111 protein-coding genes (1 of these 111 cut by a window edge) are annotated in these 111,952 nt (G+C 76.3%); 42 read left to right on the top strand and 69 right to left on the bottom strand.

Annotation, left to right across the window (positions count from 1 at the left end; translation table 11 throughout):
* The 4 genes from ACI78R_RS15165 to ACI78R_RS15150 all read left to right on the top strand — a co-directional run.
* A protein-coding gene (locus tag ACI78R_RS15165; protein ID WP_457041316.1) for an MBL fold metallo-hydrolase crosses the window boundary here: on the top strand, positions 1-746 show its 3' portion. Its footprint begins 304 nt before the window's first position; 746 of the gene's 1,050 nt are visible here — the last part of the coding sequence; its start codon lies off the left edge, out of view; it ends in the stop codon at positions 744-746.
* 94 nt (positions 747-840) lie between these two features.
* A complete protein-coding gene (locus ACI78R_RS15160; protein WP_457041315.1) occupies positions 841-1,572 on the top strand; it encodes a GAF domain-containing protein in 732 nt (243 codons plus the stop codon).
* Entirely contained in the window at positions 1,572-3,029 is a 1,458-nt protein-coding gene (locus ACI78R_RS15155) for a PP2C family protein-serine/threonine phosphatase (RefSeq protein WP_457041314.1), read from the top strand. Before ACI78R_RS15160 ends, ACI78R_RS15155 begins: the two co-directional genes overlap by 1 nt.
* Positions 3,030-3,077: 48 nt before the next feature.
* Positions 3,078-4,235 (top strand): uroporphyrinogen-III synthase, encoded by a 1,158-nt coding sequence (locus ACI78R_RS15150; protein ID WP_457041313.1) that lies wholly within the window; start codon positions 3,078-3,080, stop codon positions 4,233-4,235.
* 120 nt (positions 4,236-4,355) lie between these two features.
* On the opposite strand, the gene ACI78R_RS15145 is transcribed toward ACI78R_RS15150, so the two are convergent.
* A complete protein-coding gene (locus ACI78R_RS15145; RefSeq protein ID WP_457041312.1) occupies positions 4,356-5,741 on the bottom strand; it encodes a nitrate/nitrite transporter in 1,386 nt (461 codons plus the stop codon).
* Between the two features lie 148 nt (positions 5,742-5,889).
* Between ACI78R_RS15145 and ACI78R_RS15140 the strand changes: the two genes are divergently transcribed.
* The 4 genes from ACI78R_RS15140 (at position 5,890) to ACI78R_RS15125 (ending at position 9,177) form a co-directional block, all read left to right on the top strand.
* On the top strand, positions 5,890-6,681 hold the full coding sequence (locus ACI78R_RS15140) for a hypothetical protein (RefSeq protein WP_336029332.1): 792 nt from the start codon (positions 5,890-5,892) through the stop codon (positions 6,679-6,681).
* 158 nt (positions 6,682-6,839) lie between these two features.
* A complete protein-coding gene (locus ACI78R_RS15135; RefSeq protein ID WP_073422712.1) occupies positions 6,840-7,355 on the top strand; it encodes a SigE family RNA polymerase sigma factor in 516 nt (171 codons plus the stop codon).
* A complete protein-coding gene (locus ACI78R_RS15130; RefSeq protein ID WP_457041311.1) occupies positions 7,343-8,758 on the top strand; it encodes a hypothetical protein in 1,416 nt (471 codons plus the stop codon). The genes ACI78R_RS15135 and ACI78R_RS15130 overlap by 13 nt, the downstream gene beginning before the upstream one ends.
* Positions 8,755-9,177, top strand: a complete 423-nt coding sequence (locus ACI78R_RS15125) for a hypothetical protein (protein WP_457041310.1) — start codon at positions 8,755-8,757, stop codon at positions 9,175-9,177. The genes ACI78R_RS15130 and ACI78R_RS15125 overlap by 4 nt, the downstream gene beginning before the upstream one ends.
* 4 nt (positions 9,178-9,181) lie before the next feature.
* On the opposite strand, the gene ACI78R_RS15120 is transcribed toward ACI78R_RS15125, so the two are convergent.
* Positions 9,182-9,970: an AraC family transcriptional regulator gene (locus tag ACI78R_RS15120; RefSeq protein ID WP_457041309.1), complete on the bottom strand. Its 789-nt coding sequence runs from the start codon at positions 9,968-9,970 to the stop codon at positions 9,182-9,184.
* Positions 9,971-10,020: 50 nt separating this feature from the next.
* On the opposite strand from ACI78R_RS15120, the gene ACI78R_RS15115 reads away from it, so the two are divergent.
* On the top strand, positions 10,021-10,521 hold the full coding sequence (locus tag ACI78R_RS15115; RefSeq protein ID WP_457041308.1) for a DUF2000 family protein: 501 nt from the start codon (positions 10,021-10,023) through the stop codon (positions 10,519-10,521).
* Between the two features lie 74 nt (positions 10,522-10,595).
* Here ACI78R_RS15115 and ACI78R_RS15110 read toward each other — a convergent pair whose 3' ends face one another.
* From ACI78R_RS15110 to ACI78R_RS15100, 3 genes are read right to left on the bottom strand one after another with little or no spacing between them, the layout of a single operon-like run.
* A complete protein-coding gene (locus ACI78R_RS15110; protein WP_336029344.1) occupies positions 10,596-11,003 on the bottom strand; it encodes a Rieske (2Fe-2S) protein in 408 nt (135 codons plus the stop codon).
* On the bottom strand, positions 11,000-13,531 hold the full coding sequence (nirB, locus tag ACI78R_RS15105; protein ID WP_457041307.1) for a nitrite reductase large subunit NirB: 2,532 nt from the start codon (positions 13,529-13,531) through the stop codon (positions 11,000-11,002). The genes ACI78R_RS15110 and nirB overlap by 4 nt, the downstream gene beginning before the upstream one ends.
* Positions 13,531-16,131 (bottom strand): molybdopterin oxidoreductase family protein, encoded by a 2,601-nt coding sequence (locus ACI78R_RS15100; RefSeq protein ID WP_457041306.1) that lies wholly within the window; start codon positions 16,129-16,131, stop codon positions 13,531-13,533. The genes nirB and ACI78R_RS15100 overlap by 1 nt, the downstream gene beginning before the upstream one ends.
* 145 nt (positions 16,132-16,276) lie before the next feature.
* On the opposite strand from ACI78R_RS15100, the gene ACI78R_RS15095 reads away from it, so the two are divergent.
* The 4 genes from ACI78R_RS15095 to ACI78R_RS15080 all read left to right on the top strand — a co-directional run bounded on the left by ACI78R_RS15095 (position 16,277) and on the right by ACI78R_RS15080 (position 19,666).
* The gene (locus ACI78R_RS15095) at positions 16,277-17,083 is read left to right on the top strand and encodes a TetR/AcrR family transcriptional regulator (RefSeq protein WP_457041305.1); all 807 of its coding nucleotides are present in this window, start codon (positions 16,277-16,279) and stop codon (positions 17,081-17,083) included.
* A 95-nt stretch (positions 17,084-17,178) separates the two neighbouring features.
* Positions 17,179-18,135: a PRC and DUF2382 domain-containing protein gene (locus ACI78R_RS15090; protein WP_457041304.1), complete on the top strand. Its 957-nt coding sequence runs from the start codon at positions 17,179-17,181 to the stop codon at positions 18,133-18,135.
* A gap of 139 nt (positions 18,136-18,274) precedes the next feature.
* Positions 18,275-18,910, top strand: a complete 636-nt coding sequence (locus ACI78R_RS15085) for a hypothetical protein (protein ID WP_457041303.1) — start codon at positions 18,275-18,277, stop codon at positions 18,908-18,910.
* A 111-nt stretch (positions 18,911-19,021) separates the two neighbouring features.
* Positions 19,022-19,666 (top strand): N-acetyltransferase, encoded by a 645-nt coding sequence (locus ACI78R_RS15080; protein WP_457041302.1) that lies wholly within the window; start codon positions 19,022-19,024, stop codon positions 19,664-19,666.
* A gap of 4 nt (positions 19,667-19,670) precedes the next feature.
* Here ACI78R_RS15080 and arfB read toward each other — a convergent pair whose 3' ends face one another.
* Together arfB and ACI78R_RS15070 are read right to left on the bottom strand one after the other, a co-directional pair.
* Positions 19,671-20,111 (bottom strand): alternative ribosome rescue aminoacyl-tRNA hydrolase ArfB, encoded by a 441-nt coding sequence (gene arfB, locus ACI78R_RS15075; protein WP_457041301.1) that lies wholly within the window; start codon positions 20,109-20,111, stop codon positions 19,671-19,673.
* Positions 20,112-20,167: 56 nt separating this feature from the next.
* The gene (locus ACI78R_RS15070) at positions 20,168-20,830 is read right to left on the bottom strand and encodes a winged helix-turn-helix transcriptional regulator (RefSeq protein ID WP_457041300.1); all 663 of its coding nucleotides are present in this window, start codon (positions 20,828-20,830) and stop codon (positions 20,168-20,170) included.
* A gap of 78 nt (positions 20,831-20,908) precedes the next feature.
* Here ACI78R_RS15070 and ACI78R_RS15065 point away from each other — a divergent pair, with 78 nt between their 5' ends.
* Positions 20,909-21,490 carry a dihydrofolate reductase family protein gene (locus ACI78R_RS15065; protein WP_073422501.1) on the top strand — a complete coding sequence of 194 codons (582 nt, stop codon included), beginning with the start codon at positions 20,909-20,911 and terminating at the stop codon, positions 21,488-21,490.
* Positions 21,491-21,492: 2 nt separating this feature from the next.
* On the opposite strand, the gene yidD is transcribed toward ACI78R_RS15065, so the two are convergent.
* The gene (yidD, locus tag ACI78R_RS15060; protein WP_245794847.1) at positions 21,493-21,972 is read right to left on the bottom strand and encodes a membrane protein insertion efficiency factor YidD; all 480 of its coding nucleotides are present in this window, start codon (positions 21,970-21,972) and stop codon (positions 21,493-21,495) included.
* 52 nt (positions 21,973-22,024) lie between these two features.
* Here yidD and mmuM point away from each other — a divergent pair, with 52 nt between their 5' ends.
* Complete coding sequence (gene mmuM, locus ACI78R_RS15055; protein WP_457041299.1) at positions 22,025-22,921, top strand: homocysteine S-methyltransferase; 897 nt, start codon at positions 22,025-22,027, stop codon at positions 22,919-22,921.
* 83 nt (positions 22,922-23,004) lie between these two features.
* On the opposite strand, the gene ACI78R_RS15050 is transcribed toward mmuM, so the two are convergent.
* The gene (locus ACI78R_RS15050; RefSeq protein WP_457041298.1) at positions 23,005-23,862 is read right to left on the bottom strand and encodes an SDR family oxidoreductase; all 858 of its coding nucleotides are present in this window, start codon (positions 23,860-23,862) and stop codon (positions 23,005-23,007) included.
* Positions 23,863-24,270: 408 nt separating this feature from the next.
* Here ACI78R_RS15050 and ACI78R_RS15045 point away from each other — a divergent pair, with 408 nt between their 5' ends.
* From ACI78R_RS15045 to ACI78R_RS15025, 5 genes are all read left to right on the top strand, one after another.
* The gene (locus tag ACI78R_RS15045; RefSeq protein WP_457041297.1) at positions 24,271-26,835 is read left to right on the top strand and encodes a DEAD/DEAH box helicase; all 2,565 of its coding nucleotides are present in this window, start codon (positions 24,271-24,273) and stop codon (positions 26,833-26,835) included.
* A 90-nt stretch (positions 26,836-26,925) separates the two neighbouring features.
* The gene (locus tag ACI78R_RS15040; RefSeq protein ID WP_457041296.1) at positions 26,926-28,425 is read left to right on the top strand and encodes a diguanylate cyclase domain-containing protein; all 1,500 of its coding nucleotides are present in this window, start codon (positions 26,926-26,928) and stop codon (positions 28,423-28,425) included.
* Between the two features lie 66 nt (positions 28,426-28,491).
* Positions 28,492-29,250, top strand: a complete 759-nt coding sequence (locus tag ACI78R_RS15035; RefSeq protein WP_457041295.1) for a sulfite exporter TauE/SafE family protein — start codon at positions 28,492-28,494, stop codon at positions 29,248-29,250.
* The gene (locus ACI78R_RS15030) at positions 29,247-30,011 is read left to right on the top strand and encodes a sulfite exporter TauE/SafE family protein (RefSeq protein WP_457041294.1); all 765 of its coding nucleotides are present in this window, start codon (positions 29,247-29,249) and stop codon (positions 30,009-30,011) included. Before ACI78R_RS15035 ends, ACI78R_RS15030 begins: the two co-directional genes overlap by 4 nt.
* A gap of 75 nt (positions 30,012-30,086) precedes the next feature.
* Positions 30,087-30,839, top strand: a complete 753-nt coding sequence (locus tag ACI78R_RS15025; RefSeq protein ID WP_457041293.1) for a hypothetical protein — start codon at positions 30,087-30,089, stop codon at positions 30,837-30,839.
* Between the two features lie 145 nt (positions 30,840-30,984).
* Here ACI78R_RS15025 and ACI78R_RS15020 read toward each other — a convergent pair whose 3' ends face one another.
* From ACI78R_RS15020 to ACI78R_RS15005, 4 genes are all read right to left on the bottom strand, one after another.
* On the bottom strand, positions 30,985-31,608 hold the full coding sequence (locus tag ACI78R_RS15020; protein WP_457041292.1) for a hypothetical protein: 624 nt from the start codon (positions 31,606-31,608) through the stop codon (positions 30,985-30,987).
* A 128-nt stretch (positions 31,609-31,736) separates the two neighbouring features.
* Complete coding sequence (locus ACI78R_RS15015) at positions 31,737-33,410, bottom strand: alpha-amylase family protein (RefSeq protein ID WP_457041291.1); 1,674 nt, start codon at positions 33,408-33,410, stop codon at positions 31,737-31,739.
* Positions 33,411-33,570: 160 nt separating this feature from the next.
* Positions 33,571-34,602, bottom strand: a complete 1,032-nt coding sequence (locus ACI78R_RS15010; protein ID WP_457041290.1) for a TIGR03885 family FMN-dependent LLM class oxidoreductase — start codon at positions 34,600-34,602, stop codon at positions 33,571-33,573.
* 61 nt (positions 34,603-34,663) lie between these two features.
* Positions 34,664-35,323: a hypothetical protein gene (locus ACI78R_RS15005; protein WP_457041289.1), complete on the bottom strand. Its 660-nt coding sequence runs from the start codon at positions 35,321-35,323 to the stop codon at positions 34,664-34,666.
* A gap of 88 nt (positions 35,324-35,411) precedes the next feature.
* Between ACI78R_RS15005 and malQ the strand changes: the two genes are divergently transcribed.
* Positions 35,412-37,301: a 4-alpha-glucanotransferase gene (gene malQ / locus ACI78R_RS15000; protein ID WP_457041288.1), complete on the top strand. Its 1,890-nt coding sequence runs from the start codon at positions 35,412-35,414 to the stop codon at positions 37,299-37,301.
* 69 nt (positions 37,302-37,370) lie between these two features.
* On the opposite strand, the gene ACI78R_RS14995 is transcribed toward malQ, so the two are convergent.
* Positions 37,371-39,986: an ExeM/NucH family extracellular endonuclease gene (locus ACI78R_RS14995; protein WP_457041287.1), complete on the bottom strand. Its 2,616-nt coding sequence runs from the start codon at positions 39,984-39,986 to the stop codon at positions 37,371-37,373.
* A 190-nt stretch (positions 39,987-40,176) separates the two neighbouring features.
* Here ACI78R_RS14995 and ACI78R_RS14990 point away from each other — a divergent pair, with 190 nt between their 5' ends.
* The 3 genes from ACI78R_RS14990 to ACI78R_RS14980 all read left to right on the top strand — a co-directional run bounded on the left by ACI78R_RS14990 (position 40,177) and on the right by ACI78R_RS14980 (position 42,684).
* Entirely contained in the window at positions 40,177-41,982 is a 1,806-nt protein-coding gene (locus ACI78R_RS14990) for a bifunctional metallophosphatase/5'-nucleotidase (RefSeq protein WP_457041286.1), read from the top strand.
* 118 nt (positions 41,983-42,100) lie between these two features.
* Positions 42,101-42,412, top strand: coding sequence for a hypothetical protein (locus tag ACI78R_RS14985; RefSeq protein ID WP_457041285.1), 312 nt, complete (start codon positions 42,101-42,103; stop codon positions 42,410-42,412).
* Positions 42,413-42,483: 71 nt separating this feature from the next.
* Positions 42,484-42,684, top strand: coding sequence for a hypothetical protein (locus ACI78R_RS14980; protein WP_073422512.1), 201 nt, complete (start codon positions 42,484-42,486; stop codon positions 42,682-42,684).
* A 54-nt stretch (positions 42,685-42,738) separates the two neighbouring features.
* On the opposite strand, the gene ACI78R_RS14975 is transcribed toward ACI78R_RS14980, so the two are convergent.
* Positions 42,739-43,944, bottom strand: a complete 1,206-nt coding sequence (locus tag ACI78R_RS14975; RefSeq protein WP_457041284.1) for an MFS transporter — start codon at positions 43,942-43,944, stop codon at positions 42,739-42,741.
* Positions 43,945-43,977: 33 nt separating this feature from the next.
* On the opposite strand from ACI78R_RS14975, the gene ACI78R_RS14970 reads away from it, so the two are divergent.
* Together ACI78R_RS14970 and ACI78R_RS14965 are read left to right on the top strand one after the other, a co-directional pair.
* On the top strand, positions 43,978-44,391 hold the full coding sequence (locus ACI78R_RS14970) for a hypothetical protein (protein ID WP_073422514.1): 414 nt from the start codon (positions 43,978-43,980) through the stop codon (positions 44,389-44,391).
* Between the two features lie 42 nt (positions 44,392-44,433).
* Positions 44,434-45,261, top strand: coding sequence for a DUF998 domain-containing protein (locus ACI78R_RS14965; RefSeq protein ID WP_457041283.1), 828 nt, complete (start codon positions 44,434-44,436; stop codon positions 45,259-45,261).
* Positions 45,262-45,272: 11 nt separating this feature from the next.
* Here the strand turns inward: ACI78R_RS14965 and ACI78R_RS14960 are convergent, their stop codons facing one another.
* Both ACI78R_RS14960 and ACI78R_RS14955 read right to left on the bottom strand, forming a co-directional pair.
* On the bottom strand, positions 45,273-46,187 hold the full coding sequence (locus tag ACI78R_RS14960; protein WP_457041282.1) for a DMT family transporter: 915 nt from the start codon (positions 46,185-46,187) through the stop codon (positions 45,273-45,275).
* Positions 46,188-46,303: 116 nt separating this feature from the next.
* A complete protein-coding gene (locus ACI78R_RS14955) occupies positions 46,304-47,056 on the bottom strand; it encodes an SDR family oxidoreductase (protein ID WP_457041281.1) in 753 nt (250 codons plus the stop codon).
* 89 nt (positions 47,057-47,145) lie between these two features.
* Here ACI78R_RS14955 and ACI78R_RS14950 point away from each other — a divergent pair, with 89 nt between their 5' ends.
* Positions 47,146-48,732, top strand: a complete 1,587-nt coding sequence (locus ACI78R_RS14950; RefSeq protein WP_245794858.1) for a UDP-N-acetylglucosamine 1-carboxyvinyltransferase — start codon at positions 47,146-47,148, stop codon at positions 48,730-48,732.
* Positions 48,733-48,801: 69 nt separating this feature from the next.
* Here ACI78R_RS14950 and ACI78R_RS14945 read toward each other — a convergent pair whose 3' ends face one another.
* From ACI78R_RS14945 to ACI78R_RS14935, 3 genes are all read right to left on the bottom strand, one after another.
* Complete coding sequence (locus ACI78R_RS14945; RefSeq protein ID WP_457041280.1) at positions 48,802-49,560, bottom strand: SDR family NAD(P)-dependent oxidoreductase; 759 nt, start codon at positions 49,558-49,560, stop codon at positions 48,802-48,804.
* A gap of 92 nt (positions 49,561-49,652) precedes the next feature.
* A complete protein-coding gene (locus ACI78R_RS14940) occupies positions 49,653-50,396 on the bottom strand; it encodes a DUF5995 family protein (RefSeq protein ID WP_457041279.1) in 744 nt (247 codons plus the stop codon).
* A gap of 64 nt (positions 50,397-50,460) precedes the next feature.
* Positions 50,461-51,036, bottom strand: coding sequence for a TetR/AcrR family transcriptional regulator (locus ACI78R_RS14935; RefSeq protein WP_457041278.1), 576 nt, complete (start codon positions 51,034-51,036; stop codon positions 50,461-50,463).
* Positions 51,037-51,123: 87 nt separating this feature from the next.
* Between ACI78R_RS14935 and ACI78R_RS14930 the strand changes: the two genes are divergently transcribed.
* Entirely contained in the window at positions 51,124-52,011 is an 888-nt protein-coding gene (locus ACI78R_RS14930; protein WP_457041277.1) for an SDR family NAD(P)-dependent oxidoreductase, read from the top strand.
* Here the strand turns inward: ACI78R_RS14930 and ACI78R_RS14925 are convergent.
* Positions 51,993-53,930: a PucR family transcriptional regulator gene (locus ACI78R_RS14925; RefSeq protein ID WP_457041276.1), complete on the bottom strand. Its 1,938-nt coding sequence runs from the start codon at positions 53,928-53,930 to the stop codon at positions 51,993-51,995. The two genes, ACI78R_RS14930 and ACI78R_RS14925, sit on opposite strands and share 19 nt — an antisense overlap.
* Positions 53,931-54,170: 240 nt before the next feature.
* Here ACI78R_RS14925 and ACI78R_RS14920 point away from each other — a divergent pair, with 240 nt between their 5' ends.
* Positions 54,171-55,175 (top strand): DUF2877 domain-containing protein, encoded by a 1,005-nt coding sequence (locus tag ACI78R_RS14920; RefSeq protein ID WP_457041275.1) that lies wholly within the window; start codon positions 54,171-54,173, stop codon positions 55,173-55,175.
* Between the two features lie 122 nt (positions 55,176-55,297).
* Complete coding sequence (locus ACI78R_RS14915; RefSeq protein WP_073422521.1) at positions 55,298-55,591, top strand: DUF4287 domain-containing protein; 294 nt, start codon at positions 55,298-55,300, stop codon at positions 55,589-55,591.
* A 12-nt stretch (positions 55,592-55,603) separates the two neighbouring features.
* On the opposite strand, the gene hisG is transcribed toward ACI78R_RS14915, so the two are convergent.
* The 7 genes from hisG to rpe form a co-directional block, all read right to left on the bottom strand.
* Complete coding sequence (hisG, locus tag ACI78R_RS14910; RefSeq protein ID WP_073422522.1) at positions 55,604-56,470, bottom strand: ATP phosphoribosyltransferase; 867 nt, start codon at positions 56,468-56,470, stop codon at positions 55,604-55,606.
* A gap of 92 nt (positions 56,471-56,562) precedes the next feature.
* Complete coding sequence (locus tag ACI78R_RS14905) at positions 56,563-56,826, bottom strand: phosphoribosyl-ATP diphosphatase (RefSeq protein ID WP_073422523.1); 264 nt, start codon at positions 56,824-56,826, stop codon at positions 56,563-56,565.
* Positions 56,823-57,347: a 6,7-dimethyl-8-ribityllumazine synthase gene (gene ribH / locus ACI78R_RS14900; protein ID WP_073422524.1), complete on the bottom strand. Its 525-nt coding sequence runs from the start codon at positions 57,345-57,347 to the stop codon at positions 56,823-56,825. The genes ACI78R_RS14905 and ribH overlap by 4 nt, the downstream gene beginning before the upstream one ends.
* Complete coding sequence (locus ACI78R_RS14895; RefSeq protein WP_457041274.1) at positions 57,344-58,672, bottom strand: bifunctional 3,4-dihydroxy-2-butanone-4-phosphate synthase/GTP cyclohydrolase II; 1,329 nt, start codon at positions 58,670-58,672, stop codon at positions 57,344-57,346. The genes ribH and ACI78R_RS14895 overlap by 4 nt, the downstream gene beginning before the upstream one ends.
* The gene (locus tag ACI78R_RS14890) at positions 58,669-59,292 is read right to left on the bottom strand and encodes a riboflavin synthase (protein ID WP_336029431.1); all 624 of its coding nucleotides are present in this window, start codon (positions 59,290-59,292) and stop codon (positions 58,669-58,671) included. The genes ACI78R_RS14895 and ACI78R_RS14890 overlap by 4 nt, the downstream gene beginning before the upstream one ends.
* 1 nt (position 59,293) lies before the next feature.
* On the bottom strand, positions 59,294-60,355 hold the full coding sequence (gene ribD / locus ACI78R_RS14885; protein WP_457041273.1) for a bifunctional diaminohydroxyphosphoribosylaminopyrimidine deaminase/5-amino-6-(5-phosphoribosylamino)uracil reductase RibD: 1,062 nt from the start codon (positions 60,353-60,355) through the stop codon (positions 59,294-59,296).
* Positions 60,352-61,023: a ribulose-phosphate 3-epimerase gene (rpe, locus tag ACI78R_RS14880; RefSeq protein WP_457041272.1), complete on the bottom strand. Its 672-nt coding sequence runs from the start codon at positions 61,021-61,023 to the stop codon at positions 60,352-60,354. Before rpe ends, ribD begins: the two co-directional genes overlap by 4 nt.
* Before the next feature lie 58 nt (positions 61,024-61,081).
* Here rpe and ACI78R_RS14875 point away from each other — a divergent pair, with 58 nt between their 5' ends.
* Positions 61,082-61,573 carry an SRPBCC family protein gene (locus ACI78R_RS14875; protein ID WP_457041271.1) on the top strand — a complete coding sequence of 164 codons (492 nt, stop codon included), beginning with the start codon at positions 61,082-61,084 and terminating at the stop codon, positions 61,571-61,573.
* 44 nt (positions 61,574-61,617) lie between these two features.
* Positions 61,618-63,081, top strand: coding sequence for an aldehyde dehydrogenase family protein (locus tag ACI78R_RS14870; RefSeq protein WP_457041270.1), 1,464 nt, complete (start codon positions 61,618-61,620; stop codon positions 63,079-63,081).
* A gap of 68 nt (positions 63,082-63,149) precedes the next feature.
* Here ACI78R_RS14870 and ACI78R_RS14865 read toward each other — a convergent pair whose 3' ends face one another.
* Positions 63,150-63,647: a GNAT family N-acetyltransferase gene (locus ACI78R_RS14865; protein WP_073422529.1), complete on the bottom strand. Its 498-nt coding sequence runs from the start codon at positions 63,645-63,647 to the stop codon at positions 63,150-63,152.
* 192 nt (positions 63,648-63,839) lie between these two features.
* Between ACI78R_RS14865 and ACI78R_RS14860 the strand changes: the two genes are divergently transcribed.
* Positions 63,840-64,541: a hypothetical protein gene (locus tag ACI78R_RS14860; protein ID WP_457041269.1), complete on the top strand. Its 702-nt coding sequence runs from the start codon at positions 63,840-63,842 to the stop codon at positions 64,539-64,541.
* Positions 64,542-64,580: 39 nt separating this feature from the next.
* Here the strand turns inward: ACI78R_RS14860 and ACI78R_RS14855 are convergent, their stop codons facing one another.
* From ACI78R_RS14855 to pyrR, 17 genes are all read right to left on the bottom strand, one after another.
* Positions 64,581-65,993 carry an RsmB/NOP family class I SAM-dependent RNA methyltransferase gene (locus ACI78R_RS14855; protein WP_457041268.1) on the bottom strand — a complete coding sequence of 471 codons (1,413 nt, stop codon included), beginning with the start codon at positions 65,991-65,993 and terminating at the stop codon, positions 64,581-64,583.
* Complete coding sequence (gene fmt, locus ACI78R_RS14850) at positions 65,990-66,967, bottom strand: methionyl-tRNA formyltransferase (RefSeq protein ID WP_457041267.1); 978 nt, start codon at positions 66,965-66,967, stop codon at positions 65,990-65,992. The genes ACI78R_RS14855 and fmt overlap by 4 nt, the downstream gene beginning before the upstream one ends.
* Positions 66,916-67,449: a peptide deformylase gene (gene def / locus ACI78R_RS14845; protein ID WP_073422532.1), complete on the bottom strand. Its 534-nt coding sequence runs from the start codon at positions 67,447-67,449 to the stop codon at positions 66,916-66,918. The genes fmt and def overlap by 52 nt, the downstream gene beginning before the upstream one ends.
* A 185-nt stretch (positions 67,450-67,634) precedes the next feature.
* The gene (locus tag ACI78R_RS14840; protein WP_457041266.1) at positions 67,635-69,581 is read right to left on the bottom strand and encodes a primosomal protein N'; all 1,947 of its coding nucleotides are present in this window, start codon (positions 69,579-69,581) and stop codon (positions 67,635-67,637) included.
* A 115-nt stretch (positions 69,582-69,696) separates the two neighbouring features.
* Positions 69,697-70,893, bottom strand: a complete 1,197-nt coding sequence (metK, locus tag ACI78R_RS14835) for a methionine adenosyltransferase (RefSeq protein ID WP_073422533.1) — start codon at positions 70,891-70,893, stop codon at positions 69,697-69,699.
* A 94-nt stretch (positions 70,894-70,987) separates the two neighbouring features.
* On the bottom strand, positions 70,988-72,214 hold the full coding sequence (gene coaBC, locus ACI78R_RS14830; protein ID WP_457041265.1) for a bifunctional phosphopantothenoylcysteine decarboxylase/phosphopantothenate--cysteine ligase CoaBC: 1,227 nt from the start codon (positions 72,212-72,214) through the stop codon (positions 70,988-70,990).
* Positions 72,215-72,293: 79 nt separating this feature from the next.
* Complete coding sequence (gene rpoZ, locus ACI78R_RS14825; protein WP_012949163.1) at positions 72,294-72,557, bottom strand: DNA-directed RNA polymerase subunit omega; 264 nt, start codon at positions 72,555-72,557, stop codon at positions 72,294-72,296.
* A gap of 58 nt (positions 72,558-72,615) precedes the next feature.
* On the bottom strand, positions 72,616-73,221 hold the full coding sequence (gene gmk, locus ACI78R_RS14820; protein WP_073422535.1) for a guanylate kinase: 606 nt from the start codon (positions 73,219-73,221) through the stop codon (positions 72,616-72,618).
* A gap of 64 nt (positions 73,222-73,285) precedes the next feature.
* The gene (mihF, locus tag ACI78R_RS14815) at positions 73,286-73,642 is read right to left on the bottom strand and encodes an integration host factor, actinobacterial type (protein ID WP_073422536.1); all 357 of its coding nucleotides are present in this window, start codon (positions 73,640-73,642) and stop codon (positions 73,286-73,288) included.
* Positions 73,643-73,939: 297 nt separating this feature from the next.
* On the bottom strand, positions 73,940-74,239 hold the full coding sequence (locus ACI78R_RS14810; protein ID WP_457041264.1) for a hypothetical protein: 300 nt from the start codon (positions 74,237-74,239) through the stop codon (positions 73,940-73,942).
* Entirely contained in the window at positions 74,236-75,114 is an 879-nt protein-coding gene (pyrF, locus tag ACI78R_RS14805; RefSeq protein WP_457041263.1) for an orotidine-5'-phosphate decarboxylase, read from the bottom strand. The genes ACI78R_RS14810 and pyrF overlap by 4 nt, the downstream gene beginning before the upstream one ends.
* A complete protein-coding gene (locus ACI78R_RS14800) occupies positions 75,111-76,481 on the bottom strand; it encodes a dihydroorotate oxidase (protein WP_457041262.1) in 1,371 nt (456 codons plus the stop codon). The genes pyrF and ACI78R_RS14800 overlap by 4 nt, the downstream gene beginning before the upstream one ends.
* Entirely contained in the window at positions 76,478-79,771 is a 3,294-nt protein-coding gene (gene carB / locus ACI78R_RS14795; protein WP_457041261.1) for a carbamoyl-phosphate synthase large subunit, read from the bottom strand. Before carB ends, ACI78R_RS14800 begins: the two co-directional genes overlap by 4 nt.
* Entirely contained in the window at positions 79,771-80,937 is a 1,167-nt protein-coding gene (gene carA, locus ACI78R_RS14790) for a glutamine-hydrolyzing carbamoyl-phosphate synthase small subunit (protein WP_457041260.1), read from the bottom strand. Before carA ends, carB begins: the two co-directional genes overlap by 1 nt.
* The gene (locus ACI78R_RS14785; protein ID WP_073422541.1) at positions 80,934-82,220 is read right to left on the bottom strand and encodes a dihydroorotase; all 1,287 of its coding nucleotides are present in this window, start codon (positions 82,218-82,220) and stop codon (positions 80,934-80,936) included. Before ACI78R_RS14785 ends, carA begins: the two co-directional genes overlap by 4 nt.
* Entirely contained in the window at positions 82,217-83,134 is a 918-nt protein-coding gene (locus ACI78R_RS14780; protein ID WP_457041259.1) for an aspartate carbamoyltransferase catalytic subunit, read from the bottom strand. The genes ACI78R_RS14785 and ACI78R_RS14780 overlap by 4 nt, the downstream gene beginning before the upstream one ends.
* Entirely contained in the window at positions 83,131-83,703 is a 573-nt protein-coding gene (gene pyrR, locus ACI78R_RS14775) for a bifunctional pyr operon transcriptional regulator/uracil phosphoribosyltransferase PyrR (protein ID WP_457041258.1), read from the bottom strand. Before pyrR ends, ACI78R_RS14780 begins: the two co-directional genes overlap by 4 nt.
* Before the next feature lie 233 nt (positions 83,704-83,936).
* Here pyrR and bldD point away from each other — a divergent pair, with 233 nt between their 5' ends.
* Positions 83,937-84,476, top strand: coding sequence for a transcriptional regulator BldD (gene bldD, locus ACI78R_RS14770; RefSeq protein ID WP_073422544.1), 540 nt, complete (start codon positions 83,937-83,939; stop codon positions 84,474-84,476).
* Between the two features lie 308 nt (positions 84,477-84,784).
* Positions 84,785-84,937, top strand: a complete 153-nt coding sequence (locus ACI78R_RS14765; RefSeq protein WP_175562960.1) for a hypothetical protein — start codon at positions 84,785-84,787, stop codon at positions 84,935-84,937.
* 14 nt (positions 84,938-84,951) lie between these two features.
* On the opposite strand, the gene ACI78R_RS14760 is transcribed toward ACI78R_RS14765, so the two are convergent.
* Entirely contained in the window at positions 84,952-85,401 is a 450-nt protein-coding gene (locus ACI78R_RS14760) for a MarR family winged helix-turn-helix transcriptional regulator (protein ID WP_073422545.1), read from the bottom strand.
* Positions 85,402-85,461: 60 nt separating this feature from the next.
* On the opposite strand from ACI78R_RS14760, the gene ACI78R_RS14755 reads away from it, so the two are divergent.
* Positions 85,462-85,833: a VOC family protein gene (locus tag ACI78R_RS14755; RefSeq protein WP_073422546.1), complete on the top strand. Its 372-nt coding sequence runs from the start codon at positions 85,462-85,464 to the stop codon at positions 85,831-85,833.
* A gap of 16 nt (positions 85,834-85,849) precedes the next feature.
* Here ACI78R_RS14755 and nusB read toward each other — a convergent pair whose 3' ends face one another.
* The 15 genes from nusB to ACI78R_RS14680 form a co-directional block, all read right to left on the bottom strand.
* A complete protein-coding gene (nusB, locus tag ACI78R_RS14750; RefSeq protein WP_454553022.1) occupies positions 85,850-86,260 on the bottom strand; it encodes a transcription antitermination factor NusB in 411 nt (136 codons plus the stop codon).
* Positions 86,261-86,274: 14 nt separating this feature from the next.
* Positions 86,275-86,835 (bottom strand): elongation factor P, encoded by a 561-nt coding sequence (gene efp, locus ACI78R_RS14745; RefSeq protein WP_073422548.1) that lies wholly within the window; start codon positions 86,833-86,835, stop codon positions 86,275-86,277.
* Positions 86,836-87,942: a M24 family metallopeptidase gene (locus tag ACI78R_RS14740; RefSeq protein WP_457041257.1), complete on the bottom strand. Its 1,107-nt coding sequence runs from the start codon at positions 87,940-87,942 to the stop codon at positions 86,836-86,838. It abuts the gene before it with no gap.
* On the bottom strand, positions 87,939-88,373 hold the full coding sequence (gene aroQ / locus ACI78R_RS14735) for a type II 3-dehydroquinate dehydratase (protein WP_073422550.1): 435 nt from the start codon (positions 88,371-88,373) through the stop codon (positions 87,939-87,941). Before aroQ ends, ACI78R_RS14740 begins: the two co-directional genes overlap by 4 nt.
* Positions 88,370-89,425, bottom strand: coding sequence for a 3-dehydroquinate synthase (gene aroB / locus ACI78R_RS14730; protein WP_336029489.1), 1,056 nt, complete (start codon positions 89,423-89,425; stop codon positions 88,370-88,372). The genes aroQ and aroB overlap by 4 nt, the downstream gene beginning before the upstream one ends.
* Positions 89,422-89,955 (bottom strand): shikimate kinase, encoded by a 534-nt coding sequence (locus ACI78R_RS14725; protein ID WP_457041256.1) that lies wholly within the window; start codon positions 89,953-89,955, stop codon positions 89,422-89,424. Before ACI78R_RS14725 ends, aroB begins: the two co-directional genes overlap by 4 nt.
* A complete protein-coding gene (gene aroC, locus ACI78R_RS14720; RefSeq protein WP_457041255.1) occupies positions 89,952-91,130 on the bottom strand; it encodes a chorismate synthase in 1,179 nt (392 codons plus the stop codon). The genes ACI78R_RS14725 and aroC overlap by 4 nt, the downstream gene beginning before the upstream one ends.
* A gap of 60 nt (positions 91,131-91,190) precedes the next feature.
* Positions 91,191-91,814: a prepilin peptidase gene (locus ACI78R_RS14715; protein WP_457041254.1), complete on the bottom strand. Its 624-nt coding sequence runs from the start codon at positions 91,812-91,814 to the stop codon at positions 91,191-91,193.
* A 29-nt stretch (positions 91,815-91,843) separates the two neighbouring features.
* The gene (locus ACI78R_RS14710) at positions 91,844-92,656 is read right to left on the bottom strand and encodes a shikimate dehydrogenase (RefSeq protein ID WP_457041253.1); all 813 of its coding nucleotides are present in this window, start codon (positions 92,654-92,656) and stop codon (positions 91,844-91,846) included.
* A gap of 7 nt (positions 92,657-92,663) precedes the next feature.
* On the bottom strand, positions 92,664-94,433 hold the full coding sequence (mltG, locus tag ACI78R_RS14705) for an endolytic transglycosylase MltG (protein WP_457041252.1): 1,770 nt from the start codon (positions 94,431-94,433) through the stop codon (positions 92,664-92,666).
* On the bottom strand, positions 94,430-95,089 hold the full coding sequence (gene ruvX / locus ACI78R_RS14700) for a Holliday junction resolvase RuvX (protein WP_217651351.1): 660 nt from the start codon (positions 95,087-95,089) through the stop codon (positions 94,430-94,432). The genes mltG and ruvX overlap by 4 nt, the downstream gene beginning before the upstream one ends.
* 5 nt (positions 95,090-95,094) lie before the next feature.
* Positions 95,095-97,782 carry an alanine--tRNA ligase gene (gene alaS / locus ACI78R_RS14695; RefSeq protein WP_457041251.1) on the bottom strand — a complete coding sequence of 896 codons (2,688 nt, stop codon included), beginning with the start codon at positions 97,780-97,782 and terminating at the stop codon, positions 95,095-95,097.
* A 50-nt stretch (positions 97,783-97,832) separates the two neighbouring features.
* Complete coding sequence (locus ACI78R_RS14690) at positions 97,833-98,150, bottom strand: hypothetical protein (RefSeq protein ID WP_457041250.1); 318 nt, start codon at positions 98,148-98,150, stop codon at positions 97,833-97,835.
* Entirely contained in the window at positions 98,150-98,575 is a 426-nt protein-coding gene (locus ACI78R_RS14685; RefSeq protein ID WP_073422557.1) for a DUF948 domain-containing protein, read from the bottom strand. Before ACI78R_RS14685 ends, ACI78R_RS14690 begins: the two co-directional genes overlap by 1 nt.
* A 77-nt stretch (positions 98,576-98,652) precedes the next feature.
* A complete protein-coding gene (locus tag ACI78R_RS14680; RefSeq protein ID WP_073422558.1) occupies positions 98,653-99,987 on the bottom strand; it encodes a replication-associated recombination protein A in 1,335 nt (444 codons plus the stop codon).
* Between the two features lie 35 nt (positions 99,988-100,022).
* On the opposite strand from ACI78R_RS14680, the gene ACI78R_RS14675 reads away from it, so the two are divergent.
* The gene (locus tag ACI78R_RS14675) at positions 100,023-100,880 is read left to right on the top strand and encodes an aldo/keto reductase (RefSeq protein WP_457041249.1); all 858 of its coding nucleotides are present in this window, start codon (positions 100,023-100,025) and stop codon (positions 100,878-100,880) included.
* 177 nt (positions 100,881-101,057) lie between these two features.
* Positions 101,058-101,942 (top strand): type IV toxin-antitoxin system AbiEi family antitoxin, encoded by an 885-nt coding sequence (locus ACI78R_RS14670; RefSeq protein ID WP_457041248.1) that lies wholly within the window; start codon positions 101,058-101,060, stop codon positions 101,940-101,942.
* Between the two features lie 82 nt (positions 101,943-102,024).
* On the opposite strand, the gene ACI78R_RS14665 is transcribed toward ACI78R_RS14670, so the two are convergent.
* The gene (locus tag ACI78R_RS14665; RefSeq protein ID WP_073422637.1) at positions 102,025-103,116 is read right to left on the bottom strand and encodes a pyridoxal-phosphate-dependent aminotransferase family protein; all 1,092 of its coding nucleotides are present in this window, start codon (positions 103,114-103,116) and stop codon (positions 102,025-102,027) included.
* 34 nt (positions 103,117-103,150) lie between these two features.
* On the opposite strand from ACI78R_RS14665, the gene ACI78R_RS14660 reads away from it, so the two are divergent.
* Positions 103,151-103,678 (top strand): ASCH domain-containing protein, encoded by a 528-nt coding sequence (locus ACI78R_RS14660; RefSeq protein WP_457041247.1) that lies wholly within the window; start codon positions 103,151-103,153, stop codon positions 103,676-103,678.
* 21 nt (positions 103,679-103,699) lie between these two features.
* On the opposite strand, the gene aspS is transcribed toward ACI78R_RS14660, so the two are convergent.
* From aspS to ACI78R_RS14640, 4 genes are read right to left on the bottom strand one after another with little or no spacing between them, the layout of a single operon-like run.
* A complete protein-coding gene (gene aspS / locus ACI78R_RS14655; protein ID WP_457041246.1) occupies positions 103,700-105,475 on the bottom strand; it encodes an aspartate--tRNA ligase in 1,776 nt (591 codons plus the stop codon).
* 25 nt (positions 105,476-105,500) lie between these two features.
* The gene (locus ACI78R_RS14650; RefSeq protein WP_457041245.1) at positions 105,501-106,481 is read right to left on the bottom strand and encodes an aldo/keto reductase; all 981 of its coding nucleotides are present in this window, start codon (positions 106,479-106,481) and stop codon (positions 105,501-105,503) included.
* Complete coding sequence (hisS, locus tag ACI78R_RS14645) at positions 106,481-107,758, bottom strand: histidine--tRNA ligase (protein ID WP_457041244.1); 1,278 nt, start codon at positions 107,756-107,758, stop codon at positions 106,481-106,483. Before hisS ends, ACI78R_RS14650 begins: the two co-directional genes overlap by 1 nt.
* Positions 107,755-108,450, bottom strand: a complete 696-nt coding sequence (locus ACI78R_RS14640) for an MBL fold metallo-hydrolase (RefSeq protein ID WP_073422565.1) — start codon at positions 108,448-108,450, stop codon at positions 107,755-107,757. Before ACI78R_RS14640 ends, hisS begins: the two co-directional genes overlap by 4 nt.
* Before the next feature lie 166 nt (positions 108,451-108,616).
* On the opposite strand from ACI78R_RS14640, the gene ACI78R_RS14635 reads away from it, so the two are divergent.
* From ACI78R_RS14635 to ACI78R_RS14625, 3 genes are read left to right on the top strand one after another with little or no spacing between them, the layout of a single operon-like run.
* Positions 108,617-109,468, top strand: a complete 852-nt coding sequence (locus tag ACI78R_RS14635) for a peptidylprolyl isomerase (protein ID WP_457041243.1) — start codon at positions 108,617-108,619, stop codon at positions 109,466-109,468.
* Positions 109,465-110,187 carry a peptidylprolyl isomerase gene (locus ACI78R_RS14630; RefSeq protein WP_457041242.1) on the top strand — a complete coding sequence of 241 codons (723 nt, stop codon included), beginning with the start codon at positions 109,465-109,467 and terminating at the stop codon, positions 110,185-110,187. Before ACI78R_RS14635 ends, ACI78R_RS14630 begins: the two co-directional genes overlap by 4 nt.
* Positions 110,184-110,831: a class I SAM-dependent methyltransferase gene (locus ACI78R_RS14625; protein WP_457041241.1), complete on the top strand. Its 648-nt coding sequence runs from the start codon at positions 110,184-110,186 to the stop codon at positions 110,829-110,831. Before ACI78R_RS14630 ends, ACI78R_RS14625 begins: the two co-directional genes overlap by 4 nt.
* 6 nt (positions 110,832-110,837) lie before the next feature.
* Here ACI78R_RS14625 and ACI78R_RS14620 read toward each other — a convergent pair whose 3' ends face one another.
* Both ACI78R_RS14620 and ACI78R_RS14615 read right to left on the bottom strand, forming a co-directional pair.
* Positions 110,838-111,281, bottom strand: coding sequence for a hypothetical protein (locus tag ACI78R_RS14620; protein WP_457041240.1), 444 nt, complete (start codon positions 111,279-111,281; stop codon positions 110,838-110,840).
* A complete protein-coding gene (locus ACI78R_RS14615; RefSeq protein WP_457041239.1) occupies positions 111,272-111,832 on the bottom strand; it encodes an RNA polymerase sigma factor in 561 nt (186 codons plus the stop codon). Before ACI78R_RS14615 ends, ACI78R_RS14620 begins: the two co-directional genes overlap by 10 nt.
* Positions 111,833-111,952: the final 120 nt, after the last annotated feature.

The raw sequence follows: 111,952 nt of genomic DNA, 5'->3' as shown, positions 1-111,952 counted from the left end.
TGCGGGAGGCCTCCGGGGCGTGGATCGCGATGCACCCGGCCGACGCCCGCGGCCTGGCCTCGCTCACCGGGCGGGCGCCGGAGCTGTCCACCGAGACCGAGGTGGCCTTCCTGGTGGGCCTGGGCGCGCCGGAGGCGGACGCCCGCGCCGACGCCGGCACCCCGGAGCAGCGCGCGCAGTGGCACCGGCTGGCCCGGCCCGACCGGCTGCTGGAGGACGGCGACCGCGCCGACCTGCCCGGCTGGTCGCTGCGCGCGGTGCACACGCCCGGGCACACCGCCGGGCACCTGTGCTTCGCCGACGAGGACACCGGTCTGTTCTTCGCCGGCGACCACGTCCTCCCCCGCATCAGCCCCAACATCTCCACCCACGCCGGGGGCCTCGCCGACCCGCTGCGCGAGTACCTCGTCTCGCTGGAGGCGGTCGGCGCGCGGGAGCCCGCCGAGGTGCTGCCCGGCCACGAGTGGCGGTTCCGCGGCCTCGGCGCCCGCACCCGCGAGCTGCGCGCCCACCACGAGCGGCGGCTGGCCGAGCTGCTGGCCGCCGTCCGCGAGCACCCCGGCAGCACGCCGTGGGACCTCGCCGCGCACCTCACCTGGTCGCGCCCGTGGTCGGAGTACGCGCGGCGGATGCGGATCTTCGCCGTCACCGAGACCGACGCGCACCTGCGGCTGCTGGCCAGCCGCGGGCTGGTGACCGGCGACGGCGGCGCGGTGCCCACCTGGACGGCGGCGGCCCTGCGCTGAGCCGCGGCCCCGCCGCGGCACTAGCCTCCGGGGGGCGGACCACGTCCACCCAGAGCCGGTGCCGAGGTGGCCGCACTCCTGACGAGGTGCACCCATGCGCCCTGACGCGTCCCCGCACCTCCCGCTGGCCGACGAGCTGTCGGTGGTCTTCGCCCGCATGGCGGGCCTGCTGCTGTCCGAGGAGACGGTCGCCACCTCGCTGGGGCTGCTCAGCGCGCTCGTCCTCGAGACCGTGCCGGGGGCGGCCGGCGCCGGGGTGTCGATCGTCGACGAGCAGGGCCGCCGGTCCGCGGGCGCCACCGACCGCCGGGTCGAGCAGGCCGACGCCCTCCAGTACGAGCTGGACGAGGGGCCGTGCCTGGCCGCGGTCGCCGGCCGGCAGCTCGTGCGGGTCCCCGACCTGGCCACGGAGACCCGCTGGCCCCGCTGGGCGGCGGGGGCGGCGCGGCTCGGCCTGACCGCCTCGCTCAGCGCCCCGCTCGTCGCCGGGGAGCGGACGCTGGGGGCGCTCAAGGTCTACGCCGACACCCCCGGCGTCCTCGACGCGCACACCGAGCGCCTGGTGACCATGGCCGCCGCGCAGGCGGCGATCCCGGTGGCCAACGTGCAGCACCGCGAGCGGGCCCGCCGGGCGAGCGACGAGCTCCGCCAGGCGCTCGCCGCCCGCGACCTCGTCAGCACGGCCAAGGGCGTGCTGATGGCCCGGCACGGGATCAGCGAGGAGGCCGCCCTGGGGATGCTGGTCGCCCGCTCCGGCGGCGAGGCCGGGACCCTCCGGCAGGCCGCGCGCACCGTGGTCGACTCCGCCGTCCGCCGGCGCCGCTGATGGAGCGGTCCGGCCCCGTCCCGCCGTCCGAGCAGCTGGCCGCGCTGCGGGCGGCCAAGGCGGTGGCGGGTCTCGACGACGAGCAGCTGTGGGTGCGGTACTTCGCGCTCGGCGGGAACGCCGACCTCATGGCCGTCGAGGCCCACCTCGGCGGCGTCCTCCCGCTGCCGCCCGTCGACGGCGACCTCCTCGCGCTCGCGGTCAACGAGCGGCTCGACGAGCTCGTCACCGCCCGGCGGGTCCCCTACGCCCGCCCGCAGTACCGCCACCGGCCCACGACAGGCCCGCTCGCCGCCCTGCTGCAGCTGCTGGACACCGCGAGCACCGCCTCCCCCGACCGGCTGCCCGCCCTCACCGCCGACGCCGGCCGGATGCTGGGCGTGGACGTCGTCGTGCACGTCGTCGACCACCAGCAGCGCCGGCTGTGGCGGCTGCCGTGCGACGACGAGCCCGCCGGGGAGCCGATCGCCGTCGAGGGGACGCTGCCCGGCCGCGTCTTCCAGACGGGCACCCCGCTGCCGTCGGAGGGGCACGGCGCCCCGCGGCTGTGGATCCCGCTGGTCGACGGCGCGGACCGGCTCGGCGTCCTGGAGGTGCAGGTCGGCAGCGCGGCCGAGCTCGAGGACCCCGGCCTGCGCGCCCAGTGCCGCTGGCTGTCCTCCCTGGTCGGCCACCTGGTCACCTCGATGGGCCCCTACGGCGACGCGCTGGAACGCGCCCGGCGCACGGTGCGGCGGTCGGTGTCGGCCGAGCTGATCTGGCAGCAGCTGCCGCCGCTGACCGCGGCCTCCGAGCAGTTCGTGCTCGCCGGGCTGCTGGAGCCGGCCGAGGACGTCGGCGGGGACGCCTTCGACTACTCCCTGTCCCGCGAGACCGTCTCGATGGCGGTGTTCGACGCGATGGGCCACGGCCTGCCGGCGGGGCTCATCGCCGCCGGCGCACTGGCGGCCTACCGCAGCGTGCGCCGCGACGGCCGCAGCGTCTTCGAGCAGGCCCTCGCCGTCGACGAGGTGGTCACCGCGACGTTCCCCGGCAGCTCCTTCGTCACCGGCGTCCTGGCCGAGCTGGACACCGGCTCCGGGCGGCTGCGCTACGTCAACGCCGGCCACCCCCCGCCCCTGCTGCTGCGCGGCGGCCGGGTGGTCAAGGAGCTCGGCGGCGGGCGGCGGGTGCCCTTCGGGATCGAGGCCGGCGGGGTCACCGTCGGCGAGGAGGTGCTCGAACCCGGGGACTGGCTGGCCGTCCACACCGACGGGGTCACCGAGGCCCGGGACGCCTCGGGGGCCTGGTTCGGCGAGGAGCGGCTCGTCGAGTTCCTGACCCGGGCGTCCGCCGCGGGACACCCGCCGCCGGAGACGGCCCGCCGGCTGATGCGGGCCGTGCTCGACCACCAGGGCGGCGTGCTGCAGGACGACGCCACCGTGCTGCTCGCCTGCTGGGACGCCGGCCGTCCCTGACCCCGGGGCCGACACATGCCCGCAACGCCGACCCGCCACCATGGTGCGGTGACCGCTCCCCAGCCCGACCCGGCTCCCGCGGCCGCCCCACCGGCCGACGCCCCGCCGGCCGGTGCACCGGCCCCGCTGGCCGGGTACACCGTGGCCGTCACCGCCGCCCGCCGGCGCGAGGAGCTCGGCGCGCTGCTCGACCGCCGCGGCGCCCGGGTGGTCTACGCGCCGGCGATCCGGATCGTGCCGCTGGCCGACGACGCCGAGCTGGTCGCGGCCACCGAGGCGGTGCTGGCCGCGCCGGTCGACCTGGTGGTGGCGACCACCGGCGTCGGCTTCCGCGGCTGGCTGGAGGCCGCCGAGGCGTGGGACCTGCCGCTGGTGGAGCACCTGCGCACCGCCCGCGTGCTCGCCCGCGGCCCCAAGGCGCGCGGCGCGATCCGCGGCGGCGGGCTGGTCGACGCGTGGTCGCCGGCGTCGGAGTCCTCGGCCGAGGTGCTCGAGCACCTGCTCTCCGGCGCGGAGGGCCCGCTGGAGGGCCGCCGCGTCGCCGTCCAGCTGCACGGCGACCCGCTGCCGGACTTCGTCGAGGCGCTGCGCGCCACGGGCGCCGAGGTGCTCACCGTGCCGGTCTACCGGTGGGTGCTGCCCGAGGACGTCGCGCCGCTGCGCCGGCTGGTGACGACCGTGGTCGCCCGCGGGGTCGACGCCGTCACCTTCACCAGCGCCCCGGCCGCGGCCAGCCTGCTGTCGGTGGCCGCGGAGATGGGGCAGCACGACGCCGTGGTGGCCGCGCTGACCGGCGGTGTCCTGCCGGTCGCCGTCGGCCCGGTGACCGCGGGCCCGCTCGAGGCGGCGGGCGTGGCCACCGTGCAGCCCGAGCGCTCGCGGCTGGGCGCGCTGGCCCGCGAGGTGGTGGCCCGGCTGCCCGAGCGCGACCCGGTGCTCGACGTGGGCGGCGCCCGCCTGCAGGTGCGCGGGTACGCCGCGGTGCTCGACGACCGGCTGGTGGAGCTGCCGCCCGGCTCGATGGCGGTGCTGCGGGCGCTGGCGGTGCGGCCGGGCGCCGTCGTCGCCAAGGCCGACCTGGTGCGCGGGCTGCCCGGCGGCGGGGACGGGCACGCGGTGGAGATGGCGGTGACCCGGCTGCGCGCGGCGCTCGGGCCGGGCCTGGTCGAGACCGTCGTCAAGCGCGGCTACCGCCTCGCTCCGTGATCTGTCGCCCCACCGGGCTCCACCCGCGGCCAGGTGCCGTCCCCCGCGCCGCTGAGCCCGCCCGCGGCTCCCCCTCGGGGACCCTGCGGGCCCCCGCCCGGGGGCCCGCAGGGAGGCGGCCTACACCCCCGCCATGCGCGACGTCGGGCGCAGGTACACCGCCCAGGTGACCAGCACGCAGACGGCGTAGAAGCCGATGAACACCAGGTAGGCGGCGTCGCCGCTGCCGGTGGTGAGGAACGACTGGCGGAACGCGAGGTTCACCAGCACCCCGCCGAACGCGCCCACGGCGCCGGCGATGCCGATGAGCGCCCCGGACATGCGCAGCGCGTGCCGGTCGGCGGCGGCCGGGTCGCCGCCGGCGGCCACCGCCTGCTGCGCCTGGGTGCGGAACACCGCCGGGATCATCTTGTAGGTCGACCCGTTGCCCACGCCGCTGAGCACGAACAGCAGCACGAACCCGACGACGAACAGCGGCAGCGACCCCACCCGGCTGGCGGTGAACACGACGGCGGCGCCGGCCGCCATCGCGATGAACGTCCAGAAGGTGATCCGGGCGCCGCCGAAGCGGTCGGCCAGCGAGCCGCCGAGCGGGCGCACGAGGCTGCCGAGCAGCGGGCCCAGCCAGGTCAGCGACGCCGCGGCCAGCGGGGTGGCGAAGTCGGCGGCGAACTGGTTCTGCAGCACCTGGCCGAAGGCGAACCCGAAGCCGATGAACGAGCCGAACGTGCCGATGTAGAGGAACGCCATCACGTAGGTGTGCGGCTCGCGGGTGGCCTCGCGCATGGCCCGCGGCTGGTTGCGCGCCGTCGTCAGGTTGTCCATGAGCAGGGCCGCGCCGACGGCGGCGACCACGATCAGCGGGACGTAGACGAGCAGCACGACCCGTGGGTGCTCCGCCCCGGCGGTGGCCAGCACGAGCAGGCCGACGAGCTGCACCACCGGGACGCCGAGGTTGCCGCCGCCGGCGTTGAGGCCGAGCGCCCAGCCCTTGAGCCGGTCGGGGTAGAAGGCGTTGATGTTGGCCATCGAGCTGGCGAAGTTGCCGCCGCCGACGCCGGCGAGGCACGAGACGACCAGCAGGGTGGAGTAGGAGACGCCGGGCTCCAGGACGACGGCGGTGGCGACGGTGGGCACCAGCAGCAGCGCGGCGCTGACGATCGTCCAGTTGCGCCCGCCGAAGGTCGCGACGGCGAAGGTGTAGGGCAGCCGCACGAAGGCGCCCAGCGCGGTGGGCAACGTGGTGAGCATGAACTTGCCGGCCGGGTCGATGCCGAACACCGGCTCGGGCAGGAACAGCACGAGCACCGACCACAGGCTCCAGACCGAGAAGCCGACGTGCTCGGAGAACACCGAGAAGAACAGGTTGCGGCGGGCGACCCGCTTGCCGGTGCTCTCCCAGAACTGCGGGTCCTCGGGGCGCCAGTCGTCGATCCAGCGCCCGCCGCGCGGCGGGCTCGGCGGCGCGGGGGCGGTCGGGGGCGCGGTGCGGGTGGGGGCGGCCATGGGGCGGAAGCGTCGCGGGCCGCGGTTTCCCCGCCGTCGCCGTCACGGGGAACTCCTGTTCCGATCTGCTCACCGCCCCTGCCCCGCTGTGGTGAGGCGGCCGCCGCCGGGCCGACACGCGGCGCCCGGCTCGGCCATGATCGACGGCGTGGAGCAGCGGGAACGGGCGCCGGGTCGCGCGCTGGTGGAGGCCGGCGAGCTGGTGGCCGGGTCGATGGCGCGAGGCGCGGCCGGGCTGCTGTTCGACCCGGCGCCGGCGCGGGTGCGCCTGGACGCGGGGCTGGCCGCCTGGCTGCGGCGCACCGCGGACGCGGCCGACACCGAGCCGCCGTCCCCGGCGTCGACCCGCGGCCGCTGCCGCGCCGGGGCCGCCCTCGCCTTCGCCACCGAGCTGTCGGTGACCCGCGCCGCCCAGGGCCGCACCGTGCGCACCGACGCCTTCCTGCTGCCGGGCCCGGGCGAGCGCGCGCCGGCCGACGAGGTGGGCGAGGCGGTCCTGCTGGCCGCCCGCGCCACCGCCGAGGAGTGGCGGGTGCGCCACCTCGGCTACCTGCTCGCCGAGGCCGCCGTCTCCCCCGACCTCGACCCCGCCGTCGTGCACCGCGGGCTGCGGCTGGCCACCGGGCTCACCGGGCGGCAGTGGGTGCTGCTGGCCGCCGTCGGCCGGCGCGAGCGCGTCCCGCTGCCCATGACGCCGGTGCCGCAGGACCCGCGCGGCTGGACGGCGTGGGGCGCCCTGGAGGACCTGGCCGAGCTGCAGCGCGACGGCCTGCTCGACCCGCCGCCGGCCACCCCGCGCCCGGGCGGCGCGGCGCTCCCCCGGCTGCGCCCGGCCGACCTGCGGCTGACCCGCCGCGGCGTGCTGGTGCACCGGCTGCTGGCGCTGGACTTCGTGCGGGACCGGGCGGTCGCCGACGCGCTCGCCGACCTGGCCGGCTGACCCGCCGCGCTCCTACGCTCGCGCCGCGACCGCCGTCCCCGCCGTGCCCGGCGGCGCGGACAGCGACGGTGATCGTGACCGTCCCGTGACCTGCCGCTGTGGGTCCGCCGGGGGCCCCGCCGCGTGTAGAGGGTGACGGCGACCGGCGGGAGGCACGGGTGGGCAGCGAGGACACCTGCTTCGAGTCGTTCGTGTCCCGCGAGCAGGCGGGGCTGCTGCGCCTCGCCGTCCTGCTGGCCGGCGACCGCGGGCACGCGGAGGACCTCGTGCAGACCGCCCTGCTGCGCACCTACCGGCACTGGGACCGCGTGGCCGGCCGCGGCGACCCGACGGCGTACGTCCGCCGGGCCGTGGTCACCGCGCACACCAGCTGGCGGCGCCGGCTGTCGACCGGCGAGCAGGTGGTCGAGTCCGTGCCCGACCGGGCCGGACCGGCCGACGAGCGCGACGGCGACGAGGAGCTGCGCGCAGCACTGCGGACGCTGCCGCCGCGGATGCGCGCCGCCGTCGTCCTCCGCTACTACGCCGACCTCTCCGAGCAGCAGGCCGCGCAGGCCATGGGCTGCTCCGCGAGCGCCGTCAACACCCAGACGACCCGAGGGCTCGCCCGGCTGCGCGCGCTGCTGACCGCGCCCGTGCCCGTGCCCGGGGAGGGCTCCCGATGGACGACCTGACCGACCGGCTGACCCGGCTCGCCGAGCGCACCGCTCCCCCGCCGCGGGAGGACCTCGCCGCCGCGGTGGTGGCGCGGCACCGGCGCGACCGGCGGCGGCGCACCGGCACCGCCGCGGTCGCCGTCGCGGTGGCGGCCGTGGTGGTCGCGGTGCCGGTGGTCGTGCGCGGCGGGGACGACCCCGCCCCGGCGACCGGCGTGGCCGCGCCCGGGTCCGTCCCGGACGGCGTGCTGGACGGGCCTCCCCGCGGCTCGCTGGCCGGCGACGCCGCCTTCGTCGAGGGGGTGCGGCGGCTGCCGTGGTCGGGCGACGCCGCCGGCGTGCCCGAGCCCGCCCTGGACGGCCGGCGCGTCGTGTTCGCCGGGGAGGTCGCCGGGCAGCGGTGGGCGCTGGTCGCGGCCCCGAACGGCGACCAGCCGGCCCCGCTCGTGCCCGACCCGGAGCTGGAGACCGACCTCGGCGCGCGCGGCGGAACCGTCGCCGCGTGGTTCACCGGCCCGGCCGGAGCGGCCCCGGAGCAGATGGCGGTGCACGGCCTGCCGCGCGTCGTCGACCCCACCCAGCCGCTGGCCTCGGCCGATCCGGTCACCGGCGCGGTGGTGGTCGTCACCGAGCCGGGCGACGTGGTCAGCGTCTCGGAGCGGCCCGAGGTCGCCGCCGACGGCACCGCCTCCCGCACCTGGGCCCGCGTCGACGCCCCTGACGGCGTCGCGCTGGTCGACCGCGGGCCCTCGCCGCTGCCCTCCGACGCCGCCTATCGCTACCGCGTCGAGCGCGACGGCACCGAGGTGATCACGACCATGCCGGACACGCCCTGGAGCCAGTTCACGCAACCGGAGCTGGACGTCGCCTGGGCCCGTCCGCAGCCGGCGGCGGCGCCGGGCGACCAGGTCCTGCGGGCCGAGATGGACGCCCTGCTCGCGCGCACCGGGCTGGGCCCGGACGACGTCGCCTTCTCCGTGCTGTGGGCCGGTGACGTGCCCGCGCCGACCGTCGGCCCCGCCCGGCTGGCCGTCTTCACCGCCACCCTGCCGTCGGGCGCGGTGTACGTGGGGACGACGGCCGGGGTGGCCGTCGACCGCACCGGCAGCGCCGGCTGGACCTGCGGCTCGGAGCTGCGGGCCGCCGGCGACGGCGACCGGGTGGTGGCCGCGGTGTGCGACGTGACCGACGCGAGCGCCGACTCGCCGGTGCTGCCGACCCTGGTCGTCGTGGCCCCGGCCGGGACGGCGTCGGCGCGGCTGCTCGACACGGCCGGCGGCGTGCTCGGCGAGGTGCCGCTGGTCGACGGCGTCGCGGCGGTGGGGCCTCCGCCGGACGGGCTGGCCTCGGTCGAGACCCTCGACGCGGCGGGCGCGGTGCTCGAGCGCGCCGAGCCGCTCGGGGAGGCGTTGCTCGAGTGAGGACGCCGCTGCTGCTCACCGCCCTCCTGCTGGCCGGGTGCGCGGGGGCGCCCGGCGGCCCGGACGGCGCGGTCTGCCCCGCGATCGGGTGGACCAACGGGCTGCGCGTGGAGCTCGCCGGCGACTGGGGCGAGCCCGCGCCGGCGTCGGTCCGGGTGGCCTGCGCGGGCGGGTGCGGGCAGGTCGTCCGCGAGGACGCCGACCCGGTGCCGCGCGCCGAGGTGGTCGCGGAGGTGACCGGCTCGACCGCCGGCGTCCCGGTCGACATGACGACGCCGGACTCGGCCGTCGTCACCGTGCTCGCCGCCGACGGCACCGTGCTGGCCGAGGAGGAGCGCGACCTCGACTGGGTGCGGGTCGGCGGCAGCGCGGCGTGCGGCGGGCCGATGGAGGCCGCGGTCGAGGTCGCCGCGCCCTGAGCGCTCAGGCCGAGCGGGCGTAGGCGGCGGGCGTCGTCGCCAGCATCCGGCGGAAGTGCCGGGTCAGGTGCGCCTGGTCGTGGAAGCCGACCGCCTGGGCGACGTCGGCCGGCGGCATCCCGGCCAGGAGCAGCCGCCGGGCGCGGTCGACCCGCCGCCCGGTCAGGTAGCGGTGCGGCGGGAGGCCGTGCCGGCGGGTGAAGGCCCGCACCAGGTGGGTGGCCGAGACGCCGAGGTCGGCGGCGGCCGCCTCCAGCGGCAGGCCCTCGACCAGCCGGGCGTCGAGCAGGTCGCGCAGCCGGTCGGCGACGCGGTCGTCGCGGACCGGGTCCGGCGGGGTCACGGCGCGGTCGAGGTGCCTGCCCAGCCGCTCGACGACGAACGCCAGCCGGCTGGCCGCCTCGAGGTCCTCGGTCGCCGGCGTGAGGGCGGCGTGCAGCCGGGACACCCGGTCGCGCAGCACGGGGTCGGCGAACGCCGGCCGGTCGACGGCGCGGCCGACGCGCTCCTCGCCGAGCGTCGCCGGCTCCAGGTACAGCACCCGCTTGCGGAAGCCGCCGGGGAACTGCGAGCGGCCGTCGTGCGGGACGCCGGGCGGCAGCAGCGTGACGGCGGCCGCCGAGGCGCCGTGCGGGTGGCGGTCGAGGTCGTAGCGGACGGCGCCGTCGTCGACGAGCAGCAGCGTCCAGGCGTCGTGGGTGTGCGCCGGGTAGACGTGGTCGGTGAACCGGGCGTGGAACACCTCGCTGAGCCCGGGGACCGCCGGCCGCCAGGCGACGACGTCGGCTGCCACGTCAGGAACGTACAAGAACCGGGCCACCCGCCGGCCCGACGCTGGGGGGCATGGAGACCAGCACCGTCGAGGACACCGCCGTCGAGGAGAGCGCCGCCGTCGAGGAGAGCGCCGCCGTCGAGGACACCGTGGACGTCGGCCCGCCGTGGCCGACCAAGATCGCCGTGGTGCTGCGGGAGGGCCTGCTGCCGTGGCAGGAGCTCAACGTGACCGCGTTCCTGTCCAGCGCGGTGGCCGCCGCGGTGCCCGAGCTCATCGGCCGCCCGTACGAAGACGCCGACGGCACCGCCTACCTGGCCATGTTCCGCCAGCCGGTGCTGGTGCTCACCGCGTCGGGCGAGGTGCTGGCGCGCGTGCGCACCCGGGCGCTGGAGCGCGGGCTGCCGACGTCGCTGTTCACCGCCGACCTGTTCGCCACCGGCGGCGACGCGGAGAACCGGGCCGCGGTGCGCGCCGTCGCCGGCGCCGAGCTCGACCTGGTCGGCCTGGCGCTGCACGGGCCGAGGAACGCCGTCGACAAGGTCACGAAGGGCGCGCGCATGCACGGCTGAGGGTGGTTCCCCGTCGTCCTGTGCACGCAGCGCGGTCCCGGGCTCCCCCGGACCGCGCTGCGTGCACACGTCGCTCAGACCTCCACGACGAGCAGGCCGTCGGTCTCGCGCACCGGGTACAGCGTCAGCGGGCCGACGCCGCCGGTCGAGGTGCCGTCGGTCCAGCGGAACCCGTAGAGGTGCAGCGGGCAGACGAGCACGTCGGGGTCGGTCTGCCCGTCGGCCAGGGGCCCGCCGGCGTGCGGGCAGGCGGCCTGGGTGGCGTGCAGCGAGCCGTCGCGCAGCCGGAAGACGGCGACCTGCACGCCGCCGGCGACGAACGCGCGCCCCTCCCCCGCCGGCACGTCCTCCGCCCGGCCGACGACGTGCGCCCGGGCGGCCGGCGCCGGCGCGGTCCCGGGGACGGCGACGTCGGTGGCCGGCGACCCGAGCGCGGTGCCGGGCGTGGTGGGCGCGGCGGCCTCCAGGTGCGGCGCGCTCACCGGACCGGCACCTGCGGCAGCGGGACCAGCGGCAGCGACGTCGCGAACTGCCCCGGCGTCGCCGGCGTGCGGCCGTCCTGGCCCCACGGGTCGGTGTAGGCGTCGACCGAGCGCTGCATCGCCGCGTCGAGGTCGGCGCAGATGCCCTCGGCGTCCTCCAGCAGCACGCGCTGCAGGTGCTCCAGGCCCACGCGCGGCACGAAGTCGTAGGTGCGCTCGAGCCAGTGGGCGTTCTCCCGGTAGTACTGCAGGAACCGGCCGGTCAGCTCGATCACCGCCTCCGGGGAGCCGACGGTGGCGAGCAGGTCGCCCTTGCGCACCGTCGCCCCGGCCGCGCCGCCGACGTACACCTCCCACTTCCCGTTGCCCACCGCCACGACGCCGACGTCCTTCACGTACGCCTCGGCGCAGTTGCGCGGGCACCCCACGACGGCGAGCTTCATCTTCGCCGGGCTCTCGATGCCCTGGAACCGCGTCTCCAGGTCGATGCCGAGCTGCGTGGAGTCGCCGAGGCCGAAGCGGCAGAAGTCGCTGCCCACGCAGGTCTTCACCGTCCGCATGCTCTTGCCGTAGGCGTACCCCGACGGCATGCCGAGGTCGTCCCAGACCGCCGGCAGGTCCTCCTTGCGCACGCCGAGCAGGTCGATCCGCTGGCCGCCGGTGACCTTGACCATCGGCACCTCGTACTTCTCCGCCACCTCGGCGATCCGCTTGAGCTGCGCGGGCGTCGTCACCCCGCCCTTCATCTGCGGGACGACGGAGAAGGTGCCGTCGCGCTGGATGTTGGCGTGCACGCGGTCGTTGACGAACTCGGCGTCCTTCTCCCGCACGAAGTCCCTGCCCCAGACCGTCTTGAGCAGCGAGGTGAGGGCCATCTTCGAGCGGGCGTCCTCCTTGCCGCCCGGCGCGAGCGCGGCGAAGACGGCCGACACGCTGCGCAGGTCCTGCTCCCGGACGGCGGCCACGAGCGCGGGCTTGGCCAGCGGGATGCCGGGGACGTACCAGGAGGCGGCCGGGTCCTCGGTCACCTCGCCGTCGGCGGCCCACTCCACGACCTGCTTGACGAGCGCCTTGCACGACCCGCAGCCCTTGCCGGCGCGGGTGCGGTCCATGACCGCGCCGACGCTGCCGCAGCCGTCGGCGACCGCCCCGCAGATGGCGCCCTTGGTCACGCCGTTGCAGTTGCAGACCTGGGAGTCGGCCGGCATCTCGGCGACGCCGACCTCCTCCTTCCCGTCGGAGAGGTCGACCAGCAGCCGGATGCGCTCCTCGGGGAGCGCGGTGCCGCGGTCGAACACCTGGGTCAGGTGGGCGACCTTGCGGGTGTCGCCGAGCAGGGTCGCGCCGACCAGCCGGTCGTCGCGGATGACCACCGACAGGTGCACACCGCGGCGGGGCTCGGAGATGACGAGGAACTCGTCGGAGTCCCGCTCGGGGGCGCTCACGCCCATGGTGGCGACGTCGACGCCGGCCACCTTGAGCTTCGTCGCCGTCCGGCTGCCGTGGTACTCCGCCGTCGGGTCGGTGCCGGTGAGCACGTCGGCGAGCACCCGCGCGTGCTCCCAGGCGGGCGCGACCAGGCCGTAGACCGAGCCGCGGTGCTGCGCGCACTCGCCGATGGCGTAGACGTCGGGGTCGTCGGTGCGCAGCTGGTCGTCGACGACGACGCCGCGCTCCACCTCCAGCCCCGACAGCAGCGCGACGTCGGTGTGCGGGCGGACGCCGGCGGCGACGACGAGCAGGTCGCAGTCCAGCCGCCGCCCGTCCCGCAGCAGCACCCCCTCGACGGCGTCGGTGCCGAGCACCTCGGTGGCCAGCACGTCGAGGTGCACGGTGATCCCGAGCGCCTCGACGCTCCGCTTGAGGATGGCGCCGGCCTCCGCGTCGAGCTGGGCGTTCATCAGGTGCGGCATCGCGTGCACCAGCTCGACGGCCAGCCCGTGGCCCTGCAGCGCGCGGGCGGCCTCCAGGCCGAGCAGCCCGCCGCCCAGGACGACGGCGCGCCGGCAGCGGCGGGTGGCGGCGAGCATGTCGCGGGTCTCGTCGAGGGTGCGGAAGCCGTACACGCCGGGCAGCAGGCCGCCGTCCTCCCGCCGGGCGCCGGCCATGGGCGGGATGAAGCTGGAGCTGCCGGTGGCCAGCACGAGGTGGTCGTAGGCGGTGGCCGTGCCGTCGGCGGCGTAGACGAGCTTCGCGGCGGTGTCGATCCGCTCGACCCGGACGCCGGCGCGCAGGGTGACGCCGTTGTCGGCGTACCAGTCGTGGCTGTTGAGGACGATGTCGTCCTCGTGCGTCTCCCCGGCCAGGACCGGGCTGAGCATGATCCGGTTGTAGTTGCCGTGCGGCTCGTCGCCGAACACGGTGACGCGGAACTGCTCGCCGCCGCCGCGCTCGAGCACCTCCTCGACGAACCGGGCGCCGGCCATCCCGTTGCCGACGACGACGAGCCGCGCCCGGGCGTCGTCGAGCTCGTCGTCGACCGCGATCGTGGTCAGCCCCGCGGGGCGGCCACCGAGGACCGTCCCCATCAGACCTCCACCAGGCCCAGGTCGACGACGAGCTCGCCGGTGACGCCCTCGGGGGCGGCGGCGTGCAGCTCGACGACGGTGCCGCCGGGCAGGTCCTCGACCACCCGCAGCGGCACGTGCACGTCGCCCTTGGCGCCGATCGGGAACCAGCGCACCGGCTCGCCGTCGCGCACGAGCAGCACGTAGACCAGCTCGGGCGTGGAGTTGCCGCCGCGGAAGTACAGCGCCTGGGCGGTGGCGCCGGCGGGCACCTGGTAGCGCAGCGCGGGGTCGACCGGGCCCGGCTTGGCCAGGCCCTCCCCGGTCAGCGGGAACACGCCCTGCAGGAATCGGGGGCTGCTTCTCACGGGTTGGCTCCTCCTCGGGCTGCGGGACGGGGACCGCGGGGCGGGCGGGGTGGGTCGGGCGTGCGGGCGGGGCGCGGGCTGGCCGGCCGCGTCGGGTGCCGGGAGGCGCTCGGCGGGGCCGCCGACCCGGGTGACGGCGACCGCGCAGACCTTGAACGCGGGCATCCGGCTGACGGGGTCGAGCGCGGGGTCGGTGAGCGCGTTGGCGCTGGACCCGCCGCCCCAGTGGAAGGGCGCGAACACCGTGTCGGGCCGGATGGCGTCGGTGACGGCGGCGGCGAAGCGGGCCCGGCCGCGGCGGGTGGCCAGCTCCACGACGTCGTCGTGCGCGATGCCGAGGCGGCGGGCGAGGTCGGGGTGCAGCTCCGCGCGCGGCATCGGCGCCACCAGCTGCAGGCTGCGGGTGCGGCGGGTCTGGGTGCCCGACTGGTAGTGGGCGAGCACCCGGCCGGTGGTGAGCACGTACGGGTACTCGTCGTCGGGCCGCTCGTGCGCCTCGACGTGGTGCACCGGCACGAACCGCGCGCGGCCGTCGGGGGTGGCGAAGCGCTCGGTGAACAGCCGCGGGGTGCCGGGGTGCGCCGGCCCGCCGTCCGGGGTGGCGGGACACGGCCAGAACACGCCCTGCCCGGCGTCGATGCGGTCGTAGGTGATGCCGGAGTAGTCGGCCGCTCCCCCGGCGCTGGCCCGGCCGAGCTCGGCGAAGACGGTCTCCGGGTCGGCGGAGAAGCCGCGGGCGCCGAGCCGGCGCGCCAGCTCCGCGAGCAGGGCCAGGTCGTCGCGGACGCCGTCGGGCGGGTCGAGCGCCCGCCGCCGGCGGATGACCCGGCCCTCGAGGTTGGTCATCGTCCCCGACTCCTCCGCCCACATGGCGCTGGGCAGGACGACGTCGGCGAGCTCCGCGGTCTCGGACAGGAAGAAGTCGCTGACGGCGAGGAAGTCGAGGTCGCCGAGGCGGCTCAGCACACGGCGGGCGTCGGGTGCGGAGACGGCCACGTTGGAGGCGAGCACCAGCAGCGTGCGGACGCCGCCGTCGGTGCCGAGCGCGTCGAGCAGCTCGAAGGCGCTGCGGCCCGGCAGCGGCAGGTCGGCGGGGTCGACGCCCCAGACGGCGGCGACGTGGGCGCGGTCGGCCGGGTCGGCGAGCCTGCGGTAGCCGGGCAGCTGGTCGGCCTTCTGCCCGTGCTCGCGGCCGCCCTGCCCGTTGCCCTGGCCGGTCAGGGTGCCCCAGCCGCTGCCGGGCCGGCCGGGCAGGCCGAGGGCCAGCGCCAGGTCCAGCCACGCCGTCGCGGTGTCGGTGCCCGAGCGGTGCTGCTCGGCGCCGCGGGCGGTGAGCACGACGGCGTTCCCCGCGCGGGCGAGGGCGGTGACGGTGCGGCGCAGCTGCGCGACGGGCACGCCGGTGATCCGCTCGACCCGGTCGGGCCAGTAGGACGCCACCGCGTCGCGCACGGCCTCGAAGCCGGTGGTGCGCGCCGCCACGTACGCCTCGTCGACCAGCCCCTCGGCGACCGCCAGGTGCAGCAGCCCGTTGGCCAGCGCGAGGTCGGTGCCCGGCAGCGGCTGCAGGTGCAGGCCGGCGGCGCGCGCGGTCGCCGTCCGGCGGGGGTCGACGACGACGTGCAGCGCGCCCCGCGCCCGGCCGGCGTCGAGGTGCTGCATCGCCGGCGGCATGGTGTCGGCCGGGTTGCTGCCCACCAGCACGACCACGTCGGCCCCGGCGAGGTCGGACAGCGGGAACGGCAGCCCGCGGTCGAGGCCGAGGCCGCGCACGGCCGCGCCCGCGGCCGAGGACATGCAGAAGCGGCCGTTGTAGTCGATGGCGCTGCTGCGCAGGGCGACCCGGGCGAACTTGCCGAACTGGTAGGCCTGCTCGTTGGTCAGCGACCCGCCACCGAAGCAGCCGACGGCGTCGCGGCCGTGCTCGGCCTGGGTGCGCCGGACCGCGGCGACCACCCGGTCCAGCGCCTCGTCCCAGGTCGACTCGACCAGCGGGCTGGTGCGGTCGCCGGGCACCGCACGGACCAGCGGGCGGGTGAGCCGCTCCGGGTGGTCGAGCAGCTCCGGCGCCGACCAGCCCTTGGCGCACAGCCCGCCGCGGTTGGTCGGGAAGTCCAGGGGCACGAGGGTCGCGGGCCGGTCCCCGGCGGTCACCGCCATCCCGCACTGCAGTGAGCAGTACGGGCAGTGCGTCTCGGTCGTCCGCGTGCGCGGGCCGGCCGGGACGGCGCTCGGGACGGGGGCTGCGGACACGCCCAGGAGCGTCGCGGGCGGCGGTTTCCCCACGGCGGCAGCGACGTCAACCGTTCGTTCCGGAGACCTCACCGGTGGTGCCCGGTCGCCGTGCGGCCCGGGACGGAGGGGAGGATCGGGGTGCCGGCGACGCGAGGAGGTGTCCGTGGACGGCACCGACGACACGATCCCGATGCGTCGTCCCGACCCCGACTCCCCCGAGGGGCGGGCGGGCGCGGCGGCGGTGGTCCCCGCCGGACCCCCCACCGGCGTGCGGGCGCCGCTGGACCGGCGGCGCATCCTCGGCGCGGCGATCGCCTTCATCGACCGGCACGGGCTGGCCGCCCTGACCATGCGCCGGCTGGGCGCCGAGCTCGGCGTCGAGGCGATGGCGCTCTACCGCTACGTGCCCGGCCGCGAGCAGCTGCTCGACGGCGTCGTGGAGACCGTCATCGACGAGCTCTACGGCGACCCCGACGTGCACATGGAGGCCGCCGGCGGCTGGCAGGACTACCTGCAGCGGCTGGCGCACGGGGTGCGGCGCATCGCGCTGGCCCACCCGGAGGTCTTCCCGCTGGTGGCCACCCGCCCGCCGGCCGCGCCCTGGGTGCGCCCGCCGCTGCGCAGCCTGCGCTGGGTGGAGTCCTTCCTGACCGCCATGACGGCCAGCGGTTTCTCCGCCGAGGCCGCCGTCGCCGCCTACCGCGCGTACTCCAGCTTCCTGCTCGGGCACCTGTTGTTGGAGGTGTCGCAGAAGGGGGTACCGATCAACGCGGAGGACGAGCCGGAGGGCGTGCCCGGCACCGGCACCGACCTCTCGCAGTACCCGCTGGTGGTGGAGCTCGAGGACCTGCTGTCGCGCGACGAGTCGGCGGCGGAGTTCGAGGAGGCGCTGGAGAACCTCCTGGAACGGCTGGAGGGCGTGCGGCGGCTGGGCCGGGTCCCCGGCGAGGACAACGGGTTTACGTCGTAAAGCGGCGGGGCATCCCCAGATCGGCCCGCTGACCCCCGGCGCACCGCCGAGAGCGGGAGCGGGCCGTCCCCGAACCCCTTCCGCGAGGAGCACACGTGATCTCCGACCAGCAGATCAGCGACGTCATCGGCAGCACCGCCATGGGCCCCGACGGCAAGCACGGCACCGTCGGCGAGGTCTACCTCGACGACGAGACCGGCCGCCCCGAGTGGGCGACCATCCGCACCGGCCTGTTCGGCACCAAGGAGGCCTTCGTGCCCCTGGCCGACGCCTCCGTCTCCGGCGGCGAGCTGCGCCTGCCCTACGACAAGAGCCGCGTCAAGAACGCGCCGCACGTCGACGTCTCCGGCGGGCACCTGTCGCCGCAGGAGGAGCAGGAGCTCTACCGCTACTACGGCCTGGGCACCTCCGGCACCACGACCGGACAGGGCATGACGACCGGTACCACCGGCCAGGCGATGGCGACCGGCACGACCACGCAGACCACCGGGACCACCGGTCGGGACCGCGACGGCGACGGCGTCTACGACGACGTCCGCGGCGCGGTCGGCCACGACACCTCCGGCCCGACCACCGACAGCGCGATGACCCGCTCCGAGGAGCACCTCAACGTGGGCACCCAGCGGGTCGAGGCCGGCCGGGCGCGGCTGCGCAAGTACGTCGTGACCGAGAACGTGACGCAGACCGTGCCGGTCTCCCACGAGGAGGTCCGGGTCGAGCGCGAGCCGATCACCGACGCCAACTACGGCGACGCCATGGACGGCCCGGCCATCTCCGAGGAGGAGCACGAGGTCGTCCTGCACGCCGAGCGCCCCGTGGTGCAGAAGGAGGCCGTGCCGGTCGAGCGCGTCCGCCTGGACACCCAGACGGTGACCGAGCAGCAGCAGGTCAGCGAGCAGGTGCGCAAGGAGGAGATCGAGGTCGACGGCGGCACCACCGGCGTCGCCGGCACCGGCACCACGACCGGCACCACCGGCCGGGACGACCGCGGCTTCGTGCAGAAGGCCAAGGACGCCCTCGACCGCGACAACGACGGCAAGATCGGCCGCTGAGCCGAGACCCCGTCCCCGCCCCGAGCCCGGGGCCGGGACGGGGCCGCCGGGCCGCCACGCGGCACCGGACCCCCTCCCCCGCGACCGGCCGTCCCGCACGCCCCGGACGGCCGGTCGCGCCTGTTCCCAGGAAGGCACCATGAGCTCCTCGTACGGAAGTGACGCCACCTCGGCGTCGGCCGGCGCGTCGTCCACCCGCGGCAGGGCCCGGGACGCCGTCGACGCCCAGCACGCCCGCTTCGGCGGCATCAAGTGGGGAGCGGCCTTCTTCGGCTGGCTGTCCGCCAACGGCTTGTCCGTGATCCTGCTGGCCCTGCTGTCCGCGGCCGGCGTCGCCTTCGGCCTGACGCAGGTCTCGAGCGTCGACCAGGCCGTCGACCAGGCCGCGGACCAGGCCACCGCGCAGGCCGACACCATCGGCATCGTCGGCGGCATCGCGCTGCTGGTGGTGCTCTTCCTCGCCTACCTCGCCGGTGGCTACGTCGCCGGGCGCATGGCCCGCTTCGACGGCGTCCGGCAGGGCGTCGCGGTGTGGGTGATCGGCCTGCTCGTCATCGCCGTCCTCGCGATCCTCGGCGCCGTGCTCGGCTCGGAGTACAACGTGCTCTCGCAGCTCAACCTGCCGAGCATCCCGATCAGCGGGGACACCCTCACCACGGCCGGGATCGTCGCCGGCGTCGCCGCGCTGCTGGTGACGCTGCTCGGCGCGGTCCTGGGCGGCAAGCTCGGCACGCGGTACCACCGCAAGGTCGACCGCGCCGGCTTCGACGTCTGAGCGACGTCTGAGCCACGTCCCGCACGACCTCCGACGGGGGCCGGTCCGCTGTGGACCGGCCCCCGTCGCCGTGTCCGGGCCCGTGCGCGCGGGCCGTGGTGTCATGGCGGCATGAGCGAGCCCGGGCCGACGGTCCACGTCGGCGTCCCCGTCATCCGGCCCGCCGAGCCGCGCGACGTCCCCCGGATCGCCGCCACGGTGACGGTGTCGCTGGCCGAGTCGCGGTGGGTGCGCTGGGCGCTGCCCCTCGACGGGCGCACCCAGCGGCTGACCCGGCTGGCCGAGCTCGACGCGCACCGCGGCGTCACCACCGGCACCACCTGGGTGAGCGAGGACGTCGACGCCGTCGCCTCCTGGCAGGCGCCCGACGGCGCGGCCGACCCGCTGCCGGCCGACGTCGCCGCGGCGCTGGGCCGCGAGGTCCCGCGGCTGCACGCCGACCGGGCCGACGCCGTCGCCCGCACCGACGAGGTGCTCGCCGCGGCCCTCCCCCGCGAGCCGCACTGGCGGCTGCGGGTGCTCGTCACCCGGCCGCGCGCGCGGCGCCGCGGCCTCGGCGGCGCGGTGCTCGCGCCGGTGCTCGACCGCTGCGACCGCGACGGGGTCCCCGCCGCGCTGGTCGCCCCCGCCTGGGCGGTGGTGCGGTTCGCCCGCGGGCTGGGCTTCGAGGTCGTCGAGGCGACCCGCTCGGCCGACGGCCAGCTGCCGCTGTGGGTGGCGGTGCGCCCGCCCGGCGTGCCGATGCCGGAGCTGTAGCCGGTCAGTCCCACCCGCCGCGGCGGCGCTTGAGCTCGCCGCGGCGCTTCTTCTCGGCGATCCGCCGCTCCTGCGAGCCGCGGGTCGGCTTCGTGCGCCGGCGCGGCGGCGGAGGCGGGGCCAGTGCGGCGCGCAGGACCGCGGCCAGCCGCTCGCGGGCGGCCTGCCGGTTGCGCAGCTGCTGGCGGTGCTCGCTGGCGGCGATGGTGAGCACGCCGTCGGCGAGCCGGCCGGCCAGCCGCTGCCCGAGCCGGTCGCGCTGGGCGCCGGTCAGGCCGGGCAGCTCCAGCGGGGCGACCGACAGCTCGACCCGCGAGTCGGCGGTGTTGACGCCCTGCCCACCCGGGCCCGAGGAGCGGGAGAACCGCCACGACAGGGCCGACGCCGGCACGACGAGGGACCCGGTGACCGGGAGGTCGCCGGAGATCTCGTCGCTGGCGGGCACCCGGACAGTCTCCCCGACGCCCCCGCTCCGGTGACCGCAGCAGCGGGGGTGGGTTCTCAGGCGGGGAGCGGCGGGACGACGGCGCCCAGCAGCCGGCGCACCGCCGCCGCGTCGCCCTCGAGCCGCAGGTCACCGGCCGTAAGCGCGTCGTCGAGGGACCGCCGGCCGAACGCCACCGGCCGCAGCACCGCGCCGGGCCCGGCGAGGACGGCGTCGGGCTCCCCGGCGGGACCGCGCGCGGCCGCGAGCCGGCCGCCGTCGACGGTGAGCGTGACCCGGTCGGGCGCGGCGTCGTCCTCGATCCGCAGCTCCACGCGCGCCGACCACCCGGCCAGCCGCGCGGGGTCGGCCGTGGTGCGCAGCGCGAGCACGAACGCGTCGGGCGACAGCGCGCCGGCCGACGTCTGCTCCGTGCGCGAGCCCCAGCGGCCCAGCGCCAGCAGGACGTCGTCGAGCTCCCGGCCGCGGGGCGTCAGCGCGTAGACCCGCCCGCCGCCCGGGGGGCCCGCCGTCGTGCGGGTGACGATCCCCGACGCCTCCAGGTCGCGCAGCCGCTGGCTGAGCACCGTGGGGCTGCTGCCGGGGAGGCCGCGGGCGAGCTCGCTGTAGCGCTTGGGGCCGAGCAGCAGCTCGCGGACGACGAGCAGCGCCCAGCGCTCCCCCACCGCGTCGAGGGCACGGGCGATGCCGCACGGGTCGTCGTAGCTGCGCTCGGGCACGGGCCGAGGCTACCCCTTGCGCTACGTATTGCGTAGCGGCTACTACTGCTTCTGTAGCAGTCGGAGCGGAGGAGTGACATGGGCACCATCTCGATCGTCGAGAACGTCAGCCTGGACGGCGTCGCCCAGGCCCCCGGGTCGCCGGACGAGGACACCCGGGGCGGCTTCGCCCACGGCGGCTGGTTCGGCCCCTATCCCGACGCGGTGATGGGCGAGGTGATGGGCCGCGGGATGGCCGGCGAGGGCGCGATGCTCTTCGGCCGGCGCACCTTCGAGTCGATGCAGGCCGCGTGGGCCGGCACGACCGACAACCCGTTCGGCCCCGTGCTCGACGCGAAGCGGAAGTACGTCGTCACCCGGGACGCCGGCTACGCGCCCACCTGGGCGAACACGACCGTGCTCGCCGGCGACGCGGCGCGGACGGTGGCCGAGCTCAAGGCCGGCACCGACCTCGACCTCACCGTGCTCGGCAGCCCCGACCTGCTGGCCACGCTGCTGCCGGCGGGCCTGGTCGACGACGCGTGGCTCGCCGTCGCCCCGGTCGTGCTCGGCAGCGGCCGCACGCTCTTCCCCGCCGGCGCGCACCTGCGTTGGGAGCTGGTCGAGTCGGTGCCCACGACCACCGGGGTCGTCCTGAGCCACTACCGCCTCGCCCGCTGACCTCAGGCGGCCGCGGGCACCGGGTCCGCACCGCCGGCCGCGCCGGGGCGGCAGCGCACCAGCCGGCGCACGGTCAGCCAGGCACCGCGGCGGGCACCGTGGCGCTCCAGCGCCTCGACGGCGTAGGCCGAGCACGTGGGGCTGAACGAGCAGCACGGCGGGCGCCGGGGGCTGATCTCGCGCTGGTAGACGCGCACAGCGGCCACCAGTCGCTCGGCGACGCGCGAGCCCCGCGGGCCGGTGCCGGCGGCGGAGACGTGGCGGACCGTCGTCGGCACGAGGAACAGCCCGTCGACGCCGCAGCCGATCGCGTTGGCCAGGCAGCAGCCGGTGTTGAGGAACAGCAGGTCGCGCAGGCACGAGTCGTCCCGGCGGCGGCGGCCGTAGCCCGGCGGCGGGTAGCCGTACCCGTAGCCGGGCGGCGGGCCGTACCCGCGGCGGCGGCGCCGGGGGCGCCAGTTGCTGCTCCAGATGAAGACCATCCCCCGATCCTGCGGGCGCCCCCGTCCGGCCGCAGGGCGGGACGATGGGCCGGTGACCTCCCTCGCCGACGCGCTCGCCACCGGCCCCGTCGTCCTCGACGGCGGGCTGTCCACCGAGCTCGAGGCGCGCGGGCACGACGTGTCCTCGGCGCTGTGGTCGGCGCGGCTGCTGCGCGACGACCCGGGCGCGGTGGTCGCCGCGCACGCCGCCTTCGCCGCCGCCGGCGCGCAGGTGGCGACGACGGCGAGCTACCAGGCGACCGTCGAGGGGTTCGCCGCCGCGGGCCTGGACCGGGAGGAGGCGCTGGCGCTGGTCGCCCGCTCGGTCGCGCTGGCCCGCGAGGGCGCGCCGGGCTCCTGGGTGGCCGGTTCGGTGGGGCCGTACGGCGCGGCGCTGGCCGACGGCTCGGAGTACACCGGCGCCTACGTCGGCGAGGTCGGCGTCGACCGGCTGCGGGCCTTCCACCGCCCGCGGATGGCGGCGCTCGCCGAGGCCGGCGCCGACGTGCTGGCCTGCGAGACGCTGCCCGCAGCTGCCGAGGTCGAGGCGGTGCTCGCCGAGGCGACCGCGCTGCGCGTGCCCGTGTGGCTGTCGCTGACCACCGTCGTCGGCGCCGACGGCGTGGCCCGCACCCGCCGCGGGGAGCCGGCCGCGGACGTGTTCGCGCTGGCGCGCGGCGTGCCGGAGGTGGTCGCCGTCGGCGTCAACTGCACCGACCCGGCGGGCGTGGGCCCGGCACTGGCGGCCGCGGCGTCGGCCGGGGTGCCGCTGGTGGCCTACCCGAACTCCGGGGAGGGCTGGGACGCGGCGCAGCGGCGGTGGACCGGCGCCGGCGGGATCGACCCGGACGACGCCGCGTCGTGGGTCGGCGCGGGTGCCCGGCTGGTCGGCGGCTGCTGCCGCGTCCGCCCGGCCGACGTCGCGGCGCTCGCCCGCACGATCAGGTGAGCTGATCGTGCGGCGTCCTGGCTCACCGCCGACGGTGAGCCAGGACGCGCGGACGTGAGCTCAGCTGATCGTCGCGCGACCCGTCAGAGGATCGGCTTGCCGCCGGTGACGGCGACGCGGGCGCCGGACACGTAGGACGCCTCGTCGCTGGCCAGCAGCACGTACACCGGCGCGAGCTCGGCCGGCTGCGCGGCGCGGCCCAGGGGCACCTGCTGGCCGAAGCTCTCCACCTTCTCCGGCGGCATGGTCGCGGGGATCAGCGGCGTCCAGACCGGCCCCGGCGCCACGCTGTTGGCCCGGATGCCCTTCTCCGCCAGCAGCTGGGCGAGGCTCGCGGTGAAGTTGGCGATGCCGGCCTTGGTCATGGCGTAGGGCGCGAGGGTCGGGCTCGGCATGTCGGAGTTCACCGACGACGAGTTGATGATCGACGCGCCCGCCTGCATGTGCGGGATCGCGTCGCGGCAGAGCACGAACATCGCCGTCAGGTTGGTGGCGAGGGTGTGGTCCCACTCGTCGTCGGAGACCTCGTCCAGCGACTCGTGGTTCATCTGGAACGCCGCGTTGTTCACCAGGACGTCGATCCGGCCGAACGCCTCGACGGCCTTCGGCACGATCGTCTTGACGTGCGCCTTGTCGGAGATGTCCCCGGGGACCAGGACGCACGTCCGGCCCGCCTCGCGCACGTACCGCGCGGTGTCCTCGGCGTCCTCGTGCTCGTCGAGGTAGCTGATGAGGACGTCGGCACCCTCGCGGGCGAAGGCGATGGCCACGGCGCGGCCGATGCCGCTGTCGCCGCCGGTGATGACGGCGGCCTTGCCGGCGAGCCGGCCCGACCCGCGGTAGCTCTCCTCGCCGTGGTCGGGCTTCGGGTCCATCTCGCCCAGCGTGCCGGGCGGGGTCTGCTGCTGCTCGGACTGGGACTCGGGACGGGGTGACGACACGGGGGCTCCTCGGTGCACGGGTGGACGGCGCGCGGTCGCGGGGGTCGTCTCCCCCCGCACCGCGCCGCCGTCCGCCTACCCGGGCACCCGCCGGCGGAACCCGGTGGGACCGCTCAGGCGGTCTTGCGCAGGTCGTGCGCGGGCGCGGGCACGCCCAGCGCGGCGGCGTCCCACCGCATCTCCATGTGGCGACGGCCGTCCCGGCCGGTCACGGGCACCCAGTGGATCAGGGGTCGTTCCTCGACGCGCATCTCTACCTCACTTCGCGTTCACCTGTTGTTCACCTTGTCACCATACGTCGGCCACCCCACACCTCACCGAGAGGGGTCGTGGCCGTTTCGTTACCTGCGGGCGCTCGCGGGAGCCCCGCCGGGAAGTCCCGGGCCGTCCGGCACGCTGTCCCCCACGATGACCACCAGCACGACGGGGCCGGCGCCCCTCCCCCTGCTCGACGACCCCCGCGACCTCGGCGCGCTGCGGGCCCGCGGCGACGACCCCGACGAGTTGTTCACCTCGTTCGCCGCCTGGGCGGAGGACGGCGGCACGCCGCTGTACCCGCACCAGGAGGAGGCGCTGATCGAGCTGGTCAGCGGCGCGAACGTCGTCCTGGCGACGCCGACCGGCTCCGGCAAGTCCCTGGTCGCCACCGGTGCGCAGTACGCGGCTCTGGCCGCGGGGCGGCGCAGCTTCTACACGGCGCCCATCAAGGCCCTGGTCAGCGAGAAGTTCTTCGCGCTGTGCGGGGTGTTCGGCGCCGCCAACGTCGGGATGCTCACCGGCGACGCCGCGGTGAACCGGGACGCCCCGGTCATCGCCTGCACCGCCGAGGTGCTGGCCAACGTCGCGCTGCGCGAGGGTGCCGACGCCGACATCGGCCTCGTCGTCATGGACGAGTTCCACTTCTACGGCGACCCCGACCGCGGCTGGGCCTGGCAGGTGCCGCTGCTGGAGCTGCCGCGCGCCCAGTTCCTCCTGATGAGCGCCACGCTCGGCGACACCACCCGGCTGCGCGAGGACCTGGGCCGGCGCACCGGCCGGCCCACCGCGCTGGTGGCCACCGCCGAGCGGCCGGTCCCGCTGCACCACTGGTACGCGACGACGCCGGCGCACGAGACGATCCAGGAGCTCCTGGACACCCGGCAGGCGCCGGTCTACGTCGTCCACTTCACCCAGGCGCAGGCCCTGGAGCGGGCGCAGGCGCTGATGAGCGTCAACGTCTCCTCCAAGGAGGAGAAGGCCGCGATCGCCGACGCGATCGGCGGGTTCCGGTTCACCTCCGCGTTCGGGCAGACGCTGTCGCGGCTGGTGCGCCACGGCATCGGCGTCCACCACGCCGGGATGCTGCCGAAGTACCGCCGGCTGGTGGAGACCCTCGCCCAGGCCGGGCTGCTCAAGGTCATCTGCGGCACCGACACCCTCGGCGTCGGCATCAACGTGCCCATCCGCACCGTGCTGTTCTCCGCGCTCAGCAAGTACGACGGCACCCGCACCCGCCTGCTCAACGCCCGCGAGTTCCACCAGATCGCCGGCCGCGCCGGGCGGGCCGGCTACGACACGGCGGGCACCGTCGTCGTGCAGGCGCCCGAGCACGAGGTGGAGAACCTGCGGCAGTTCGCCAAGGTCGCCGACGACCCGAAGAGGCGCCGCAAGCTCGTGCGGAAGAAGGCGCCCGAGGGCATGGTGCCGTGGTCGCAGGCGACGATGGACCGCCTCGTCGCCGCCGAGCCCGAGCCGCTGCAGAGCTCCTTCCGCGTCTCGACGTCGATGCTGCTCGACGTCGTCGACCGGCCCGGCGACCCGTTCGCCGCGATGCGCCGGCTGCTCACCGACAACCACGAGCCGCGCAAGCGGCAGCTGCGGCACATCCGGGAGGCCGTCGGCATCGCCCGCTCGCTGCTGCAGGCCGGCGTCCTGGAGCGGCTGCCCGAGCCGGAGGCCGACGGCCGCCGGTACCGGCTGACGGTCGACCTGCCGCCGGACTTCGCGCTCAACACCCCGCTGTCGACGTTCGCGCTCGCCGCCGTCGAGCTGCTCGACCCCGACGGCGACACCTTCGCCCTCGACGTCGTCAGCGTCCTGGAGGCCACCCTCGACGACCCACGGCAGGTGCTCGCGGCGCAGGCCAACAAGGCCCGCGGCGAGGCGGTCGCGCAGATGAAGGCCGAGGGCATCGAGTACGAGGAGCGCATCGAGCTGCTCGAGGACGTCACCTACCCGAAGCCGCTCGAGGAGCTGCTCGAGCACGCCTTCGACGTCTACGTCCGCAGCAACCCGTGGGCCCGCGATGCGCACCCCTCGCCGAAGGCCGTCGTCCGCGAGATGTGGGAGCGGGCGCTCACCTTCAAGGAGTTCGTCTCCCTCTACGGGCTCACCCGCTCCGAGGGCGCGGTGCTGCGGTACCTGTCCGACGCGGTGAAGGCGCTGCGCTCGGGCGTCCCGGCGGCGGCGCGCACCGAGGAGGTGATCGACCTCGTCGAGTGGCTCGGCGAGCTGGTGCGGCAGGTGGACTCCTCGCTGCTGGACGAGTGGGAGCAGCTCACCAGCCCCGACCAGCCGCTGGACGAGCCGGTCGCCGTGCCGGCCCGCGCCCGGCCGCTCACCGGCAACGAGCGCGCGTTCACCGCGATGGTGCGCAACGCGCTGTTCGCCCGCGTGCAGCTGTGGGCGCGGCGCCGCTGGTACGACCTCGGCGAGCTCGACGCCGGCTCCGGCTGGGACGCCGAGCGGTGGGGCGAGGTGGTCCGCGGCTACTTCACCGAACACGGCGAGCTGGGCACCGGCGCGGACGCCCGCGGGCCCGCGCTGCTCGTGTGGGACCGGGCGACGCCCGGGATCTGGCGGGTCCGGCAGGTCCTCGACGACCCGGCCGGCGACCACGACTGGGGCATCGACGCCGAGGTGGACCTGGCGGCCTCCGACGAGGCGGGCGAGCTGGTGCTGCGGGTGGTCGACGCCGGCCGCAAGGACGACTGACCCGTCCGGAGGAGATCCACGCGGCACGGGTCGAGCCGGAACCCGAACGGACCGATCTCCTGGGCAGCACCCCGTCCCCAGGAGACCGCCATGACCGCTGCGGAGCCGCCGCGCACCACCTCCGGTGCCCCCTGGTCCCGCCCCGACGCCCTCGTCGAACGCACCCGCTGGCTGTTCGGCCTGTGCGTCCTGGCGTCGCTGCTGCTGACGATCGGGGCGGCCGCACCGGCGCTCGCGCGGGGCGGCGCCCTCCCCCTGGCGGTCGCCTCGGCCGCCATCGCCGCCTCGGCCGTCGTGCGCTACCGGCTCGGCCGGGCGGTGGGGGCCTGCGACGTGGTGGACGTCGTCGCGCTCGCGGCGTTCACCGCCCCGTTGGGCGTCCCGGCCGCCGCCTTCGGCCTGGCCTTCCCCATGCTGTGGTCCCGCTCGGTCTACGGCGGCGGCCGCGGGGTGGCCCTGCACGCCACGGGCGTGGGCGCCGCGCTGCTCGCCGCCACCCTCGCCGGGCCGCACCTGTTCGGGACCGCCCCGGTGCACGCCGCCGCCGTCGCCGGCACCCTGCCGGTGATGGCGGTGACCGTCGCCGTCGCCCGCCACCTGGCGAGCCAGCTCTTCGGCCGCGAGCAGTCCCGGCGTCGGGACGGCGCGCTCGCCACGCTGGGCACGCAGCTGCTGGGGCTCACCGACCGGGACGCCGTCCTGCGCCGCGCGGGTGAGGCCTGGGCTGCCGTCTGCGCCGCCACCCCGGGCCTGCGCGTGGTCGTCCTCGCGGAGGCCGGCGAGCTGCTCGTCCCGCTCGGGCACGCCGGACCGTTCCGGTCGGACCCGCCGCCGCTGCCCCGCTCGTCCTTCCCCGGCGACCTCGCCGTGTCCCCGGAGTACCCGGTGTCCCCCACGGCGGAGCTGACGGGGGCGGCCGGCGTGCGGGCCGCCTGGTCCTGCCTGCCGATGCCCGGAGTGCCGGGCACCGTGGTGCTGATGGGCGCGGCGCCGGCCGTGCCCTCCGAGGGCGTGGTCGCCGCCCGGTCGCTGCTCAACCAGGTGAGCCTGGCGCTGCGCGGGGCGGAGGCCCACGAGGAGGTCCGCACCCGCGCCCTCACCGACGCGCTCACCGGACTCGCCAACCGGGCGGCCTTCACCTCCGCGCTCGACGCGCAGCGGCCGTCCGGGGGCTGGGCCCTGTTCGTCGACCTCGACGACTTCAAGCGGGTCAACGACCGGCTGGGGCACGCGGCCGGCGACGAGCTGCTCACGGAGGTGGCCGCGCGCCTGTCGGCGGCCGTCCGCGAGGGTGACCTGTGCGCCCGCCTCGGCGGGGACGAGTTCGCGGTCCTCATGCCCGACGGGGACGAGGCCGACGCCCGGGCCCTGGGCCAGCGGCTGGTCGAGGCGGTGTCCAGCCCGGTCCTGCTCGGCGAGGACACCGCGTGGGTCGGAGCCAGCGTCGGCGCCGCCCGCCTCGAGCCCGGGGGCTCACCCTCGGCCACCCTGCGCCGGGCGGACGCCGCGATGTACGCGGCCAAGGCGGCCGGCAAGAACCGGGTCGACGTCTCCTCCCCCGCGCACGACAAGATGACCGTCCCCGCCTGACGGGGGTCCGCCCGGCCCCGGCGGCTGTGTCAGGCTTCCGCTGATGCGGTCGTGACGGGGTGGGAGATGGCAGCGGTCGCCGTCGCCGGGCTCGCCGCGGGAGCGATCAACGCCGTCGTCGGCTCCGGGACGCTGGTCACCTTCCCGGTGCTGCTCGCCACCGGCCTGCCGCCGGTCACCGCCAGCGTGACCAACAGCCTGGGCCTGGTGCCCGGCAACGTCGGCGGCGCGGTCGGCTACCGGCGGGAGCTGTCCGGCCAGCGCGGGCTGCTGCTGCGGCTGCTGCCCGCGTCCGTGCTGGGCGCGCTCACCGGCGCCTTCCTGCTGCTGCACCTGCCGGCCGCGGCGTTCGAGGCGGTCGTGCCGGCGCTGGTCGGGCTCGCGGTGGTGCTGGTGGCCGTGCAGCCGCTGCTCACCCGGCGGCTGGCCGCCCGCCGCGCCGGCGCCCCCGGGCCGCCGCGCGGGTGGCGCCTGGCCGGGCTCGTGGGCGCCGCCTACGCCACCGGCAGCTACGGCGGGTACTTCGCGGCCAGCCAGGGCGTGCTGCAGGTCGGGCTGTTCGGGCTGCTGCTCGCCGAGCCCCTGCAGCGGCTCAACGCGCTCAAGAACGTGCTCACCTCCGCGGTCAACGGGGTGGCGGCGCTGGCCTACGTGCTCGTCGCCGCCGACCGGGTGGACTGGCCCGCGGCCGGCCTGGTCGCGGCCGGCTCGCTGGCCGGCGGCCTGCTCGGCGCCCGCTACGGACGACGGCTGCCGTCGGCGGTGCTGCGGACGGCGATCGTCGTGCTCGGCGTCGTCGCGGTCGTGGTGCTGGTGACCCGGTGAGCGTCCTCGAGTGGCTGCTGCTCGTGGCTGCCGGCGTCGGCGCCGGCCTCACCGGCAGCATCGCCGGGCTCGCCTCGCTGGTCAGCTACCCCGCGCTGCTGGCCACCGGCCTGCCGCCGGTCACCGCCAACGTCACCAACACCGTGGCCCTGGTGCTCACCAGCGTCGGCTCGGTGAGCGCCTCGCGGCCCGAGCTCGCCGGGCAGGGCCGGCGGCTGGTGCCGCTGGTCGTCGCCGGCGTCCTCGGCGGCACCGCGGGCGCGCTGCTCCTGCTCGTCACCCCGGCCGAGGCGTTCGAGCGGCTGGTGCCCGTGCTCATCGGCGCGGCGGCGCTGGCCATCCTGCTGCAGCGGCCGCCGGCCGAGCTGGCCGCCGAGGGGCGCCGGGCGCACGGGGCGCGGGACCCCTGGTGGCTGGTCGCGCTCACCGGGCTGATCGCCGTGTACGGCGGCTACTTCGGCGCGGCCGCGGGCGTGCTGCTGCTGGCCACCGTGCTGCTCGGCACCGGCGAGGCGCTGCCGCGCAGCAACGCGCTCAAGAACGTCGTCCTCGGGTCGGCCAACGCGGTGGCCGCCGTCGGCTTCATCGTGCTGGCCGACGTGGCCTGGAGCGCGGCCCTGCCCCTCGCGCTGGGCTGCCTGGTGGGCGGGCGACTCGGCCCGCGGGTGGTGCGCCGGGCCCCGCAGGCGCTGCTGCGGCGGCTCATCGCGGTCGCCGGGCTGGCGCTGGCCGTGGTGCTCGCCGTCGACGCGTACCGCTGAGCGACCCCGGTGTGGTGCCGCCCGCGGCCGTGCACGAAGGTGGTCGCGCGATCGGAACGTGAGGAGACCGGATCGGTGACGTCGGACGACGCGGCGGGGCGCTTCCTCGAGGCACTGCAGGACCCCCCGGGGGACGGCGAGGACGGCCCCGAGATGGCCCCCTCCCGGCTGGCCCGGGCCTTCGCGCAGGCGGTCGGCGTCGACGGCGCCGCGCTGAGCATCCACGAGGGCGCGGGCCTGCGGACGCCGATCGGCGCCAGCGACCGCACCACCTCGCGGGCCGAGCAGCTGCAGTTCACCACCGGCGACGGGCCGTGCCTGCGGGCGCACGACACCGGGCGGGCGATCGTGTTCGACATCGAGGACATCAACCGCAACTGGCCCGAACTGCACGACGCGCTGCTCGGCGAGACGCCCTTCCGGGCGGTGTTCTCGCTGCCGCTGGCGCCGCCGCTGGGCCCGACGATCGTGGTCGACCTCTACGCCCGCGAGCTGGACACGCTGACCGGCGTGCCGCGCGAGGAGGTGGAGGCCGCGGTGCTGGTGCTCACGGAGGAGATGGTGCGCTCCTCGGGCGGGGCGCGGGCCGACGAGGGCGCCCGCTGGTGGGACTCCCCCGACGCCCGCCGCCGCAACCGGGTCTGGCAGGCGACCGGCGTCGCCTCGGTGGCCCTCGACCTCGACGTCGTCGACACCCTGACCGTGCTGCGGGCGCACGCGTTCGCCACCGGCCGCGTCGTCGACGACCTCGCCGGGGACATCGTCGACGGGCGGATGGACCCGGGCGAGCTGCGCGACCCCGACCACCACCAGGACTCCGGGGCCTGAGCCGGCGCGACCGCGCGCCGGCTCAGCCAGCGGTCAGGTCGCGGCGGTCAGGTCGCGGCGGTCAGGTCGCGGCGGTCAGGTCGCGGCGGTCAGGTCGCGGCGGTCAGGTCGCGGCGGTCAGGTCGCGGCGGTCAGGTCGCGGCGGTCAGGTCGCGGCGTAGGCCGAGAGGAACAGCACGAAGGCCGACGTGCCCAGCAGCAGCCGGGCGGGCGTGAGCCCGTTGACCAGGCCCGCGGTGGCCTCCACCCACTGCGGGCGGACGCCGGCGTCGCTGGTGCCGCGGCGCACCACCCGCACCTCGTCGGCCAGCAGCACACCGGCGGCGCCGAGCAGGGTGAGCCCGACGACCAGCAGGGTGAGCGAGAGGCCCTCCGCGTAGCCGTCGGCCCGCCCGGCGAGCAGCAGGACGGCGACCACCCCGGCCACGAGGCCGAGCGCCCCGCCCGCCACCGGCGCCCACGGGCCCATGCGCACGCGCGGGACCGTGCGCCGGCGCGGGGTCACGGACGGGTCGGCCGGCGGCGCGGGCGGGCGCCCCGGCAGCGGCCCGGTGGCCTGGTGCCCGGGCGGCAGCTGCTCGGGCACGACCGCCGGGGCGGCGGACGCGGCGGATGCGCCGGGCGCCGGGCCCGCACCGGCGGCGGTGGCGCCGGGCGCGGTCAGCGGGGCGGTGACCGGCGCGCCGCCACCCGGCGGGGTGGCGGACGGGAGGGCCGGCTGCTGGCCGGGGGCCTGCGGGACGGGCTGCGGAGCGGCGGGATCGGTCATCGTCCGAGCACGCTAGGCGGGCCGTCCGACAGCACCGGGCAGGCTCCCGGGCGCGCCGGGACCGCCGCCGGGCGCCGGACCAGCGCCCGGCGCGCGGGCACCGCCCGTCGAGCGCCGGTGACCGGCGGTCACAGCAGCCGGCGGCTGCCCTCGGCGACCACCCGCAGCCAGCGGTACCCGTAGCCGTCGAGCGTCAGCTCCACCGCGCCGTCGGCCCCGATCGGCGTGGACTGGGTGACCAGCAGGTCCTCCAGCCGGTGCGAGGCATCGCAGCCGTCGAGGGTGAGCGGCACGGTGCGCGGCTCGGGACCGAGGTTGTGCACGGCCAGCAGCGTCCCGTCGTCCCACTCGCACACGTGCGCCAGCACCGACGCGTGCGGCTGCTCGAGCACCCGGAAGCTGCCCCAGCCGAGCTCCGGCGACTCCCGGTAGCGGCGGATGAGCAGCTTCATGAACGACAGCAGCGAGTCCTCGTCGCGGCGCTGGTCGCCGACGTTGACGAACTCCGGCGCGAAGCCGCCCTCGACCACCGGCCCGGGCAGCCGGTCGGCGTCGGCGGTGGAGAAGCCCCCGTTCGTGCCCGCCGTCCACTGCATCGGCGTGCGCACGGCGAGGCGACCCTCGGCGGAGAGGTCCTCCCCCATGCCGATCTCCTCGCCGTAGAAGAGCACCGGCGTGCCGGGCAGCGAGAACAGCAGGCTGTAGACCATGCGGACCCGCCGCGGGTCGCCGTCGAGCATCGGCGGGAGGCGGCGGCGCAGGCCGCGGCCGTAGACCTGCATCCGCTCCTCGGGCCCGAAGGCGGCGAAGACCTCCTTGCGCTCGTCCTCGGAGAGCTTGTCGAGGGTGAGCTCGTCGTGGTTGCGCACGAACGTGGCCCACTGGCTGTCGGGGTCGACGAACGGGCGCTCCACCAGCGCCTTCACGAGCGGGCCGGCGTCGGCCCGGGCCAGCGACAGGTACATCGCCTGCATGCCGACGAAGTCGAAGAGCATCGTCAGCTCGTCGCCGTCGTCACCGCCGAAGAAGTCCCGCTGCTGCTCGTGCGGCAGGTTCACCTCGCCGAGCAGCACGCCGCTGCCGGTGCGCCGGCCGAGGAAGGAGCGCAGCGACCGCAGGTACTCGTGCGGGTCGGGGAACCGGTCGGCGTCGGTGCCGCCCTCGGTCTCCAGGAAGAAGGGGACGGCGTCGACGCGGAAGCCCGACAGGCCCAGCTGCAGCCAGAAGCCCATGATCTTGGCGACCTCGTCGCGGACCCGCGGGTTGGTGACGTCGAGGTCGGGCTGCTCCTTATAGAAGCGGTGCAGGTACCACTCCCCCGTCGGCTCGTTGAACGTCCAGACGGAGTCCTCCTGGTCGGGGAAGACGACCTGGTCGGAGGTGTCCGGCGGCTCGTCGTCGCGCCAGACGTAGAAGTCGTGGAACGGGTCGTCCTTGCTGCGCCGGCCCTGCTGGAACCACGGGTGCTCGATCGAGGTGTGGTTGACGACGAGGTCGGCGATCACCCGGATGCCGCGGTCGTTGGCGGTGCGGATGACCTCGACCAGGTCGCCGTGGCTGCCCAGCCGGGGGTCGACGCCGTAGAAGTCGGTGATGTCGTAGCCGTCGTCGCGCTCGGCCGTCGGGTAGAAGGGCATGAGCCACAGGCAGGTGACGCCGAGGTCGGCGAGGTGGTCGATGCGCTGGGCGAGGCCCGCGAAGTCGCCGATGCCGTCGTCGTTCCAGTCCAGGTAGGTCTCGACGTCGAGGCAGTAGACGACGGCCGTCTTCCACCAGAGATCCGCGGTGTCGGTGATCTTCACGCGGCCGAGCCTGTCGACCCCGGGCGCGCGGGGCAACCGGACGACGCCGGTCCGCTCGGCCGGCGCCGATCCGCGTCGATCATCGGATGCGTGCACGCGACACGGGCGGACACGCCGGCGGACCGTGCACGCATCCGATGATCAACGGACAGCCGGGCGGCTACTTCAGGACGGCGGGCTGCGGCTCCTGCTGCGGCCGCAGCGGGCGCACCGACACCGCGGGCGCCGGGCGGGTGACGTCGAGCTGCGGCAGCACCTTCTCCCCGAACGCGTCGAGGAACGCCGTCTGCTCCTTGCCGACGTGGTGGATGTAGACCTGGTCGAAGCCGAGGTCGACGTACTCGTTGAGCCACGCGGCGTGCTGGCCGAGGTCGGAGGACACCCGGACCGCCGACGTCACGTCCTCCGGGCGGACGTACTCGCTGGCCTGGTCGAACGCCGTCGTCGTGTCGAGGTCCCAGCACAGCGGCGGCGGGAACACGTTGCTGCGCCACTGGTCGTGGGCGATCTCCAGCGCGCGGTCCTCGTCGGGGTCCCAGGAGACGTGCACCTGGATGGTCAGCGACCCCTGCCCGCCGGCGTCGCGGTAGGAGGCGATGACGTCGCGCAGGACGTCGTGCGGCTGGTTGATGGTGACCAGGCCGTCGGCCCAGTCGGCGTGCCGGCCGGCGGTGCGGGCGGTGACGGCGGGGGCGATGAGCGCCGGCTGCTGCTCGGGCAGCGTCCAGATCCGGGCGCGGTCGACGACGACGAGCCCGTCGTGGCTGACCTCCTCGCCGGCCAGCAGCGCGCGGATGACGTCGATGCACTCGCGCAGCCGGGCGTCGCGGAGCGACTTGTCCGGCCAGACGTGCCCGGTGACGTGCTCGTTCATGGCCTCGCCGGAGCCCAGTGCCACCCAGAACCGGCCGGGGAACATGGCGCCGAGGGTGGCGATCGCCTGGGCGACGATCACCGGGTGGTAGCGCTGGCCGGGCGCGTTCACCGCGCCGAAGGGCAGCCCGGTGGTGGCCAGGGCCGCGCCCAGCCACGACCACGCGAACCCCGACTCCCCCTGACGCGGGTTCCACGGGGTCAGGTGGTCGGAGCACATGGCGGCGGTGAAGCCGACCTGCTCGGCGTGCTGCGAGGCGGCGAGCAGGTCCGCGGGGTGGACCTGCTCGTGGGAGTTGTGGAAGCCGATCACGGTCACCGCTCGTGCCTACCGGAGTCGGCGGCCCCCGGCCACGGGACCGGTCCGTGCCGCAACCCGGTCAGCCGAGCAGGTCCGCGACGCGCGCCGGGGCGGTGGCGACGTCGAGGTGGGCGCCGCGGCCGTCGCCGGCGACCGGCCAGCCGCGGTCCCGGGCCGCCGTCGCGTCGCCGTCGTAGGACGCCGACAGGTGCACGTACCGGGCCGCGGCGGTCACCGGCGGGACCTCGACCGGCGTCGACCACAGGTCGGCCGGCAGCCGGTGTCCCTCGGCGAGGACGGCGGCCCGCACGCCGGCGTCGGGCAGCAGCTCGCCCATCGCATCGGGCCCCCACCAGGTCGTCCAGTCGGCCACCCGGCCGTCGTCGCCGGTGAGCGGGCCGACCAGCGCGCGGACGTCGGCCGGCCACCCCGCCGTCCCGGACGCGGGCGGGAGGACGGCGTCCAGCCACACCGCGCGGCCCGCCCCGGCCGCGGCGGCCACCGCGGGCAGCACGATGCCCGCCCCGGAGAAGGCGACGGCGACGTCGGCGCGCGGGACGGCGGCGGCCCAGCGCCGGTCCCAGCCCGCGGCCGAAGGCGCGGACGACGCCGGGTCCTGCACCAGCCCCCACAGGTCGGGCACGGCGACGGCCGCCCCGCGGGCGCGCAGCTCGTCGGCCAGCGGGCCGAGGACGGCGGGCCCGAGCAGGGGCGGGTGCACCAGCAGCCAGGTCGGCACGGCGCGAGTCTGCCCCCGCTCAGGGGAGAGAGCGGCACCACGCCGCGTCTGCGCTGCGATCAGCCGCGCGCGCCGTGAGGATCGGGGGGTGACACGCACCCCCAGCACCGACCGGTGGGGCATCGACGCCACCTGGCTCGACGCCCTCGACGAGGAACACGAGGTCGCCCAGGCCACCATCGACCGCCTGCGGGAGGTGATCGGCGAGCCGCCGGAGGACCTCGAGGAGCGCGCGCCCATCGTGGCCCGGCCCGGGGACGTCCTGGAGGTCGACGAGGCCGAGGTGACCCTGGAGGACGGCTCCTCCCGGCACGTGGACGGCGAACTGCCCGCCGACTTCCCGCTCGGCTACCACTGGCTGCAGGCGCCCGGCGGGCCGCGGCGGCGGCTGATCGTCTCCCCGGGCCGCTGCTGGCTGCCCGAGGACCGCGCCTGGGGGTGGGCGGTGCAGCTCTACGCCACCCGCAGCCGCGCGAGCTGGGGCATCGGCGACCTCGCCGACCTCCGCGCGGTCCGCGAGATGGCCGCGGACCAGGGCGCGGGCTTCGTGCTCATCAACCCGCTGCACGCCGTCGCCCCCACCCCGGAGCAGGAGGCCAGCCCCTACCTGCCGGCCACCCGCCGCTTCCGCAACCCGCTGTACCTGCGGGTCGCCGAGGTGCCCGGCGCCGACCGGGTCGACCTCGACGACGACGCCGGCCGCGCGCTCAACGACGGCGAGCTCGTCGACCGCGACGCGATCTGGGCACGCAAGCGCGAGGTGCTGCGCCGGGTGTTCGACGCCACCGGCCGCGACGAGCCCGCCTTCCCCGACTGGTGGTGGCACCAGGGCCAGAAGCTGCAGGACTGGGCCACCTGGTGCGCCCTCGCCGACGCCCACGGCCCCGACTGGCACGACTGGCCCGAGGAGTTGCAGGACCCGCGCAGCGACGCCGTCGGCCGGTTCGTCGCCGACCACGAGCGCGACGTCGCCTTCCACGCCTGGCTCCAGTGGTGCCTGTCGCGCCAGCTCGAGCAGGCCACCGAGGGCATGACCGTCATCCAGGACCTGCCGATCGGCGTGGCCGGCGGCGGCGCGGACGCGTGGACCTGGCAGGGCGTGCTCGCGCAGGGCGCCACGGTCGGCGCGCCCCCGGACGAGTTCAACTCGCAGGGCCAGGACTGGGGCTCCCCGCCGCTGGTGCCGTGGCGGCTGCGGGCGTGGGACTACGAGCCGTTCGTCGAGTCGATCCGCGCCACGATGGCCGGCGCCGGCGGCCTGCGCATCGACCACGTCATGGGCCTGTTCCGGCTCTGGTGGGTGCCCACCGGCGGCTCCGCGGCCGACGGTGCCTACGTCCGCTACCCCGCCGAGGACCTGCTCGACATCGTCGCGCTGGAGAGCCACCGGGCGCAGGCGGTCGTCGTCGGCGAGGACCTCGGCACGGTCGAGGACGGCGTCCGGGAGGCCCTGGCCGAGCACGGGATCCTCAGCTACCGGCTGCTGTGGTTCGAGGACGACGACCCGGCCGAGTGGCCCGAGGAGGCCATGGCCGCCATCTCCACGCACGACCTCCCGACGGTCGCCGGGCTGTGGAGCGGGGCCGACGTCGAGGAGCAGCGCCGGTACGGCACGGGCACCGACGAGGAGCTCGAGCGCGGCCGGGCGTCGCTGCTCGAGCGCCTGCCCGGGCTGCGGAGGAACGCGAGGCCGGAGACGGCGGTCAAGCGGGCGCACGAGCTGCTCGGCCGGGCGCCGTCGCTGCTGCTGTCGGCCACGCTCGACGACGCCCTCGCCGAGCGCCGCCGCCCGAACATGCCCGGCACCACCGACCGGCCCAACTGGTCGCTGCCGCTGCCGGTGACCGTGGAGGACCTCCCGGGGCACGCGCTGCTCAAGGAGGTGGCGCGCACCCTGGCCGACGGCGTCCGCGCGACCACCGACCCGGAGGAGGACGCCATCGGCGAGCAGCCCGGTGGGGAGGCCTCCCGGGACTGAGCGGCCCCGCAGACGCCTCCGGCGCGGCACCCGCTCGGGTGCCGCGCCGGACGCGTTCTCAGGTGCGGACTACGACTCGCGGCCGTCCTGCTCGCCGCTGCCGGCGCCGCGGCCCTGGGTCAGGACGTCGCTCGCGCCGGGGCCGCCGACGAGCGTGTCGTCGCCGTTCCCGCCCTCGAGGGTGTCGACGCCGAACCCGCCGAGCAGCACGTCGTTGCCGTTCTCCCCGGCCAGCCGGTCGGTGCCGGCGCCGCCGCAGATGACGTCGTCGCCGTTGCCGCCGGTGATCACGTCGTCGCCGCCGAGGCCCATGATCACGTCGACGCCGTTGGTGCCGCGCAGCGTGTCGTTCCCGGCCGTGCCGCGGATCGTCGGGACGAGTCCGTTGCAGCGCTCGGCCAGGTCGATGCCGAACACGATCGGGTCGTGGTCGCTGGAGCGGTAGGGGTCAGCCGCGTACAGGGCCCGGTCGCCCGTGTACTGGTAGGCGAACGACTCGACCGAGTTGATGTTCCAGTGCGCCAGGTCGGTGACCTTCGCGGTGAGCTCCGCCGTCGCCATCGCGTGGTCCAGCGAGCCGGACATGTCGTCGAAGACGTAGCTGTAGCGGCCCTCGTCGAAGCGCTCGCCGAGGTCGGTGAAGCCCGCCTGGCGCAGCCGCTCGATCGGGTCCTCCTGGGTGTAGGCGTTGAGGTCACCCATGAGGACGACGTCGCGGTCGCCCGTGCGGTCGGCGATGGCCTGCGCGAACGCCGCCACGGACGCCGCCTGGCGGACGCGGTCGCCGTTCCACTGGCCCTGGCCGTCACCGGCGTCCACGTTGTCGCCGGTCGCGTCGCCGGCGCTCTTGGACTTGAAGTGGTTGGCGATGACGGTGAACGCGTCGCCGTCCTTGACGAAGGTCTGCGCCTGCGGCTCGCGGGCGTTGGACCAGACCGACTCGTCGACGAGCCCGGCGGGGGCGCCGACCGGCTGGACGACGTCGTTGCGGTAGATGATCCCGTTGCGGATCACGTCCCGGTCGACGCCGTAGAGCTCCCGCGGCATCGGCACGTAGCTCCAGACCTCGGCGCCCGCGGCCGTGTTCAGCCGGCGCACCAGGTCGGCGAGCGCGGTGTCGGCGTTGCCGGGGGTCAGGCCGGTGGAGTCGGTGTCCTCGATCTCCAGCAGGCTGACGACGTCGGCGTCGAGCGCCGCGATGGCCGGGACGATCTTGCCGGCCTGCCGCTCGAACTCCTCGGCGTTGCGAGCGCCGCGGCCGACGCTCTGGTCGAAGGTCAGGAAGTAGTTCAGCACGTTGAACGCGCCGATCTGCACGTCGCCGCCGACCGCGTCGGGCGCCGCCGGGCGGGTGTTCTGCGGGGCGAAGACGCCGTCCGCGGTGCCGTCGGCCGGCTGCAGCCGCCACTGGTTGAAGCCGTAGCCGAGGACCACCGGCTCGGTGAAGGTGAGCTCGTCGCCCACCCGGACCGGGGTGGACGGCGACAGGTACGGCCGTGTCGTGGTGGTGACCCGGGCGCTGAGCCCGTCGTCGAGGACGATGCGCCGCAGGGTGTTGGCGGTCATGACCGCCGCGGCCTCCTGGGTGCCCGGGCGGGCGACCTCGGTGGGCTGCACGAGGACGCCGCCCTCGGAGAGGGTGAGCTCGCCGAAGCTGGTGAGGTCGAAGACCTCGCTCACGGTGAGCGTGTCCACGGGCGCGACGAGCATGCCCTCGAGGCGCTCGCGGGCGGCGTGGTCGGCCGGCAGGTCGAGCGGGGCCGCGTCGGGGAGGTCCTCGGCGGAGCCCTCGGCGCAGACCGCCACGTCCTGGCGGCTGGTGAGCTGCGTCTGGCCGCCGAACTCGGTCACCTCGCCGGTGACGGCGACCGTGTCGCCCAGGTCCACCGCGACGGGGCTGAACACGAAGACGCCGTCGGAGGTGGCCGCGTCGCCGTCGCCGTCGACGTCCTGCAGGTAGAAGCCGCTGAAGCCCGCGACGTCGCCGACGACGGTGCCCCGGACGGTGACCTGCCGCCCGACGAGCGGGCTGGTGGCGCCGGTGCCCTGGACGGCGCCGATCTCGTGCGTCGGTGCCACGTCGCAGACGGGCGTGGCCGGCTGCGGCGGCGTGGTGGTGCCCCCGGCGTTCAACGCCCCGGGGGTCGCCGTGGCGGGACCGGCCCAGACGAGCTTGTCGGTCGCCGCGTCGTAGGTGCGCGAGAGCGACTGCCCGACCGGCTCCGTGCCGGCCTCGCTCACGCCGATGTCGGTGCTCGTCCTGCCCGAGGCGGTGGAGCTGGTCGCGGCGAACACGCCCTCGTACGACAGGAACTCGACGACCTGACCGTCCCGGACGAGCGCCACGCCGTCCGGGGATCCGTTCTGCAGCGTGCCCGTGTAGTTCACGACCCCGACACCGACGCCGTTCGGGGCGACGGGGTCGCTGTCGTAGCGCTGCCCGTTCGAGCCGTTGTACAGCTCGACGGTCCAGCCCGTCGTGGGCGATCCGGCGGGGAAGGTGACCTCCACGAACTCGCCGGCGTCGGCGCCGTCGTTGTCGTAGTGGATCTCGGAGATGAACGGCTGGGACGGCGGGGCGGCCGAGGCGACCGTGGGGAGACCCACGACGGCGATGGACGCGGCGGCGGTGCCGAGTGCCATCCGGCGCGCGAGCACGCGCCGGTCGGGCGGGAGGAGGTGCACGGAGGTCCTCTCGGATGGTGACGGAACGGTCCCACCGTAGACACCCATCGTGACGGCTACGCTGACGGCCGGTGACACCCCGGCGACGATGAGCGAGCGGTTCGTCGGCGCCCGCTCACCTGCCGGTCACGGTCCCGTCACCTCCGTGAGGGACCGTTCCCCAGCCCGCACCCCCGACCTCCGGAGCGTCATGTCCCACCGCACCATCCGCCGCGGCGTCGTCCTGACCGCCGCTGCGGCGACCCTGGCGAGCGGCGTCCTCACCGGCACGGCCGCAGCCGCTCCCGGCGGGGGCCAGTCCACCCCCCGGCCGGACTTCACCCTGACGATCCTGCACGCGAACGACCTCGAGTCCGCGCTGCTGCCGACCACCACGAGCACCGGCTACACCTACGGCGGCGTCGACCGGTTCGTCGAGCTCGTGCAGCGAGAGCAGCACGCCGCCACCACCGGCCGCCCCGGTGCCGGCCAGGCCGGCAAGCGCGGCGTGCTGACCATCTCGGCGGGCGACAACTTCCTGCCCGGCCCGAACCTCGCGGCCAGCCAGCAGGAGGGCGCGCCGAACTACGACGCCCTCGCGTTCGACGAGGCCGGGTTCGACGTCTCGATCCTCGGCAACCACGACTTCGACCTCGGCCCCGAGTTCCTCGCCGACTGGCTCGGCGACGTCGACGACACGACGTTCGTGTCCAACAACCTCGGCTTCGGCGCGGAGCCCACGCTGGCCGCCCGCGTCGCCGACGGCACGATCGTCACGAGCTCCGTGCAGGACGTACGGGGTGAGCGGATCGGCATCATCGGCCTGACCACGCCCGACCTGCCCCAGCTGACCAGCTCGCGCGGCGTGACCGTCGACCCGGCGCTCGCCTCGATCGCCAACGCCCAGGCCGCCGCCTACACCCGGGCCGGCGTGGACAAGGTCGTGCTGGTCTCGCACCTGCAGGACATCGACAACGAGGTCGCGCTCGCCGGCCAGCTGCGCGGGGTCGACGTGATCGTCGGCGGCGGCGGCCACGAGCTGCTCGCCAGCCCCGGCGACCCACTGGTCGCCAACGGGGTCACCCCCGCCGGCGCCTACCCGCTGACGCCGACCGACGCCGACGGCCGGGTCGTCCCGGTCGTGACCACGAACGCGCTGTACACCTACGTCGGCCGCCTCGTCGTGAACTTCGACGCGGCCGGCCGGGTACTGAACGTGGACGACGCCGCCTCGCGCCCCCTGCCCGTCGTGGCCGCCGGGCCCGACGCCGTGCAGCCGGACGCGGTCGTCGCGCGTGACGTCGTCGCGCCGGTGCAGCGCTACGTCACGGGCCTGGCCCAGCAGGTCGTCGCCACCTCGGAGGTGCCGCTCAACGGCCTCCGCAACGACGTGCGGAGCCGGGAGACCAACCTGGGCGACCTGGTCGCCGACGCCCTCCTCACCGCCGGCCAGGACGAGGCGGCCGCAGCGGGCATCGCCCCGCCGGTCGTGGCCCTGCAGAACGGCGGCGGCATCCGCAACGCCTCGACGATCCCGGCCGGGCCGATCACCGAGCTCGACACCTACACGGTGCTGCCGTTCAGCAACTTCGTCGCCGTGGCCCCGGCCATGCCGGTCGACACGTTCATCGCCGGCGTGGAGCACGGCCTGTCGGGTGCGGTGACCGGCGGTGTGCTGCAGCCGGACGGGCGCTTCGCCCAGGCGGCGGGCTACCGGGTCAGCTACGACCCGACGCGGGCCGTCGGTGACCGCGTCGTCGACCTCGTCCTCGACGACGGCACCGTGCTGGTCCAGGGCGGCACCCCGACCGGCGCGCTCAGCACCATCTCGGTCGCCACGAACGACTTCACGCTCCGCGGTGGTGACGGTTACCCCTTCGCGGGTGTCGCCTTCACCGTCCTGCCGGTCACCTACCAGCAGGCCTTCCTGCAGCACCTGCGGGTCGAGCTCGGCGGCCGCGTCACCGCTGACGACTACCCGGTGGGTGGCGAGGGGCGGATCACCGCGATCCGCTGACCACTCGGCGCCCGACCGCACGGCACACCCGGACGCCCCCCGCGAGCACCGCTCGCGGGGGGCGTCCGTCGTCTCCGCCGGTCGAACGCGTGTTCGACGGGCGTGCCAGACTGCGCGGGTGGCAGGCGGGATGAACCGGGGGTCCTCACGTCCGTCGCTCGGCGAGCGGGCCGCCGACTCCGGCGTCTCCGCCGCACCCACCGCTCCCCCAGCCCGGGCGGTCCCGCCGCGCGCCCGCGAGGACGGCACGGGCCGGCACTGCTGGGTGCACACGCCGCCCGGCACGTCGGGCACGGTGCCCGGGCTGCTCGTGGAGTGGCGGCAGCAGCCGGAGGGCTGGCAGGGGCGGGTGGCCTACGCCGTCCCCGGCCCGCACGGGCCGGTGCTCGTCGAGGCCTGGTTGCCGGCCGCGTCACTCGAACAGCGCTGAGCGGTTACCGGGGCGGCGTCACGGCTATGGCCGTCGGGACCGATCGACGACGACGCAGCGGAGGTACCGCGATGACCGAGCCCGACCGCCCCACCCTCGACGACGTGATGGACACCGAGGAGTCGGCGCCGCGCGACCGCCAGGAGCACGCCGGGGCCGACCCGCGCCCCAACGACGACGCGCTGCAGCACCGCACCGAGCAGGAGCGGCAGGCCGTCGGCTCCGACGACGCCGACCCCGCCGGCGCGGAGTTCCACTCCGCGACCGACTGAGGCGACCGACCGGGGTCCCGCGGGTGGGCGCCGCACCGGCGCCCACCCGGCTCCTCAGCGGCCCTGCAGGCTGCGGCTGCGGCCGAGCAGCAGGGCCAGCAGCAGCGCCCCGCCGAAGCCGGTGCCGGCGACGGCGGCCGCGGCGGGCCACCCGCCGTCGGCCCAGGCCCGCCCGGCCAGCGTGCCGCCCACGGACGAGCCGACGTAGTACCAGAACGAGTACAGCGAGGCCGCCTGCCCGACGGGGCGCCCGCCCAGCGCGGCCCGCGCCGCCACCCAGCCGCTGGCCACCCCGTGCGCGGCGAAGAAGCCCACGTTGAGCACCGCGAGCCCGGCGACGACGAGCGCCAGCGGCCGCGCCAGCGTCAGCGCGAGGCCCGCCCCGGCGACCAGCAGCGCCACGGGCACGACCAGGCGCCGCCCGGCCCGCTCGGCCAGTCCCCCGGCCAGCGGCGAGCTCACCGAGCCCAGCAGGTACGTGAGGAAGACCAGCCCGGCCAGCGCCGGGGACAGCGCGTACGGCTCGCTCTCCAGCCGGAACGTCACGGCGTTGTACACGGCGACGTTCCCGCCCATCAGCAGCGCCGCCAGCGCGTACAGGCCGAGGAGCACCGGGTCGCCGAAGCCGCGGGCGAGCTGGCGGAGCACCGGCGTCTCCCGCAGCACCCGCGTGAACCGGCGCTGCGCCGGCAGCAGCACCCGGACGGCGACGGTGCAGCCCACCGCCAGCGCGGCGATCCCGCCGAGCGCGGTCCGCCAGCCGCCGAGGTCGGCCAGCGCACCGGACAGCACCCGGCCGCTCAGGCCCCCGATCGCCGTCCCGCCGACGAACAGCCCGATCGCCCGCGAGCTCACCGAGGGGTGCAGCTCCTCGCGCAGGTAGGCCACGCCCACGGCGGGCAGCCCGGCGAGGGCGAACCCCTGCAGGCCCCGCAGGACGAGCAGCACCGGCCAGGTGGGGGCCAGCGCGGCGAGGACGGCGAGGACGGTGGCCGCGGCGAGCGAGGCGTGCAGCACCGGCGTGCGCCCGACGCGGTCGGACAGCGGCCCGAGCACCAGCAGGCCCAGCGCCAGCCCGACGGTGGCCGCCGAGACCGTCAGCGTGGCCGCCGTCGGGGACACCCCGAACGCCCGGGTGAGCTCCGGCAGCAGGGCCTGGGGGGCGTAGAGGACGGCGAACACGGCGAGCCCGGCGAGGAACACCGCCGCCGAGGTGCGCCGCGGTGCCGGGTCCCCGGGGCGGGGACCCGGCGGCGGCACGCGCCCATCGTGCCCTCCTGCTGGGATGACCCCGTGACCCGCCTCGGCCCCGACGACGTCGGCTGCTGGCTGGTGAAGACCGCCCGGCCGCCGGAGGTGCTCGTCCCCGGCTGGCACCCCGGCGAGGAGCGCGAGTTCACCCGGTGCCTGCGCGCCTCGTACCGCGTCGCGCTCATGCGCCCGGGCGCGCCCGTGCTGCTCTGGCTCAGCGGCCGCGACCGCCCCGGGGTGCACGCCGTGGGATCACTGGCCGGCGACGTCGGCGCGGACGAGCGCGGGCCGGTCGCCGTCGTCCGGGTGACCCTGCTGCCCGCCCCGCTGCCGCGCGCCGACCTGCTCGCCGACCCCGTCGCGCGCGACGCGGAGGTGCTGCGCATGCCCGCCGGCAGCAACCCCTCGTACCTGACGCCCGCCCAGCACGCCGCCGTCCGGGCCCTCCTCCCCTGACGACCGCCCTGACGGCCCGGTCCCCGGGTGGGGGCTGGGACGATGGGTCGTGTGCCACGGAAACGGATCGCCGGGGGCGCCCTCGCCTGGGTGCTGACCCTGCAGTTCTTCGTCGTCGAGACGATCGTCCAGCTGCGCTCCCCCCTGCCCTACTCGCGCTCGGCCGACGTCATCAGCGCGCTCGGCGACGCCACCCGGCCCGGCGCGGCGCTGATGAACACCTCGTTCGTGGTGCAGGCCGCGCTCATCGGTGCGGGCGCCGTGGCGCTGCTGCCCGCGCTGCGCGGGCGGGCCGCCCGGCCCGCGGTCGGCCTGCTCGGCGCCGCGGCGCTCGGCGTCCTGCTCGTCGGCGTCTTCCCCCGGCTGACCAGCCCGGCCCTGCACACCACCGGCGCCGTCCTCTACCTCGTGGCCGGCGGCCTGGGGGTCATCGCGCTGGCCTACGCCGTGCGGCCGTGGTCGGAGGCGCTGGGCACCACGCTGGCCCTCGGCGGCCTGTTCGCCACCGCGATGACGGTCTTCTACGGCGCCGGGGTGGTCGAGCTGCTCGGCGAGGGCGGCACCGAGCGCGCCGCGGCCTACGTGCTGCCCCTCGCGCTGGCGCTGACCGGCCCGTCGCTGTGGTGGCTGACCCGGACCCGCAGCGAGCCGGTCACCGGCCCCACCCGCCGCCAGCGGCGGGCCGCCGAGCGCGAGGAGGAGCGCCTCGCCCGCGCCCGGCGCAGCGCCGAGCGCGACGACGCCCTCGAGGCCGCCGCCCGCCGCCGGGAGTCCCCCCGCACGGCCGCCGACGGGGACGACGACGCGCACGACGACGCCCACGACGACCTCGACCCCGACGACCCCTGGGCCGGCCCGCGCCGCCGCTGACCCCCGTCCGCCTACCGCTGCACGGGCACGGGCACCGGCGCCGCCGCGCGCACCGGGCCCCGCCGCCGCGACACCGCCACCCCGGCCAGGCAGACCACGCCGCCGACGACGGCCAGCGCCGCCGGCACCTCGTCGAGCAGCAGCCAGGACAGGAGCACCACCAGCGGCGGCACCAGGTAGGTGGTCACGCCCAGCCGGCCCGCGGGCATGCGGGCGAGCGCGTAGGCCCAGGTGCTGAACGCCAGCGCCGTCGGGACCACGCCGAGGTAGACCGTGCCGAGCACCGACGACGCCGGCGCCGCGGCCACCTCCGCAGCCAGCACGCCGGCCCACGGCAGGCAGCACGCCGCGCCGATCGCGCACGCCGTCGCCGTCACCTGCAGGCCCGGCAGCCGGCGCAGCAGCGGCTTCTGCGCCACCACGCCGGCGGCGTAGGTCACCGCCGCGACCAGGCACAGCAGCACGCCGAGCAGGTCGCCGCCGGACCCGCGCCCGGCGATGCCGATCAGCAGCACCCCGGCGAAGGCGACGGCGAGCCCGGCCACCAGCCAGCGCGGGAAGCCCTCGCCCAGCCAGACCCCGGCCAGCACGGCGATGAGGATCGGCCCGATGTTGACCAGCATCGCCGTCGTCCCGGCGTCGAGGTGCCGCTCGGCGGCGTTGAGCGCGACGTTGTAGACGCCGAACCAGCCCACCCCGCAGACGGCGAGCAGGCCCCACTCCCGCCGCGTCGGCGCCACCCAGCCGCGGCCGAGGGACAGCAGTCCGAGCACCGCCGTCCCGACCAGCAGCCGGCCCAGCGCCAGCGCCCCGGGCGAGAGGTCCTCACCGACCGCCCGGATGCCGATGAACGCCGACGCCCAGGCCAGGACGGTGACGGCGACGGCGGACAGGACGGGCAGCGAGGCGGCGCGGGCGGGGTGCACGGGCGGACCCTAGGCGGGCCCGGGGACGCCCCGCTGGCGGTTTCCCGACGCGGCACCGGGCCTGGCAGCCGCGCTGCGGAGAACGGCAGCGGAGGTGCGCCGCTCGGGCGCCGGGTTCAGACCCCGCGCAGGTGTTCGCCGTACGTCCGCCGCCCGCGCGCGGCCCGGGCGCCGGGCAGCACGCCGCCTTCCCGGAACGCCGCCGACAGCTTCCCCGGCAGCGGCGTCGACACCACCCGCACGTTGGGTTCGCGCGCCGCCGCCCAGGCCCGGGCGAGGTCGCCGGCCGAGAGGTCCTCGGGCCCGCCGAACTCGACGACGTCGCCGGTCGGCTGCCCGCCCGCGAGCTCGGTGAGGAACCCGGCCGCCTCGCCGACGTCGACCGGAGCGGCGGTCCAGCCCATCGGCACGATGAGCACCGGCCCGCGCCGGGCGGTGGTGAGCATCTCGTCGACGAACGGGTGGAACTGGGTGACGCGGGCGAGCGTCACCGGCAGCCCGGAGGCGAGCAGCACCTGCTCGGCGGCGTACTTGGCGCGGTAGTAGCCGAAGGGCACCCGGTCGACGCCGACGATCGACACGTACACGAGGTGCCGCAGCCGGCCGCGGTCGAGCGCCTGCACGAGGCGCCGGGTGCCCGCGACGTCCACCTCCCAGGGGTTGCCCCGCGGGTCGCTGGCGGCGTGCACGACCACCTCGGCGCCGCGGACCGCCTGCGCGAGGTCGCGGCCGGTGGCGAGGTCGCCGCGCACCCCGCCGGGGCCCGCCCCGCGCCGCGACATCTGCCGCACGTCGTGGCCCGCAGCCTGCAGTGCGGGCACCAGTGTCCGGCCGAGCTGGCCGCTGCCTCCCGTGACGAGGACCTCCATGGCGACAGTCTGCCGAACGGGACGGGCGGACCGGTCCCTCTCGGCGTGGCGCGCGGCCCCATCTCATGTACGAGATAGCGTGGCCCCCCGTGACCGCGACCGAGATCCCGGCCGAGACGACGGCCCCCTCGCCCGCCCCCTCCCCCCTCGGCACGGCCGCCAGCGCCGCCCGGATCGGCGCGCTGGTGCGCGACGCCCGCCGCCACCGGGGCCTCACCCAGCAGCAGCTGGCCGAGCGCCTGGCCACCAGCCAGAGCGCCGTCGCCCGCATCGAGCAGGGCGGCCAGAACCTGACACTGGAGCTGCTCGGGCGCCTGTCGGAGGCACTGGACAGCGAGCTCATCAGCGTCGGCCCGGCCGGCCCCACCCACCTGCGCGTCACCGGCGGCACGCCGCTGCGCGGCAGCGTCACGGTGAAGTCGTCGAAGAACGCCGCCGTCGCCCTGCTGTGCGCGGCGCTGCTCAACCGCGGCCGCACGACGCTGCGCAACGTCGCCCGCATCGTCGAGGTCGACCGGATCCTCGACGTGCTGCGTTCCATCGGCGTCTCCGCCACCTGGGACGGGGCCGGCCGCGACCTGACCCTCGTCGTCCCCGACGAGCTCGACCTCGCGGGCATCGACGCCGACGCCGCCCGCCGCACCCGCAGCATCATCATGTTCCTCGGCCCGCTGCTGCACCGGGCCCGCACGTTCCGGCTCCCCTACGCCGGCGGCTGCGACCTCGGCACCCGCACGGTCGAGCCGCACATGATCGCGCTGCGGCCGTTCGGCCTCGACGTCGAGGCGCACGCCGGCGAGTACCACGCCACCGTCGACCCGCGGGCCACCGAGCGGCGCACCATCGTGCTGACCGAGCGCGGGGACACCGTCACCGAGAACGCGCTGCTGGCCGCCGCCCGCACCGAGGGCACCACGGTCATCCGCAACGCCAGCTCCAACTACATGGTCCAGGACCTGTGCCTGTACCTGCAGCTGCTCGGCGTGGGCGTCGAGGGCCTCGGGACGACGACGCTCACCGTGACCGGCCGCGCCGTCCTCGACGCCGACGTCGACTACACGATCAGCGAGGACCCGGTCGAGGCGATGAGCCTGCTGACGGCGGGCATCGTGACCAACTCGGAGCTCACCGTGCGCCGCGCGCCGGTGGAGTTCCTGGAGATCGAGCTCGCGGTGCTGGCCGAGATGGGGCTGCGGTTCGAGCGCTCGCCGGAGTACCTGGCCGACAACGGGCACACCCGGCTGGCCGACGTCACCATCCACCCGTCGCAGCTCAAGGCCCCGATCGACAAGATCCACCCGATGCCGTTCCCGGGCCTCAACATCGACAACCTGCCGTTCTTCGCCGTCATCGCGGCGTCGGCGACCGGGTCGACGCTGATCCACGACTGGGTCTACGACAACCGGGCGATCCACCTGTCGGACCTGACCCGCCTGGGCGCCGACGTCCGGCTCATGGACCCGCACCGGGTGCTGGTGACCGGCCCGACCCGCTGGCGCAGCGCGGAGGTCGTGTGCCCGCCGGCGCTGCGCCCCGCGGTGTGCATCCTGCTGGCGATGCTGGCCTCGCGCGGCACGTCGGTGCTGCGCAACGTCGACATCATCGCCCGCGGCTACGAGCACCTCTACGAGCGCCTGGTCGAGATGGGCGCGTCGATCGAGGTCTTCTCCGACTGACGCGGCATAGGAAGCCATCCGCACGTCCTGGCGCCCCGGACGTGCGGACAGCTTCCCATGCCCGTCGCGTCACCTCTCCTGGGCGGTGGGACGGACCAGCACCTCGTTGACCGCCACGTGCGGCGGCTGGCTCACCACGTAGGCGATCGCGCGGGCGACGTCCTCGGCCTGCAGCGGCGTCATCTCCGCGGCCATCCGCTGGGACGCCGCCTTCGCCTCGGGCTGGGTGATGTGGTCGGTGAGCTCGGTGGCCACCGCGCCGGGCTCCACCAGCGAGATCCGCACGCCGCGGGTCGTCACCTCCTGGCGCAGCGACTCGCTGAACGCGTTCACCGCCCACTTGCTGGCGTTGTAGACGCCCGCACCCTTGCGGGCGGTGCGCCCGGCGACGCTCGAGATGTTCACGACGTCGCCCGAGCCCTGGTCGACCATGCCGTCGATCGCCGCGTGGGTCATGTACATGAGGCCGAGGACGTTGGTGGACAGCATCCGCCGCCAGTCCTCGACGTCGGCGCCGACGATCGTGCCGAGCAGCATGACGCCGGCGTTGTTGACCAGGACGTCGAGCCCGCCGAGCTCCTCGCGGGTCCGGGCGACGGCCGCCCGGCAGGACGCCTCGTCGGTGACGTCGAGGTCGAGGGTCAGCACGCGGGCGCCGCCGTCGCGCAGCCGGCCCGCCAGCGCCTCGAGCCGGTCGGCGCGGCGGGCGCCGACCGCCACGGCCGCGCCCGCACCGGCCAGCGCGACGGCGGTGGCCTCCCCGATCCCCGACGACGCCCCGGTCACCAGGGCCACCTTCCCGGTCAGCGGCCGGCCGGTCTCGCTCATGCGGTGCTCCTCCCGCGCCGCCCGGTGCGGCACCCCGGACAGCCTGCGCCCGGAGCGCCGATCCGGCAGCGCGGGCGGGACTTCAGGGGCGGTCAGGCCGGGGGCAGGACGACGCCGAAGCCGCGCACGGCCAGCCGCAGTAGCACCGGCCCGCCGCGCCGCAGGTCGGCCACGCGCGCCGCGGCCGCGGACTCCAGTTGCGCCACCCGCCGGGCGTAGGCGTCCGGGCCCGCCGTCCGCGCGGCGTGCAGCGCCGCGGTGTTGGCCCACACCTTCCGCCGCGACTCGCGCAGCAGCACCCGCGCGGCCCGCCGGTTGGCCCCGGCCATCACCCGGTCGACGAGGGTCCGCCGCGACCCCGCCGCCTGCAGCGCCCGGTCCTCGCTGGCCACGCGGGCGGCGAGCACCTCGTCGATCCGCTCGTGGTCGCGGGCGCGGGCGGCCAGCACGGCGGGGTCGGCGAAGTCGGCCGGGCCGATGACCCGCACCAGGGACTGCGGCAGGTCGAAGTTGATGTGCGCGTTCATCCCGAGCAGCACGTGCCCCTCGGGCCGAGTGGCCGGGTCGGCGCCGAACGCCTCCCGCCAGGGCGCGGGCGGCGACGCCGGGTCGCGACGGTGCGCCTCGAGGGCGTCGAGGTAGCACCCGGCGAAGTCGACGTCCCAGTCGGTCACCCAGCCGGCGTCCTCGAACAGCCCGTCGTCGATCGCGGCGCCCACCGCCTGCGTGGTGCGCAGGTAGGTGCCGAGGAAGAAGCGCGCCGGGTCGCCGGCCGCCTCAAGCCCGTCGAGCAGGCGCTGCATGCGGGCGACGAGCTCGTCCACCGGCGCGGTCACCCCCGCGATGCTGCCGGGCGGGCGCCGCCGGCGCAGCCCGGTCGCGGCGGCACGCCGGCGCGGCTCAGCTCTCCAGCGCCGCCGGAAGCCGGTCGAGCGCGGCGGTCACCAGGGCGGGCAGGTCCCCGGCGTCGCCGCCCAGCCAGCCGGCCTGGGCCACCTCGAAGCAGGCGACGACGAGCTTGGCGAGCAGCAGCGCGTCCTCGCCGGGCACGCCGCGGTCGCGCAGCCCCTCGGCCAGCGACGCCTCCCAGCGGCGCAGCTTCCCCGCGGCGCGCAGGTGCAGCGCCGGGACGGCGGCCACGACCTCCTCGCGCTGCACCATGAGGTCGCGCAGCGGCGCGAGCTCCCCGGCCATCCGGACGGCGGCCCAGCTCACCGCCGGCCACGGCCGGAGGTCCGCGGGGGCCTCCGCGACGGCCGCCCGGGCGGTGGCCAGCAGCTCGTCCTCCAGGGCGAACAGCAGGTCCTCCTTGTCGGAGAACAGCCGGAACAGCGTGCTGCGCGAGACGTCGGCGGCCGCGGCGACCTCCTCGGTGCTCGTGGCGGCGTACCCCCGCGCGGCGAACAGCTCGACGGCGCGGCGGGTCACCTCGACGCGGGTCCTCCGGCGGCGGCGCTGCGCGGCGGTCTCGGTCACGGGGACATCTTGACACGACGTCGCCGTCTGACACACAGTCTCACTCCGGGACGACGTCCCAGCCACTCGACCGAGGGAGCTCCCCCCATGGGCACGACCCGCACCGCACTCGTCACCGGCGCCACCTCCGGCCTGGGCCTGGCCACCGTCCGGCGCCTGGCCGCCACCCCCGGCTGGCGGGTCGTCCTCGCCGTCCGTGACCTGCGGCGCGGCCGGGCGCTCGCCGGCGAGCTCGGCCCGGACACCGGCCTGGTCGCCCTCGACCTCGCCTCGCTGACGTCGGTCCGGGAGGCCGCGGCCACGGTCGCCGGGCAGGAGCCGCCGGTCGACGTCCTGGTGCTCAACGCCGGCCTGCAGGTCACCCGCTCCGACGTCGCCTCCGCCGACGGCCACGAGCTCACCTTCGCCGTCAACCACCTCGGCAGCTACCTGCTGACCCGGCTGCTGCTGCCGCACCTGGCGCCCGGCGGCCGCGTCGTCACGGTGGGCAGCGGCACGCACTTCGGCACGCTGCGCAAGTCCGGCCCGTACCCGCGCCCGCGCTGGGAGGACCCGCGGGTGCTCGCCACACCCCGCGAGGGATCGGGCCAGCGGGCCTACGCGACGTCGAAGCTCGCCACCGTCTACTTCTCCCGCGAGCTGGCCCGGCGCACCCCGGGGACCGACGTCGTCACGTTCGACCCGGGCCTGCTGCCGGCCACCGGCCTGGCCCGCGACTACTCCCCCCGCGCGCAGGCCCTCTACCGCCGGCTCACCCCGCTGCTCGAGCGGCTGCCGGGCGCGCAGACCGTCGCCCGGGCCGCGGGCCAGCTCGCCGACGTGGTGACCGGCCCCGACGGCACCCCCGGCCGCTACGTCGAGCGCGGCGTGGAGGCGCCGTCGTCGCCGGAGAGCCTCGACCCGCGGCGGGCGCGGGAGCTGTGGGACGTCAGCGCCGACCTCGTGGGCCTGCAGGCTCAGATCAGCGCGTCGTAGCCGTCGTCGGGCGGGAGCAGCCCGGAGTCGACCGGCGGCCGGTGCGGCTGGTCCAGGCCCCGCATCCGCGCGGCGTGCAGCGCGAGCAGCAGGTTCAGCCGCAGCGTCGGGTCGGTCGTGAAGGGCCCGAGCAGCCGCTCCAGCTTGCCGATCCGGTAGCGCATCGTGTTGTAGTGGAAGTGCAGGCGGCGGGCGGACTCGGCGACGTTGAGGTTGGTCTCCAGCAGCACCCGCAGCGTCTCGCGCAGGTCGGCGGAGTCGGGGTCGGAGGCGTCGGCCAGGGTGCCGAGCACCTCGTCGACGTAGGACCGCAGCTCGGTCGAGTCGGGGATCAGCGACAGCAGCCGGAAGACGCCGAGCTGGTCGAAGTGGGTGACCGTCGCCGGGCCGTGGATCTCCTGCCCGACGCCGAGCGCCCGCTGCGCCTGCTGGTGCGCCTCGCCGAGCGCCGAGATCGACTCCGCGGGCCGGCCGATGCCGGTGGCCAGCACCCGCCCGACCCGGCGCACGCGGGCGTTCACCCTGCTGGTGACGGCGGTGACCAGCGCGGTGATCTCCTCCGGCGTCCGCCCGTCCAGGGGCAGCACGGTGACGATCTCCGACGACAGGCCGGCGACCGCGGCGCCGGTCACCTCGGTCTCCAGCGCGGCGCGCCAGCCGTCGGCGAGCCGGTCGAGGACGTCGAGGGCGCGGGTGGGGTCGGCCTGCGGGTCGGCGGCGGTCTCGGTGGCCGTCACCAGGACGACGACCGGCCCGTCGAGCCGCCAGCCGAACGAGCGGGTCTGCGCCAGCGCCCGCTCCGTGTGCCGCAGGGACCCGGCGACCAGCCGGCGCACCAGGTCGCCCTGGAAGCGCAGCTCCACCGAGTGCACGGCCTGCTGCCGGATGACCGACAGCGCCGAGACGACGGCGGCCCGCTCCAGCACACCGCCGGCGCCGACCACCATCTGCCCGCTGCGGTGCACGGCGACCAGCCAGCCGTGGCGCTGCTCGCCGGCCATGATCGGCGCGACGGCGTACTCCCCCACCCCGCCGGGCAGCTCGTGGTGGCCCGGGACGAGCAGGATGCCGTCGGCCGGCGACAGGTCGGCGTCGGCCAGCACGTCGGCCGGGGTGACGACGGTCTGGTCGGCCCGGACGTTCGAGAGGCGGTTGGCCGGCGCCATCATGGCCAGCTCGTCCTCGGCCTCGGCGTCGAGCAGCCACAGCCAGTCGCTGATCTCGGCGACGTCCTCCGGCGGGCCGGCGGAGGTGACGATCTCGCGGTCGGGCCCCAGCCCGAGCACCGCGGCGCCCTCGAGGTAGGTGGCCAGCCGGTCGGTGACCTCGGCGAGGCCGCCGCCGCTCAGGGCGACGTCGATGAACTGGTCGTGCATGCGCGCCGAGAGGGTGAGCGCCTCCCCCTGCTTGCGGACGACGGCGCCGAGCACCTCCGACACCGCCTCGTCCATGCGCACGGTGGGCGGCAGCGCGAGCACGGGCAGGCCGCGCCGCTCGGCCTCGGTGAGCACCTCGGCGGGCACGGCGGCCGCCCCCTCGGTGCGGCGGTAGGCGAGCGCGGCCGTGCCGAGCTGGTCGAGCCTGTCCACCAGGACCCGGGCGTCCGCGGCGTCGGCCGGGGGCAGCCGGGCACCCAGGACGACGACGACGTCGGGGCCGGCGGCGGCCAGCGGCCGGGCGGGGTCGTCGACGACCATGTGCCGGACGACGCGGTCCAGGCCGGAGCGCCCGGCCACCACCTCGACGCCGGACAGCCGCGGCAGCCGCAGCGCCTCGTCCACGCGCAGGCCGACCCGGTCCCGCCACTCGTCGCGCGCCGGGGCGCCCCGCCCGGCACCCGCCGACTGCCACCCGCGGTGGAACGGCAGGGGTGCCGTGGGATACGACCCCGAGGTCATCGAGACCTCACTGTGCGTCACGACTCGCCCTCCTCGTGGGCCTATCCCGATCTCGAGTTGCAGGAACCTGGCAGGTGTGCCTGGACGGCCACCCCCATTCTTGGCCACATTCGCCATACGAGGACGTGCGACGCGCCGCTTAGCTTCGAGACGCGGTCGGTTCCCGTCCGCTGGATGGTAGGCGGTCACCGCACCCGGTGCCCTCCTCCCCTCCCAGCGGGAGGGCCGGCCGGACGGGGGCTCGAGCGGAGGGTCACCCGGATGTCCCGATGGGGAGAGGGCCAGCAGATGCGCACCATCGACCACACGACCACCACCGAGCGGGGGCGTGCGGCCCGCGCCGGCGTCCCCACCATCCCCCTGCCGCGCAGCTCGGCGCAGGAGACCGTACGCACCGCCGCGCCCGCCCGGACGTCGGGTGCCGTCCCGTCGTCGGCGAGCACCGGCATCGCCGACCTGCTCCGCGGCCCGGTGCGCCCGGCGCGGGTCCTCATGAGCGCCCCGGCGGCGGTGTACCTGCAGGTGCCCACCGACCGCGGCACCGACGTCGTCGGCGTGCTCACCAGCGACGCCGCCCGGCTCCCCCTGGGCTGCATCCTCTTCCGGCCGAGCAACGGCCGCCCGCTGGTCGCGCTGCCGAGCGGCGCTCCGGCCGAGGTCGGGGGCGGCCGGATCGTGGTCGGGGACCTCGTCGTGCGCGCCGCGGCCTGGTGGGACCCGCGGCCGCGGCTGCCCAGCCCGCGCCCGGCGCTGCTGCCCGAGGGCGTGCGCCAGCTGCGCACCACGCTCTACGGCGAGGGCGTGCCGCACAGCGCGTTCACGCTCCCCGGCCTGCCGGCCGGCCCGGGCGGGCCGCTCGCGGCGCTGCGCGGCGCGGTGCGCCGGGCCGACCTCGACGCGGCGCTGCGCACCGCCGTCCGGCTGATCGGCCTGGGCCCCGGCCTCACCCCGGCCGGCGACGACGTCATGGCCGGCACGATGGCCGGGCTGGTCCTGCTCGGGCACCCGGCTGCCGAGCGGTTCGCCGCGGGCGTCTACTCGCTGGCCGCCGGCCGCACCACCGAGCTGTCGCGGGCGCTGCTGCGGCACGCCGCAGCCGGCCACGTCAGCGGCGAGTACGCCGCGGTGCTGCAGGGCCTGGTCGGCGAGCGCCCGCTGGGCCCGGCGGTCGAGGGCCTGCTGGCCACCGGCTCCACCAGCGGCCGCGCGATGGCGCTCGGGCTGTGCACCGCGATCGACCTGGTCGACCGCACCACCCGGCGCTGACCGCACCACCACCGCACGGCAGCGGCCCCCTCCCCACCCGGGGAGGGGGCCGCTGCCGTGTACCGATGAGTCCGCCCGCCGCGGCCGGTCCATCCCCCGACCCCCAGCAGAGGAGCACCGCGATGTCCTTCCAGGCCTACCTCGACGCGATCGAGGACAGGACCGGGCTCACCCCGCGCCAGCTGATCGCGCAGGCGCACGAGCGCGGCCTCGACGCCCCCGGCACGAAGGCCGGCGACGTCCTCTCCTGGCTCGCCCAGGAGCACGGCCTGGGCCGCGGGCACGGGATGGCGCTCGTCCACGTGCTCAAGAACGGGCCGGTGATCGACTCCAAGCACGTCGGCGGCACCGGCACGCACCGGGACGAGTCCGACACCCTCTGGCTGGACGGGAAGGCGACCCGGCCGACGGGGTGAGCGGCCCCGCCGTCAGATGCGGCTGGCGTGGATGCTCGTGACGATGATCGCCCGGGCGCCGAGCTCCCACAGCTCGTCCATGACCCGGTTGGTCTCGTGCTGTCGCACCATCGCGCGCACCGCGGACCAGCCCTCGGTCTGCAGCGGGCTCACCGTCGGGCCCTCCAGGCCGGGGGTGAGGGCGGTGGCCTTCGCCAGCAGCTCGTTCGGGCAGTCGTAGTCGAGCATCACGTACTGCCGGGCGACGAGGACACCGCGCAGCCGGCGGCGCAGCTGGGCGACCGCCGGGATCTCCTCGGCGCCCTCCCGACGGACGAGCACGGCCTCGCTGGTGAGCACCGGCTCGCCGATGATCCGCAGCCCCGCCGCGCGCAGCGTCGTCCCGGTCTCGACGACGTCGCACACCGCGTCGGCCACGCCGAGCCGGCAGGCGGTCTCCACCGCGCCGTCGAGCTTGACCACGCTGGCCTTGACGCCGGACTCGGCGAGGAAGCGCTGCAGCAGCGTCGGGTAGGCGGTGGCGATCCGCTTGCCGCCGAGCTGCTCGACGGTGTCGATGCCGGACTCCACGGGGCTCGCGAACCGGAACGAGGACCGGCCGAAGCCCAGCGGCATGAGCTCGACGGCGGTCGGGCCCTCCCCCTCGGCGGGCGCGGTCTCCAGCAGCATGTCGCGGCCGGTGATGCCGACGTCGAGGGTGCCGGCGGCGACGTAGACGGCGATGTCGCGCGGGCGCAGGTAGAAGAACTCGGTGTCGCTGTCGGGGTCGTAGACCGCGAGGTCCTTCGTGCTGCGCCGCTGCCGGTAGCCGCTCTCGGCGAGCATCGCGGCCGCGGGCTCGCTGAGGACGCCCTTGTTGGGCACGGCGATGCGCAGCACTTCTGTGTCTCCTTCGGGAGCGGATGGAACGGCCCCCGCGCAGGGTCCCGCGGCGTGCGGAGCGCGTCGTGGGGGGCGCGAGGGTCCTTCGTCTAGAGGTGGGTGTAGACGTCGTCGAGGCTGAGCCCGCGGGCCAGCATGAGCACCTGCACGCGGTAGAGGAGCTGGCTGATCTCCTCCGCGGTCCGCTCCGGCCCCTCGTGCTCGGCGGCCATCCAGGACTCCGCCGCCTCCTCGACCACCTTCTTGCCGGCGGCGTGCACGCCGTCGCGGACGGCGGTCACGGTGCCCGAGGCGGGGTCCCCGGCGGCCACCTTCGCCGACAGCTCGGCGAACAGCGCGTCGAAGGTCTTCACGCGAGGCCCTGCCCGACCGGGGTGGCCTGGAAGCCGGTGGACCGCGGCGGGGTGCGCAGCTCGCGCAGGGTGAGCGCGGTCGCCAGCGCGGCGACGCAGGCCTCCCAGCCCTTGTCCTCGGCGGAGCCGGGCAGGCCCGAGCGGTCGCGCGCCTGCTCCTCGGTGTCGCAGGTGAGCACGCCGTTGCCGACCGGGCGGCCGGCGTCGAGCGCCACCCGGGTCAGGCCCGCGGTGACGGCGTCGCAGACGTACTCGAAGTGCGGGGTGCCGCCACGGATGACCACGCCGAGCGCGACGACGGCGTCGTGCCGCTCGGCCAGCGCCTGGGCGACGACGGGCAGCTCGACGGCGCCCGGCGCGCGGACGACGGTCGGCTCGCCGATGCCGCTGGCGCGGGCCGCGGCGAGCGCGCGGTCGAGCAGCGCGTCGGTGATCTCGGCGTGCCAGGTGGTGGCGACGATGCCGAGCGTGAGCCCGGCGGCGTCGACCGCGCCCGCCTCGGGGCGACCCTGTCCGCTCACAGTCGCTGCTCCTGCTGGTGGAGGGGCACGTCGGTGCCGGGCACGGTGGCCGGCTCGCCGCCCACGGGGAGGGGCACGTCGGCGGGGCCGGACTCGGTCTCGGGCTCGATGATGTCGAGCAGGTGGCCCATCCGGTCGCGCTTGGTGCGCAGGTAGGCCAGGTTCTCCGCGGTGACGTGGCTGGGCAGCGGGACGCGGCCGGTCACCTTGAGGCCGTAGCCCTCGAGCCCGGCGCGCTTGGCCGGGTTGTTGGTGAGCAGCCGCATGGTGTGCACGCCGAGGTCGACGAGGATCTGCGCGCCGGTGCCGTAGTCGCGGGCGTCGGCGGGCAGGCCGAGGTCGAGGTTGGCGTCGACGGTGTCCACGCCGGAGTCCTGCAGCTGGTAGGCCTGCAGCTTGTGCAGCAGGCCGATGCCCCGGCCCTCGTGCCCGCGGATGTAGAGCACGATGCCGCGGCCCTCCTGGGCGACGGCGGCCAGCGCCGCCTGCAGCTGCGGGCCGCAGTCGCAGCGCAGGGAGCCGAAGACGTCGCCGGTGAGGCACTCGGAGTGCACGCGGACCAGCACGTCCTCGCCGTCGGCGATGTCGCCGTAGACGAAGGCGACGTGCTCGCGCTCGTCGTAGGAGCTGCGGTAGCCGACGGCGGTGAAGGTGCCCGGCGCCAGCGGCACGGTGGCCTCCGCGACCCGCTCGACCAGCTTGTCGAAGCGCTTGCGGTAGGCGATGAGGTCGGCGATCGAGATGAGGCACAGGTCGTGCTCGTCGGCGAAGACGCGCAGCTCCTCGGCCCGGGCCATGCCGGTCGGGTCCTTCTCGCTGACCAGCTCGCACAGCGTGCCCGAGGGGCGCAGCCCGGCGAGGACGGCGAGGTCGACGGCGGCCTCGGTGTGGCCCGGCCGGCGCAGCACGCCGCCGTCCTTGGCGCGCAGCGGCACGATGTGGCCGGGGCGGGCGAGGTCGGCCGAGGAGGTCGCGGCGTCGGCGAGCAGCCGGATGGTGTGCGCGCGGTCGGCGGCGGAGATGCCGGTGCTCACGCCCTCGCGGGCGTCGACGGTGACGGTGTACGCGGTGCCGCGGCGGTCCTGGTTGACCCGGAACATCGGCGGCAGGTCGAGCCGGTCGGCGTCGGCCTCGGTGACCGACACGCAGATGTAGCCGGACGTGTAGCGGACCATGAAGGCCACGAGCTCGGGCGTCGCGAGCTCGGAGGCGAAGATCAGGTCGCCCTCGTTCTCGCGGTCCTCGTCGTCGACGACGACGACGGCCCGGCCGTCCTTGACCGCCGCGATGGCGTCCTCGACGGAGTCCAGCCGGACGGCGCTCATCGGCGTGCTCCCAGCAGTCGTTCCACGTACTTGGCGATCACGTCGACCTCCAGGTTGACCGGGTCCCCCGGGGCGCGGCCGCCCAGCGTGGTCTCGCGGAGGGTGGCGGGGATGAGGCTGACCTCGAACCAGGGCTCGGGGTCGTCGGCGGCGCTGAGCGCGCTGACGGTGAGCGAGACGCCGTCGACGGTGATCGAGCCCTTCTCGACGACGTAGCGCGCCAGCTGCGGGGGCAGGGCGACGCGGACGACGTCCCAGTGCTCGCTCGGCGTGCGGGACACGACCGTGCCGACGCCGTCGACGTGGCCCTGCACGATGTGCCCGCCGAGGCGGGTGTGCGGGGCGACGGCGCGCTCGAGGTTGACCGGGTCGCCGTCGGTCAGGCGCCCGAGGCTGCTGCGGCGCAGCGTCTCGGCCATGACGTCGGTGGACCACACGGAGCTGCCGTCGGCGTCGGGCTCGACGCCGGTGACGGTGAGGCACACGCCGTTGACGGAGATCGAGTCGCCGAGGTGCACGTCCTCGAGCACGCGCCGGGCGCGGATGCGCAGCACGGCGGCGTCGGCGGACTCCTCGCGGGCGGCGAGCGAGCCGACCTCCTCGACGATGCCTGTGAACACCTCAGTCCCTCCCGTCGGCGCGCGGTCCGACCCCAGTGTGACCTGTGGGCCGGAGGCGGATCTGCACGTCCCCGCCCAGCGGGGTGACCTCCCGCAGCTCCAGGCTCAGCGCGGCGCCGATCGTGCTGATTCCCAGGTCCCCCACCAGGGAGGGACCCGCGCCGAGCAGCTTCGGCGCGAGGTGCACCAGCACCTCGTCGACCAGCCCCTCCCGCAGGAACGCGGCGGCGAGCGTCGGGCCGCCCTCGAGCAGCACCCGGCGGACGTCGCGGTCGAAGAGCTCGGCGAGCAGCCCGGCCGGCCCGTCGGCCCGGCTGACGAGCGTCGGGGCGGCGTCGTCGAGGACGCGGGCGCCCGCCGGGACCCGGCCGCGGCGGTCGTGCACGACGCGCAGCGGCTGGCGGGGCGCGTCGCGGCCGTCGGCGTCGCGGACGGTGAGCTGCGGGTCGTCGGCGAGGACGGTGCCCGACCCGACGAGGACGGCGTCGCACCCGGCCCGTAGCCGGTGGACGGCGGCGCGCGCGACCGGGCCGGTGATCCAGCGGCTGGTGCCGTCGGAAGCGGCGACCCTCCCGTCGAGGGTGGCGCCGGCCTTCCAGACGACGAACGGCCGGCCCGCGCGGGCGCCGGTCAGCCAGGCGGCGAGCGCGCCCTCCTCGGCGGCCTCCCGCTCCACACCGACCTCGACGTCGACCCCGGCGGCGCGCAGGCGGTCGGCGCCGCCGCCGGCCAGGCCGGTGGGCTCGGGGACGGCGACGAGGACGCGGGCGACGCCGGCGGCGAGCAGCGCGTCGGCGCAGGGGCCGGTGCGGCCGGTGTGCGCGCACGGCTCGAGGGTGACGACGGCGGTGCCGCCGCGGGCGCGCTCGCCGGCCCGGGCCAGCGCGTGCACCTCGGCGTGCGGGCCGCCGGGCGGGGAGGTGGCGCCCTCCCCCACGACTATGCCGTCGGCGTCGAGGACGACCGCGCCGACGGGCGGGTTCGGGCTGGTGGTGCCGAGGACGCTCGCGCCGAGCTCGCGCGCCCGGGCCATCGCGGCCGACTCGGCCGGGCCGGCCGTCACCCGGCGGCCGGGGTGGCCAGCTCGCGCAGGGCGGCGATGGCGCGCGACGGGTCGTCGGCGCCGTAGACGGCCGAGCCCGCGACGAAGACGTCGGCGCCGGCCTCCGCGGCCTGCGCGATCGTGTCGGCGTTGATGCCGCCGTCGACCTCGACGAGCACCTGCAGGTGGCCGGTGTCGACGAGCTCGCGGGCGCGGCGCACCTTCGGCAGCACCTCGGCCATGAACGCCTGGCCGCCGAAGCCGGGCTCGACGGTCATGACCAGCAGGGTGTCGAAGTCGCGCAGCACCTCCTCGTAGCGCTCGAGCGGGGTGCCGGGCTTGATCGCGAGGCCCGCCAGGGCACCGGCGGCGCGGATGTCGCGGGCGACGTCGCGGGGGTCGCCGGTGCAGGCCTCGGCGTGCACGGTGACGTTGCGGGAGCCGAGCTCGGCGTAGCCCGGCGCCCAGCGCTCGGGGGCCTCGATCATCAGGTGGCAGTCCAGCGGCACGGGACTGACGGCGTGGATCGCCTCGACCACCGGCCGGCCCAGCGTCAGGTTGGGCACGAAGTGGGCGTCCATGACGTCGACGTGCAGCCAGTCGGCGTCGGCCACGCGGGCCACCTCGTCGGCCAGCCGGGCGAAGTCCGCCGAGAGCAGGCTGGGGGCGATCATCGGGGTGCGGGCCACGTCGTCCGAGTCTAGGTGCGCCGTGATCACCGCCGGTCCGGCCGGGTAGGGGGCGGGCATGGCACAGGTCGAGGCGAGCGCCGACGTCCCCGTGGAGCCGGCGCTGGCGTTCGCCGTCTCGCAGACCACCGGGGCCACCCGCTACCGGTGGGACCGCTTCGTCCGCGAGCAGCACCTGCTGGGCGCGGACCGGCCCGGGAAGGGCGTGCGGACGGCGACCCGGTCGCGGCACGGGCTCGCGATGGTCAGCGAGTACGTCTCCTACGTGCCGCCGTCGCACGTGGGCATGCGGATGGTGCGCGGGCCGTGGTTCTTCGCGGTGTTCGCCGGCAGCTGGCGGTTCACGCCACTGCCCGGCGGCGGCACCCGGGCGGCGTGGCGCTACGTGTTCCGCTGCCGGCCGTCGTGGCTCGCGCCGGTGGCCGAGCGGATCGGCACCGCGCTGCTCGGCCGCGACATCCGGCGGCGCATCGCCGGGTTCGCCCGGGGCTGCGCCGACCCGGAGGTGCTCGCGGTGGCCCGGCGGGAGCTGGAGAGCGACGCCCGCTGACGGGGGCGCGTGTCCGGAGGACCCCACCGGGTAGCCCACGACCCATGGCTCTCCCCCGCTACGACGGCTTCGACCGCATGCCCATCGCCGGTACCTGGCGTGAGGGGCGCAGCGAGAAGACGGCGGCCGACACCGACCCCTACACCGGCGAGACGCTCACCGAGATCCGCCTGGCCACCTCCGACGACCTCGACGAGGCCTACGCCGCCGCCCGCGAGGCGCAGCGCGAGTGGGCCGCGCGGCTGCCCAGCGACCGGGCCGACGTGCTGCGCCGGGCCGCCCGGATCATGGAGGACCGCGAGGACGAGATCGTCGACTGGCACGTCCGCGAGAGCGGTGCCGCCGCCCCGGCCGCGCAGTTCGAGTACGCGATCACGCTGCGGGACTTCCACGAGGCGTCGTCCTACCCGTACCGCGTCGAGGGCCGGATCCTGCCGGCCGACGTCGAGGGCAAGGAGAGCCGCGTCTACCGGCGGCCGGTGGGCGTGGTCGCCGTCATCAGCCCGTGGAACGTGCCGATGCACCTGTCCAACCGGTCGGTGGCCCCGGCGCTGGCGCTGGGCAACGCCGTCGTCCTCAAGCCCGCCGGCGACACCCCGGTGACCGGCGGCCTGCTGCTGGCGAAGGTGTACGAGGAGGCCGGGCTGCCGCCGGGCCTGCTGTCGGTGGTCATCGGCTCGGGCTCGGAGATCGGCGACGCGATCGTGTCCCACCCGACGCCGCGGGTGGTGTCGTTCACCGGGTCGACGCCGGTGGGCAAGGGCATCGCCGAGAAGGCGGGCCTCAAGAAGCTGTCGCTCGAGCTGGGCGGCAACGGCCCGCTGGTGGTGCTCGACGACGCCGACCTCGACCTCGCCGTCGACGCCGCCGTGTTCGGGAAGTTCTTCCACCAGGGCCAGGTCTGCATGATCACCAACCGGATCGTCGTGGACGACTCGGTGCACGACGCGTTCGTCGAGCGCTACGTGGAGCGGGTGCGCGGGCTCAAGGTGGGCGACCCGCGGGAGCCCGACACGGTCATCGGCCCGATCATCAACGGCAAGCAGCTCGAGGGGATCCAGGAGAAGGTCGCGCAGGCCCGCGAGGACGGCGCCGAGCAGGTCCTCGGCGGCGACCCGACCGGCCCGATCGGGTCGGTGCTCCCGCCGCACGTGCTGCTGGGCACCAACGACGTCGCCACCGCGCGGCAGGAGGTCTTCGGGCCGGTCGCGACGGTCATCCGGGCCTCCGGCGAGGACGAGGCGCTGGCCATCGCCAACGACACCGAGTACGGCCTGTCCAGCGCGGTGTTCACCCGCGACACCGAGCGCGGCGTCCGGTTCGCGCTGCGGGTCGAGGCGGGGATGACCCACGTCAACGACTCGCCGCTCAACGACGAGAACAACACCGCGTTCGGCGGGGAGAAGGAGTCCGGCCTCGGCCGGTTCGGCGGCGAGTGGGCGATCGACGAGTTCACCACCGACCACTGGGTCAGCGTCCAGCACACCCGGCGGCAGTACCCGTTCTGACCGTCGAGGCCCGAGCGGCGCGCGGCCGGCTCCCCCGGGGGCCGGCCGCGCGCCGGGGTCGGGCCCGGTCAGTCGCGGTCGGGCAGGGCGGTCCACTCGGCCCACGACAGGTCGCGGCCGACGTAGCGCGGCGCCCGGAGCGGCCACTCCGCCGCCAGCCAGCGCGGCACGAACGCGTCGAGGGCCGCCTCGACGTCGGTGCCGACCAGCCGGTCGACCACCCACCAGGACACCTCGGCGTCGGCGTCGCCGGCCTTCTCCGGCGGGTCGACGTAGACGCAGCCGAGCAGCTCGGTCTCGTCCTCGTCGAGCAGCGCGTAGTTGAAGCTCTCGTGCGCCTCGATCTCCCGCTCGTGGCGGGCGAGGTCCTCGCGGTCCTGGTCCTCGGTCATGGTCGCGGGCGGCCAGCCCCAGGCGGCGCCGTAGATGTCCCACAACCGCTCGCGGGAGCCCATGACGGCGGGGTGGTCGATGGCGGTGTCGGCCGCGCGGATCGGCCGCAGGTGCTGACCGGTGGGCAGGTCGGCGCGGACCGGGTGGACGAAGTCGTCGGGGAGCCAGGGCACGGCGGGGCAGGGTAGGCGCGCGGCGGCGGATCCGGAACGGATGTGCACGCGGCGCGACCGGGTGGGTAGGGGCGCCGCGATGCGTGCACACGGTGAGCTGTCCCCGGTCCGGGTGGACCTGCCCTGGGCGGGGGTCGCCGGGCCGGGTGACCGGGAGGCGGACCGGCCCGCCGGCGGCTACGGTCCGTGATCGTGCGCACCGCCCCGTCCCCCGTCCTCCGCCGGCCGATCTGGCCGTCGGGCGATCCGGTGACGGTGCGTCACGGGTCGGTGACGGTCCGGCCGGCGGCCTCCCGGGCCCCGGCCACCTGGACGGCGGGCCTGCTGCTGCCCGCCGTCGTCCTCGGGCTCGGCGTGCCGCGGATGCTGCTCACCGGCGACTACGCGGGCCTGCACGGTTCCGCCGCCTGGGCGCTGCTCGCCGCGGTGGCCGGCGTGGGGGCCGCCCTGGCGCTGCTGACGCCGGTCGTGCCGGCGCTGTCGCGCCGGGCCGCCGAGGTCGCGCGGATGCGGCACGCGCTGCGCACCCACACCGACCCGGGCCCCGACCTGCGCGCCCGCCTGGACCTCTCCGCCCGCCGCGTGCTGCGGCTGCACTGGATGGGCCGGGCGATGCCCGTGCTGCCCGCGGTGCTGCTCCTGCAGGCCGAGTGGGACTCCCCGGCGACGTCGCTGCCGGCCGCCGTCGTGCTCGTCGCGGGCTACACGGCGCTGGCGCTGTGGCACCGGCGCCAGACGCTCGCCGCGGCCTGGTGGGTGGCCGACCGCCCGGGGCCCGCGCGCCCGGCGCCCCCGGTGCCGTGGTGGGAGCCGTGGCTGGGCGGCCGGCGCCTGCTCGCCCTCTCCGGCGGCTACGTGCTGCTCGTCGTCCTGGTCACGCTGCTCGCCCGCTGACGGACCGCTGAGGAGCCGCCGACTCCTGCCGCGCCGCGGTCAGCGGGTGCGGCGCAGCAGGGCCAGGAACATCGCGTCGGTGCCGTGCCGGTGCGGCCACAGCTGCCCGTAGGGCCCGCGCTCGACCCCGGGCACCTCCCCGAACAGCGGCGCCACCGGCAACACCTCGACGTCGTCCCGGGCGGCCGCCGCGTCGGCCACCGCGACCGTCTCCGCCGCGTGCGGCGAGCAGGTCACGTAGGCGACCACCCCGCCGGGGCGCACGGAGGCCAGCGCGCGGTCGAGCAGCGCCGTCTGCAGCTCCACCAGCGGCGCGACGTCGTCGGCCGTGCGCCGCCAGCGCACCTCCGGCCGCCGGCGCAGCGCGCCCAGGCCGGTGCACGGCGCGTCGAGCAGCACCCGGTCGAAGGAGCCCGCGGCCCACGGCGGCTCCCGCCCGTCGGCCACCAGCACCTCGACGTCGTCCTCGCCGGTCAGCGCCCCGCGCACCAGCTCGGCGCGGTGCGGCGCGCGGTCGGCGGCGGTCAGGTGCACCCCGGCCGGGCGGACGGCGGCCAGCAGCCCGGCCTTGCCGCCGGGGCCGGCGCACACGTCGAGCCAGCGGGCGTCGGGCCCCTCCAGCGGCGCGCGGGTGAGCAGCAGCGCGGCGAGCTGGCTGCCCTCGTCCTGCACCGCGGCCCGGCCGGCGCGCACCGACGGCAGCCGGCCCGGGTCCCCCCCGCCCAGGCGCACCGCGTACGGCGACCACGGCCCCGGCGTCCCGCCGGACTCCTCGGCGAGCGCGGCGCGGTCGACGTGCCGGGCGACCAGGTGCACCTCGGGGGCGGCGTCGTCGGCGAGCAGCGCCTCCTCGAGTTCCGCCTCCCCGGCCGCGTCTCCCCCGAGCGCCTCGCGCCAGGCCGCCACGATCCACTCGGGGTGGTCGGTGGCCAGCGCCAGGCGCCGGTCGCCGTCGGCCCCGAGCTGCGCCAGCCAGGCGGCGCGGTCCCCGCCGGCGGCGACCTTGCGCAGCACCGCGTTGGCCAGGCCGGAGGCACCGGGCCCGACGATCGCGCGGACCAGGTCGACGGTGGTGGCCACGGCGGCGTGCGCGGGGACGCGCAGGTCGACCAGCTGGTAGGCGCCGAGGCGCAGCAGGTCGAGCAGCCGGCGGTCGAGGTCGGCGAGCGGGCGGTCGACCAGCCGGGCGAGGACCGCGTCGAGGGTGCCCTGCGCGCGCAGCGCCCCGTAGGCGAGCTGGGTGGCGAAGGCGGCGTCGCGCGGCTCGAGCTGCCGCTCCCGCAGCAGCTGGGGCAACAGCAGGTTGGCGTAGGCCTCGCGCGCGGAGACGCCGTCGAGGACGTCGTAGGCGGTCAGGCGGGCGCCGTCGAGCGGGGCGCGGCGGGGCGGGCGGCGGGGCCCGCCGCGCTGCCCGCCGCGCGCGCCGGCCGGACGCCGGGGCGGGCCGCTCACGAGCCGAACCGCTCGCCGGGCGCCGGGCGGGCGCCGCGGGCCCAGTCGGCGGCCGGGTGCATCCGCTTGCCGGCCGGCTGGACGTCGCCGAGGCGCACCGCGCCGCGGCCGGTGCCGACGACGACACCGGTCGGGCCGGGCGACACCTCCCCGGCCTCCAGCGCGAGCGACGTCGGGAGCGGCTCGACCGGGCCCAGGCGGAACCGCTCGCCGCGCCAGGTGGTCCAGGCCCCCGGCGCCGGGGTCACGCCCCGGACGCGGCGGTCGACGACGTGCGCGGGCAGCTCCCAGTCGACGCGGGCGTCGGCGGTCTCGATGCGCGGCGCGAGGCTCACCCCGTCGGCCGGCTGCGGCTGCGGCTCGAGCTCCCCGGAGGCGATGCCGTCGAGGGTGGCGACGAGCAGCCGGGCGCCGCTGACGGCGAGCCGGCCGAGCAGGTCGCCCGCGGTGTCGCGGGGGCCGATCGGCTCGGTGACCAGGCCGAACACCGGCCCGGTGTCCAGGCCCTGCTCCAGCCGGAAGGTGCACGCGCCGGTGACCTCGTCGCCGGCCATGACCGCGTGCTGCACCGGCGCGGCGCCGCGCCAGGCGGGCAGCAGCGAGAAGTGCAGGTTGACCCAGCCGTGGGCGGGCAGGTCGAGCGCCGCGGGCGGCACGAGCGCGCCGTAGGCCACCACCGGCGCGCAGTCGACGGCGAGGTCGGCGAGCTGCGCGAGGAACTCGGGCTCCCGCGGCGAGCGGGGCTGCAGCACGGGCAGGCCGGCGGCGTCGGCGCGCTCGGCCACCGGCGAGCGGCTGACCTTGCGGCCGCGGCCGGAGCGGGCGTCGGGGCGGGTGAGGACGGCGGCCACCTCGTGGCCGGAGGCCAGCAGCGCCTCCAGCGAGGGGACGGCGGCCTCGGGGGTCCCCGCGAACAGGAGCCTCAGTGGGGGCTCACCTCCACGCGCGGGACCCAGGCCTGCATGCCCTGCCACTCGGCCTCGGCGAGCGCGGCGAGGGCGGCGGTGCGCGCCTCGGGGTCGAGCCGGTCGACGAACACGACGCCGTCGAGGTGGTCGACCTCGTGCTGCACCGCGCGGGCCAGCAGGTGCGAGCCCTCCACCCGGACCGGGTCGCCGTGCTGGTTCCAGCCGGTGGCCACCACGTGCAGGTGGCGGCGGCAGTCGAAGCGGTAGCCGGGGATGGACAGGCAGCCCTCGGGCGCCTCCTCGGTCTCGTCGCCGACCAGGTCGACCGAGGGGTTGACCAGGTGACCGACCTCGCCGTCGACGTACCAGGTGAACACCCGCAGGCCGACGCCGATCTGCGGCGCGGCGAGGCCCGCTCCCCCGGCGGCGTGCATGGTCTCGGTCAGGTCGGCGACCAGCCCGCGCAGTTCGGCGTCGAAGTCGACGACCGGTGCCGCGGGCCGGTGCAGGACGGGGTCGCCCAGCAGCCGGATGGGGGTGACGCTCACCGGTCGATCGTAGGTGGCGCCCTCCCGCGCACTCGCCGGCCCGGACCAGGGCCGCCCCCGCACGATCAGGCGGGCTCACCGTGGCGCGTCCTGGCTCACCGCCGGAGGTGAGCCAGGACGCAGCACGACCAGGCCGCCTGATCGTGCGGGGACCTCCGACGGGGCCGGGATCGTGCCCGGGGGGCTCAGACCAGCTCGAGGGGGTCGAGCTGCACGCGCACGTGCTCGCTCGCCTTCCGCGCGCTGCGGACGCCCTGCACCTCGGCGAGCGCGGTGGCCAGCGCCGTCCCCTCACCGCGCGGTACCCGCACCAGGTAGCGCTCCCGCTCGCCCTCCTGGCCCGGCCGCGGGGGCTCGGGCACCGGCCCGAGCAGGTCGGCGTCGCCGGGCAGCCGGGCGGCGCCGAGGAACTCCGCGAGCGCCGCCGGCGACCCCGACAGCGCGGCCATCCGGGTGGCCGGCGGGAAGCCCAGCGCCCGCCGGTCGGCGAGCTCCCGCTCGGCCAGCCAGCCCGGGTCCCAGCGCACCAGGGCCTGGACGACGGGGTGCGCGGCGTCGGCCGCCACGACGACGGTGCCCCGCGGCCGCACGAGCGTGGCCGCGTTCATCCAGCGGCGCAGCGTCTCCTCGCCCGCCCGCAGGTCGGCGCGGCCGAGCAGCGCCCACGAGTCGAGCAGCAGCGCCGCGCCGTACCCGCCCTCGGCCACCGGCTCCGCGCCGGGCGTCGCGACCACCAGCGCCGGGCCGCCGGACACCGTCGGCAGCACCCCCGAGGACCGCCCGGACACCCGCACCGGGGCGCCGGGGAACGCCCGCCCGAGCTCCTCGGCGGTGCGCGCGGCCCCCACGACGGAGGCGCGCAGCTTGGTGCCGTGGCAGTGCGGGCAGTCGAAGACCGTGGCCGGGCGGGCGCACCACCGGCACGCGGGGATGCGCGAGCCGCCGGGCCCGGGGGTGGGAGAGATGCCGAGGGGGCCGGAGCACACCGCGCAGCGGGCCGGCGCCCGGCAGCGGTCGCAGGACAGGCCCGGCGCGTAGCCGGAGCGCGGCACCTGCACCAGCACGGGTGTGCCCTCGGCGAGCGCGGCGCGGGCCACCCGGTGGGCGAGGCTGGGCAGCCGCGCGGTGCGGGCGGCCGGGTCGCGGGCGAGCTCGGAGTCCTCTCCCAGCGCCTGCACCCGCGGCATGGCGGCGCGCAGGATGGCCCGCTCGGCGGCGAGCTCGTGCGCCCAGCCGCTCTCCACCAGCAGCGCGGCCTCGGCGGTGCGCGCGGTGGCCGCGACGACGGCCGCGCACCCGGTCAGGTGGGCGCGGTGCACCAGCACGTCGCGGGCGTGCGCGTAGGGCGCCCGTGGCTCGGCGTGCAGGTCGTCGCCGTCGTCCCAGACGGCCACCAGGCCGAGGTCGGCGACGGGCGCGAACGCCGCGCCCCGCGTGCCGAGGACGACCTTCGCGCTGCCGCGGGCGGCGTCGAGGAAGCGCCGGTAGCGGGCGTCGGGGGCGGCGTCGGCGCGCAGCACGACGAACGAGCCCGTCGGCAGGACGGCGCCGGCGGCGGCCTCCAGCCGGTCGAGGTCGCGCCCGTCGGGGACGACGACGAGCGCGCCGCGCCCGCCCGACAGCGCCGCCCGGCACAGCTCGGCGAGCCGCGCCGGCCAGTCCTCGCCGGGCAGCGCCGTCCACACCGCGCGCGCCGGGCGGCCCTCCGCGACGGCGGCCAGCAGCGCGGGCCCCGTCGGGTAGCGGGCGAACCCGGCCGGGTCGGGCGGCTCCGGTGGCGGCGGGGGCTCGGCGGGCGGGCGCTTCTCCGCGGCGGCGCGGCGCGGCGGGATGGCCAGCCGCAGCACGTCGACGAGCGTGCCGCCCCAGCGCTGCGCCACCGAGCGGGCGAGCGCCGCGACCTCCGGGGTGAGCACCGGTTCGGAGGACACCAGCTTGGCCAGCGGCGCGAGCTTGCGGCCGGTCTCGCTGGAGGTGGCGAGCTCCAGCACGAACCCGTCGACCAGTTGCCCGGCGAAGCGCACCCGCACCCGGCAGCCGGCGCGGACCTCCCCGGCCATGTCGTCGGGGATCGCGTAGTCGAAGGCGCGGTCCAGGTGCGCCAGCGGCACGTCGACGACGACCCGGGCCACCGTGGGGCGGCCCGGGTCGCCGGGAGGTGGTGCGGCCGTGCTCAGGGCGCTCTCCGTCCGGTCGTCGTCCCCGCGAGTCTCCCCGCGGGGTACGACGCGTCCTGCTCCGGGGAGGTCAGGCCCCGACGGCCGACCGGAGCGCGTCGGCCCGGTCGGTGCGCTCCCACGGCAGCTCGACGTCGGTGCGGCCGAAGTGGCCGTAGGCGGCGGTCGGGCCGTAGATGGGCCGCAGCAGGTCCAGGTCGCGCACGATGGCGCCCGGGCGCAGGTCGAACACCGTGGTGACGGCCTTCTCCAGGACGTCGTCGGCCACCGTGCCGGTGCCGTGCGTGTCGACGAACAGGCCGACGGGGTGCGCGGCGCCGATGGCGTAGGCGACCTGCACCTCGCAGCGGCGGGCCAGGCCCGCGGCGACGACGTTCTTGGCCACCCAGCGCATCGCGTAGGCGCCGGAGCGGTCGACCTTCGACGGGTCCTTGCCGGAGAACGCGCCGCCGCCGTGACGGGCCATGCCGCCGTAGGTGTCGACGATGATCTTGCGGCCGGTCAGGCCGGCGTCGCCCATGGGGCCGCCGATGACGAACTTGCCCGTGGGGTTGACCAGCAGCCGGTAGCCGTCGGTGGGCAGCCCGAGCGCCTGGAGCTCCGGCTCCACGACGAGCTCCTGCACGTCGGGGGTGAGCAGCTGCTCGATGGAGATGTCCTCGGCGTGCTGCGAGGAGACGACGACGGTGTCGACGCCGACCGGCCGGTCGTCCTCGTAGACGACGGTGACCTGGGTCTTGCCGTCGGGGCGCAGGTAGGGCACCGAGCCGTCCTTGCGGACCGCCGACAGCCGGCGGGAGAGCCGGTGCGCCAGCGCGATCGGCAGCGGCATGAGCTCGGGGGTCTCGTCGGTGGCGTAGCCGAACATGAGCCCCTGGTCGCCGGCGCCCTGGCGCTCGATCTCGTCGTCGGTCGCGCCCGACGTGCGCGCCTCGTAGGCGGTGTCCACGCCCTGGGCGATGTCGGGCGACTGCGCGCCGATGGACACGCTCACGCCGCAGGAGGCGCCGTCGAAGCCCTTGCGCGAGGAGTCGTAGCCGATCCGCAGGACCGTCCTGCGGACGATGTCGGCGATGTCGACGTAGCCGGCGGTGGTGACCTCGCCGGCGATGTGCACCTGGCCGGTGGTGATCAGGGTCTCGACGGCGACGCGGCTGCGCGGGTCCTGCGCGAGCATCTCGTCGAGGATCGCGTCGGAGATCTGGTCGGCGATCTTGTCGGGGTGGCCCTCGGTCACCGACTCGGACGTGAAGAGGCGGCGTGGCACTCGGTTCTCCCTGCTGCAGTGACGAGGTACGGCCACGGTCTGCCCGCGCCGCGTGAGCACGTTACCGGCGCGATCCCGGGGCGGCAGCCGACGGTCAGCCCAGCCGGGGCGTGATCGCCCGCCAGACGGCCGCGGCGACGGCGTCCTTGCTGCCGTGCGGCACGTCGGTGGCGGTGCCGTCGGCGGCCAGCACGACGGCGGCGTTGTCGGGCCGGCCGAACACCCCGCCGCCGGACACGTCGTTGACCACCAGCAGGTCACAGCCCTTGCGGGCGAGCTTGGCGCGGGCGTGGGCGAGCACGTCGGCGTCGGCGTCGCCGGTCTCGGCGGCGAAGCCGACGACGAGCTGGCCGGCCGTGCGCTTGGTGACCAGCTCGGCCAGCACGTCGGGGTTGCGCACCAGCGGGACGGCGTCGGGCTCGCTGGCGCTGTCCTTCTTCAGCTTGGTGGCCGCGACCGTCGCCGGCCGGAAGTCGGCGACGGCGGCGGCCATGACGACGACGTCGGCTGCCGCTCCCCCACCCGACCCGGCCTCCTCGAGCATCGCGGCGCGCAGCTCCTCCGCCGTCCCCACCGGGACGACGCGGACGCCGAACGGCGCGGGCAGGTCGACGTTGGCCGCCACCAGGGTGACGTCGGCGCCGCGGGCGGCGGCGACGCGGGCCAGGGCCCAGCCCTGCTTGCCCGACGACCGGTTGCCCAGGTAGCGGACGGGGTCCAGCGGCTCGCGGGTGCCGCCGGCGCTGATCACCACGCGGCGGCCGGCGAGGTCGGCGCGGAGCGCGTCGGCGCCCGCGGCGAGCACGACCTGGGCGAGCGCGGCGACGTCGGCGGGCTCGGGCAGCCGGCCGGGCCCGGAGTCCGGCCCGGTGAGCCGGCCGACGGCGGGCGGCAGCACGATCGACCCGCGCCGGCGCAGCGTGGCCACGTTGTCCTGGGTGGCCGGGTGCAGCCACATCTCGGTGTGCATCGCCGGCACGAACACGACCGGGCAGTGCGCGGTGAGCAGGGTGGCGGTGAGCAGGTCGTCGGCGCGGCCGGCGGCGGCGCGGGCGAGCAGGTCGGCGGTGGCTGGGTTGACGACCACCAGCTCGGCGGTCTGCCCGATCCGGACGTGCGCGACCTCGGGCACGTCGTGCCAGACGTCGGTGGTGACGGGGTTGCCCGACAGCGCCTCGAAGGTCGCGGCGCCCACGAACCTCAGCGCCGACTCGGTGGGGACGACGCGCACGTCGTGGCCCGCCTCGGTCAGCGCCCGCAGCAGCAGGGCCGACTTGTACGCGGCCACGCCGCCGCCCACGCCCAGCACGATCCGGCTCATGCCGCCCATCCTCCCCCGGACACGGCGACGCCCCCGGTACCGCGTACCGGGGGCGTCACTCGTCAGGGCTGGTGCCGGCCTAGTTCTCGCCGGCGGTGTGGGTCAGCAGACCCTCGTTGATCTCGCGCAGCGCGATGGAGAGGGGCTTCTCCTGCGGGGCGGTGTCCACCAGCGGACCGACGTACTCCAGCAGGCCCTCGGAGAGCTGGCTGTAGTAGGCGTTGATCTGCCGCGCGCGCTTGGCGGCGAAGATCACCAGGCCGTACTTGCTGCTGGTGCGCTCGAGCAGCTCGTCGATCGGCGGGTTGGTGATGCCCTCGGGGGCGGGTGCGACTCCGGACACGGGCGGGCGTGCTCCTCGTTCGATCGGCGGGAGTGCGGGGCCTCGGGTGCGGGCCCGGTCACTCGGAGGCGCCGACCGTCCTCTCGGACGACGGCGCAGCTAGCAAGGATACCAACTCGTCCGCGGCCCGTGCGACGTCGTCGTTGACGACCACGACGTCGAACTCCCCGGCGGCGTCGAGCTCGGCCTGCGCGATCGCCAGCCGGCGCTCCTGCACGTCGCGCGTCTCCGAGCCGCGGCCGGCCAGCCGGCGCTCCAGCTCGCCCCACGACGGCGGGGCGAGGAACACCAGCTGCGCCTCGGGCGCGCGGGCGCGGACCTGGCGGGCGCCCTGCAGCTCGATCTCGAGCAGCGCCGGCGCCCCGGTCGCGAGACGCTCGCGGACCGGGGCGGCCGGTGTGCCGTAGCGGTTGCCGGCGTACTCGGCCCACTCGAGCAGGCCGTCCTCGGCGATGAGCCGGTCGAACTCGGCGCCGTCGACGAAGTGGTAGTGCACCCCGTCGACCTCACCGGGACGGCGTGCCCGGGTGGTGACCGAGACCGAGAGCCACACCTCGGGGTAGCGCCGGCGGACCTCCGCGACCACGGTGCCCTTGCCGACCCCCGAGGGGCCGGAGAGCACCGTCAGGCGCGCCGGGACCGGGGACCGGTGGTCTGTGGGCAAGGCGTCCTCGTCCTGGTGCGGTGGTCCTGTGCGGTGGTGCCGTGTGGTGCGGCGGTGCGGCCGGTCAGCTCGCCGAGTCGGCCGGGACCTGCTCGGCGACGACCTGCTCGCCGCCGAACTCCGCCTCCAGGGCCCGGCGCTGGTTGGCGCCCAGGCCGCGGACGCGGCGGGTCGGCGAGATCTCGAGCCGCTCCATGATCTTCGCAGCACGGGCCTTGCCGACGCCGGGCAGGGACTCCAGCACCGCGGAGACGCGCATCTTGCCGATCACCTCGTCGGACTCGCCCTGCTTGAGGACGTCGCCGACCGTGGCGCCCTTGCTCTTGAGCCGCTCACGCAGCTCGGCGCGCGCCTTGCGGGCGGCCGCGGCCTTCTCCAGGGCGGCGGCGCGCTGTTCGGGTGACAGGTCAGGAAGGGGCATGGTGCGTGTCCGATCGTGTCGTCGCCGGGGCCTGTTCGCCCCGGCGTCTCTGTGCTGTCTCTCGTGCCGCGTCTGCGGGTCCGGCCCCGGCTCCTCAGGCCCGGCGGTCAACCTAGTAACCGGGAATCCGCAGGTCACGCGCCGTACGCCCGACGTTCTCGATCTCCGAACGTCCGCCGGTGACGCTGTGTGTGCCGTGTGTGTGACCGACCGTGAGACGCGCAGTTCACACCGTATACGGAACGGAACAGGTCCGCCGGACGGGGGATCCGACACGTCCGTCGCGACACGCCGGGGTCAGCGCCCGGCGCGCCGCCCCGACCTGCGGCCGAGCGCCCAGCCGCCGACTCCCGCCAGCACCAGCGCGCCCGCCACCGCCAGCCCCGCACCCAGCAGGGAGCCGTACGTCCAGAGGACGTCGACGCGGTCGAAGGAGAGCTCCAGCGAGCTCTCGTACGCCCGGGTCGGCGTCAGCGGCGCGTAGCTCCCGCCGTACACGACGGCGCTCGGCCGGCTCTCCCGCCGGAACACGACGACACCAGCGACGAGGAGCACCAGCCCCAGCGCCGCGACCGCGCACGGCAGGCCCCGCCTCACCGCGCGAGCTCCTCCGCCCACCGGGCCGCGGCCGCCCGCAGCGCCGCCGCGTCGGGGCCGGCGGCGAGGACGTCGCGGGAGACGGTCGGGACGACGGCGCGTCCGGCGCCGAACAGCCGCCGCAGGTCGGCCGGGGTGCCGCCCTGGGCGCCGAGGCCCGGGGCCAGCACCGGCCCGCCGAGGCCGTCGAGGTCGACGTCGAGCGTGCGCAGCGTGGCCCCGACGACGACGCCGAAGGACCCCGTGGTGGCGCCCCAGCGCGACGCCTGGTCCTGCGCCGCGCCGAGGTCGGGCAGCGGGTCACCCACCACCCAGCCGGGGGTGTTCCAGCCGCGGACGGTGTCGACGACGACCTGCGCGGCGCTCCGCTCCCCCACCGCCGCGGACTGCAGCGTCCCGGCGTCGGGGTTGGACGTGCGGGCCAGCACGAACAGCCCGCCGCCGGTGAGCCGGGCGGTGTCGACGGCCGGCTGCAGCGAGCCGGGGCCGAGGTAGGGGCTGACGGTCAGGGCGTCGACCGCGCACGGGTGCTCCGGCCGCAGCACGTCGGCGTAGGCGTCCATGGTGGAGCCGATGTCGCCGCGCTTGGCGTCGAGCAGCACCAGCGCCCCGGCGGCGCGGGCCCGGGCGACGCCCTCCTCCAGCACGGCCAGGCCGCGCGAGCCGTGCCGCTCGTAGAAGGCGGACTGCGGCTTGAGCACCGCCACCTGCCCGGCGAGCGCGTCGACGACGGCGTCGGTGAAGCGGGCCAGGCCGTCCGGGGAGTCGGGCAGGCCCCACCGCTCGAGCAGCGGCGCGTGCGGGTCGATGCCCACGCACAGCGGTCCCCGGGCGGCGACGGCGTCGGCGAGGCGCTGCCCGAACGGTGCCGTCACCGGGGCACCGACCGGGAGAGCGTCTGCCCGTGCGCGGCGATGCAGTCGCGGGCGAGGAACGGGTCGGCGAAGGCGCCGGCGGCCGACTGGACGGCGTCGGCCCCGGCCTCCCACAGCGCGGCGAAGGAGGCCGGGTCGGTGACCCCGCCCATCGCCAGGACGTCGAAGCGGTGCCCGCCGGCGTCGCGCAGCGCGACCAGCCGGCGGGTGGCGTCCAGCGCCCGCCCGCGGACGGCCGCGCCCGAGAGCCCGGCCACCGCGCGGCCGGGGAACGTCGGCTCGCCGTCGCCGCGCACCACCCGGGTCGCCACGGTGTTGATGCCGGCGACGCCGTCGACCAGCGGGCCGATCCGCGGCACCAGGGCGGCCAGCCGCGGCTCGTCGAGCCAGGAGATCTTGGCGACCAGGCCGGTGCGGTCGTCGAGGCCGCGGCGCACGGCCTCGACCACCGCCACGGTGGCGTCGGCGTCGAGGCACAGCGGCGGCTTCACGCCGTCCGGGGAGGCCGACAGGGTGTTGGGGCAGGACAGGTTCAGCTCCACCACCCCGGCGCCGGCCTCCTGCGCGAGCCGCGCCACGGCGACGAAGTCGTCGACCAGGCCGGTCCCGCTGCCCGCGCCCATGACGCTGACCAGCAGCAGCTGGTCGTCGTCGACGGCGGCCAGCGACCGCTCCAGGTCGGCCATCCACTCCGCCGGCGCCGGGGAGGGGACGCCGAAGGAGTTCACGGTGCTGACGCAGGGGTCGCCGGGCGCCGTCCAGTCCCACGGGTCGGAGACGACCTCGTCGAGAGGCCCGTCGCCGGGCGGGCGCGGCGCGAACGTCCAGTTCGGCTGCTCGTTCGGGTCGTGGGCGCGGCTGCGCACGGTCTTGTACGTGAGCACGCTGAACCCGTTGCGGGCGTGGAAGCGCACCCACTCCTCGCCGCCGTTGAGGACGCACGCGGGCACCCCGACCGGGAAGGCGACGTCGCGGCCGAGCACCCGCCAGCGCCGGTCGCCGGCCCGCGGGCGCTCCGGCAGCCGCGGGCCCACCGGCGTCGCCAGGTTCTCCCGGTAGGAGCCGAGCACGTCGTAGGACGGCGTCCGCACCCCGTGCGCGGCGAGCACCCCGCCGAGCCGGGCGGTGAACAGCACCCGGGTGAGCAGCGGCAGGTCGCCGGCACCGGCCTCCCCCGCCGCCAGCCGCGCGGCCAGCGCCCCGGCATCGTCGCGCAGGGCGGCGAGCTCGGGCGCCGGCGGCGTCGCGAACCGGGTGACCCCGGCGAGGAACGCCGCCGGCAGCCCGTCGAGCAGCCCGCGGGCGACCAGCTCGTCCCGCACGGCGCCGACGACGTCCCCGCCCTCCGCGCGCGAGGGGCGGCTCACGGTGCCGCGGTGAGCGCCGCGTGGACCTCCTGCAGGCTGCGCACCCCGAGGTCGCCGCGGCGCAGCGCCTCGACGCCCTGCACGGCCGCGGCCATCCCCTGCACCGTCGTGATGCACGGGATGCCGGCGGCCACCGCCGCGGTGCGGATCTCGTAGCCGTCCAGCCGCGGCCCGCTGTTGCCGGGCGACCCGAACGGCGTGTTGACGACGATGTCGACGTCGCCGGCCAGGATCCGCTCGACGCAGTTGCCCGGGCCCTCGCTGTACTTGCCGACCACCTCGCAGTCGACGCCGTTGCGCCGCAGCACCCGCGCGGTGCCGGCGGTGGCGAGCACGCGGAAGCCGAGGTCGGCGAGCCGCTTGATCGGGAAGACGGCGGCGCGCTTGTCGCGGTTGGCCAGGGACACGAACACCGTGCCCTCGGTGGGCAGCGGCCCGTAGGCGGCGGCCTGCGACTTGGCGAACGCGGTGCCGAAGCCGTCGTCGAGGCCCATGACCTCGCCGGTGGACTTCATCTCCGGCGACAGCACGGTGTCCACGCCGTGGCCCTCGACGGTGCGGAACCGGTGGAAGGGCAGCACCGCCTCCTTGACCGCGATCGGCGCCCGCTCGGAGAGGTCGACGCCGTCGCCGGCGGCCGGCAGCACGCCCGCGGCGCGCAGGTCGGCGATCGTCTCGCCCACCGCGATCCGCGCGGCGGCCTTGGCCAGCTGCACCGCCGTCGCCTTGGACACGAACGGCACCGTGCGCGAGGCGCGCGGGTTGGCCTCCAGCACGTAGAGGACGTCGTCCTTGAGCGCGTACTGCACGTTCATCAGGCCGCGGACGCCGATCCGGGCGGCCAGCGCCTCGGTGGCGGCGCGGATCTGCTCGAGGTCGCCGGAGCCCAGGGTGATCGGCGGCAGCGCGCACGCGGAGTCGCCGGAGTGGATCCCGGCCTCCTCGATGTGCTCCATGACGCCGCCGAGGTAGAGCTCGGAGCCGTCGTAGAGCGCGTCGACGTCGATCTCGACGGCGTCCTCGAGGAACCGGTCGACCAGCACCGGGTGCTCGGGGCTGACGTCGGTGGCCTTGGCGATGTAGGCCTCGAGCGTGGCGTCGTCGTAGACGATCTCCATGCCGCGCCCGCCCAGCACGTAGGAGGGCCGCACGAGCACCGGGTAGCCGATGCCGGCCGCGATCTCCCGCGCCTCGGCGAACGTCGTCGCGGTCCCGTGCAGGGGGGCGAGCAGGCCGGCGTCGGCGAGCACCCGGGAGAACGCGCCGCGGTCCTCGGCGTCGTCGATGGCCTCCGGCGAGGTGCCGAGCACCGGCACGCCGGCGTCCTTGAGCCGCTGCGCGAGGCCCAGCGGCGTCTGCCCGCCGAGGGTGCAGACGACCCCGGCGACGGGACCGGCGGCGCGCTCGGCCTCGACCACCTCGAGGACGTCCTCGAAGGTGAGCGGCTCGAAGTACAGCCGGTCGGCGGTGTCGTAGTCGGTGGAGACGGTCTCGGGGTTGCAGTTGACCATCACGGCCTCGTAGCCGGCGTCCTGCAACGCCATGACCGCGTGCACGCACGAGTAGTCGAACTCGATGCCCTGCCCGATCCGGTTGGGGCCGGAGCCGAGGATGAGCACCGCCGGCTTCTCCCGCGGCTCGACCTCGGTCTCCTCGTCGTAGGACGAGTAGTGGTAGGGCGTGCGGGCGGCGAACTCGGCCGCGCAGGTGTCGACGGTCTTGTAGACCGGCCGGATGCCCAGGCGCCAGCGCAGCACCCGGACGCCGTCCTCGCCGGCGAGCTCCGGCCGCAGCGCGGCCACCTGCCGGTCGGACAGACCGTGCCGCTTGGCGCGGCGCAGCAGCGCCGGGGTGAGCGCGGGGGCGTCGCGGACCTCGGCGGCGACCTCCTGCACCAGCGCGACCTGGTCGACGAACCACGGGTCGAAGCCGCTGGCCTCGGCCACCTGCTCGACGGTCGCGCCGGCCGCCAGGGCCGCCTCGGCGGTGTAGAGCCGCCCGTCGACCGGGGTGCGCAGCGCCTCGAGCAGCTCGGCGGCCGAGCGCGGGTCGGGCGCGCCGGTCCAGAAGCCCGCCACCTTCGTCTCCGTCGAGCGCATGGCCTTGCCCAGCGCCTCGGGGAAGTTGCGGCCCATGGCCATGACCTCGCCGACGCTCTTCATCGTCGTGGTCAGCCGCGGGTCGGCGCCGGGGAACTTCTCGAACGCGAAGCGCGGGATCTTCACGACGACGTAGTCCAGCGTCGGCTCGAACGCCGCCGGGGTGACGCCGGTGATGTCGTTGGTGATCTCGTCGAGGGTGTAGCCGATGGCGAGCTTCGCGGCGATCTTCGCGATCGGGAAGCCGGTGGCCTTCGACGCCAGCGCCGACGACCGGGACACCCGCGGGTTCATCTCGATGACGACCAGGCGCCCGTCGGCGGGGTTGACCGCGAACTGGATGTTGCAGCCGCCGGTGTCGACGCCGACCTCGCGCAGCACCGCGATGCCGACGTCGCGCATCCGCTGGTACTCGACGTCGGTGAGCGTCATCGCCGGGGCGACGGTGACCGAGTCGCCGGTGTGCACGCCCATCGCGTCGACGTTCTCGATCGAGCAGATGACGACCACGTTGTCGCTGCGGTCGCGCATCAGCTCGAGCTCGTACTCCTTCCACCCGAGCACCGACTCCTCGATGAGCACGGTGTGCACGGGCGAGTCCGCGAGGCCGTGGGAGGCCATGCGGCGCAGCATCGCCTCGTCGGTGGCGAAGCCGGAGCCGAGGCCGCCCATGGTGAAGCTCGGCCGGATGACGACGGGGTAGCCGACCTCCTCCGCCGTCTCCAGCGCCTCCTCGACGGTGCCGCACACCCGCGAGCGCGGGGCGTCGGCGCCGATGGACCGGACGATGTCCTTGAACTTCTGCCGGTCCTCGCCGCGGTTGATCGCGTCGACGTCGGCGCCGATGAGCCGCACGCCGTAGCGCTCCAGCGTGCCGTTCTCGTACAGGCCGATGGCGATGTTGAGCGCGGTCTGCCCGCCGAGGGTGGCCAACAGCGCGTCGGGGCGCTCCTTGGCGATGACCCGCTCGACGAACTCCGGCGTCAGCGGCTCGACGTAGGTGGCGTCGGCGACGTCGGGGTCGGTCATGATCGTCGCCGGGTTGCTGTTGACCAGGCTGACCCGCAGGCCCTCGCTGCGCAGCACGCGGCAGGCCTGGGTGCCGGAGTAGTCGAACTCCGCGGCCTGGCCGATGAGGATCGGCCCGGAGCCGATGACCAGGACGTGCTCGATGTCGGTCCGCTTGGGCATCAGGCGTTCTCCCCCGTGCTGTGCTGGACGACCGGCGCAGGGCTGACGGCCGTGCCGCCGTCGCGCGCGGCCTCCATGAGGTCGACGAAGCGCTGGAACAGCGGCGCGGCGTCGTGCGGGCCGGCCGCCGACTCCGGGTGGAACTGGACGCTGAACGCCGGCGCGTCGAGCAGCCGCAGCCCCTCGACGACGTCGTCGTTGAGGCCCACGTGGCTGACCTCGGCCCGCCCGTACGGGGTGTCGGTGGGCCGGTCGAGCGGGGCGTCGACGGCGAACCCGTGGTTGTGGCTGGTCACCCGGACCGTGCCGCTGACCCGGTCGAGCACCGGCTGGTTCAGGCCGCGGTGGCCGAAGCGCAGCTTGTAGGTGCCCAGGCCCAGCGCGCGGCCGAGGATCTGGTTGCCGAAGCAGATGCCGAACAGCGGCCGGCCGGCGTCGAGGACACCCCGCACCGCGGCCACCGCGTAGTCGGCCGCGGCCGGGTCGCCGGGGCCGTTGGAGAGGAAGACGCCGTCGGGGCCGTGCGCCAGCAGGTCCGCGGCGGTCGCCGTCGAGGGCAGCACGTGCGTCTCGACGCCGAGGGCGGCCAGGTGCCGCGGGGTCGCCGTCTTGATGCCGAGGTCGAGCGCGGCGATGGTGAACCGCCTCTCCCCCTCCGCCGGGACGACGTAGGGCTCGCGGGTGCTCACCTGCGGCGCGAGGTCGGCGCCGGTCATGCCCTCGGCGGCGCGGACCCGGGCGAGCAGGGCGTCGGCGTCGCCGGACTCGCTGCTGATCCCCGCGCGCATGGCGCCGCGCTCCCGCAGGTGGCGCGTGAGCGCGCGGGTGTCGATGCCGCTGATGCCGACGACGCCCTGCGCGGCGAGCTCGTCGTCGAGGCTGCCGGTGGCCCGCCAGTTGGCCGGGCGGCGGGCCGGGTCGCGCACGACGAACCCGGCCACCCACATGCGGCGGCTCTCGTCGTCCTCGCCGTTCACGCCGGTGTTGCCGATGTGCGGCGCGGTCATGGTGACGATCTGGCCGGCGTAGCTGGGGTCGGTCAGCGTCTCCTGGTAGCCGGTCATCCCGGTGGCGAACACCGCCTCGCCGACCGTCGTGCCGACCTTGCCGTAGGCCTCGCCGCGGAACGTCCGCCCGTCCTCGAGCACGAGGATCGCCTCGGTCACTTCACTGCCTTCCCGTCCAGAACGGTCGCCTCGCCCCGCAGGAACGTGGCGACCACGCGGCCGGGGAGCTCCCGGCCGGCGTAGGGGCTGTTGCGGCTGCGGCTGGCCAGCGCGGCCGGGTCGACGGTGGCCCGGGCGGCGGGGTCCAGCAGCAGGAGGTTGGCCGGCTCGCCGGGGGCGAGCGGGCGGCCGTGGCCGTCGAGGCGGCCGATCGCGGCGGGCCGCACCGACATGCGGTCGGCGACGCCGGCCCAGTCGAGCAGGCCCGGCTCCACCAGCGCCTCGAGGACCACCGAGAGCGCCTGCTCCAGCCCGAGCATCCCGGGCCGGGCCTGCGCCCACTCGCTCTCCTTGTCCTCCACCGCGTGCGGCGCGTGGTCGGTGGCGACGGCGTCGATCGTGCCGTCGGCCAGGCCCGCGCGGAGGGCGTGCACGTCCTCGTCGGTGCGCAGCGGCGGGTTGACCTTGAACACCGGGTCGTAGGACTCGGCGCAGGCCTCGGTGAGCAGCAGGTGGTGCGGGGTGACCTCGGCGGTCACCTGGACGCCGCGCGACTTCGCCCAGCGCAGGAGCTCCACCGACCCGGCGGTCGAGACGTGGCAGACGTGCAGCCGCGCGCCCACGTGCTGGGCGAGCAGCACGTCGCGGGCGATGACCGCCTCCTCGGCGGCGGCCGGCCAGCCGGTGAGCCCCAGCCGCGCGGAGCGGTCGCCCTCGTTCATCTGCGCGCCGACGGTGAGCCGCGGCTCCTCGGCGTGCTGGGCGACGACGCCGTCGAAGGCCTTCACGTACTCCAGCGCCCGGCGCATGAGCGCGGGGTCGGCGACGCAGTGCCCGTCGTCGGAGAAGACCCGCACCCGGGCGGCCGAGTCGGCCATCGCGCCGAGCTCGGCCAGCCGCTCGCCCCGGAGGCCCACCGTCACCGCGCCGACCGGGACGACGTCGACCAGCCCGGCCTCCTGGCCCAGGCGCCACACCTGCTCGACGACGCCGGCGGTGTCGGCGACCGGGTCGGTGTTGGCCATGGCGTGCACCGCGGTGAACCCGCCGAGCGCCGCGGCCCGGCTGCCGGTCTCCACCGTCTCGGCGTCCTCGCGGCCGGGCTCGCGCAGGTGGGTGTGCAGGTCGACCAGGCCGGGCAGCGCCACGAGCCCGTCGGCGTCGACGACGGTCGCGCCGGGGACGGACAGCCGGCCACCGACCGCCGCGACCCGGCCGTCCTTCAGCAGCAGGTCGGCGGGCTCGCCGCCGAGCACGCGCGCCCCCTTGATCAGCGTGGTCACGAGGCGCCTCCGAGCAGCAGGTACAGCACGGCCATGCGGACGCTGACGCCGTTGCCGACCTGTTCGACGATCGTCGAGCGGACCGAGTCGGCGACGTCGGCGGCGATCTCCATGCCGCGGTTCATCGGGCCGGGGTGCATGACGATCGCGTCGTCGGACAGCGCGGCCATCCGGACGGCGTCCAGGCCGTAGCGGCGGCTGTACTCCCGCGCGCTGGGGAAGAACGAGGCGTTCATCCGCTCGGCCTGGACCCGCAGCATCATCACCGCGTCGGCCTTGGGCAGGACGGCGTCGAGGTCGTAGGAGACCTCCACCGGCCACGAGCCCACGCCCACCGGCAGCAGCGTCGGCGGCGCGACGAGGGTGACCTGCGCGCCGAGGGTCGTCAGCAGCCACACGTTGGACCGCGCCACCCGGCTGTGCAGGACGTCGCCGACGACGACCACCCGGACGCCGTCGAGGCGGCCCAGCCGGCGGCGGATCGTGTAGGCGTCGAGCAGCGCCTGGGTGGGGTGCTCGTGAGTGCCGTCGCCGGCGTTCACCACGCTGCCCTGCACCCAGTTCGCCAGCCGGTGCGGGGCGCCGGAGGCGGAGTGGCGGACGACGATCGCGTCGCTGCCCATCGCCTCCAGGGTCAGCGCGGTGTCCTTGAGGCTCTCGCCCTTGGAGACGCTGCTGCCCTTGGCCGAGAAGTTGATGACGTCGGCCGACAGCCGCTTGGCCGCCAGCTCGAAGGAGATCCGGGTGCGGGTGGAGTCCTCGTAGAACAGGTTGACCACCGTGCGCCCGCGCAGCGTGGGCAGCTTCTTGACCTCGCGGCCGGCCAGCGCGGCGTCGATCTGCGCGGCCGTGTCGAGGACGAGCGTGGCGTCGTCGCGGTCGAGGTCGGCCGCCTCCAGCAGGTGCCGCTTCACTGCTCCACCACCACGACCTCGTCGGTGCCGTCGGTCTCGGCCAGGTGCACGCGCACCTTCTGCGCGCGCGAGGTGGGCACGTTCTTGCCCACGTAGTCGGCGCGGATCGGCAGCTCGCGGTGGCCGCGGTCGACGAGCACCGCCAGCTGCACCGCGCGCGGGCGGCCGAGGTCGCGCAGCGCGTCGAGCGCCGCCCGGACCGAGCGGCCGGAGAACAGCACGTCGTCGACGAGGACGACGAGCCGGCCGTCGATGCCCGCGTCGGGCAGGACGGTGTCCTCCAGCGCCCGGACGCCGCGCAGCCGCAGGTCGTCGCGGTAGAGGGTGATGTCGACGGTGCCGGTGTCGACCGCCGTGCCGCTGAAGGCGGCCACCCGGGCGGCGAGCCGGCGGGCGAGCGGGGCGCCGCGGGTGGGGATGCCGACCAGCACCAGGTCGGCGAGGGAGTCCCCCGCCTTCTCGATGAGCTGGTGGGCCATCCGGTCGACCACGCGGGCGACGTCGGCGGGGGCGAGCAGGACGCCGGGCGTGGACGCGCGACCGGCAGGGGGCTCCGGGGAGCCGGCCATCAGGCCTCCTTCCCCGCCTCACGGGACGGGTCGTTAAAGGAGTGGGGTGGACCGGCGACGACCGTACTGCACCCTCCCGTGTGACCGTCGTCGCGCGTCGCGCCACCGCAGGTGGGCACGGGGGGGACGAGGATTCCCCAGGAGGAGGGAGCCGCTGTCGCACCTCCCGACGACCCAGTACGCTCAGTCACCAACGAGCCTCCTCCACGACGACGGACAGTGAGCAGACACGCATGAGCACGGACTACTCGCGGGCCCTGGGCGCCCGGCTGCGGGCCATCCGCAACCAGCAGGGCCTGTCCCTGCAGGGCGTGGAGGACAAGTCGCACGGCCGCTGGAAGGCCGTCGTCGTGGGCTCCTACGAGCGCGGCGACCGCGCGGTGACCGTGCAGCGCCTCTCGGAGCTGGCCGTCTTCTACGGCGTGCCGGTCTCCGAGCTGCTGCCCGACCCGCGCCCGAGCTCGGCGGTCACCTCGACCACGAAGATCGTGCTCAACCTCGAGTCCCTGGGTTCGCTGCCCGCCGACGAGGCCGGCCCGCTGGCCCGCTACGCGTCGACCATCCAGGCGCAGCGGCACGACTACAACGGCAAGGTCCTCTCCATCCGCGCGGAGGACCTCAAGTCGCTGGCGATCATCTACGACATGAGCCCCGACGAGCTCACCACCCGGCTGATCGAGTGGGGCGTGCTCAACCCGGGCGGCATGGACGGCATGGGTGCCGGCGCCGATGACGACGACGAGACCTGGGACCGCCGCCGCGCCCCGCGCTGACCCCCGACACACCTCACGAGGCCCGCTCCGGCACCCGCCGGGGCGGGCCTCGTCGCGTCCGGACTCCGCTCCTCCGCCCCGCGCGCGCTGTGTGCACGCAGCGCGCTCCCGGGCCTCCCCCGGCCGCGCCGTGTGCACACAGCGCGGTCTCCCGACGTCCGGCTCCGAGGGAGGCGCGCCCCCGCTCCAGCCGCACCTGCCGTCACGGTGCGCGAGGGGGTGACCGCGCTCGGTCCCGGAACTGTCGGTGGGTGCTCCTAGCGTCCGTCCCGTCGCCGAGAACCCGGCGCACGACGCGAGGAGTCCCCGTGCACACCAGCCCACCGGTCGCCCTGCCCGACCCCGAGCTGCTGCTCGCCGCCCGCCGCCGCGAGGCGCTGCGCCGGGCGCACCGGCGTCAGTCGAGCGTGCGGATGGCCGCGATGCTCACCGCCGCCGCGGGCACCGGCCGCCGTCCCTGACGCCGGCCCGGCCCTCAGGCGCCCGGCTCGAGCGCGGCCACGCACTCCTGCAGGTCGGCCAGCAGGCGCTCGCGCCGGTCGGGCGTCAGCCCGGCGAGCATCCGCTCCTGCACCCCGGCGACGGCGACGCTGGCCTCGCGCAGCCGCCGTCGCCCCTCGTCGGTGACCGTCGCCGGCAGCGCCCGGCCCTGCGGCGCCACGGCCGGCCGCGACACCCAGCCGGCGTCCTGCAGGCCGGCCAGGACGCCGGTCATGGCCTGCCGCGTCACGAACGCCGCGCGGGCGAGCTCGGCCACCGAGGAGCCGGGCCGCTGGTCGAGCAGCTCCAGCGTCGCGTACTGGGACACCGTCAGGCCCAGCGGCCGCAGCGCGGTGTCCATGGCGCCGCGCAGCACGGTCGCGGCCTGCTTGAGCACGTAGCCCACCGCCCGGTCGACGTCGCCGACCCCGCCCTCTTGACTCATGTCAGGATCCTGACACACTCGACCATGTCAACATCCTGACATCACTCCCGAGGAGCAGCCATGACCGTCACCGGACCCGACTTCGTCGCCCTGCAGGTCACCGATCTCGAGCGCTCGGCGGCCTTCTACGCCGGCACCCTCGGGCTGCGCCGCGCACCGGCCGGCCCGCCCGGCGCGGTCGTGTTCGCCACCACGCCGGTGGCCTTCGCCGTCCGCGAGCCGCTGCCGGGCGTCGACCCGGCCGCGGCGCGGCCCCGCCCGGGCCTGGGAGTGGCGCTGTGGCTGGCCGCCGACGACAGCCAGGCGCTGCACGACCGGATGGCCGCCGACGGCGTGACCATCCTGGCGCCGCCGGCCGACACGCCCTTCGGGCGGGCGTTCACCTTCGCCGACCCCGACGGCTACGCCGTCACCGTGCACGACGCCCGCTGAGCGGGCGCCGGCCGGCTCAGGAGGAGGTGGGGACCTCGGCGTCGAGGATGGCGCCGAGGACGCCGTTGACGTACGCCGGCGACTCGTCCGTGGACAGCGCCCGGGCGAGCTCGACGGCCTCGTCGATGACGACGGCGTCGGGCACGTCGTCGGCCCACAGCAGCTCGAAGACCGCCATGCGCAGGATCGCGCGGTCGACGTCGGGCAGCCGCTCCAGCGACCAGCCGCGGGCGTGCTGCTCGATCAGCTCGTCGATGCGGCCGGCGTGGGCGGCGACGCCCTCCACCAGCCGGACGGCGTGCTCGGGCACCGGCGGGTTGGCGTGCGCGACGCGCTCGCGCAGCATCTCCACCGGGTCCGCGCTGCGCAGGTCGGCCGCGTAGAGGACGTCGACGGCGCGCTTGCGCGCCTTGGTGCGTGCGGCCATGTGCAGGGGCGCGATCAGTTCGCGCGGCCGAGGTACCGGCCGTCGCGGGTGTCGACCTTGAGCTTGTCGCCGGTGTTGACGAACAGCGGCACCTGGATCTGCGCGCCGGTCTCCAGGGTGGCGGGCTTGGTGCCACCCGTGGAGCGGTCGCCCTGCAGGCCCGGGTCGGTGTGCTCGACGACGAGCTCCAGCGTCACGGGCAGCTCGACGTACAGCGGCACGCCCTCGTGCACGGCGACGACGGCCTCGGTGTTCTCCAGCAGGTAGTCGGCGCCGCCGCCCACGGTCTCGGCCGGGACCGGGATCTGGTCGAACGTGTCGCCGTCCATGAAGACGAAGTCGGTGCCGTCCTTGTACAGGTACGTCATGTTCCGCTTGTCGACCGTGGCGGTCTCGACCTTGGTGCCGGCGTTGAAGGTCTTGTCGACGACCTTGCCCGAGAGCACGTTCTTGAGCGTCGTCCGGACGAACGCGCCGCCCTTGCCGGGCTTGACGTGCTGGAACTCGGTGACGGACCACAGCTGGCCGTCGAGGTTGAGGACCATGCCGTTCTTGAGGTCGTTGGTGGTAGCCATCTAGAGGACCAGCAGTTCCTTGCTCGTGAGGGTCAACAACTCGGGCGCGTCCGCCGTGACGACCAGCGTGTCCTCGATCCGGACACCGCCGTGGCCGGGCAGGTACACCCCGGGCTCCACGGTGACGGCCATGCCGGCGGCCAGCCTACCCGCGCCGAGCGGGCCGATGCCCGGCGCCTCGTGGATCTCCAGGCCCACCCCGTGCCCGAGACCGTGGGTGAAGTGGTCGGCGTGGCCGGCCGTGGCGATGACGTCGCGGGAGGCGGCGTCGACGGCGACGACGTCGGCCCCGACCGCCAGCGCCGCCCGCCCGGCGGCCTGCGCCTCGGCGACCAGCGCGTAGACCTCGCGCTGCCAGTCGGCGGCGTGCCCGAGCACCACGGTGCGGGTCATGTCGGAGTGGTAGCCGTCGACGGTGGCGCCGAAGTCGAGCTTCAGGAAGTCGCCCCCGGCGAGCACCGTGCGGTCGGGCCGGTGGTGCGGGATGGCGGAGTTCGCGCCGGTGGCCACGATCGTCTCGAACGACGGCGCCTCGGCACCCAGGGCGAGCATCCGGGCGTCGAGCTCGCGGCCGACCTCCAGCTCGGTGCGGCCCGGGCGCAGCGCGCCGTCGGCGGCCAGCTCGGCCAGCGCCTGGTCGGCCACCGCGCAGGCCCGGCGCAGCGCGTCGACCTCGTCGTCGTCCTTGACCGCGCGCAGCTCCTCGACGGCGCGCGCGACGCTGACCAGCTCGGGCACCGTGCCGCCGGCGGCGGCGTCGGTGAGCACCCGCTCCAGCTGCCGGTGGCCGTCGACGGTCACCTCGTGGCTCTCGTAGCCGAGCCGCCCGGCGCCGCGCGTGACCGCCTCGCGGGCCAGCGCCGGCACGGTGGCGCGGTCGACCAGCAGCTCGAGGTCGGGCACCTGGGTGCCGGCCTGGGTGGTGTAGCGGCCGTCGGTGCCGAACACGTCGCCGCCGTCGGTGCGCAGCAGCAGCCCCCCGTTGGAGCCGGTGAACCCGGTCAGGTAGCGCACGTTGAGCAGGTTGGTGACCAGGACGGCGTCGAGGCCGCGCTCGGCGGCCGTGGCCCGCAGCCGCTCCCGGCGCTCGGCGGCGCGCCCGGTCACCGGTGGCCCCGCAGCGACATCCACTGCAGCGCGAGCACGTAGCCCTCGACGCCGAGGCCGGCGATCACGCCGTCGGCCACGGCGGAGACGTAGGAGTGGTGCCGGAACGGCTCCCGCTTGTGCACGTTGCTGATGTGCACCTCCACCAGCGGCGACTGCAGCGCGGCCAGGGCGTCGTGCAGGGCGATCGACGTGTGCGACCAGGCGGCCGGGTTCAGGATCACCGGGTCGCGGGCGTCGGTGGCCTCGTGCACCCAGCGGAGCATCTCGGCCTCGTCGTCGGTCTGCCGGACCCGGACCTCCATGCCGAGCTCGCGGCCCGCCGTCTCGAGGAGGTCGACGAGCTGGGCGTACGTCGTCGGGCCGTAGACCTCCGGCTCGCGGGTGCCGAGCCGCCCGAGGTTGGGCCCGTTGAGCACCTGGATCGTCACTGTTCCTCCGCAACCGCGGCCCACGCCGCGTCCAGCCATGCCTGCTCGGGGTCGGTCAGGATCGTCGGGTTGCCGATCCCGTCGAGGACGACGAAGCGCAGCGTCGCGCCGCGGGCCTTCTTGTCCACCCGCATCACCGCCTGCAGCGCCGCCCAGTCGCCGCGGTAGGTGGTGGGCAGGCCCATCGCCGCCACCAGCTCGCGGTGCCGGTCGGCCTCGGCGCGGGTCAGCGTGCCGGCCTGGGCGCCGAGCTCGGCGGCGAAGACCAGGCCGACGGCGACCGCCTCGCCGTGCCGCCAGCCGAAGTCCTCGACCCGCTCGATGGCGTGGCCGAGGGTGTGCCCGTAGTTGAGGTACTCGCGGACGCCGGTGTCGAAGAGGTCCTGGCCCACCGCGTCGGCCTTCACCCGCACCGCGCGCTCGACGAGCTCCTCGGTGTCACGGCGGCCGGTCGGGTCGGCGGCGAGCAGGTCGAGGATCGCGCCGTCGGCGATGAGGCCGCACTTGACCACCTCGGCCATGCCGGAGCGGAACTCCGCCTCGGGCAGCCCGGCGAGCACGTCGGTGTCGGCGAGCACGCCGGCCGGCGGGTGGAACGCGCCGACGAGGTTCTTGCCCGCCCCGGTGTTGATGCCGGTCTTGCCGCCGACCGCGGCGTCGACCATGCCGAGCACGCTGGTGGGCAGGTGGACGACGCGGATGCCGCGGGTCCAGGTGGCGGCGAGGAAGCCGGCGAGGTCGGTGACCGCTCCCCCGCCCACGCCGACGACGGCGTCGGCGCGGGTGAGCCCGAGCCGGCCGAACTCCTCCCACGCGGCCGCGGCGACCTGCGCGGTCTTGGCGGCCTCGCCGTCGGGGACGACGACGGCCTCGGCGGCCACGCCGGCGGTCTGCAGCGTCTCGACGGCGGCCCCGGCCAGCGCGGCCAGCGGCGGGGCGTGCACGACGGCGGCCTTCGGCGTCCCGGCGAGCACGAGGCCGAGCTCGGCCTGCGCGCCGGCGCCGATGACGACGTCGTAGGGCCGCTCCCCCGCGACGGTCACGCGCCTCATCGGCCGGCTCCCGTGGGGAGGGCGGCGAGGACGTCGGCGACCACGTCGTCGGGGGTGCGGCCCCCGGTGGGCACGACCACGGTGGCGACCTCCGCGTAGAGGGGGGCGCGCTGCTCGAGCAGGGTGCGCAGCATCGCCCGGGGGTTGACGGCCAGCAGCGGGCGGTCGCGGGACAGCCCGGCGCGCTTGGCGGCCGCGGGCAGGTCGACGTCGAGGTGGACGACGGTGCCGCCCGCCCGGCCGTGCGCGACGAGCAGCGCGCGGCTGGCGGCGCTGAGCACGGCGCCGCCGCCGAGGGCGAGGACGCCGTCGTGCTCGGCGAGCGCGCGGGCGACCGCCTGCTCCTCGAGGTCGCGGAAGTGCTGCTCGCCGTGGGTGACGAACAGGTCGGCGACGCTCGTGCCGGTGCGCGCCTCGACGTCGGCGTCGGTGTCGCGGAACGGCAGGCCGAGCGCGGTGGCCACCGCCGTGCCGACGGTGGTCTTGCCCGACGCGGGCGGCCCGACCAGGACGAGGAGCGGCCCCGTCACCGGAACGGGAGCGCGTCGAGGTAGGTCTGCACGTTGCGGCGGGTCTCGGTCACCGAGTCGCCGCCGAACTTCTCCAGGACGGCGTCGGCGAGCACCAGCGCCACCATCGCCTCCATCACGACCGCCCCGCGCGGGACGGCGATCGCGTCGCTGCGCTGGTTGATCGCGACCGCGGCGTCGCCGGTGGCGACGTCGACGGTGGCCAGCGCCCGCGGCACGGTGGAGATCGGCTTCATGGCGGCGCGCACCCGCAGCACCTCGCCGTTGGTCATGCCGCCCTCGATGCCGCCGGCGCGGTCGGTGACCCGCCGCATCCGGCCGTCCTCGGGAACGATCTCGTCGTGGGCGACCGAGCCGCGGCGGCGCGCGGTCTCCAGGCCGTCGCCGACCTCGACCGCCTTCACCGACTGCACGCCCATGAGCGCACCGGCCAGGCGGGAGTCCAGGCGGCGGTCCCAGTGCACGTGGCTGCCCAGGCCCGGCGGCAGGCCGTGCACGACGACCTCGATGACGCCGCCGAGGGTGTCGCCGTTCTTCCGGGCGTCGTCGACCTCGGCGACCATCACCGCGCTGGTGGCCGGGTCGGCGCAGCGCACCGGGTCGTCGTCGATGCGCGGGTTGTCCTGCGGACCCGGGACGACGCCGTCGGGGACGGTCACCGGCCCGATCGCGACGACGTGGCTGACCACCTCGACGTCGAGCACCTGGCGCAGGAACGCCCGTGCGACGGCGCCGAGCGCGACGCGGGCGGCGGTCTCGCGGGCGCTGGCCCGCTCGAGCACCGGGCGGGCGTCGTCGAAGCCGTACTTCTGCATGCCGGCGAGGTCGGCGTGGCCGGGGCGCGGCCGGGTGAGCGGGGCGTTGCGGGCCTGCCCGGCGAGCACCTCGGGGTCGACCGGGTCGGGCGACATGACCGTCGTCCACTTGGGCCACTCGGTGTTGCCCACCTGGACGGCGATCGGGCCGCCCATGGTCACGCCGTGCCGGACGCCGCCGGTCAGGGTGACGGCGTCCTGCTCGAAGGACATCCGGGCGCCGCGGCCGTGGCCGAGGCGGCGGCGGGCGAGGTCGACGTCGAGGTCGGCGGTGGTGACCCGCACGCCGGCGGGCAGGCCCTCGAGGATGGCGGTGAGCTGCTGGCCGTGCGACTCACCGGCGGTCAGCCAGCGCAACATGCCGGCGATTCTGCCAGCCGGGCCGCGGCCCCCTGCCCGCGGCGGGGCACCGGACCCGGCTCAGGCCAGCGGTCCCTCCACCAGGAGGGCGAGGACGGCGCCGAGCAGCAGCGGCGGGCCGAACGCCACGGGGGTGCGCCAGCCCGCCCGGCCGGTGGCCACCAGCACCAGCGACAGGCCCGCGCCGGCCAGCAGGCCGAGGAACACCCCGGCGAGCAGGACGCCCCAGCCGGCCCAGCCCAGCAGCAGGCCGAGCAGCGCGAGCAGCTTGACGTCGCCGAGGCCGAGGCCGGAGGGGCCGGCCAGCGCGGCGAGCAGCGCGACCCCGCCGGCGACGGCCGCGGCGAGCAGCGCCCGCAGGAACGCCGGCCAGGTGCCGAGCAGCGCCGCGTCGGCGAGCAGCGCGGCCCCGCAGACGGCGGCCGCCGGGTAGGTGACCCGGTCGGGCAGCCGGTGGACGGCGAGGTCGACCTGGGCGAGGACGACGGCGGCGCCGGCGGCCCAGGCGTAGGCCAGGGTGGCGGGGCGGTCACCCCCGAGCAGGACCGCGCCGCACAGCAGGACGGCGAGCACCGCGGCGGTGGTCAGCGCGCGGGCGGGGGTCGGGCGGGCGGACGGCAGCCGGGTGGCCAGCCGGACCGCGGTGCGGGCCAGCAGCGGGCCGGTGGCGGCGGCGGCCAGCACGGCGAGGGCGAGCAGCGGGGACAGCGGGCTCAGCGGGCGTCCAGGGCGGCGCGCATGGGGCCGATCGGCGCCGGCTGCCCGGTCATGAGCTCCACCTGGACGGTGGCCTGCCAGAACAGCACCTCGAGGCCGCTGACCACGGTGGCGCCTGCGGACTGCGCCGCCGCGGCGACCGGGGTGGGCCACGGCGCGTAGAGCACGTCGAGCAGGGTCTGGCCGGACCGCCAGGAGAGCCCGCCGAGGTCGGGGTGCGCGCCGATCGGCACGGTGCTGACCACCACGGGCGCCTCGACCGGCCCGGGTGCGAGCGGCCGGACGGCGGCCTCGACGCCGAGGGTGCCGAGCACCCGGGCGACGTCGGCGGCGCGGGACGGCTCGCGCACGAGGACGTCGACGGTCTCCGCGCCGAGCTCGGCCAGCGCCACGGCCGCCGCGGCCGCCGTCCCGCCGGCGCCGACGATCGCCGCGTGCGCGACCCGCTCGACGCCGCCGACCTGCAGCGCCATCCCGACGCCGTGGACGTCGGTGTTCTCCGCCCGCCACCCGCCGCCGGTGTGCACCAGGGTGTTGGCCGCCCCGAGCAGGCGCGGCAGCGGCTCGACCTCGTCGGCCACGGCGACGGCGGCCTGCTTGCACGGCATGGTCACCGAGAAGCCGCGCCACTCCGGGCCGAGGCCGGCGAGCAGGTCGGGCAGGTCCTCGGCGCCGACGTCGAGGGCGTCGTAGGTCCAGCCGTCGAGACCGAGCGCGGCGTAGGCGGCCCGGTGCAGCAGCGGCGAGAGGGAGTGCCCGACCGGGCGGCCGAGGACGGCCGCCCGGCCGGCGGGACGATCTCCGGGCACCGGCCGGTCAGCCACCGCACCCGAGGCCGGCGTCGGCGCAGCGCTGCCGGGCGGCCATGAACTCCTCGTAGCTGGCGGTGAAGAAGTGCCGCCCGTCCTGCGACTCGAGGACGTAGTAGAGGAGGTCCCCGGTGCTCGGCGCGAGCGCCGCCTCGAGGCTCGCCTCGCCGGGCGAGCTGATCGGCGTGGGCACCAGCCCCGGCCGGGTGCGGGTGTTGTACGGGCCGTCGGTGCGCAGGTCGGTGACGGTGAGGTCGTTGCCGTTCTTGCCGAGCCCGTAGGCGAGCGTCGCGTCGATGCCGAGCGCGATGCCCTGGTTCAGCCGGTTGTAGACCACCTGCGCGACGTTCGGCCGCTCCTCGTCGAGCCGGGTCTCCGACTGGACCATCGAGGCGACGATCACCACGTCGTACACCGAGCGCCCGGCGGCGGCCGCCCGCTGCTCGAGCTGCATGTCGGCGGCGGTCTCGGTGAACCGGGAGACCATCGCGCGCAGCACGTCGGCCGCGGTGGTGTCGGGCTCGACGTCGTAGGTGGCCGGGAAGAGGAAGCCCTCGAGCTGGCCGTTGGCGTAGGCCGGCAGGCCGAGCGCCGCGGGTCCGGCGGCGGCCGCCTGCAGCTCCTCGATCGGCAGGCCGGTGGTCTCGGCGATGCGCTGCAGGGTGGCCGCGACGGTGAAGCCCTCGGGCACGGTGACCCGGGAGACCTGGCGGGCGGCCGGGTCGAGCAGCAGGTCGAGGGCGGCGGCGCCGCTCATCTCGGAGCGCAGGCTGTAGACGCCGGGCTGGATGCCCATGGCGGCGGGCTCGGTCTCGGCCGCCTCGACGAAGGGCGCGGCGGAGGCGATCACGCCGGCCTCGACGAGGGCCCGGGCGATGTCGCTGAGGGTGTCGCCCTCGCCGACGCGCACGTCGACCGTGCCGGTGCCCGAGCCGGCGAAGTCCTCGGCCTCGGGGTTGACCAGGCCGATCAGCGCGCGGCCGCCGAAGACGATGCCGGCGACGAGGGCGGCGAGCACGAGCAGCGCGACCAGGTTGGCCAGCGGGCTGCGCCGGCGCCGGCCGGTGCGGGTGCCGCGGCCGCCGCCGAGCACCGGGTGCTCGTCGGTCGCGGGGTGGTCGTGCTCGTCGTGGTGGTCGTCGTGGTGCGGGTCGTGGTGCGGGTCGTCGTGGTGCTGCTCGTCGCGGCGGCCGCGCCGTCCGCGGCGGCGCTCCTCGCGGCCGCCCGCACCGAGGACGTCCAGGCCGCCGGTGGCGTCGTCGTCCTCGTGGTGGTCGTGGTGGTGGTCGACGTGGTGGGGGTCGTCGTGGGAGCCCCCGTGCGCGTCGGCGAGCGGGTGGGCCTCGGTGGGCGCGTCGGCCTCGTGCGGGACCACGGCCGCGACGGTGGCGTCGGGGTCGGCGTCGGGGCGCTTCGACAGCCGCGACCACGCGCCCTGCGGGCGGGGCGGCAGGCCCTCGGTGCCCGGGCCGGGGCGGGCGCCGCCGGACAGGGGGCCGGTGCGGTCGTCGCCGGAGGAGGCCGCGGGGATCTCGCCGCGGGACGGGTCACCGTCGGGGGCGGCGTGCCGGCCAGCGGTCACCGGGTAGGGGTCGCGGTCGAGCAGGGAGGCGCCGCGGGCGGTGCCGCCGGGCCGCTGGGCGGACGGACCCACGGGCAGCCAGGTGGTGGCGGGCCCGACGCCGGCGTGCGGCGCGGGCCAGCCGGCGGCGGCGGTCCCGCCGACACCGTCGGACACCGGCCGGCCCCGCCCGTAGGGCGGGACCGGCGGGGTCATGAGCGCCCCCGCTGGGAGTCGAGATAGGCCTGGAGGATGACCACGGCGGCGGCCTGGTCGATCACGGGGCGCTGGGCGCGGCTGTCGAGCCCGTTCGCCCGCAGGGAACTGGCTGCGGTCACGGTGGAGAGCCTCTCGTCGACGAGGTGCACGGGCACGCTGCCGATGCGCCCGGCGAGTGACCGAGAGTAGGCACGCGCTTCCCGCGCGGAGGCGCCCGACGCACCCGACAGGTGCCTCGGCTCCCCCACGATCACCTCTGTCACCTCGTGCTCCTCCACGAGGGCGACGATGCGGTCCAGGTCACCGCCGTCCCGCCGCCGCTCGACGGTCTCCAGCGGGCTCGCGAGCGTGCCCGTCGGGTCCGAGAGCGCGACGCCGATCCGCACCGTGCCGACGTCGAGGCCGAGCCGGCGGCCCTGCCGGGTGCGGCGCGGCGGCAGGGGCAGCCCGGCGGGCAGGCCCTGCGAGAGGTCGATCTCGGTGGTCTCGTTGCGCACCGGCGGGAAGCCGGCGCGCAGGTCGATCTGCTCGGTGCGGTGGTGCACCGGCGGCTGCGGAGGGGCCTGCCGGGGGCGCGACGGCGGCACCGCCGGGCGGCCCTGCTGGCGCCGCTCGCTCACGTCACCGGTCTCGTCGGGGCGCTGCTCGGGCACTCCGGTCACCTCCCTGCGGCGGTCACGACCGCCTGTTCGCCCGCCTGGAGAGCGGCGGGGATGCCGCTGGGGTCCGTGCCGCCGCCCTGCGCGACGTCGGCCTTGCCGCCGCCACGGCCCCCGACCAGCGGGGTGGCCGCCTTCACCAGGTCCCCCGCCGAGAGACCGCGCGCCTGCGCGGCCGGGGTCAGCGCGGCGACCACAGCCACCTTGCCCCCGGCCTCGGAGGCGAGCAAGACGACACCCGGGCGCTCGCCGAGCCGCCCGCGGACGTCGAGGGCGAGGGTGCGCAGGTCGCCGCCGGCCAGCCCCGCGGGCGCCGCGGTGACGACGGCGACCCCGCCGACGTCGCGGGCGTCGGCGGCCAGCTGGCCGGCCGCCGCCTTGGTCTGCGCGGCGCGCAGCTCGGCGATCTCCCGCTCGGCGTCGCGCAGCCGGGACAGGACGCCGCCGACGCGGTCGACCAGCCCGTCGGTGGGCGACTTGAGCAGCTCGCCGAGCTGGCGGACCAGGTCGCGCTCGCGCGCGAGGTAGCGGAAGCCCTCGAGGCCGACGACGGCCTCGACGCGGCGGGCGCCCGACCCGACCGAGGACTCGCCCGTCAACGCCAGCGTGCCGATCTGCGCGCTGCCGGACACGTGGGTGCCACCGCAGAGCTCGCGCGACCACGGGCCGCCGATCTCCACGACGCGCACCGACTCGCCGTAGGTCTCACCGAACAGCGCCAGCGCCCCGATCGCCTGGGCTTCCGGCAACGTCATGTAGTCGGCGCGCACCCGGTGGTCGGCGCGGACCGCGGCGTTGGCGACGTCCTCGATGTCGGACCGCTGCTGCTGGCTGAGCGCGCCCTGCCAGGCGAAGTCCAGCCGCAGGTAGCCGGGCCGGTTGTAGGAGCCCGACTGCAGCGCCTGCGGGCCGAGCACCTGGCGCAGCGCCGCGTGCACGACGTGCGTGCCCGAGTGCGCCTGACAGGCCGACAGCCGCCACTCGCGGTCGACCTCGGCGGTGAGCTCGGCGCCGTCGCGCAGCGCGCCCTCGAGCACCCGGACCTGGTGCACGACGAGGCCCTTGACCGGGCGCTGCACGTCGAGCACCTCGGCGCGGCCGCCGTCCCAGGTCAGCGTGCCGGCGTCGGCCACCTGGCCGCCGGACTCGGCGTAGAAGGGCGTGCGGTCGAGGACCACGCGCACGACCTCGCCCTCGCCGGCCTCGGCCGGGCCGCCGTCCTCGCCGTCGAGCTCGGCCACGACGCCGAGCACCCGGGAGTCGGTGCGCAGGGTGTCGTAGGCCCGCCAGTCGGTGGGCCCGTGCTCGGCGAGCAGGCGGCGGTAGGCCAGGACGTCGACCGAGCCGGTGCGCTTGGCGCGGGCGTCGGCGCGGGCGCGGTCGCGCTGCTGCTGCATGAGCGCGCGGAAGCCGGCCTCGTCGACGGTCACGCCCTGCTCGGCGGCCATCTCGAGGGTGACGTCGATCGGGAAGCCGTAGGTGTCGTGCAGCGAGAACGCCTGCTCGCCCGACAGCGCCGGGGTGCCGGCGGCCTTGGCCTGCGCCACGGCGGTGTCGAACAGCGCCGTGCCGGAGGTGAGGGTGCGCCGGAAGGCCTCCTCCTCGGCGTAGGCGACCGCGCTGATCCGGTCGAAGTCGGTGACCAGCTCGGGGTAGCTCGCGCCCATCGCGTCGCGGGAGACCGGCAGCAGCTCGGGCAGGGTGGCGGTGTCGACGCCGAGCAGCCGCATCGAGCGGACGGCGCGGCGCAGCAGCCGGCGCAGGATGTACCCGCGGCCCTCGTTGCCGGGCGTGATGCCGTCGCCGATGAGCATCAGGCCGCTGCGGACGTGGTCGGCGACGACGCGCAGCCGGACGTCGGTGTCGTGGTCCTTGCCGTAGGTGACGCCGGCGAGCTCGGCGCCGCGGCGCAGCACCGGCGACACCTCGTCGATCTCGTACAGGTTGTCGACGCCCTGCAGCAGGAAGGCCACCCGCTCCAGGCCCATGCCGGTGTCGATGTTCTTCTTCGGCAGCTCGCCGACGATCCGGAAGTCCTCCTTGCTCCGGACGTCGGTGAGCTCGTACTGCATGAAGACGAGGTTCCAGATCTCCAGGAACCGGTCACCGGCCGTGTCGACCAGCGGGCCGCCGTCGGGGCCGTACGCCGGGCCGCGGTCGAAGTAGATCTCCGAACACGGGCCGCCGGGGCCGTCGGCGCCGGTGTGCCAGTAGTTGTCCTTCTTGCCCAGGCGCTGGATGCGGTCCTTCGGCAGCCCGGCGATGCGGTGCCAGGCCTCGGCGGCCTCGTCGTCGTCGAGGTAGACGGTCACCCAGATGCGGTCGGGGTCGAAGCCCAGCCCGCCGTCGGCGACGGGGCCGGTCACCAGCTCCCACGCGTGCTGGATCGCCCCCTCCTTGAAGTAGTCGCCGAAGGAGAAGTTGCCGTTCATCTGGAAGAACGTGCCGTGGCGGGTGGTCTTGCCCACCTCCTCGATGTCGAGGGTGCGCACGCACTTCTGCACGCTGGTGGCCCGCGGGAACGGCGCGGGCTCGCGGCCGGTCAGGTACGGGATGAACGGCACCATCCCGGCGACGGTGAACAGCAGGGACGGGTCCGGGGACACCAGCGAGGCGCTCGGGACGACGGTGTGGCCGCGCTGCTCGAAGTGCTGCAGGAAGCGGCGGCGGATCTCGGCGGTCTGCATGGCCTACTCGGTGCTCGGGGCGGGGCGGTCCCCGCGGGGGTGGGTGCGGCTCAGCGGTCGGCCGCGTGGGCGCCACGCCGGCCGGATGGGCGGCCGGAGGGCCGGCCGGGCAGCTGCAGCTGGGTGGTGTCGCGCTCGGGCAGCGGCGCGTCGAGGCCGGTGCCGGAGCGCAGCTCCTCCTCGCGGGCCGCGGCCGCGGCGCGCACGTCGGCGCCGAAGTCGCCGATCGCGTCGGCGAGGTCGCGCAGGCCCTCGGCGATCGAGGCGCCGATGCCCGCGGGGGTCATCTTCTCGGCGGCGCGGGACAGCTTGCGGACGACGAGGGCGCCGATGGTGATGCCCATCGCCAGCCAGAACAGCCGGCGCATCAGGCGGCCCGCCGGGCGGCACGGCGCGCACGCCGGTCGGCCTTGTCCCGGGCGGCGGCCTCGGCGATCGCCTGGCCCTCGCGGCGCTTCTTCGTGGCGCTGCGCACGCCGTAGCTGAACGCGGCGACCTTGATCAGCGGGCTGCCCACGGTGGCGGCGACGACGCTGGTCAGCGCGGCCACGTTGCTCGACACGTTGGCCGCGTTGCCGGTGATGTCGTCGACCCGCTCGAGGTTGCTGTTGACCTGGGCGATCGTCGTCTGGGCCTGGCCGAGGATCGGCTGGCTCTGCTCGCGGACCTGCCGGATGGTCAGCGTCGCCTCGTCGAGGGTGCGGCCGAGCTTCAGCAGCGGGACGGCCAGCAGCACCACCAGCAGCACCAGCGCCAGGGCGGCGATCAGTCCGGCCCACTCTCCTGCGGACACGCGGCGTCTCCTCTTCTCCGTCGGCGGCCGGGAGGGTCGCCTCCCGGCGGGGCAACAGTAGTCGCGGCCCCCGGCGGTCAGCGGGCGCGGCGGACGATCGCGCGCAGCTTGGCCAGCCGGGCGCCGATGCCGGCCTCGACCCCGCGGCCGGTGGGCCGGTAGTAGTCGCGCCCGACCAGCGCGTCGGGCGGGTACTGCTGCGGCACGATCCCGTCGGGCGCGTCGTGCGGGTAGACGTAGGTCTTCCCGTGGCCGAGCTTCTTGGCCCCGCCGTAGTGGGCGTCGCGCAGACCGGGCGGCACCGGCCCGCCGAGGCCGGCCCGGACGTCGGCCACCGACTCGGAGATCGCCACCGTGACGGCGTTGGACTTGGGCGCCGTGGCCAGGTGGACGACGGCGTGCGCGAGCGGGAAGTGCCCCTCGGGCATGCCGATGAAGGCGACGGCGTCGGCCGCGGCGACGGCGGTCTGCAGCGCCGTCGGGTCGGCCATGCCGATGTCCTCGCTGGCGGAGATGACCAGCCGGCGGGCGATGAAGCGCGGGTCCTCCCCCGCCACCACCATCCGCGCCAGGTAGTGCAGCGCGGCGTCGACGTCGCTGCCGCGGATCGACTTGATCAGCGCGCTGGCGACGTCGTAGTGCATGTCGCCCTGCCGGTCGTACCGGACGGCGGCCTGGGCGACGGCGGTCTCCAGCGTGGCGAGGTCGATCTCGCTCGCACCCGCGGCCCGCGCCGCGCCCGCGCCGGACTCCAGCGCGGTGAGCGCCTTGCGCCCGTCGCCGCCGGCGACGCGGACCAGGTGCTCCTCGGCCTCCGCGGACAGCGTCACCGCGCCGTCGAGCCCGCGATCGCTGGTAAGCGCGCGGCGCAGCAGCGTGCGCACGTCGTCGTCGGACAGCGGCTGCAGCGCGAGCACCAGGCTGCGGGACAGCAGCGGGCTGACGACGGAGAAGAACGGGTTCTCCGTGGTGGCCGCGATCAGGCTGACGATCCGGTCCTCGACCGCGGACAGCAGGCTGTCCTGCTGGGTCTTGGAGAACCGGTGCACCTCGTCGATGAACAGCACGGTGCGCCGGCCGCCGTAGGTGAGCTCGCGCTTGGCGCTGGTGATGACCGCGCGGACCTCCTTCACCCCGGCGTCCAGCGCGGACAGCTGCACGAACTGGCGCTTGGTGGCCAGCGAGATGACGTGCGCGAGCGTGGTCTTGCCGGTGCCGGGCGGGCCGTAGAGGACCAGCGACATCGGCTCGTCGGCCTCGACCAGGCGGCGCAGCGGCGCCCGCGGGCCGAGCAGGTGGGACTGGCCGACGACCTCGTCGAGCGAGCGCGGACGCATCCGCACCGCCAGCGGGGCGCCCGGGTCGACGACGTCGTCCCCCGCCTCCGCGGGCTCGTCGAACAGGCTCGTCACGCTTGTCGACGCTACCCGCGGGGCACGACAGCCCCGTGCAGCAGCGACGCATCGGAGACCAGACCGTCAGTGCCATCGGACTCGGGGCCATGCCCCTGTCCACGAAGACCGACCGGCCCTCGCGCGAGGACGCCGTCGCGGTGGTCCACGCCGCGCTCGACGCCGGCGTGACCCTGATCGACACCGCCGACGCCTACGCCCGCGACGAGTCGGAGTTCGGCCACAACGAGTCCCTCGTCGCCGAGGCGCTGTCCTCGTACGGGGGCGACACGTCCGGCGTGCTCGTGGCGACCAAGGGCGGGCACACCCGCGAGGGCAGCGACTGGCTGCTCGACGGGTCGCCCGCCTACCTGCGGCGGGCCTGCGAGGCGTCGCTGCGGCGCCTCGGCGTCGACACGATCGACCTGTACCAGTACCACCGGCCCGACCCGGAGACGCCGTGGGAGGACTCGATGGGCGCGCTGCGGCAGCTCGCCGACGACGGCCTCGTGCGGATGGTGGGCATCTCCAACGCCGACGTCGCGCAGATCGACGTCGCCCGCTCGATCGTGGGCCCGGCGCTGGTGAGCGTGCAGAACCAGTTCTCGCCGGGGTGGCGGCACTCCGCCGACGAGCTCGCGCACTGCGCCGGGCACGGGCTGGCGTTCATCCCGTGGAGCCCGTTCGGCGGGGTGACGGCGGCCGGCTCGCTCGACGCGACGGCGCCGGCGTTCGCGGAGGTGGCGTCCGAGCTCGGCGTCTCGGTGTACCAAGTGACGCTCGCCTGGCACCTCGCGCAGGCCGACGTCGTGCTGCCCATCCCGGGGGCGTCGCGGCCGGCGTCGATCCAGGACTCCGCCGCCGCGACCCACGTGCAGCTGACCCCGGAGCACCTGGCCCGCCTGGACGCCTGAGGGGCGCTCCCCGCGTTGATCATCGGGTGCGTGCACGACACCGCACGGGACACGCCGCGGGAGCGTGCACGCGTCCGATGATCACGGCCGGACGCGGTCCCGTGCACAGGTGAGCCGCCCGTCCACAGCCGCGGCCGCGACCGGCCCGCCTCCGCGGCACCGCCCGACGGTGGCCGGATGGAACCCCTGGACCTCGGGTCGAGCTGGACGTGGCGGGACGCGCGGGCCCGCGGAGCCACCCGCCGGCAGATCGCGGCGGGCGGGGAGGAACTCACCCGCGGCCTCTACCTCTCCCGGGCGGCCCTGGACTCACTCGTGGCGCGCTGCCGCGCGTGGACCCGGCTGCTCCCGCCCGACGCCGCCTTCGGCCTGGAGACGGCGGCCGCCCTGTACGGCGCACACACTGACCCTCCACCTGAGGTCCAGGTCGTGCTGCGACCACGGCCCGTCCTGCCGCAGCGCAGAGGCCTCGTGGTCGCGGTGCGCGACCTCCGGGCACCGGACGTCGTCGAGGCCGGGGGCCTGCGGATCACGTCCGGTGCGCAGACCTTCCTCGACCTGGCGACGGGGCTGCGCGCGCCCGAGCTCGTGGCGGTGGGTGACGCGCTGCTGCGCTCCGGCCGGCTTACCCCCGCCGCCCTCGCCGAGCGCCTCGAGCGGGCCGACCGCGTGCGCGGCGTCCGGCAGGCGCGGCGGTGCGCGGTCCTCCTCGACGGCCGCGCGATGTCCCGTCCCGAGAGCCTGGTGCGCTACTGGCTGGCGACGAGCGACCTGCCCGCGCCGGAGGTGCAGCTGCCGATCTGCGACCGGCGGGGCCGGGTGGTGGCGCACGCCGACCTGGGTTGGACGAGGTACCGCGTGGCGGTCGAGTACGAGGGCCGGCAGCACGCCGACGCCGACCGGTTCGGCAGGGACGTCGACCGCTACTCGCTCATGGCCGCCGACGGCTGGCTGGTGCTGCGGTTCGCGGCCCGCCACCTCGCCGGCCCGGCCGTGGTGGTCGAGCGGTCGAGGGGCGCGCTGCTCAGCCGCGGCTGGCGTCCGGGCGCCCCGGCGCGTTGATCATCGGATGCGTGCACGCGACACGCGCCGACACGCCGCCGGGGCGTGCACGCAGCCGATGATCAACTTCCGGCGCCACCCCTCAGCGGCCGAGGACCTCGCGCAGGGCCGCCAGCACCAGGGCCACCTTGTCCGGCGCCGCGTTCGGGCCCATCAGGCCGATCCGCCACACCGTCGCCGCGTACGCGCCGACGCCGCCGCCGATCTCCAGGTCGTAGCGCTCGAGCAGCTCCTTGCGCACCGCCGCGGAGTCGACACCCTCGGGCACCCGCACGGTGGTCAGCTCCGGCAGCCGGTGCCCGTCGGCGGCGAACAGCTCCAGGCCCATCTCCTGCAGGCCCTCGTGCAGCAGCCGGCCGGCCTCGGCGTGCCGGGCGTGCACCGCCTCCAGCCCCTCGTCGAGCAGCCGGCCGAGCCCCGCGTGCAGCGACACGACCATCCCGGTCGGCGCCGTGTGGTGGTAGGTGCGGCCACCGGAGCCGGCCGCCTCCCCCGCGTAGCCGCCGAGCATGCCGAGGTCGAGGTACCAGCTGCGCGGCTTCTCGATCCGCCGCTCCCACGCCCGGTCGGAGATGGTGAACGGCGCGAGGCCGGGCGCGACACCCAGGCACTTCTGCGAGCCGGAGTAGGCGAGGTCGACGCCCCACTCGTCCAGCCGCACCGGGATGCCGCCGAGCGAGGTCACGCAGTCGGCCAGCAGCAGCGCGTCGCCCTTGCCGGCGGCCAGCGGCTCGAGGTCCGAGCGCACCCCGGTCGAGGTCTCCGCGTGCACCGCGGCGATCAGCTTCGGCGAGGGGTGCGCCTCCAGCACGCGCGCGGCGTCGACCGGCTGCCCCCACTCGTGGTCGACCCGCACCACCTCGGCGCCGCAGCGGGAGGCGACGTCGACCATCCGCTCGCCGAACAGCCCGTTGACCGCCACGACGACGACGTCGCCCGGGCCCACCGTGTTGACGAAGGACGCCTCCATGCCCGCCGACCCGGTGGCCGACAGCGGCAGCGTGCGGCGGTTCGCGGTGCCGAACACCGTCCGCAGCCGCTCGGAGGTCTCGTCGAGGATCCCGAGGAACACCGGGTCCAGGTGCCCGAGCAGCGGCTGCGCCAGCGCGACCGCCGCCTCCGGGTAGGGGTTCGAGGGGCCGGGTCCGAGCAGGGTGCGGGCGCGCAGCGGCATGCCCGGCACGCTACCGAGCAGCGAGGATCACCACATGACCGACGAGCCCGGCGCGCTGCGCCGCGAGGAGGCCGCCGCGATGTGGGCGGCGTACACCGCGCAGCGGCCGGGCGGAGGCCCGCCCGAGGACGAACCGCCCGTCGAGCGCTTCGGCGACGGCCGCGCGCTCGCCGACGAGCTGATCGGGCTGGTCCTCACCGGGACCAAGCGAGCCACCGCCGGCCTGGTCGCCGACTTCGCGCACGACGGCGAGCCGCTGCCCCGCATCGGCGGGCACTGGGTCGCCTGCGACGGCGACGGGCGCCCGCGAGCTGTCCTGCGCAGCACCGAGCTGCGGGTCGGCCGCCTCGACAGCGTCGACGACGCCTTCGCCTGGGACGAGGGCGAGGGCGACCGCACGCGGGAGGGCTGGCTCGCCGGCCACCTCCGCTACTTCACCCGCACCCTGGCCGCACGGGGCGAGCGCTGGGACGACGGCCTCGAGGTCGTCTTCGAGCGGTTCCGGGTGGTCTGGCCACCCGAGGTGGCCGACCGGGCCGACCGGGCCGACCGGGCCGGCTGAGTCAGCCGGCCCGGCCGGGGGTCACGTCGAGGGGTCGCTCGGCCCCGGGGCGCCGGGCTCGCCGGGCAGCGCCGGCTCCTCCGCCACCGCGTCGATACCGGCCTCCTTGCGCTGCGCGTCCGTGATCGGCGTCGGCGCGCCGGTCAGCGGGTCGTAGCCGGCGCCGGTCTTCGGGAACGCGATGACCTCGCGGATCGAGTCGACGCCGGCCAGCAGCGCGGTGAGCCGGTCCCACCCGAGCGCGGCACCGGCGTGCGGCGGCGGGCCGTAGGCGAACGCCTCGAGGAAGAACCCGAACCGGTCACGGGCCTCCTCGCGGGACATGCCGAGGGTCTCGAACACCCGCTCCTGCAGCTCGGGGTCGGCGATCCGGACCGACCCGCTGGCCAGCTCGTTGCCGTTGACCACCAGGTCGTAGGCGTCCGACAGCGCGTTCGCCTTGTCGTCGGCGAAGCGGTCCCGCCACTCGGGGGTGGGCGAGGTGAACGGGTGGTGCATGAACGTCCAGTCGCCGTCCTCGGTCTCCTCGAACATCGGGAAGTCGACGACGAACAGGAACGACCAGGAACCCGGCTCGATGAGCTCCAGCCGCTTGGCGATCTCGTTGCGCGCGGCGCCGAGCAGCTCCTGCGAGGACCGGCGCGGGCCCGCGGCGAAGAACACGCAGTCGCCGGGCGAGGCGCCGACGGCCTCGACCAGGCCCGCGCGCTCGGCGTCGGAGATGTTCTTCGCCACCGGCCCGCCGAGGGTGCCGTCCTCGCCGACGGTCACGTAGGCCAGGCCCCGGTAGCCGCGCGAGCGGGCCCAGTCCTGCCAGGCGTCGAACGCGCGCCGCGGCTGCGACCCGCCGCCGGGCATGACCACCGCGCCCACGTAGGGCGCCTGGAACACCCGGAACGGGGTGTCGGCGAAGTACGACGTCAGCTCGGTGAGCTCGACGCCGAAGCGCAGGTCGGGCTTGTCCGACCCGAACCGGTCCATCGCCTCGCGGTAGGTCATCCGCGGGATCCCGGGCACGTCGTAGGAGGCGAGCTCGCGCCACAGCGCCCGCACGACGTCCTCGACGATCGCGAGCACGTCGTCGCGCTCGACGAAGCTCATCTCGAAGTCGAGCTGGGTGAACTCCGGCTGCCGGTCGGCGCGGAAGTCCTCGTCCCGGAAGCAGCGGGCGATCTGGTAGTAGCGCTCCAGCCCGCCGATCATCAGCAGCTGCTTGAACAGCTGCGGGGACTGCGGCAGCGCGTACCACTTGCCCGGCTGCAGCCGCACCGGCACGAGGAAGTCGCGCGCGCCCTCGGGCGTGGAGCGGGTCAGGTCCGGCGTCTCCACCTCGGTGAACCCGTGCCCGGCCATCACGCCGCGGGCGACCCGGTTGATCTCGCTGCGCAGCCGCAGGATCCGCGCCGGGCCCTGCCGCCGCAGGTCGAGGTAGCGGTACTTGTAGCGGACGTCGTCGCCGGCGGCGACGTCGGTCTCGATCGGGAACGGCAGCGGCGCCGACGGCGACAGCACCCGCAGCTCGGCCGCGGCCACCTCGATCTCGCCGGTGGGCAGCTCGGGGTTCTCGTTGCCCGCCGGCCGCTGCCGGACCTCGCCGGTGACGAGCACGCAGAACTCGTTGCGGAGGGCGTGCGCCTCCTCCTCGCGGACGACGACCTGGACGTAGCCCGAGGCGTCGCGCAGGTCGACGAAGACGACGCCGCCGTGGTCGCGCCGGCGGGCCACCCAGCCGGCGAGGGTGACGGTGGAGCCGGCGTCGGCCGCGCGCAGCGTGCCGGCGTCGTGGGTGCGGAGCACTAGAGGGCCTCTCTCAGGGGGTGGGTCACCAGCGGTCGTGCACGTGCTGACGGATGCGCTCGTCGTAGAGGCGCTCGAGGTCGGCGAGCTCGGCGTCGGTCAGCGCCGGGAGGTCGGCGGCCGCGGCGTTCGAGCGGGCCTGCTCCACCGAGCGGGCCCCGGGGATGACGCAGGTGACGCCGGGCTGCTGGACCACCCAGCGCAGCGCGACCTGGGCCGGCGAGCGGTCGCCGCAGATCGCGGTGAACTCGCGCGCGGCGGCCACGCCGACCTCGTAGGGCACGCCGGCGAAGGTCTCGCCGACGTCGAAGGCCTCGCCCTGGCGGTTGTAGTTGCGGTGGTCGTCGGCGCCGAACGTCGTCGACTCGTCGTACTTGCCCGACAGCAGGCCGCTGGCCAGCGGCACGCGGGCCAGGATCCCGACGCCGGCCGCGGCGGCCGCGGGCAGCAGCTCCTCCAGCGGCTTGCGGCGGAACACGTTGAGGATCACCTGGATGGTCTGCACGCCGGGGTGCTCGAGCGCCGTCAGGCCCTCCGCGACGGTCTCCACCGAGACGCCGTAGGCGGCGATCGCGCCGTCGGCGACCATCGCGTCGAGCGCGTCGTAGACCCGCTGGTCGGAGTAGACCGCGGTGGGCGGGCAGTGCAGCTGGACGAGGTCGAGGGTCTCGACGCCGAGGTTGCGCCGCGACCGGTCGACCCACGCCCGCAGGTTCTCCGGGGTGTACTGCGCGGCCTCGAACGGGTCGGCGCGGCGGCCGGCCTTGGTGGCCACGAACGGCCGGTCGGACCGGGCGGCCAGCGCCTTGCGGATGCGCTCCTCGCTGCGGCCGTCGCCGTAGACGTCGGCCGTGTCGAGCAGGGTCACGCCGGCGTCGAGGGCGGCGTCGAGCACGTCGCCCGCAGTCACCTCGTCGACGTCGCCCCAGTCGCCGCCCAGCTGCCAGGTGCCCAGGCCGACGACGCCGACGTCGGCGCCGGTCCGTCCGAGGGGTCGGGTCTCCATCAGTTGTCTCCCACTTCCTGGGTCACGGCGGTCCGCAGCGCCTCGAACAGGTTCCCCACGGGGACGGCGCGTTGCTCCCCCGTGCGCAGGTCCTTCAGCTGGCCGACGCCCTCGGCCAGGTCGCGCTCGCCGATCACGACCGCGTGCGTGGCACCCGACCGGTCGGCGGCCTTCATGGCGCCCTTGAGCCCGCGGTCGCCGTAGACGGTGTCCGCGGACACCCCGGCCTGCCGCAGCTGCCCGACCAGCCGGACCGCCAGCCGCTTGGCCTCCGCGCCCAGCGGGACGACGAACGCCTGCACCCCGGCGGTCGCGCCGACATCGAGGCCCTCGGCCTGCACGGCGAGCAGGGTCCGGTCGACGCCGACGGCGTAGCCGATGCCGCTCACGTCGGGCCCGCCGAGCGCCGCCGAGAGCCCGTCGTAGCGCCCGCCGCCGCCGATCGCCGACTGCGCGCCGAGGCCGTGGTGGACGAACTCGAACGTCGTCTTCGTGTAGTAGTCCAGCCCGCGCACCAGCCTGGGCGCCTCGGTCCAGGACACGCCGAGGTCGGTGAGGTGCTGGCGCACGGCGTCGTAGTGCGCCCTGGTGGAGTCCGACAGGTGGTCGACCATCAGCGGGGCGTCGTCGAGCTGGGCCTGCACCTCGGGCCGCTTGTCGTCGAGCACGCGCAGCGGGTTGATCTCCGCCCGGCGGCGCGTCTCCTCGTCGAGGTCGAGCTTCTCCAGGTAGGCGACGAGCAGCTCGCGGTACTGCGGGCGGCAGGTGGCGTCGCCGAGCGAGGTGAGCAGCAGCTCGAAGTCGCGCAGGCCGAGGTCGCGGAAGCCCTGCACCGCGAGCGCCACCACCTCGGCGTCCAGCGCGGGGTCGTCGACGCCGAGGGCCTCCATGTCGACCTGCGTGAAGTGCCGGTAGCGGCCGGCCTGCGGGCGCTCGTAGCGGAAGGCCGACCCCACGGTCCACAGCTTCACCGGCAGCGCGCCGGTGTGCAGCCGGTGCTCGATGAACGCGCGCATGAGCCCGGCGGTGAGCTCGGGGCGCAGCGTGAGCGAGCGGCCGCCGCGGTCGGCGAAGGTGTACATCTCCTTCGTCACGACGTCGGTGGACTCCCCCACCCCGCGGCTGAAGACGGCGGTCTCCTCGAACACCGGCGTCTCGACGTAGCCGTAGCCGGCCCGCCGCAGCGGCGCGGTGAGGGTGTCGCGGACGGCGAGGAAACGCGCGGAGTCCGGCGGCAGGACGTCGAACGTGCCCTTCGGGGCGGTCAGGCCGCTCACAGTCCACGGCCCTTCGGCGCGGTCCCGGCTCCGGCGGCGGCCTCGGCCAGGTAGGGGTTGGTGGCCCGCTCGCGGCCGATCGTCGTCGCCGGGCCGTGGCCGGGCAGCACGACGGTCTCGTCGTCGAGCGGCAGCACCACCTCGCGCAGCGAGGTGAGCATCGCGTCCCAGGAGCCGCCGGGCAGGTCCACCCGGCCGACCGACCCGGCGAACAGCACGTCGCCGGCGAGCAGACCGGGGGCCTCCCCGAGGTCGAGGGAGAAGACGACGGAGCCCTGCGTGTGCCCGGGCGCGTGGCGGACGGTCAGCTCGACGCCGGCCAGCGAGAGGACCGCGCCGTCGTCAAGCGGGCGGACGTCGGCCGGGTCGGGCAGCCGCACGCCGGTGAGCAGCGGGGCCAGCGCCGGGCCGTGCCAGCGGGCCGGGTCGGCGAGCATCCCGCTGTCGTCGGGGTGCAGGTAGGCGGGGATGTCATAGCCGTCGCACACGGGCAGGACGGAGAACGTGTGGTCGAGGTGGCCGTGCGTGAGCACGACGGCGACCGGCTTGAGCCCGTCCTCGGCCAGCATGCGGGCCAGCGGCTCGACCGCGTCCATGCCGGGGTCGACGACGACGCACTCCGACCGCGGCCCCGTGGCGACGGCGTAGCAGTTGGTGCCGAAGGCGCCGGCCGGGAACGAGCGGATGAGCACCCGTGCAGGTTACGCGGGTGATCGTGGCCGCTCCGGTCCGGCAACCGGGCGCCCACAGGCGCGCCACCTACACTCGCGGACCGACCAGCGGGGAGACCGCGGACCGCGGCCGAGGCCGGATCTGCGCCCCCGCCGCGCAGCCGTCCGTCCGAGGAGTGTCCGACCCGTGCCCACCAACAAGCAGCGGCGGGTTGCCGCGCAGCGGCGCCTGCAGAAGCAGCTCGAGCGCCGCGCCGAGCTGGCCCGCAAGCGCCGCCGCAACCTGCTCGTCGTCGTCACCGTCGTCGCCGTCGCGGTGGTGGCCGGCGCGGTGGCGCTGTTCGCCGGCATCGGCGGCGGCGACGACCCGGACACCGCGGCGGCCACCGGCACCAGCACCAGCGCCGCCCCGGAGGCCACCGCCGCCCCGGCGACGACGAACGCCGACGGCACGGTCACGTGCACCTACGCGCCCGACACCTCGGGCAACCCGAACCTCACCGAGGCCGGCACCCCGCCCGACCCGGCCGCGACGCCGGCCAGCGGCACCGTGGCGCTGCTCATGAGCACCGACCAGGGCGAGATCCCGCTGACCCTCGACCGGGCCAAGGCGCCGTGCGCGGCGGCGAGCTTCGCGTACCTCGCCTCGCAGCAGTTCTTCGACGGCAGCCCCTGCCACCGCGAGGTCAACCAGCCGACCTTCGGCGTGCTGCAGTGCGGCGACCCGACCGGCACCGGCTCCGGCGGCCCGACCTACAAGTTCGCCGAGGAGGTCACGCCGGAGACGACCTACCCACGCGGCACGATCGCCATGGCCAACAGCGGCACCCCGGGCTCCACCGGCAGCCAGTTCTTCCTCTGCTTCGTCGACACCCAGCTCTCGCCGGACTACACCGCCGTCGGCACCGTCGACGAGGCGGGCCTGGCCGTGCTCGACACCATCGCCGCGGCCGGCAACGACGGCTCGTTCGAGCCCAGCCCGGGCGGCGGCGCGCCCAACCTCCCGGTGACCATCCAGACGATGACCGTCGTCGGATGAGCCGCCGGCTGCGCGCCGGGCTGCTCGCCGGCGCGCTGGTGCCCCTGGCCGCCGCGTGCGGGGGCGACGTGTCCGGGTCCGCCGCGCCCGCCTCCACCGGGGGCGGGGGCGGCGGCACGGGCGCCGGCCCGACGGGGGCGACGGCGGCCTGCGAGTGGGTCGCCGCCCGGTCGGGCAACCCCTACGCCGTGGACGTCGCCCCGCCCGGGGCCCGGGTGCCCGCGGAGGGGACCGTGACGCTGCGCATGGCGACGTCGCTCGGCGAGATCGGCCTGGTCCTCGACCGGGCCGGCGCCCCGTGCGCCGCGGCCAGCACGCTGCACCTGGCGGAGGAGGGCTTCTTCGACGGCTCGGCCTGCCACCGCGAGGTCGACGGCGGCGGCCTGCAGGTGCTGCAGTGCGGCGACCCGACCGGCACCGGCGCGGGCGGGCCCACCTACGCGTTCGCCACCGACGTCGACGGCGACGAGACCTATCCGCGCGGCACGATCGCGATGGCCAACAGCGGCCAGGGCCTCGACGGCAGCCAGTTCTTCCTCGTGTGGGGCGACAGCCTGCTCTCCCCCGACTACACGGTGGTCGGCACGGTCGACGACGCCGGGCTCGCGGTGCTCGACGCGGTCGCCGCCAACGGCAACGACGGCTCGCTGGACCCCTCCCCCGGCGGCGGCGCCCCGACCGTCCCGGTGACCATCACCTCGATGGCGCCCGTCGGGTGACCGCCCGCCCGGACCCCTACGCGGGGTTCCCCGAGGGGTTCTTCGACCGCGCCGACGAGCGGCCCGACGCGGAGTTCTACGGCCCGCCGCGGCTGGTCACCCACATCGACGACGGCGCGATCGCCGCGGTCGGCGGCCTCTACGCCGAGCTCGGCATCGACGGGTCGGCCCCGGCGCCCACCCGGGTGCTGGACCTCATGTCGTCGTGGGTGTCGCACTTCCGCACCCCGCCGGCGGAGCTGGTCGTGCTCGGCATGAACGCCGCCGAGCTGGCCGCCAACACCGCCGCCACCGAGCAGGTGGTGCACGACCTCAACGCCGACCCGCGGCTGCCGCTGCCTGACGGCGACGTCGACGCGGCGGTGTGCTGCGTGTCGATCGACTACCTGACCCGGCCGGTCGAGGTGCTCGCCGAGGTGGGCCGGGTGCTGCGCCCCGGCGGCGTGCTCGCGGTGACGTTCTCCAACCGCTGCTTCCCCACCAAGGCGGTGCGGGGCTGGCTGGCCACCTCCGACGAGCAGCACGGCGCCCTGGTGGCCGAGCTGATCCGGCGCAGCGGCGCCTTCGGCGAGCCCGCGGTGTCCCTGCGCACCCCGCCGGGCCCGGGCGACCCGCTCTGGGCCGTGGTGGCGCACCGGGCCTGAGGCCCGTCAGAACAGGTCGTCGACCTCGACGTCGACGGCGGCGACCGGCAGCCCGAACGCCGCCTCGGCCACGCCGGTGACGCGGGTGCGCACCGCCTCGACCAGCGGCGGCAGCGGCAGCCCGGCGCGCGCGGCGACGGTCAGCGCCACCCGCAACTCCCCGTCGGCGACGGCGGCCCGGCAGGTGCCGGCGCGGACGTCGCCGAGCTCGTCGACGGCGGCGAGGAGCAGCCGGGTGACCGTCCGCTCGGACACCTCGACACGCGCCCCCGGCTCGGCCGACAGGACCAGCGCGCCCGGCACCCGGGGCTCGGCCCGGACGACCGCCATGACGCGCTCGACCATCGCCGGCGGCGCCTGGAGCGCGGCGTCCTCCGCCCGGGCGGCGCGGGTGGCCGCGGAGAGCGGGTCGTCGGGCGGCGGAGCCCCGCCGGCGTCGGTCAGCGCCATGCCGACATCGCCTCCGCGAGGTCGGCGCGGGCGCGGGCCAGCCGGCCGCGGACCGCCGCCGGGCTGGAGCCGACGGCCGCGGCGATCTCCTCGTAGCTGCGGTCGTGCAGCTCGCGCAGCACCCACACCGCGCGCTGCTCGGGGGTCAGCCCGTCGAGCGCGGCCCGCAGCGCGCGGACGCCCGCCGCGGCCTCGGCGACCCGGGCGGGCGACCCGGCCGGCCGGGCGTCGGGCAGCCGCTCGAGGTCCTCGGCGGGCACGCTGCGGCGGTCGCGCAGCCGGTTGAGGCAGCGGTTGGTGGTGGTGCGGTACAGCCAGCCGCCCACGGCGTCGCCGTCGCGCAGGTCGGGCAGCCGGCGCCAGGCGGTGACGAAGACGTCCTGCACCACGTCCTCCGCCTCCTGCCGGTCGGCCAGCATCCGCACCGCCAGCCGGTACAGGACTGTCTGGTATCTCAGCACGAGTTGCTCGAACGCGCCGGTGTCCCCGGCTCGCGCCTCCGTCACCAGGACCGCGTCGGGGACGGGCTGCTCCGGCTCGGCGGCGCTCACGGAGGGTCCTGGGGCACCGCGTCACCGTGCCAGCGGCCCGGGGTGCGGGCCCGCCGGGCCGCCGGCCCGTGGGGTTCCGGGCCTCAGTGGCGGCGGATAGCCTCCTGCTCCGACTCCCCC

Source organism: Geodermatophilus sp. SYSU D01106, assembly GCF_054049995.1.
The sequence above is the reverse complement of the archived record's forward strand: the minus strand, read 5'-3'. Positions and strand labels throughout refer to the sequence as shown.

Excerpts from the sequence above, each read along its gene's own strand:
- ACI78R_RS15160 (WP_457041315.1), top strand. The coding sequence starts at position 841 with ATGCGCCCTGACGCGTCCCCGCACCTCCCGCTGGCCGACGAGCTGTCG.
- ACI78R_RS15155 (WP_457041314.1), top strand. The coding sequence starts at position 1,572 with ATGGAGCGGTCCGGCCCCGTCCCGCCGTCCGAGCAGCTGGCCGCGCTG.
- ACI78R_RS15145 (WP_457041312.1), bottom strand. The coding sequence starts at position 5,741 with ATGGCCGCCCCCACCCGCACCGCGCCCCCGACCGCCCCCGCGCCGCCG.
- ACI78R_RS15130 (WP_457041311.1), top strand. The coding sequence starts at position 7,343 with ATGGACGACCTGACCGACCGGCTGACCCGGCTCGCCGAGCGCACCGCT.
- ACI78R_RS15115 (WP_457041308.1), top strand. The coding sequence starts at position 10,021 with ATGGAGACCAGCACCGTCGAGGACACCGCCGTCGAGGAGAGCGCCGCC.
- nirB (WP_457041307.1), bottom strand. The coding sequence starts at position 13,531 with ATGGGGACGGTCCTCGGTGGCCGCCCCGCGGGGCTGACCACGATCGCG.
- ACI78R_RS15085 (WP_457041303.1), top strand. The coding sequence starts at position 18,275 with ATGAGCTCCTCGTACGGAAGTGACGCCACCTCGGCGTCGGCCGGCGCG.
- ACI78R_RS15080 (WP_457041302.1), top strand. The coding sequence starts at position 19,022 with ATGAGCGAGCCCGGGCCGACGGTCCACGTCGGCGTCCCCGTCATCCGG.
- ACI78R_RS15065 (WP_073422501.1), top strand. The coding sequence starts at position 20,909 with ATGGGCACCATCTCGATCGTCGAGAACGTCAGCCTGGACGGCGTCGCC.
- yidD (WP_245794847.1), bottom strand. The coding sequence starts at position 21,972 with ATGGTCTTCATCTGGAGCAGCAACTGGCGCCCCCGGCGCCGCCGCCGC.
- ACI78R_RS15045 (WP_457041297.1), top strand. The coding sequence starts at position 24,271 with ATGACCACCAGCACGACGGGGCCGGCGCCCCTCCCCCTGCTCGACGAC.
- ACI78R_RS15040 (WP_457041296.1), top strand. The coding sequence starts at position 26,926 with ATGACCGCTGCGGAGCCGCCGCGCACCACCTCCGGTGCCCCCTGGTCC.
- ACI78R_RS15035 (WP_457041295.1), top strand. The coding sequence starts at position 28,492 with ATGGCAGCGGTCGCCGTCGCCGGGCTCGCCGCGGGAGCGATCAACGCC.
- ACI78R_RS15020 (WP_457041292.1), bottom strand. The coding sequence starts at position 31,608 with ATGACCGATCCCGCCGCTCCGCAGCCCGTCCCGCAGGCCCCCGGCCAG.
- ACI78R_RS14990 (WP_457041286.1), top strand. The coding sequence starts at position 40,177 with ATGTCCCACCGCACCATCCGCCGCGGCGTCGTCCTGACCGCCGCTGCG.
- ACI78R_RS14980 (WP_073422512.1), top strand. The coding sequence starts at position 42,484 with ATGACCGAGCCCGACCGCCCCACCCTCGACGACGTGATGGACACCGAG.
- ACI78R_RS14965 (WP_457041283.1), top strand. The coding sequence starts at position 44,434 with ATGGGTCGTGTGCCACGGAAACGGATCGCCGGGGGCGCCCTCGCCTGG.
- ACI78R_RS14955 (WP_457041281.1), bottom strand. The coding sequence starts at position 47,056 with ATGGAGGTCCTCGTCACGGGAGGCAGCGGCCAGCTCGGCCGGACACTG.
- ACI78R_RS14945 (WP_457041280.1), bottom strand. The coding sequence starts at position 49,560 with ATGAGCGAGACCGGCCGGCCGCTGACCGGGAAGGTGGCCCTGGTGACC.
- ACI78R_RS14930 (WP_457041277.1), top strand. The coding sequence starts at position 51,124 with ATGGGCACGACCCGCACCGCACTCGTCACCGGCGCCACCTCCGGCCTG.
- ACI78R_RS14920 (WP_457041275.1), top strand. The coding sequence starts at position 54,171 with ATGTCCCGATGGGGAGAGGGCCAGCAGATGCGCACCATCGACCACACG.
- ACI78R_RS14915 (WP_073422521.1), top strand. The coding sequence starts at position 55,298 with ATGTCCTTCCAGGCCTACCTCGACGCGATCGAGGACAGGACCGGGCTC.
- ACI78R_RS14895 (WP_457041274.1), bottom strand. The coding sequence starts at position 58,672 with ATGAGCGCCGTCCGGCTGGACTCCGTCGAGGACGCCATCGCGGCGGTC.
- ACI78R_RS14875 (WP_457041271.1), top strand. The coding sequence starts at position 61,082 with ATGGCACAGGTCGAGGCGAGCGCCGACGTCCCCGTGGAGCCGGCGCTG.
- ACI78R_RS14870 (WP_457041270.1), top strand. The coding sequence starts at position 61,618 with ATGGCTCTCCCCCGCTACGACGGCTTCGACCGCATGCCCATCGCCGGT.
- coaBC (WP_457041265.1), bottom strand. The coding sequence starts at position 72,214 with ATGAGCCGGATCGTGCTGGGCGTGGGCGGCGGCGTGGCCGCGTACAAG.
- mihF (WP_073422536.1), bottom strand. The coding sequence starts at position 73,642 with ATGCCCCTTCCTGACCTGTCACCCGAACAGCGCGCCGCCGCCCTGGAG.
- carB (WP_457041261.1), bottom strand. The coding sequence starts at position 79,771 with ATGCCCAAGCGGACCGACATCGAGCACGTCCTGGTCATCGGCTCCGGG.
- pyrR (WP_457041258.1), bottom strand. The coding sequence starts at position 83,703 with ATGGCCGGCTCCCCGGAGCCCCCTGCCGGTCGCGCGTCCACGCCCGGC.
- bldD (WP_073422544.1), top strand. The coding sequence starts at position 83,937 with ATGAGCACGGACTACTCGCGGGCCCTGGGCGCCCGGCTGCGGGCCATC.
- ACI78R_RS14760 (WP_073422545.1), bottom strand. The coding sequence starts at position 85,401 with ATGAGTCAAGAGGGCGGGGTCGGCGACGTCGACCGGGCGGTGGGCTAC.
- ACI78R_RS14755 (WP_073422546.1), top strand. The coding sequence starts at position 85,462 with ATGACCGTCACCGGACCCGACTTCGTCGCCCTGCAGGTCACCGATCTC.
- nusB (WP_454553022.1), bottom strand. The coding sequence starts at position 86,260 with ATGGCCGCACGCACCAAGGCGCGCAAGCGCGCCGTCGACGTCCTCTAC.
- efp (WP_073422548.1), bottom strand. The coding sequence starts at position 86,835 with ATGGCTACCACCAACGACCTCAAGAACGGCATGGTCCTCAACCTCGAC.
- aroB (WP_336029489.1), bottom strand. The coding sequence starts at position 89,425 with ATGAGGCGCGTGACCGTCGCGGGGGAGCGGCCCTACGACGTCGTCATC.
- aroC (WP_457041255.1), bottom strand. The coding sequence starts at position 91,130 with ATGTTGCGCTGGCTGACCGCCGGTGAGTCGCACGGCCAGCAGCTCACC.
- mltG (WP_457041252.1), bottom strand. The coding sequence starts at position 94,433 with ATGACCCCGCCGGTCCCGCCCTACGGGCGGGGCCGGCCGGTGTCCGAC.
- alaS (WP_457041251.1), bottom strand. The coding sequence starts at position 97,782 with ATGCAGACCGCCGAGATCCGCCGCCGCTTCCTGCAGCACTTCGAGCAG.
- ACI78R_RS14690 (WP_457041250.1), bottom strand. The coding sequence starts at position 98,150 with ATGCGCCGGCTGTTCTGGCTGGCGATGGGCATCACCATCGGCGCCCTC.
- ACI78R_RS14670 (WP_457041248.1), top strand. The coding sequence starts at position 101,058 with ATGGAACCCCTGGACCTCGGGTCGAGCTGGACGTGGCGGGACGCGCGG.
- ACI78R_RS14665 (WP_073422637.1), bottom strand. The coding sequence starts at position 103,116 with ATGCCGCTGCGCGCCCGCACCCTGCTCGGACCCGGCCCCTCGAACCCC.
- ACI78R_RS14660 (WP_457041247.1), top strand. The coding sequence starts at position 103,151 with ATGACCGACGAGCCCGGCGCGCTGCGCCGCGAGGAGGCCGCCGCGATG.
- ACI78R_RS14650 (WP_457041245.1), bottom strand. The coding sequence starts at position 106,481 with ATGGAGACCCGACCCCTCGGACGGACCGGCGCCGACGTCGGCGTCGTC.
- ACI78R_RS14630 (WP_457041242.1), top strand. The coding sequence starts at position 109,465 with ATGAGCCGCCGGCTGCGCGCCGGGCTGCTCGCCGGCGCGCTGGTGCCC.
- ACI78R_RS14620 (WP_457041240.1), bottom strand. The coding sequence starts at position 111,281 with ATGGCGCTGACCGACGCCGGCGGGGCTCCGCCGCCCGACGACCCGCTC.